The following is a 112,688-nucleotide window of genomic DNA, read 5'->3' as shown; positions in this document are numbered from 1 at the left end:
GCTGAAGGCGGTGCAAGAAGCGTACCGGCAAAATGCCGGCAATTGGTTTCGCAATATTACGGTTCGTTTCGACATGTCAGCTGCTCAAGGCGCCGAACAGGCCCTCACCCCCTCCGGCTATATCGCCGAACACTTGCAGAATTTCAACTCGGTCGGCGGCAAGCAAGCCTCCGTGGTTGACTTCAGCATCATCAACTACGACACCGTGTTCTGGTCGGTACTGTGCGGCGCCATCGCCTGCCTGTTCCTGTACGCCGCAGCGCGCCGCGCCACCGCCGGCGTGCCGGGCCGTTTCCAGGCATTCGTCGAAATGATCGTCGAGATGGTCGACGACCAGGCCAAGGGCATCATCCACGGCGACCGTTCCTTCATCGCTCCGCTGGCGCTGATGGTGTTCTGCTGGATCACCGTGATGAACGCCGTCGACTTGATCCCGGTCGACTGGGTCACCGGCCTGAACGGCCTGCTGGGCATCTTCCACATCCACCTGCCGCACCATCGCGCCGTTGCCACGGCCGACCTGAACGGCACGCTGGGCATGTCATGCGCCGTGCTGGTGCTGATGATTTACTACAGCTTCAAGATCAAGGGCGTGGGCGGTTTCGCACATGAGCTGCTGTCGGCCCCGTTCGGCGCCAAGTGGTACCTGGCCCCGTTCAACCTGGTCCTGAACCTGATCGAATTCCTGGCCAAGGCGGTTTCGCTGGGCATGCGGTTGTTCGGCAACATGTACGCCGGCGAACTGGTGTTCCTGCTGATCGCGCTGCTGGGTTCCATCTGGACGTTCAGCGCAGACCTGTCCGCGCTGGGCTTCGTCGGTCACGTACTGGCCGGTGCTGTCTGGGCGATCTTCCACATTCTGATCGTTTTGCTCCAGGCCTTTATTTTCATGATGCTGACGCTGGTGTACATCGGCCAGGCTCACGATCACCACTGATTTTCAAGTTTTCGGTTTTTCGGTTTTTTGGTTCTAAGTCTCTTCTCAATTAAAGGAGTCGTCATGCAAGCATATCTCGCCAACATCCAGGGTCTGACCGCCATCGGTATCGGCATCATCATCGGTCTGGGCGCAATCGGCGCCTGCCTGGGTATCGCCCTGATGGGCGGCAAGTACATCGAAGCGTGCGCACGTCAGCCCGAGCTGATGAACCCGCTGCAAACCAAGATGTTCCTGCTGGCTGGCCTGATCGACGCGGCATTCCTGATCGGTGTTGGTGTTGCAATGCTGTTCGCATTCGCCAACCCGCTGCTGGCTGTCATCAAGTAATTCTTTTCGGTCTGCATGATGCTGACGGGCGGCGCGGGCCACTTAGCCTGGCCGCCCTTGCGCATTTATCTGTAGTTTGATTACCGAAAGGAACACACCATGAATCTGAACGCAACGTTTCTTGCGCAGATGGTCGTGTTCTTCATCCTGTGGTGGGTAGTTGCCAAATTCATTTGGCCGCCGCTGGTGAAGGCGCTCGACGAACGCGCAAAGAAGATCGCCGATGGCCTCGCCGCCGCCGAAAAAGGCAAGGCTGAGCTCGAACTCGCCAACAAGCGTGTGGACCAGGCCCTGGCCGAAGCCCGCACCGAAGGTGCCCAACGCGTCGCCGACGCCGAGAAGCGCGCCCAGCTGACGGCTGACGAGATCAAGCAGAACGCCCAGGCAGAAGCCGCACGCATCATTGCCCAGGCCAAGGCCGAAGCCGATCAGCAAGTTACCCGCGCGCGCGAGCAATTGCGCGACCAGGTCGCCGTGCTGGCCGTCAAGGGTGCCGAGCAGATCCTCAAGCGCGAAGTGAACGCGCAGGTCCACGCGGATCTGCTCAATCAACTCAAGGCTGAGCTCTAATCATGGCTGAAACCGCAACCATTGCCCGTCCCTACGCAGAGGCGCTGTTCCGCGTCGCGACCGAGTCGAGCGGCAATCTGGATGCATGGTCCGAGCTGGTGTCGGAAATGGGGCAAGTTGCCGCCAATCCCGACTTGAAGGCGGTGGCTGGCGATCCGAACGTGCAAGGCGACAAGCTGACCGCACTGTTCCTGTCGGCCCTGAAGTCTCCGGTCAACGACGAAGCCAGGCGCTTTGTCAGCCTGCTGGTGGCTAACCACCGCCTGTCGGTATTGCCGGAAATCGCCGAGCAGTTCCATGCGCTCAAGAACGACCGTGAAGGGTCGGCAGATGTCGAGATCACGAGTGCCTTCCCTATCGAGGGCGCAACCCTGACCGACCTCGTCGCCTCACTCGAACGCAAGTTCGGCCGCAAGCTGCAGCCTTCGGTTGCGGTGGACCCGTCGCTGATTGGCGGCGTGCGCGTCAAGGTCGGCGACGAAGTGCTCGACACCTCCGTGCGTGCGCGCCTGGCAGCAATGCAAGTGGCGCTGACCGCATGATGCGCGTAAGCGCGCATACCGGCCGACGGATTGAAGAATTAGGAGCATTGTGATGCAACTGAACCCCTCAGAAATCAGCGAGCTGATCAAGTCCCGCATCTCGGGTCTTGGCGCTGACGCTGAAGTGCGCAACACCGGCACGGTGATTTCCGTGACCGATGGTATCTGCCGCGTGCACGGCCTGTCCGGCGTGATGCAGGGCGAGATGCTGGAATTCCCCGGCAACACCTTCGGCCTCGCGCTGAACCTCGAGCGCGACTCTGTCGGCGCCGTGGTGCTGGGCGACTACGAACACATTTCCGAAGGCGACCCGGTCAAGTGCACCGGCCGCATTCTGGAAGTGCCGGTTGGCAAGGAACTGCTGGGCCGCGTGGTCAACACGCTGGGCCAGCCGATCGACGGCAAGGGCCCGATCAACGCCAAGGAATTTGACGTGATCGAGAAGGTTGCCCCTGGCGTGATCGCACGCCAGTCGGTTAGCCAGCCGGTGCAGACCGGCCTGAAGTCGATCGACGCGATGGTGCCGATCGGCCGTGGCCAGCGCGAGCTGATCATTGGCGACCGCCAGACCGGCAAGACCGCCGTCGCTGTCGACGCCATCATCAACCAGAAGGGCAAGGGCGTTTTCTGCGTCTACGTGGCAATCGGTCAGAAGGCTTCGACCGTGAACAACGTGGTGCGCAAGCTCGAAGAGCTCGGCGCGATGGAGTACACCATCGTGATCGCGGCAACGGCTTCGGACTCCGCCGCCATGCAGTACCTGGCTGCCTACGCCGGCTGCACGATGGGTGAGTACTTCCGCGACCGCGGCGAAGACGCGCTGATCGTCTATGACGACCTGACCAAGCAAGCCTGGGCCTACCGCCAGGTGTCGCTGCTGCTGCGCCGCCCGCCGGGCCGCGAAGCCTACCCCGGCGACGTGTTCTACCTGCACTCGCGTCTGCTCGAGCGCGCAGCCCGCGTGAACGCCGACTACGTCGAGAAGTTCACCAAGGGTGCCGTGACCGGCAAGACCGGCTCGCTGACCGCGCTGCCCGTGATCGAAACGCAGGCTGGCGACGTGTCCGCCTTCGTGCCGACCAACGTGATCTCGATCACCGACGGCCAGATCTTCCTGGAAACCGACCTGTTCAACGCAGGTATCCGCCCCGCAATCAACGCCGGTATCTCGGTGTCGCGCGTTGGTGGTGCCGCCCAGACCAAGGTCATCAAGAAGCTGTCCGGCGGTATCCGTACCGACCTGGCCCAGTATCGTGAACTGGCTGCGTTCGCGCAGTTCGCTTCCGACCTGGACGATGCCACCCGCAAGCAGCTCGAGCGCGGCCGCCGCGTGACCGAACTGCTCAAGCAGGCTCAATACCTGCCGCTGCAGGTGTGGCAGCTGGCCGCGTCGCTGTACGCAGCCAACAACGGCTTCCTCGACAACGTGGAAGTGAAGGACATTCTCGCGTTCGAGAAGGGCCTGCACGACCATCTGAAGACCAAGTACGCCGACCTCATCAACCGCATCGAAGATACCAAGGATCTGTCGAAGGAAGATGAAGCCACGCTGCGTGCCGCGATCGAGGATTTCAAGAAGTCCGCCGCGTTCTAACCGCGCAATTCCACGAAACTGCGCCGGCGCCGTTGCCATGACGGTGCCGCCGCAGCACGAATGGAGAGGAAGATATGGCCGGAACGAAAGAAATTCGAACCAAGATCAAGAGCGTGCAAAACACGCGCAAGATCACCAAGGCGATGGAGATGGTCGCCGCGTCCAAGATGCGCAAGGCGCAGGAACGGATGCGTAACGCCCGTCCTTACGCTGAGAAAGTGCGCAATATCGCGGCGCACCTGGCTGAAGCCAACCCCGAGTTCAAGCACCCCTTCATGGTGGCGCGCGACATCAAGCGCGTCGGCATGATCGTGGTGACGACCGACAAGGGGCTGTGCGGCGGCATGAACACGAACGTGCTGCGCGCGGTGACCAATGAGCTGCGTGAGCTGCAAGGCCGCGGCGTGCAGGTGCAAAGCACCGCCATTGGTTCCAAGGGCATGCAGTTCCTGGGCCGCATCGGCGCCAAGGTGGTTTCGCACGTGGTGCAGCTCGGTGACACCCCGCATCTGGAAAAACTGATCGGTGCGATCAAGGTCCAGCTCGACGCCTACACCAATGGTGAGGTGGACGCTGTGTACCTGGCTTACACCAAGTTCATCAATACGATGAAGCAGGAGCCGATGGTGGAGCAGCTGCTGCCGCTCCCCGCCGACAAGTTTGCCCAGACCGAAGATGAAAAGCGCGCCTACTCGTGGGATTACATCTACGAGCCCGACGCCCAGACCGTGGTGGAAGAACTGTTGGTCCGCTACGTCGAAGCGCTGGTGTACCAGGCCGTGGCCGAAAACATGGCGTCCGAGCAGTCGGCGCGCATGGTGGCCATGAAGGCTGCATCCGACAACGCCAAGAACGTGATCGGCGAACTGCAACTGGTCTACAACAAGACCCGTCAGGCAGCGATCACCAAGGAACTGTCGGAAATCGTCAGCGGTGCCGCAGCCGTCTAAGGCGTCAAGTATTCAAGCTATCGGAGATACGAAATGAGTATCGGAAATATTGTGCAGTGTATTGGCGCCGTGGTGGACATCGAGTTCCCCCGCGACGCGCTGCCGAAGGTGTACGACGCGCTCGTGCTGGAAGAGAGCAACGAAGCCTCGTTCGCCGAGAAGGGCCTGACCTTCGAAGTGCAGCAACAGCTGGGTGACGGCGTGGTGCGTACCATTGCCCTGGGTTCGTCGGACGGCCTGCGCCGCGGCATGGCGGTGAAGAGCACCGGCGCCCCGATTTCGGTGCCGGTTGGTCAAGGCACCCTGGGCCGCATCATGGACGTGCTGGGTCGTCCCATCGACGATGCCGGCCCGATCGCATCGGACGAGCGGCGCGGTATCCACCAGAAGGCTCCGAAGTTCGACGAACTGTCGCCTTCGGTTGACCTGCTGGAAACCGGCATCAAGGTGATCGACCTGGTCTGCCCGTTCGCAAAGGGCGGTAAGGTTGGCCTGTTCGGTGGCGCCGGCGTTGGCAAGACCGTGAACATGATGGAGCTCATCAACAATATCGCCAAGCAGCACAGCGGTTTGTCGGTGTTCGCCGGCGTGGGCGAGCGTACCCGTGAAGGGAACGACTTCTACCACGAAATGAAGGACTCGAACGTTCTCGACAAGGTGGCCATGGTGTTCGGCCAGATGAACGAGCCGCCGGGCAACCGTCTGCGCGTGGCACTGTCCGGCCTGACCATGGCCGAGAAGTTCCGCGACGAAGGCCGCGACATCCTGTTCTTCGTCGACAACATCTACCGCTACACGCTGGCCGGTACGGAAGTGTCCGCACTGCTGGGCCGTATGCCTTCCGCAGTGGGTTACCAGCCGACGCTGGCCGAGGAAATGGGCAAGCTGCAAGAGCGCATTACCTCGACCAAGACCGGCTCGATCACGTCGATCCAGGCCGTGTACGTGCCTGCGGATGACTTGACCGACCCGTCGCCTGCTACCACCTTCCTGCATCTGGACTCGACCGTCGTGCTGTCGCGTGACATCGCCGCGCTGGGTATCTACCCCGCCGTCGATCCGCTCGACTCGACCTCGCGTCAGCTCGACCCGCAAGTCGTGGGTCAGGAGCACTACGACGTGGCCCGTCGCGTTCAGCAAACGCTGCAGCGCTACAAGGAACTGCGCGACATTATCGCGATTCTGGGCATGGACGAACTGTCGCCGGAAGACAAGCAGGCTGTGTCGCGTGCTCGTAAGATCCAGCGTTTCCTGTCGCAGCCCTTCCACGTCGCGGAAGTGTTCACGGGTTCGCCGGGCAAGTACGTGCCGCTGAAGGAAACCATCCGTGGCTTCAAGATGCTGGTGGACGGCGAGTGCGATCACCTGCCCGAGCAAGCGTTCTACATGGTCGGTTCGATCGACGAAGCCTTCGAGAAGGCCAAGAAGCTCCAGTAAGCGGCGTCTTTCGCTTTCAGCGCCGTAGTGGCGGTTGCCGCGGACAGCAATGTCGGCGGCGGCCGCGCTCAGCCTGAGCGCGGAATACTTGCTTCCTGGCAACGGGAAGCCGAAGCTTTCAGGGACTAAAGGAATTCACATGGCAACCATTCTTGTAGACGTCGTCAGCGCCGAATCGTCGATCTTCTCCGGTCAGGCGAAGTTCGTGGCGCTGCCGGGCGAGTCGGGCGAGCTGGGTATCCTGCCGGGCCATACGCCGCTGATTACGCGTATTCAGCCGGGCGCGGTGCGCATCGAGAAGGAAGACGGCAGCGAAGAGTTCGTGTTCGTGGCCGGCGGGATTCTCGAAGTCCAGCCCAAGCACGTCACCGTGCTGGCGGACACCGCGATCCGCGGCGGCGACCTCGACGAAGCCAAGGCGCAGGAAGCCAAGCGCGCCGCCGAGGAGCTGATGCAGAATCAGAGCAGCGATCTCGACCTGGCACGTGCGCAAGGCGAGCTGGCTGTTGCTACTGCGCAACTGGCTGCCATCGCGCGCCTGCGTCGGAAACGGTAAGAAGAAGCAGTACCGCCGCAGCTGTTGTTTTTTTGGCAGCGGCAAAAAAAAGGCAGCCTCGCGGCTGCCTTTTTTGAATCCCAACGACTATTCTGTCGGCTCAGGACAAAAAAAAGCGCGCGGGCCGGGGAGGCTCCGCGCGGACGGGAAAATCCCTTCGAGGGGTCAATTCGAAGGAACGGGTAAGGTCCAGGTCAACCAACAGGCGCAAACCACTTTCTTGGTGGTCCAACATCCGGTCGGACAGTATTGATCGCATTCAGACGATCTCACCAACCAGAACCGGCACGCGCCAACATCATCTCAACCTGGTACACCGACCGCAGCATCGTCTGCGATCCGGTCAATCTAGGTGGGAATGCTTCCTTAGGCTTTCTTCAATGCGCCCTCCCTTTCTGTTTGGGGGAGGGAACGCCTTTCACAAAAAACTGATTGTGTTAAAGCATTGTGGGGGAAACTTTTGGGGATGGCAGTAACAAAATGTATCGGTTTGCAAGAAGTTGAAAGCGCGGTAACTAAAAAAGCGTCTAAATAGGCGTTTTAGCGCGCATTGCATCTGCTCCGCCGCCAGGCGGCGGGAACATCACCACGTGGCGCGGGTCCGATAGATTTCGCTGAACTCGCCATCCGCTTTGCGGTCCGGCCATCGATTGCCATGCCGCCTCACTCCGCTTTTTCCCCCGTCGCTCCTGCTTCCGCACATACCACAAGAGGCCTTGTCCAGCTTGGCATTGCGGCGCTGTCAACCGCTTCCCTGTTTGCTGGCGGTCTTGCTTGCGCCGCCGAGTTGCAAGCGCCCAATGGCGTGCTGTGGCAGGGCGAGCTTGACGGCGGCGTGCAGGTAGCGCTGACGATTTTCTCGCGCGCCGGGACCGAGCGGGTCGAAGGAACGGCCCGTTACGATTCAATGCTTGCCGCCGCACCACGTCAACTCGATGGCCAATTGACAGCGCAGGGGCGCCTGAGCGTGCGCGAGCGCGACGACGTCCAGGCGCCGGCTGAGTATCCCGAGCCCCGCGCTGGTGCACGTTTCGAAGGCACCGTCTCCGCCGATGGGCTGAGTGCCACCGGGCAGTGGATGAGTATCGATGGTACCCGCCGGCAGACACTAACGCTGACCCGCAAGGCGATTTACCGTGAGCGCACCGTGAAAGTGGCAGGCGCGCAACTTACCGAACGCTTTCCGGAGACTGGCCGCCCCCGACTCGATGCGCTAATTGCATCGCTGCGTGACAGCGGATGCGGTGAGGGCGAGCAGGAATGCCGCAGCGGGATCGAGCTGATGCGCCTCGACGGCGGCGTTGTCAGCCTGCTGCGTACCACCTGGCGCTATAGCGGCGGTGCCCACGGCAGTCTCGACTTTGTCGGCGGCACCTGGCGGAGCGATACTGCCGAATCCGCATCAGCGGCATCCGCGGCGCCGGCCCGGTCTGTCTATACGCCTGTCCGGCTTGCAGACCTGCTGCAGCCGGGCGAGGCTTGCCTGCAAAAACTCAACGACGAACTGCAGGTCGAGCTGAAGCGGCAGGGCGCGGCCGAGCCCGAACGCGGCGCGCTTGATGTGCAAGCCCTGCGTGATACGCGCACTCCATTTATCCTGTACCGCGGTGGCCTGGTAATGCACTATGCGCCTTACGCGGTAGGGCCGTTTGCACAGGGCGCATACCAGGTGGCGGTGCCTTTCGCGCGGCTGGGCAGTTGTGCCCGCCCGCCTGCCACCGGCCGCGACAAATCCCCGGAACCCAACGAGAAGGAACAGACGTGAGCGAGATGCATCAGGCCATACACAGCATGCTGGCGATGAAGACCGTGGCTGTGGTTGGCCTCTCCGACCACCCCGACCGCGCCAGTCACGAAGTGGCTACCTTCCTGCAGCGCCACGGCTACCGTATCGTGCCGGTCAACCCGCGCCATGCCGGCGAGCGCATCCTGGGGGAAACCTGCCACGCCAGCCTGGCCGATGCCGCCGCGGTGCTGGCTGAGTCGGGGCAGCGTATCGAATGGGTCGATATCTTCCGTCGCGCCGCCGACGTGCCTCCGGTGGTCGAGGACGCCATCGCGATCGGCGCCCGCGGGGTCTGGTTTCAGCTCGGCATCGTCAATGACGTCGCCTTCGGCCGGGCCAGCGCCGCCGGCCTGCTGGCGGTGCAGGACCGCTGCAGCAAGATCGAGCTGATGCGCCTCGCGTCCTGATCCCGCTACACTAGCCGGTCGAGCACAGACCAGACAAATTCCACTCGCAAGCAGCCATGGCCATCGATCCCCAGCTCCTCGACTACTATCGCCGTCTCGCCGAGCGCTACGCCGGCCAACCCACACCGGCCGATGCGGCCGGCCGCCGCGCACGCTTCGCCGAGATCGTAGCCACCTCGATCATGCCGGATCCGGAAGGCGTCGTTGCCGCCGATCTGGAGATCCCGCTGCCGGGCCGCACCCTGGCCGCGCGCCTGTTCCGGCCCGAGGCCGTGGCCGAGCCGCGCCTGATCGTCTACTTCCATGGTGGCGGCTGGGTGGTCGGCTCGCATGACACGCACCACAGCGTGGCAGCGCTGCTGGCTGCCGACACGGGCTGCGCGGTGGCGAGCGTGGATTACCGGCTGGCGCCGGAATTTCCATTTCCGGCGCCTTGCGACGACGCGCTGGAAGCCGTCCTGTGGTTCGCCGAGCAGCGCGTGCGCTTGCGCCTGGACGCGGGCTTCCTGGCCGTGGCCGGCGACAGCGCGGGCGGCCACCTGGCGGCGCAGGCGGCGCGCTGGGCCAATGCGCATGCGCGTCCGGGCCTGGTCAACGCCCAGTTGCTGGTCTACCCCGTGACGGCCCCGGTGCTGGCGACCGAAAGCTATCGCGCCTTCGCGGATGGTCCTGGCCTCACACGCGACGAAATGGCCTGGTTCTGGACCGAATTCATCGGTGCCGGGCGCCTCGCCGAAGGCGCTGCCATCGAAGACACGCGCATCCACCTGATGGGCGCCGCGCCGAAGCACCTGCCGCCGGCCAGCGTAGTGATGGTCGCCGCTCACGATGTGCTGCGTGACGACGGCCTGGCTTATGCCGATTACCTGGTGCGCTACGGCGCACCGGTGATCACGCTGGAAGCGAGCGGCATGACGCACGGCTTTGCCCGCCTGCAGCCCGATGTCCCGCGCGCGCGCGAATGGATGCGCCGCGCCGCGCAGGCCTTCAAGGAACTGGCGGCGGATATCTGAGCGGTCGGCCCCGGCGGATTGGCCGCCGGGGCCGCCGCGCCTCGCCTATCGTCCCGAGCCAGCCACAAGACTGCCGGCAGCGACTGGCCATCCCGTAAAATGGCGGTCTTACGAGGATGACCATGACCGCATTGCAGAACGATACCTTCCTGCGCGCGCTGCGCCGGCAACCCACCGAGTACACCCCGCTGTGGCTGATGCGTCAGGCGGGGCGCTACCTGCCTGAATACAACGCCACGCGCGCTCGCGCCGGCAGCTTCCTCGGCCTGGCCAAGAACCCGGCCTACGCGACCGAAGTCACCCTGCAGCCGCTCGAGCGCTATCCGCTCGATGCGGCCATCCTCTTCTCCGACATCCTTACCGTGCCCGACGCCATGGGCCTGGGCCTGTCGTTCGCGCAAGGCGAAGGACCGCGCTTCGCGCATCCCCTGCGTACCGAGGGCGATGTCAAGAAGCTGGCGGTGCCGGACATGGCCTCGCTCTCCTATGTGTTCGACGCGGTCAGCGAGATCCGCCGCGCCCTGGTGCAGGACGGCCGCCAGCGCGTGCCGCTGATCGGTTTCTCGGGTAGCCCCTGGACACTGGCTTGCTACATGGTGGAAGGCGCCGGCTCCTCGGATTTCCGCACGGTCAAGGCCATGATGTACAGCCGCCCGGACCTGATGCACCGCATCCTGGAGATCAACGCCGCGGCAGTCGCGGCCTACCTGAATGCGCAGATCGAGGCTGGCGCGCAGGCGGTGATGCTGTTCGATACCTGGGGCGGTACGCTGGCCGATGGCATGTACCAGGCCTTCTCGCTGGCCTATATGCGCCAGGTGCTGGCTGGGCTGAAGCGCGAGCACGACGGCCAGCAGGTGCCGGCCATCGTGTTCACCAAGGGCGGCGGCCTGTGGCTGGAAGAACTCACCGGCATCGGCGCCGACGCGCTGGGACTGGACTGGACGGTCAACCTGACCCAGGCGCGCCGCCGGACTGGTGGCAAGGTGGCCCTGCAGGGCAACATCGACCCCAATGTGCTGTTTGCGCCGGAGGCCGCGATTCGCGAGCAGGTGCGCGGCGTGCTCGACAGCTATGCCGCCGGCGGCGGCAGCGACGGTCACGTTTTCAACCTGGGTCACGGGATTTCCCAGTTCACGCCGCCCGAGAATGTGACGGTGCTGGTGGACGAGGTACATCGCTACAGCCGGCAACTGCGCGTCGCCGCGACGTGACAGGGGGTGCACGTCTTACCGCCCGCCCAGGGCTGCCATCTGTGCGGCGCAGCGAGCAGGCCTCGCGCGCCGCGCAGGGATGCCCGCGTGCCGGGTGAGGCTTGCAAGAAGCGCTGTCAAGTAAACTATTTTGCAATATTTCGTCCTTTCGGTGCTGGTTCGCGCTTGTCAAGGCTTGACTTATGCACATCAATGGGTTTTCCGCAGTGCAAGAGCGGGTTAGTCCTTAACTCATCTGAGGGAGGTCTGCAAGTCCTTGATTTACAAGGGATTGCATCCAGGCAAGGTCGGGTTGGAATGCCCATGGGAGCCTTGTTTTACGGGCGTTTGCGGGAACTCCGGGCGAGTTTTCAACAAAGTTATCCACAGGCGGTGCCCGAGGCCGGGAAAACCAGCCATCTATCATCGACTTAGGGGCACATTTGAAGCGTTACTTTAAGTTGATGTTGCGCCGCACACTTAATTTGGCCGAAATGCGGCCTGGCGCCGGTCTGCACACGCTTCGGGCCTCTTTGCCCCATTGTGGAACGTACCTGCTGCTGCGCTCCGTGTCCGGGTCGGGAGGCGCAGTGTGATGTCCCCGGCGATCCCCGGGGAAGCCGGGTCGGCAGCGGCACCGGCAAGCGTTGCGGGCAGGGATGGTGCCCCGCTCGCCGTGGTGCAGGTGGCGCTCGATACACCGGCCGACGACGTTTTCGACTACCTTGCCGGTCCCGAAGTACAGCCAGGCGATCTGGTGGCCGTGCCGTTTGGCCGCCGCATGCTGGTGGGCGTGGCGGTATCGCGTTCGGCGCACTCGGACGTACCTGCCGAGCGCCTGCGTCCCGTCGCCCAGCACCTGGACTGGCTGCCGCCGCTCGGCGCGCACTGGGTCGCCCTGGCGGCGTTTGCCGCCCGCTACTATCACCGCTGCCTGGGCGAAGTCATGTTGCCTGCGCTGCCTCCGGCGCTGCGCGAAGCCGACGGCTGGGCGCGGCTGGCCCTGCGTGCCCGCAGCGAGCATTACCGCGTAGTCCCGGGGCAAGGCGCGGCCCTGCTGGCGGCGGTGCCGGCGCGTGCGCGTACCGTGCTGGCGCTGGCACAGGCGCTGGTAGCCGCCGCGGAGGACGGGCCGGCGGTATCCGCTGCCGAGGCGCGTGCGCTGTGCAGCGCCGCCCCGTCGCGCCTGGCGGAGTGGGCCGGGGCCGGCTGGGTGACCTCCGAGCGTGCCGACCGGCCTTTGCTGGGCACGCCTGCGGCAAGCGAGCCGTCCGCCGCGCCGCCGCTGCACGACGAGCAGCGCGTGGCTGTGGAAGCGATCGTGCAGGCCACGGGATTCTCACCTTTCCTGCTCCACGGCGTGACCGGCAGCGGCAAGACCGAGGTGTACCTGCACGCCATGGCCGAAGTGCTGGCGCGGGATGCGCAGGCGCAGGTACTGATGCTGGTGCCCGAAATCAACCTCACCCCGCAGTTGCAGGGCCGCATTGCCGCGCGTTTCCCGCATCTGCCGCTGGCGGTGCTGCACAGCGGCCTGGCCGACCAGGAGCGCACCCTGCAATGGCTGGCCGCGCACCGCGGCGAGGCCCGCATCGTGCTGGGCACGCGCCTGGCGGTCATGGCTTCGTTGCCGCACCTGGCGCTGATCGTGGTCGACGAGGAGCACGATACCTCCTACAAGCAGCAGGAAGGCCTGCGCTACTCGGCCCGCGACCTCGCGGTATGGCGCGCCAAGCAGCTTGGCGCCGCGGTGGTACTGGGCTCGGCCACACCGTCGATGGAGTCCTGGTGGCGCGCCGAGCAGGGCACCTACCGCAAGCTGGTGCTGCGCGAGCGCGCCCAGACCGACGCCACGCTGCCGACAGTGCGCCTGATCGATATCAACCAGGAGCGCCAGCGCCAGCGCGCGCTCTACGAAGGCCTGTCGGTGCCTTTGCTCAACGCCATCGAGGCTCGCCTGAAGCGTGGCGAGCAGAGCCTGCTTTTTCTCAACCGGCGCGGCTATGCGCCGGTGCTGGCCTGCGACAGCTGTGGCTGGCTTTCCGGCTGCCCGCGCTGCTCGGCCTACCTGGTGCTGCACCGGCCGGAGCGCCGCCTGCGCTGCCATCACTGCGGGCTGGAATCACCGGTGCCGCATCACTGCCCGGACTGCGGCAACGTGGACGTCGCGCCGCTTGGGCGGGGCACCCAGCGCATCGAGGAGGCCCTGGCCGCGCGTTTCCCGCAAGCGCGCATTGCCCGCATCGACGCCGATTCCACGCGCCGCAAGGGCAGCGCCCAGGCCATGTTCGACGAAGTGCACGCGGGCGAGGTCGACATCCTGGTCGGCACCCAGATGGTGGCCAAGGGACACGATTTCCAGCGTGTGACGCTGGTCGGCATCGTCCATCCCGACGCCGCCATGTTCAGCCATGATTTCCGCGCCGCCGAGCACTTGTTCGCCTCGCTGATGCAGGTGGCCGGCCGCGCCGGACGGGCAGGGCTGGCTGGCGAAGTACTGATCCAGACACGCTATCCCGACGCATCGGCATTGCAGGCATTGGTACGCCATGACTATGATGGATTCGCGGCCACGCAGTTGCGCGAGCGCCGGCAGGCCGGGTTGCCCCCGTTTGCTTACCAGGTGCTGGTCACGGCCGAGCATGCCCAGCTGGAACGCGCGCTGGCTTTCCTGCAAAGCGCGCGCAACCGCGCAGATGCATGCCCCATGGCGCCGGAGGTGCAACTCCATGACCCGGTGCCGATGTCGATGGTGCGCGTATTCAACCGGGAGCGTGCGCAGATGCTGGTAGAGAGCACATCACGCCTTGCGCTGCAGCGGTTTATCAGCGAGTGGGTGCAAACTTTTGGTGATGCAATGGCCGATGCCAAGGGCGTGCGCTGGCAACTGGAGATCGATCCGCTGCGAATTTGAATCCGTTCCGGAACGCGCTGAGGCCAGCGCAGCGCCAGGTACGGTGCAACCCACATTTTTGGATTGGCATGGGTGGTTGTACCTAGTTGCACCTTTGGTTTGCCCCAGAGTATGATCGCGCCATCTGCAGGTTTCCTCGCGGTATCGGGAACCAGCGTTCGCGTCTTACGGAGAATCAAGCGCATGGCCACCACCACCCTTGGCGTCAAACTCGACGACGCCTCCCGCGAGCGCCTCAAGCGCGTTGCCCAGTCAATCGACCGCACGCCGCACTGGCTGATCAAGCAGGCAATATTTACGTATCTGGAGCAGGTCGAGCGAGGCAACGTCCCGCATGAGACCAGTGCCGCGGGCATGGGGGGCGAGGGTGCGGCGGATGGCGCCGACGGCTTCGACGCGGGGACCGGCGAAGGCGCGGTGCAACCCTTCCTGGAGTTTGCCCAGAGCGTGCAGCCGCAGTCGGTGCTGCGTGCCGCCATCACCGCTGCTTACCGCCGCCCGGAACCCGAGTGCGTGCCGGTGCTGCTGGAACAGGCCCGCCTGCCGCACCAACAGGCCGAAGCCGCCCTGGCCATGGCCCGGACCCTGGCCACGCGGCTGCGCGAACGCAAGGTCGGCACGGGCCGGGAAGGGCTGGTACAGGGTCTGATCCAGGAGTTCTCGCTGTCTTCCCAGGAAGGCGTGGCGCTGATGTGCCTGGCCGAAGCGCTGCTGCGTATTCCCGACAAGGCCACCCGCGACGCGCTGATCCGCGACAAGATCAGCGGCGCCAACTGGCAGTCGCACCTGGGCCAGAGCCCGTCCGTATTCGTCAACGCCGCGACCTGGGGCCTGCTGTTCACCGGCAAGCTGGTGGCCACCCATACCGAGGCCGGTCTGTCCAAGGCGCTCACCCGCATCATCGGAAAGGGCGGCGAGCCGCTGATCCGCAAGGGCGTGGACATGGCGATGCGCCTGATGGGCGAGCAGTTCGTCACCGGTGAGACCATTTCCGAGGCGCTCGCCAACGCACGCAAGTACGAGGCCGAGGGCTTCCGCTACTCCTACGACATGCTGGGCGAGGCGGCCATGACCGAGGCCGACGCGCAGCGCTACCTGGCCTCCTACGAGCAGGCCATCAACGCCATCGGCCAGGCCTCGCGCGGGCGCGGCATCTATGAAGGCCCCGGCATCTCGATCAAGCTTTCGGCCTTGCATCCACGCTACAGCCGCGCGCAGCACGAGCGCGTGGTCAGCGAACTGTATGGCCGCCTCAAGTCCCTGACCCTGCTGGCCCGGCAGTACGACATCGGCATCAATATCGACGCCGAGGAAGCCGACCGCCTGGAAATCTCGCTCGACCTGCTGGAGCGTCTGTGCTTCGAGCCCGAGCTGGCTGGCTGGAACGGCATCGGCTTCGTGGTGCAGGGCTACCAGAAGCGCTGCCCCTTCGTGATCGACTACCTGATCGACCTGGCACGCCGCAGCCGCCACCGCCTGATGATCCGTCTGGTCAAGGGCGCGTACTGGGACAGCGAGATCAAGCGCGCCCAGGTGGACGGGCTGGAGGGTTATCCGGTCTATACCCGCAAGGTCTATACCGACGTGTCCTACGTGGCCTGCGCGCGCAAGCTGCTGTCGGTGCCGGACGCCATCTACCCGCAGTTCGCCACCCATAACGCCCACACGCTGGCGGCCATCTACCAGATCGCCGGCCACAATTACTATCCCGGCCAGTACGAGTTCCAGTGCCTGCACGGCATGGGCGAGCCGCTGTACGACCAGGTGGTCGGCCCGCTGGCCGACGGCAAGTTCAACCGTCCATGCCGCATCTACGCGCCGGTAGGCACGCACGAGACGCTGCTTGCCTACCTGGTGCGCCGCCTGCTGGAAAACGGCGCCAACACGTCCTTCGTGAACCGCATCGCCGACGACACCATCTCGCTGGACGAACTGGTGGCCGATCCGGTCACCGTGGTCGAGCGCATGCACGCCGACGAAGGCGCGCTTGGTCTGCCGCATCCGCGTATCCCGCAGCCGCGCAGCCTTTATGGCGAATCGCGGCCCAACTCCGCCGGTATCGACCTTTCCAACGAACATCGCCTTGCCTCGCTGTCCTCGGCGCTGCTGGCCGGTACCAGCGAGGCCGTCAGTGCCGTGCCGCTGCTGGGCGTGGAAGCCGCTGCCGGCGCGGACGCCGGCCAGCCCGCTCCTGTGCGCAATCCGTCCGACCTGCGTGACGTGGTCGGCCATGTCACCGAAGCCAGCATGGCCGAGGTGGAAGCCGCGCTGCAGGCCGCCGTCAATGCCGCGCCGATCTGGCAGGCGACCCCGGCGGACGTCCGTGCGGTCGCGCTCGAACGCGCGGCGGAACTGATGGAAGCGCAGATGCAGTCCCTGATGGGCATCATCATGCGCGAGGCCGGCAAGACCTTCTCCAACGCCATCGCCGAAGTGCGCGAGGCCGTGGACTTCCTGCGCTACTACGCCGCGCAGGTACGCGAGACCTTCTCCAGCGATACCCACCGCCCGCTGGGGCCGGTGGTCTGTATCAGCCCGTGGAATTTCCCGCTCGCCATCTTTACCGGCCAGGTCGCTGCCGCGCTGGCCGCCGGCAATACGGTGCTGGCCAAGCCCGCCGAGCAGACCCCGCTGATCGCTGCCCAGGCCGTGCGCCTGCTGCGCGAAGCCGGCGTGCCGGCCGGCGCGGTGCAGTTGCTGCCGGGCCGTGGCGAGACCGTGGGCGCCGCGCTGGTGGGCGACGCCCGCGTCAAGGGCGTGATGTTCACCGGCTCCACCGAAGTGGCGCGCCTGCTGCAACGCAGCGTGGCCGGCCGGCTGGACGCCGCCGGCCGCCCGGTGCCGCTGATCGCCGAGACCGGTGGCCAGAACGCGATGATCGTCGATTCTTCCGCGCTGGCGGAACAGGTGGTGGGCGATGTGGTGAATTCCGCTTTTGACTCCGCCGGCCAGCGCTGCTCCGCGCTGCGCGTGCTGTGCCTGCAGGAAGAAGTGGCCGACCGCGTGCTGGAGATGCTCAAGGGCGCCATGGACGAACTCACCATGGGCAACCCGGACCGGCTGTCGACCGACGTCGGACCGGTCATCGACGAGGAAGCGCGCAACAATATCGTGCGCCATATCGACGCCATGCGCGCCAAGGGCCGCCGCGTCCACCAGGCCGATCCGAACGGCGCGGCCAGCGCCGCCTGCCGCAACGGCACCTTTGTGTCGCCGACGCTGATCGAACTCGACAGCATCGAGGAGTTGCAGCGCGAAGTCTTCGGCCCCGTGCTGCACGTGGTGCGCTATCCGCGCACCGGGCTCGACACCTTGCTTGATCAGATCAACGGCACCGGCTACGGCCTGACCATGGGCATCCATACCCGTATCGACGAGACCATTGAACACATCGTGGAGCGGGCGGAGGTGGGCAATCTCTACGTCAACCGCAATATCGTCGGCGCGGTGGTCGGCGTGCAGCCCTTTGGCGGCGAAGGCCTGTCCGGCACCGGTCCCAAGGCCGGCGGCCCGCTCTACCTGCACCGCCTGCTATCGGTCTGCCCGCAGGACGCCGTGGCCCGCGTGGTGCGCGCCTCCGATACGCTCGGCGGCGCCGATGCAACCAGCCCGGTGCGCCGCGCGCTGGCCGATGCACTGGCTACGCTCAAGGAATGGGCCCAGCACGAGAGCGCGGCACTCCCCGAACTGGCGACGGTGTGCGAACGCTTTGCGGCCGCCTCGGCAGCCGGCCTGTCGGTCACGTTGCCCGGCCCGACCGGCGAACGCAACACCTATACGCTGCTGCCGCGCGCGGCCGTGCTGTGCCTGGCCCAGCAGGAGGCCGACCTGGCCACCCAGCTGGCAGCGGTGCTGGCCGCCGGCAGCCAGGCAGTATGGCCCGAAAGCCCCATGGCGCGGGCGCTGTTTGCACGGCTGCCCAAGGCAGTACAATCGCGCGTCCGCCTGGTGCCCGACTGGGCTGCCGGCGACACGAATTTCGATGCGGTGTTGCACCACGGCGATTCCGACCAGTTGCGCACCGTGTGCGAGAAACTGGCCACGCGTCAGGGTCCGATCATTTCGGTGCAAGGCCTGGCTCACGGTGAACCGAATGTGGCCATCGAGCGTTTGTTGATCGAGCGTTCGCTGTCCGTCAACACGGCGGCGGCGGGCGGCAATGCCAGTTTGATGACGATCGGCTGACCGGCCGGCCGTCGATCGAAGCGACGCGAGGCAGCGGCGATCCCGCAGACCTCGCGTATTTGAAAAATCGGGGAGCGTTTCGCGCCACACCCGGACGCGTCCAAAAGCGCAGCAAGGCTATCCAAAAGCCACCAAGGAGAACTGATGAACTCGACTTTCCACAAGACGGCCCTGACCGTTGCCCTGACCGTTGCAGGCCTGTGCGCCACCTCGGCCGCCTTCGCCCAGGCGCAGGAAATCAAGCTGGGTTTTGCCGCGCCGATGACCGGCGGCCAGGCGCAATACGGCAAGGACATGCAAAACGGCATCGTCCTCGCCATTGAGGAAATGAACGCCACCAAGCCCAAGATCGGCGGCAAGGACGTCAAGTTCGTACTGCTCTCCGAAGACGACGCGGCCGACCCCAAGACCGGCTCGGTCGTGGCGCAAAAGCTGGTGGACAACGGTGTCCAGGGCATGCTGGGCCACTTCAACTCGGGCACCAGCATCCCGGCTTCGATGGTCTACAACCGCGCCGGCATTCCCCAGATCGCCATGGCCACCGCGCCCGAGTACACCCGCCAGGGCTTCAAGACCACCTTCCGCATGATGACCTCCGACACCCAGCAGGGTTCGGTGATCGGTGCTTTCGTGGTGAAGAAGCTGGGCGCCAAGAACATCGCCATCGTCGACGACCGCACCGCCTACGGCCAGGGCCTTGCCGACGAGTTCGAGAAGGCGGCCAAGGCTGCAGGCGGCAAGATCGTGCGCCGCGAGTTCACCAACGACAAGGCGGTGGACTTCAAGGCCGTGCTGACCAATATCAAGCGCAGCAACCCGGACGTGATCTTCTTCGGCGGCGCGGAAACGCAATCCGCGCCGATGGCCAAGCAGGTCAAGGAGCTCGGCATGAAGTCGCCGGTGGTATCGGGCGAAATGTCGAAGACCGACAACTTCCTGAAGCTGGCCGGCCCTGCCGCCGAGGGCACGGTAGTATCGCTGGCCGGCCTGCCGCTGGAGCAGATGCCCGGTGGCGCCACCTACGAGAAGAAGTACGAGAAGCGCTTCGGCGGCAAGGTGCAGACCTACTCGCCGTACGCCTATGACGGCGCCACGGCCATGATGACCGCCATGATCAAGGCCGGTTCGGCCGATCCGGCGCGCTACCTGCCGGTGCTGGCGGCCACCAACATGCAAGGCGTGACCACCAAGACACTGGCCTACGACGCGCGTGGCGACCTGAAGGACGGCGGTATCACCGTCTACAAGGTGGTTGGCGGCAAGTGGACCGTGCTGGAGACGGTTGGCGGCAAGTAAGCCACCCGGCCTGGGCTCGCGCCCAGTGGCGAAACGGCAACGCCACCTTTGGGTGGCGTTGCCGTTTCTGCGTACATCGGGGCGACGCCGCTGACCAGTATCGTGCTTGCGACGGGAATCTCCCCCCTTTTTCTCACGTGCGGGAGGGGGCCGCGATGGCGCATAATCCCGCACTCGCACATCCACCCAGAAGGAGCAGTCCGTGTCCGTGCAGGAAGTCAGCTACGACCACGCCATCGAGTTAGCCAACGCCGAGCGCTACGATGAAGCGCTGGTCATCCTCGACCAGCTCTCGCAGGCGCAGCCGCAAGTGGTGGATTTCGATTGCCTGCGGGCACGCCTGCACTATGACCGCGGCGACGCGCAGCAGGCTTTCGCCGTGCTCGACGCCGCGCTGGCGAAGCTGCCCGGTCTGCCGCTGCATCCGGCGCACCGCTGGTCCTCGCGCGGCGTGATCGCGCATCGCTACGGCATGCTGCTGCTGGGGATGGACCGCCCTCAGGAGGCGCTGCCCTGGCTGGAAGAAGCGGCGCTGCGCAACGGCTTGTCCTCGGGGGAGTGGAGCGCGCGCCTGCATGCGGGCCTGGTGCACTACCGGTTGGGGGATTTCGCCCGGGCTGGCGCTTATTGGTACGACTTGCTGTACCGCGCCCCCGACCTGGGCGCCGCTGACATTCTGGGCCAGGCAGTGGCCCACGTGAACGCCGCCGGCGAGCAGGCCGAGCCGATGCTGCGCCTGTGCCTGGCACGGATCGGCCTGGACAACCCCGAACTGCTCGAACTCGACGAAGCCGCGGGCGACGCCCTGGCCGCCGAACAGGCGGGGATCGTGCTGGCCAGCCAGCCGGACCATCCGCAAGCCCGCCGCATCCGTGCCCCGCTGCGCTACCGGGCCGGCGAGCTGGACGGCGCCTGGGACGACTTCGCCACCTACCAGCGCCAGGCGCCGGACCCGAAGGCGCAGGTGCGCGAACTGGAATGGCGCCACCAGTCCGGTGAAGCCGAGCCGTGGCTGCGCTTCGCTTTCGTGGAGAACGCCACCGACGCGACCGGCTACTACAACGCCGGCGTGGCGCTGGCCGAGTTCATGGATGCCGTGCCGGCCGCCGAGGCCGCGCTGACGCCGCACCTGATCAAGGCGTATCGCCTGGGCGTGGCGCGCTTCGAGTCGTACTTTGCCAGCGGCGAGGGCGGCTACGACGACGCCGACCCGCATATCTATTCGATGCTGTGCCACAACCTGGCCACCCGGCTGGAAGGTGCCGCCAACCTCGCCGAGCGCATCGCCCTGCACGAGAAGGGCATCGCGGTCAGCGAATTCATCGAGCACTGGATCGACCTGCTCGAATGCCTGGAGGCCGCCGGCCAGCACCAGAAAGCCGTGGAAGTGGCGGGCGATGTCCTCAATCGCTACCCGCTGGAGCGCGATCCCGCCAATGTGGGCTGGATCTTCAGCCGGCTGATGAGCACCTGGAAGGCGATCGGCGGTGCGGAAGTGACTTCGGCAGCCCGCGATGCGCTGGCGCATATGGATGCCCGCGCCGATGCCCTGCCAGTGGAAGAGCGCAGCCAGGCCGCGCACGCGCTGGCGCACGCCCGCGCCCACTTCGCCGGGCTGCTGCGCAATGCCACGGGCGGCATGGACCAGCATGACCGTACCGATGCGCTGGCCGAGATCGAGGCTTTGCAACGCCGCGCGCTGCTGATCGAGGACGCGTGGCTGTGCAACGAGTTCGGCATGATCTGGCGTGACCTTGGCGCCCCCGACCGTGCACTGCCGCTGTTCGAGCAAGCCATCGGGCTGACTGCCGACGACCCCCGTGACCAGGCTTTCCCGCGTTTGCAGCGTGCCCTGATCCGCACCGGCGAGAAGCAGTACGCCGAGGCGCTGACGGATTTCCAGGCGGCCTTTGCCGCGCGCGACGGCTGGGAAGGCGATGCTTATCTCGGTGCCGTCGAGGCCGCGCTCGGGCTGGAGCAACGCGAGACCGCGCTGGGCTATTTCGAGAAGGCCCGCGCGGGTGGCGCCGCGCAGGGCAAATCGCGCACACTGTACGCTCGCGTGGAAGCCAGCTTGCGCGCGACCCGGCCGGCATGGAAGTTCTGGGGCGTGTAGCGTCTGTACGGAAGCGCTCCGACCCTGATGCAAAAAAAAACGCCATCCCGGTAAGATGGCGTTTTTTTACGCCTGAACGCATCACGTTGCCTGCAAATTCCATTCTCTGTCGGACAAAATCCGACAGGGATTTTCGTGCGCCTCCGTTACCATGTAGCCCATGAATGGACTAAGCCAATTGTTTCCAAGCCTGCCCCTGGTACCGGGCGGGCTTTTCTGGGTCGGGCTGGCGCTGGTGGGCGCCGGCCTGGCGGGAGAGATATGCCGCACGTACCTGCGGCTGCCCCGGATCGTCGGCTATGCCGCCGCGGGCCTGCTGGCCGGCATGCTTGGCCGCGGCATCGTGGACGAAGACATGATCGCGCAGAGCCGCGTCCTGATCGATATGGCGCTGGCGCTGGCGCTGTTCGAACTGGGGCACCGGCTCTCGCTCACCTGGCTGCGGGCTAACCGCTGGCTGCTCTTCACCAGTGCCTTTGAAAGCCTGCTGACCTGGGGCCTGGTGGCCACCGTGCTGCAATGGATCGGCGTGAGCCCGGCCGTGGCCATCCTGGCCGGCGGTATCGCCGTCAGCACTTCGCCGACCATCGTGCTGCAACTCAAGAATGAACTGCGCGCGGAAGGGCAGGTGACTGAACGGCTGCTCGCCATGGCGGCCCTGAACAGCATCTACGCCGCCACCATCGTCCAGTTGGCCACGGGCTGGCTGCATTCCGAATACGGCAATCTCGGCGCCGCGCTGCTGCATCCGCTCTACCTGCTGGTGGGATCCTGCCTGCTGGCCTGGATCGTCGGCAAGCTCGGGCACGGCATCTACGCACGCATGGCCTCGGACGATCACTACAGCTTCCTGGTGCTGGTGGGACTGGTGCTGCTCACGCTGGCGCTCACGCGCGTACTCAAGCTTTCCATGCCGCTCACGCTGATGCTGGCCGGCGTCGTCTTCAAGCACCAGGACAGCCAGCCGCGCGTGTGGCCGGCGCATTTCGGCAGCGCGGGCAGCCTGTTGATCATCGTGATGGTGGTGTCGCTCGGCCTGCCGCTGACCGCGCACGACTGGGCCATCGGCGGCGGCGCCGCCTGTGTGCTGGTACTGCTGCGCCACTTCGCCAAGCTGGTGGGCGTGGTCTCGCTGGGCTCCTTCTCGGGCCTGAGCCTGAAGCAGTGCGTGGCGCTCGGTCTCGCGCTGGCGCCCATGTCGGGTCTGGCGTACCTGTTGATGAGCGATGTCGCGCTGCTGTATCCGAACACCGGCGAGCCGCTGGCGGCCATTATCCTGTGCACGCTGGCGATCGAACAATTGATGGGGCCCACGATGGCGGCCTGGGCACTTCGCTTTGCGGGCGAGGTCAGAAGCAATGGAGGAGGGCGCTGATGTCACTCGAACCGTTCAAGCACTCCGAAGCGCTGACTTTCGGCGTGGAACTGGAGCTGCAACTCGTCAATCGTCACGACTATGACCTGGCGCCGTTCGCGCCGGACCTGCTGCGTGCGCTGAAAGGCGCGCAGCATGCCGGCGACATCAAGCCTGAGATCAGCCCCTCGATGATCGAGATCAGCACCGGCATCTGCACGAGTTATGCACAGGCGCTGGACGAACTCGGCACCATGCGCGACCTGATGGTGGATGCCTCGCGTTCGCTCAACCTAGGCATCTGCGGCGGCGGCACCCATCCCTTCCAGCAGTGGGCCGACCGCACCATCTCCGATTCGCCGCGCTACCAGTACATCTCCGAACTCTATGGCTACCTGGCCAAGCAGTTCACGGTGTTCGGCCAGCACGTGCATATCGGCTGCCCGAGCGCCGACGACTCGCTGTTCCTGCTCCATGCCATCGGCCGCTACGTGCCGCACTTCATCGCGCTGGCCGCCTCGTCGCCTTATGTGCAGGGCGTGGACACCGGGTTCGCCTCGGCGCGGCTGAACTCGGTCGCGGCCTTCCCCATGAGCGGGCGCGCGCCGCACCTGCTCACCTGGGATGCGTTCACCGCCTACTTCGAGAAGATGCGCAAGACCGGCGTGATCGAGAGCATGAAGGACTTCTACTGGGATATCCGTCCCAAGCCCGAGTTCGGCACCATCGAGGTCCGCGTGATGGACACGCCGCTCACGGTGGGCCGTGCTTGCGATATCGCCGCCTACATCCAGGCGCTTGCGCGCTACCTGCTCCTCTCGCGCCCCTTCATGCCGCAGGAAGACGACTACCTCGTCTACACTTTCAACCGCTTCCAGGCTTGCCGCTTCGGGCTGGAAGGCGAGTATGTGCATCCCAACGAGCTCACGCGCATGCCGATCGCGGATCACATCATCTCGATCTGCGATGCGCTGGTCCCCCATGCCGAAGCGCTGGGATCGCTCGATGCGCTGGCCAATATCCGCGCGCTGGCGCAAAGCCGCAACGGCGATGCCGAGCGCGTGCGCCAGATCGACGCCAGCACGCGGAGTCTGCGCGAAACGGTGCGGCAGACTTGCGATAGCTGGGCGACCTGAGCGCGCTACGGTTACCACGTGCAGGCAACCCGCGCAAACCGGCGGAGCAGGACTAGAATTAACGCATCAGATGCCCGTGACGACAACCTTCGGAGCTACGATGAAAGCGCTTTCCACCAAAGCAGAACGGACGCGCGGACGTCCTTCGGACCGGGCCGTGAACGCTCTCGCTGCGATTGTCGGACTGGTCACGCTAGCCATCGGCATCGGCTGGCTCATCTATGAACATGTCGTGAATTTCGAGGTGCCTTACTTCGCGATTCCGCTGGTCCTTTCCGTGCCGGTGATCGCCGCGGCGGCGGTCCGCTGCATCTGGGACTAGCCCGGTCCGCACCGCGAGGCCGGAAGCCGACGCCGATCCTCAACCGCTGCCACCTGGCGTGGCAGTCGCATCCCATTGCCCCTGTCGCGCGCCGTTCCTGCGCTGGCGCCGCGATATCAGGCCTGCGCGCCCACGTACACCGGCTCGCAGCGCACCTCCGACTTGACCGAGTTCGCAATGAAGCACGCATCGTGCGCCGTGTGATGCAGGTGGGCGATTTCATCGCGGCTCGGTCGCCGCTCCCCGGAGAAGGTGACTTCGGGTCTTAGCGTGACCACCGTGATGGCCATCCTGCCTTCCGCGTTCTTCGCCATGGTCCCGACTGCCGCATCAAAGTAGCGGTCCACGCAGAACTTGTGCTTGGCGGCGATGGACAGGAACCACAGCATGTGGCAACTGGACAGTGCGGAGACGAAGGCCTCTTCAGGATCGATCGCCGCGGCCTCCGACATGGGCAGCGGCACGACATGCGGCGACGACGAACCCGGCACCTCGATGCCGCCATCGAATCGCAGCGTGTGTTTCCGGCTGTAGCGGTTGCCGAGGAAATCCTGTTCTCCACGTAGCCATAGGATTTCTGCGGTGTACTGGGCCATGTCCTGTCTCTCCTGTCTGCATTATCTTGCCGTGGCCAATGCGCTTTCGGCGGCGCCCGCCTATGCCCCGTGCGGGACCTGCTCCCCATCGCGCAAGCCAAGCCGCTGGTTCGCGGGCACGGCCACGTCGATCAGCTTGGGCTTCGGCAGGTTCAGCTGCGCCATCATCTCGATGAACTGGGTACGCGTGCGGCCGGCCACGCGGCTGTTGTGCGCGCGCTCCTGGCCGATGGTGGATTCGGTGCGGCCCTTGTAGTCGTGGGCGGGATAGACCACGGTGTCGTCGGGCAGCGCGAAGAGTTTCTGCGTGAGGCTGTCGTATAGCGTGCCGGCATCGCCGGACTGGAAATCGGTGCGGCCGCAGCCGTCGATCAGCAGCGCGTCGCCGGTGAAGATGCGGCGCACCACGCCGGCGGGGGTGGGCTCTTCCCACAGGTAACTCATGCTGCCGGCGGTGTGCCCGGGCGTGTGGATGGCGCGCAGCGTCTGCGTGCCGAACCGCAGCGTGTCGCCGTCGATCAGCTGCTTCTGCGCGGGCTGGATATCGCAGCCCGAGGGCGCGGCGGTGTGCGCGCCGGTTTGCAGCGCAACATGGCCCGCGGAGGTGATGTGGTCGGCGTGGGCATGGGTCTCGACCACCCACGCCAGCGTGGCGCCGCTGGCCTGCAGCAGCGCCAGGTCGCGGTCTAGCTGGTGATCCACCGGATCGATCAGTAGCGCCTCCCGTGTGGCGGCGTCGATCAGCAGGTAGGTGAAGGTGGAGGAGGTTTCGTCGAACAGCTGATGGAAGGTCTGCATGGCTGCACCGCCTGAGTGGGAACGGACATGATAGCGCTACCGCACGGATTCATGGCTATCCGCGCGTGGCTTCATGGCCTCACAGCAGCCGCTCCCACAGCACGCGGAAGGGCACCGCCGGCACCAGGAAGCAGAACGGCTGCGCGCACTCGCCGGGCGGCACGCCGAGCTCGCGCAGCATCGGCAGATCGCACTCGCCAATGACCGCTTCCAGCGGCTGCACGGCGGCGAGATCGATCGGCAGGTCGATACCGGCGTGGGCGATGCGGCCGGCATCCTCTACGTGCGAGATCGCACTGTCCTGCAGGCACAGGAAGGCGACCACGGATTCCCAGGAGTCGAAGCAGCCAGCGAAGCCGCCAGCAAGCGCGGCGAGGACACCAGCCGGGCCAGCCATCTGCCGGGCAGGCCGGGCCTGGGGTGGACGAAACGGTTGTGGATAAGTTGGGTGGGCTGCTGCGGCTGGGGCGGCAATCGCGTCAAGCGACGGACACCACTTCGCTGATCTGCACCACCGGCACCGCATCGGTGTAGTTGGGGATGTCGAGCTGCAGCTCGGTGCCGGCGGCCTTTGCGGCGGCAACGAAGTCCTGCACCGATTCGAACAGGAAATGGCACATCACCGTGTAGGCCGGATCCGAGCCCGGCGCACCGCCGCCCAGCCCGCGCTCCACCGCCACGCCCCGGTAGCCGGGTTGCGCGCTGAACAGTTCGATGGCGCGCGGCATGTGCCGCTGCAGGTAGTAGTCCATGTCGAACTTGCCGCCCTTGCTGTGCGGGTAGAGAAAACTGATTCTGACCATGCCGGACTCCAAGTGGGTGAAGTGGGTGGATGCCCGGCAAGCGTAGCAGAAAGCGTGGCAGTGGAAGAAGGAACGGGAAGCGGGCTCAGCACTCCACGATATTCACCGCCAGCCCGCCGCGCGCCGTTTCCTTGTACTTGGTCTTCATGTCGGCGCCGGTCTCGCGCATGGTCTTGATGACCGAATCCAGCGACACGTAATGCATGCCGTCGCCGCGCAACGCCATGCGCGCGGCGTTGACGGCTTTCACCGACGCCATGGCATTGCGTTCGATGCAGGGAATCTGCACCAGCCCGCCAACCGGGTCGCAGGTCAGGCCAAGGTTGTGTTCCATGCCGATCTCGGACGGCCGGGATGATGCCGGCCGCGCCGTTGGTTGGCGCGGTGACCACCCGGCCGCCGGCTGCATTTTCCTCATTGACGGCGATCGCGTACAGGTTGACCCAGTCCATGACCGAGAGCGGATCGGCCAGCGCGCGCTCGGCGTGCTCGGTGAGGTTGCGGAACAGTTCGGGGGCGCGGCGCTTGACCTTGAACGGTCCCGGCAGCTCGCCGTCGGTACGGCAGCCGCGTGCCACACAGGCCTGCATCACGGCCCAGATCTGCAGCAGGCCGGCGTTGACCTCGGCCTCGCTGCGCCACACGCACTCGTTCTCCATCATCATCCGCGCGATGCTCTTCTTGCTGGCGGCCGCCATTTCCAGCATGGCGCGCCCGCTGCGGAAGGGGTACGGCAGTTGCTGGTCAGCTTCCAGGATCTGCGTGTTGGCCGCGCCGGCGGTGATGACGAAGCCGCCGCCCACCGACAGGTAGCGCCCCTCGCGGATGGGCTCGCCGCCGGCATTGAAGGCATGGAATTTCATGCCGTTGGGATGCTCGGCCATGGCCTCGCGGCGGTAGAAGACGATGTGTTCCTTCTCGACAAAGGGCACGGGGTGCGTGCCCAGCAGCGATAGCGTGCGGCTGGCGCGCAGCGCGGCCAGGCGCAGCTCGATGGTGTCGGGATCGATGGTGTCCGGCGCCTCGCCCTGCAGGCCGAGGATCACACCCTTGTCGGTGCCGTGGCCGCGCCCGGTAGCGCCGAGCGAGCCGTACAGCTCGATGCGTACGCTGGCCACTTGCGGCAGCAGGCCGTCGCGCGCCAGGCCCTGGGCAAACATCAGGGCCGCGCGCATCGGGCCCACGGTGTGGGAACTGGAGGGGCCGATGCCCACCTTGAACAGGTCGAAAACGCTGACAGCCACGGCAAGGCTCCTGGTTGGCTACGCGCCGGTCTCAGACCGACGAGTTGCCGATGTCGTTATCGGGGGCGCGCCACAGCGAGGTGGCAGCGTCCTGGGGGGTGGGTGGGGCGTCTTTCTTCGCCATCACGCTGATGGTGCCGTCGTTTTCGAGGATGGCGAAATGCACATCGCTCACGCGCTCGCAGCCGGCATGGCGCAGCGCCTTGTGCAGGTCGTCTCGCGTAATGAAGGCGCGTTTCATCACGTCGGGAAACACCTTGCCTTCGTGGATCAGTATCTCGGGGCGCCCTTCGACCACATCCTCGAAGCGCCGGCTGCGCCAGCTTAGCCAGGCCAGCCCGAGATTGGCCGCGATCAGCGTCACGGCCAGGATCAGGCCGGCGGTGACCGAGTTGTCTCCCGCGTTCATGGCGTTCTGCACCGCGTTGGACAGGACCAGCAGCAGCACCAGGTCAAACGGCGTGAGCTGGCCGATCTGGCGCTTGCCGGAAAGCCGCAGCAACACCAGCAGGCTGCCGTAGACGATCAGTCCGCGCAGGACGAATTCCCACCATGGGGCGCTGAGATTCCACATGCGTGCTCCGTTTGCCGGGCACGGCCGGGTGGCCGCGCATCCACACCGAGCATAGCGCGCTGGCGAAGTGCCGGGGTTGCCGCGACGGCCGCAACCCCGGCATCCACCAGCTTACTCCTCAGCGTACTCGCTCATCGGCACACACGCGCAGAACAGGTTGCGGTCGCCGTACACGTTGTCGGCACGGCCGACCGGCGGCCAGTACTTCTGCGTGCGCAGCGCGGCCACCGGGTAGGCGGCTTCCTGGCGCGTGTACTTGTGCTCCCACGCATCGGCGGTGATCACGGCGGCGGTGTGCGGCGCGTTCTTCAGCGGGTTGTCCTCGCGGTCGAAGCTGCCGTCCTCCACACGGCCGATCTCGGCGCGGATGGCGATCATGGCGTCGATAAAGCGGTCCAGCTCGTGCAGGGCTTCGCTTTCGGTCGGCTCGATCATCAGCGTGCCCGGTACGGGGAAGCTCATGGTCGGGGCGTGGAACCCGTAGTCCATCAGGCGCTTGGCCACGTCCTCGTTGGAGATGCCGGTGCTCTTCTGCAGCGGGCGCAGATCCAGGATGCACTCGTGCGCCACCAGGCCGTGCTGGCCGGTATAGAGCACGGGGAAGTGCGGGGACAGGCGGCGGGCCACGTAGTTGGCGGCCAGGATGGCGTTCTCCGTGGCGGCGGTCAGGCCGGCCGAGCCCATCATGGCGATGTACATCCACGAGATTGGCAGGATGCTGGCCGAGCCGAACGGCGCGGCGGAAACACCGCCGATGCCCTGGTCGTCGCGGCGATAGCCCACGCTGTCCTGGTTGGGCAGGAAGTCCGCCAGGTGCGCGCCGACCGCCACCGGGCCAACGCCCGGGCCGCCGCCGCCGTGGGGGATGCAAAAGGTCTTGTGCAGGTTCAGGTGGGACACGTCGCCGCCGAACTGGCCCGGCGCGGCGGTGCCGACCATGGCGTTCATATTGGCGCCGTCCACGTAGACCTGGCCGCCGTGCTTGTGCACGATATCGCAGATCTGCTGCACGCCCTGCTCGAACACGCCATGCGTGGACGGGTAGGTGATCATGATGGCGGCGAGGTTCTTGCTGTGCTGTTCCGCCTTCTTCGCCAGGTCTTCCAGGTCGACGTTGCCGTTCTCGTCACAGGCCACCACCACCACCTTCATGCCGGCCATCTGCGCCGAGGCCGGGTTGGTGCCGTGGGCGGAGGAGGGGATCAGGCAGATGTCGCGATGGCTTTCGCCACGGCTGGCGTGATAGGCGTGAATGATCAGCAGGCCGGCGTATTCCCCTTGCGAGCCGGCGTTGGGCTGCAGGCTCACCGCGGCGTAGCCGGTCGCGGCGCACAGCATGGCTTCGAGCTGGTCGATCATCTCGCGGTAGCCGACCGTCTGGTCCAGCGGCGCGAACGGGTGCACCTTGCTGAACTCGGGCCACGTCACCGGGATCATCTCGCTGGTGGCGTTGAGCTTCATGGTGCACGAGCCCAGCGGGATCATGGTGCGGTCCAGCGCCAGGTCCTTGCCGGCCAGCATGCGCAGGTAGCGCAGCATCTCGTGCTCGGCGTGATGCGTGTTGAACACCGGATGGGTCAGGTAGGCGCTCTGGCGCGCCAGGCCGGCCGGGTAGGCGTCCTGCGCGGCGGCTTCCAGCGCGTCGAAATCGGGCACCGGCTTGCCGTGGGCGAAGATTTCCAGCAGGGTGACGACGTCTTCACGCGAGGTGGTTTCGTCCAGCGAGATACCGATGCGGGTGGCGCCGGCGTGGCGCAGGTTGATGCCGCGGGCGGTTGCCGATGCGTGCAGGGCTTCGGTGTTGAAACCGGTTTCCAGGGTCAGCGTGTCGAAATAGTCGGCGTTGGTGCGCGCATAGCCGAGCTGCTGCAGGCCGCCGGCCAGCGTGGCGGTCAGGCGGTGCACGCGCTGCGCGATGCGCTTGAGGCCTTGCGGGCCGTGGTACACGGCGTACATCGAGGCCATCACGGCCAGCAGGACCTGCGCCGTGCAGATGTTCGAGGTGGCCTTCTCGCGGCGGATATGCTGCTCGCGCGTCTGCAGGGCCAGGCGATAGGCCTTGTTGCCTTGCGCGTCGATGGTCACGCCCACCAGGCGGCCGGGCATGGAGCGCTTGAAGGCATCCTTGACCGCCATGTAGCCGGCGTGCGGGCCGCCGAAACCGAGCGGCACGCCAAAGCGCTGCGAGTTGCCCACCGCCACGTCGGCGCCCCATTCGCCGGGCGCGGCGATCAGGGTCAGCGCCAGCAGGTCGGCGGCAGCCACCACCAGGCCGCCGGCGGCGTGCACGGCATCGGCGATGGCGCGGTAGTCGGCGACATCGCCATTGACGCCGGGGTACTGCAGCAGTACCCCGAAGGCATGGGCGCCGGCGGCTTCCGAAGCGGGGCCGACCTTGACCTCGATGCCCAGCGGCAGGGCGCGGGTACGTACCACTTCCAGCGTTTGCGGCAGCACGTCGTCGGCCACGTAGAAGGTATTGGAAGCGTGCTTGTTGACGCGCTGCAGCAGGGTCATGGCCTCGGCGGCCGCGGTGCCTTCGTCCAGCATGGACGCGTTGGCGATGTCCAGCCCGGTCAGGTCGGTCACCATCTGCTGGAAGTTCAGCATCAGCGCGGCGCGGTTGTCATAGCCGAGCACCTTGAGCATGTGCTGTTGCTCGGCGGCATCGGGGCCGATATGGCGGGAGGCGAAGGCGTCGCGCGCCTCCAGTTCGGCCAGCGTGGGCCGGGCAACTTGGGCGGCAGTCATGGGCAGGGGGGCGTTCATGGCAAGAATCTCGTGGGAGCGGTGCGGCGGGTGGTCGGCCCGGTCCGCGTCGCGGCAGTCTTTGTCCGTCATTCCCGTGGCGCGGGAATGACGATCTGGCATCAGGCGCCGACGTTGGCCTTGTAGGCGTCGGCCGACATCAGGCCGTTCACGTCGTCGCTGTTGGCCGGCTTGAGCTTGAACAGCCAGGCGTCGAAGGCGTCGGCATTGACGCTCTCGGGCGCGGCGGCGGCGGCATCGTTGACGGCGATCACTTCGCCGGCCACCGGGGCGTAGATGTCGGACGCGGCCTTGACCGATTCCACCACGGCCAGCGCGTCGCCGGCACCGACCGACTTGCCCACTTCCGGCAGTTCCAGGAAGACGATGTCGCCCAGCGCGTCCTGCGCGTGGTCGGTGATGCCGATGGTCAGCGTGCCGTCGGCTTCGACGCGCACCCATTCATGGGACTCGGTGTATTTCAGGTCGGCGGGGAAATTCATGGGATTGCTCCAGATTCAATTTGTTATTCAGCGCCAGCCGGGCGGAGGTTCCGATACACGATGATCGATGGGTACCCGCCGGCGGGCGCGCTGTGACCGGGTGCGAGCGTTCAGCTCACGAGTGCCTTGCCATTACGCACAAACGGCAGTTTAACCACAGTCGCGGCGAGTTTGCGGTCGCGGATCTCGACCTGCACCTCGGCGCCGATGGCAACGTCGCGAGGCAGGCGGGCAAAAGCGATGGATTGGGACAGCGAGGGGCTGAAGGTGCCGCTGGTGATCTCGCCGTCGCCGGCGGGGGTGATCACCTTCTGGTGGGCGCGCAGCACGCCGCCTTTTTCGCGCAGGATCAGCCCGACGAACTGCTGGGTCTGGCCACCGGCGACCAGTGCCGCCTTGCCGGTGAAGTCGCGTTCGCTTTGCAGGTCCACGGTCCAGGCCAGGCCCGCATTGAGCGGCGAGGTGTGGATATCCATGTCCTGGCCGTACAGGTTCATGCCGGCTTCCAGGCGCAGCGTGTCGCGCGCGCCCAGGCCGGCCGGGCGCACGCCGGCGGCGATCAGCTTTTCCCACAGGCCGGCCACGTTCTCGGCCGGTACCACCAGTTCGAAACCGTCTTCGCCGGTATAGCCGGTGCGCGCCACCATGACTTCGCCGAGCGCCGGATCCTGCACCACCACGGCGTTGAACGGCTTCAGGGATTCGCTGGGTTGCGTCGAGGGAAAGGCGCTCCACACCTTGGCGCGGGCGTTCGGGCCCTGCACCGCGACGATGGCCAGCGGGTCCACGCCGCCGGGCGCGTTGTCGTGGCGGCGCGGCGTGATGCTCACGCCGCTATTGGTGGCCGCGTTGCGTGCGGCGATCCATTTGATATCTGCGTTGGCGGTGCCGGCGTTCACCACCAGGCGGAAGTGATCCTCGGCGAAGTAGTAGACGATCAGGTCGTCGATGACGCCGCCCTTTTCGTCGAGCATGCAGGAGTACAGCGCCTTGCCCGGCGTTTGCAGCTTGTCCACATTGTTGGCCAGCAGGCCGCGCAGGAAGGCACGCACATGCTCGCCATTGAGATCGACCACGCACATGTGGGAGACGTCGAACATGCCGGCGTCCGTGCGCACGGCGTGGTGTTCCTCGATCTGGGAGCCGTAGTTGACCGGCATGTCCCAGCCGCCGAAGTCGACCATGCGGGCGCCGAGGGCGCGGTGGATAGCGTTGAGGGGCGTGGCCTGGAGCGTCATGGAATCCTCGGGGGAAGGCTAATCTCGGTTCGAAAACGAAAAAAGGGCCATCCGCCGCAGGATTCGGCGCGCAATAGCGCTGCCAAATCCGCTGCGGCGGATGACCCCTCTGTCCTCGATACCTGAGAGATTACAAGGCGGCCCCGGCTAAACCAGGACCCAGGCCTTGCGCGCCCCTTCGGTGGGCACGCTCACCATTGATTCAGCAATGGCGGGTGCCGCGTTAACATCTGCGGCTCCGATGGCTTTTCCTGTGCCGCAGGCTTCACCCGTGGCCGCGCATGTGCTGCCCATGTGCCGCGCGGAGCCTCGCGCCCGCCCTTGCCGGACATCCCGCCACCCAGCCTCACCACCAGCCCTCGCATGACCCACGGACTTAATCCTGCCCAATCCGAAGCCGTTCGCTACCTCGATGGCCCCTGCCTGGTCCTGGCCGGCGCCGGTTCGGGCAAGACCCGGGTGATCACGCAGAAGATCGCCCACCTGATCGAGGACAAGGGCTTCCAGCCCAAGCACATCGCCGCGGTGACCTTTACCAACAAGGCCGCCAAGGAGATGCAGGAGCGTATCGCCAAGCTGATGGAAGGCAAGACCACGCGCGAGGGCAAGCGGATTCCGATCAAGCAGATCACCGTCAGCACCTTCCACTCGCTGGGCGTGCAGATCCTGCGCGCCGAGGCGGAGCACGTAGGCCTGAAGCCGCGGTTCTCCATCATGGATTCGGACGATTGCTTCGGCATGGTGCAGGAGCAGCTTGCCAGCACCGACAAGAAGCTGATCCGCAGCGTGCAGAGCACCATCTCGCTGTGGAAGAACGGCATGGTCGATCCCGAGACGGCCATCGCCCAGGCCGAAAACCCCGACGATCACCAGGCGGCGCTGATCTACCGCAACTATGTGGCCACGCTGCATGCCTACCAGGCAGTGGATTTCGACGACCTGATCCGCCTGCCGGCCGAGCTGTTCGCGCGCAACGAAGAGGTGCGCCTGCGCTGGCAGAACCGGCTGCGCTACTTCCTGGTGGACGAATACCAGGACACCAACGCCTGCCAGTACCAGTTGCTCAAGCAACTCGCCGGCGGCTCGCACCTGCGCGCCCCGGCCTTTACGGCGGTGGGCGACGACGACCAGGCCATCTATGGCTGGCGCGGCGCCACGCTGGACAACCTGAAGTTGCTGCAGACCGATTTTCCCGACCTCAAGGTGGTCAAGCTGGAGCAGAACTACCGCTCCACCGTGCGCATCCTGGAAGCGGCCAACGCGGTCATCTCCAACAATCCCAAGCTGTTCGACAAGAAGTTGTGGAGCGAGCACGGCATGGGCGACCCCATCGCCATCAACCCGATGAACGATGAGGAGCACGAGGCGGAATCCGTGGTGTTCCGCCTGTCGGCGCACAAGTTCGAGCGGCGCGCGCAGTTCCGCGACTACGCCATCCTGTACCGCGGCAACCACCAGGCACGCCTGTTCGAGCAGATCTTGCGCCGCGAGCGCATTCCCTATGTGCTGTCGGGCGGGCAGAGCTTCTTCGACAAGGCCGAGATCAAGGACATTTGCGCCTACCTGCGCCTGATCGCCAACCCGGACGACGATCCCGCCTTCATCCGCGCCATCACCACGCCCAAACGTGGCGTGGGCAACACCACGCTGGAAGTGCTGGGCACCTTCGCCGGGCAGGCCAAGGTCTCGCTGTTCGAGGCGGCCATGATGGGCGGCATCGAGGGCAAGCTGCAGCCGCGCCAGATGGAGCCGCTGCGCGTGTTCTGCGAGGCGATGGTGCGGCTGGCCGGGCGCGCGGCCAGCGACCCCGCCACCGAAGTGCTGGACGACCTGATGGAAGGCATCCACTACGAAGCCTACCTCTACGACATGTTCGACGAACGCCAGGCGCAGTCGCGCTGGACCAACACGCTGGAATTCCTCGACTGGCTCAAGCGCAAGGGCACCAAGCCCGAGGCCACGGGTGAAGGCGAAGCCACTGGCTTCGACACCGCCGACGGCTTTGGCGACGAAGGCAAGAACTTGCTGGAGCTGACGCAGACGGTGGCGCTGATGAGCATGCTTGAAGGCCGCGAGGAAGATCCCGACGCCGTGCGCCTGTCCACGCTGCACGCCTCCAAGGGACTGGAGTATCCGCACGTGTTCCTGGTCGGCGTGGAAGAGGGCATCCTGCCGCACTGCCGCGAAGACGAGGACATGACCGACGAGAAAATCGAGGAAGAGCGCCGCCTGATGTATGTGGGCATCACCCGCGCCCAGCGCAGCCTGCATATCAGCTGGTGCAAGAAGCGCAAGCGCGCGCGCGACACCTACTCATGCCAGCCCTCGCGGTTTATCGGCGAGATGAAGCTAGAGGAAGCGCCGGAGATCAAGGACGAGACCCCGGCCATGAGTCCGAAAGACCGCCTGGCCGGACTCAAGGCCTTGCTGGGCACGCCCGGCAAGACCGCGGCGTAGCCGACGCCGGACGTACAAAGCCCGAACCTACACTGCCGATACATTGCCCTACAAGCGGGACAAGACCCCGGCCTGATGCCTCATTACCATGGATCGTGCCTGGGCTGTCGTTCTGGTCCGGGCGCCGCACTGCTTCGTCCCTTCGGAGCGGGGTGGCCGGGCCGTGATGCCCGACTTCTTCCCTGTTACGCGCCTCCGTACTCTAGTGTCCGGGGGCGTTTTTTTGATGGGCAGGAGCGGGGGCTGCCTCAGGTTCGCGCGATACCGATCGTGAACTCGCCCTCCAGCGTGCCGGCCGCATCCTGCAAGCGGCGCACCCGCACCAGGCCGGGATGCGCGCCGGCAATCGGGTCCTGGCTGTTCCGGTACGGCGAGGCGCCGCGAGCGCGATAAGCGGGGTGGCCGAGAAGCACTTCGCGGTTCAGCGCCTCGTCAAAGAACATCTGGGAGGTCAGCACTTCCTCCTTGCCGACATGAATCTTCAGATGGATATGCACCGCGCGCGACGCGTACCAGCCGGGGTAGATCGTCAGGAACTGCGCGCTGCCATCGGCTCCGGTGGGTTGCACGCCCCGCAGGAAGCGAGCGGCACTGGTGGGCGCGGCGTGCATGCCGGCCTGGTCATAGCCGCTATAGCTGCCGCCGGCATCGCAGTGCCAGATGCTGGCCAGCGCGCCGGCCACCGGCGCGCAGCCGCGGTCGGTATCCACCACGACCAGCCGCAGTCGAAGCAACTGGCCGGGCCGGCCATCGCGGATATCGCTGCGCATCAGCGCCTGGTCAATATAGAAAGGGCCCTCGGTCAGTGTCGGCGTAAGCAGGCAGGCGGCCGGCGCGGACTGCGCGGCGGTATCGCCCGCCAGCCCGATCAGGCCCGCGCCGAGCGAGCCGCCCAGCACACCGCCGAGAAAGCGGCGGCGGCTGCCGGGGGAGTCAAGCTTACTGCGCATCGTGTGCTCCTTGTCGGTGAGGTCCCGCAGCACCGGGTACGTTGCCCGGGCCGTCCGCGCCGAAGGCGCAGGGCATGGGCGCGGGCCCATGCGGGGGCATCGCGCCGCCGGCGAAGAGGCCAGGCATCCCGCCCGGCCCCGGCCAGCGGCCCGCTTCCGGCATGGCGCGCAGGCGTTTGCGCTGGCCGGCATCCAGGCTTTCGTCAAAGGCGATCCAGCGGTCGCGCACGGCGCGGCGGTCCTTGTCGAGCGCGTCGTGCAGGTGGTCTTCGCGCGCCGCCCGGGCGCGCAGCGACGGCTCCGGCGCATTGGCCGTGCCGGTGGCATCGGACTGTCCCTCCTCGCGGATAAAGCGCGCCCGCAGTTCCAGTGCATGCGCATGCGCCTCGCGCGCGGCGGCGCGGGCGGCTTGCCAGAGGGCTGTCTGCGCCGGCGTGAGTGCCAGCGCGTCACGCAGCGAGTCGGCCGGGCCTGGCCGGCCAGGCCCGGCCGTGGCCGGCGCGCCGGTCTGCAGCGCATGGGCAGGCAAGGCCAGCGCGCACGCCGCGCACAGCGCGGCAAGCGATAGCAGGGCACGGATCGAGGGTAACAAGCGGGGTAACGAGGCTTGTGGCTGGGTCATGGGAATCTCCGTGGAAGTCTTGCGGGGAGAGGTCCGGGCTGCCGATACCATGCGGATGGCTCAAGCATAGCGGGGCGCCGGGCCGCCGGTGCGGGTCTGCCGGGTGCAAAGCGGCGGGTTGGCGACATGCCATCTTAAAAAGCCAGGCCCCCGTTTGCTTGAGCGCTTGGTCAGCGCGCCGAAGCAATGCCGTACAAAGCGGGCCGCCGGGCGGCGGGCTTTGTATCGTGCCTGATACAAAGCGGCCACAACGCGCCTATCAGGGCGCAACGCCGGGCTGGTAGAGTGAATCCCTGGCGGCGGCCGCTGCCCGGCCGAGCCCGGTTCCCCCCCGATTCGACGCAAACCTGCCGCGAACTCCGCTGCAAACCGCCGCAATAGCCTCCTGCGAAACCCGATGGATCTTTCCCCCGCTACGCCCTTGCACTTGCTGATCGTCGACGACGATCCGCAGATCCGCTCCATGCTGGCCGAGTACCTGGCCACCTTCGGCATCGAAGCCGATGGCGCGGAGGGTGGTGCCGCCATGCGCGCCGCGCTGGCCGTGCGCGACTACGACCTGGTGGTGCTCGACCTCTCCCTGCCCGGCGAAAACGGCCTGGCGCTTTGCCGCGAAATCCGCGAGCGCGGCGACTTGCCGGTAATCATGCTCACCGCGCGCACCGAACTGGCCGACCGCGTGGTCGGGCTGGAAGTGGGCGCCGACGACTACGTCACCAAGCCCTTCGAGATGCGCGAACTGGTGGCGCGCATCCACACCGTACTGCGCCGCAGCCGTGGCGGCGGCGTGAAACGCCCCCCGGCGGTGGGCGGCCATGAGCTGCGTTTCGGCCACTGGCGCCTCAATACCACGCTGCGGCAACTGGTGGACGGCGAGGACACCGTGGTGCCCTTGTCCAATGCCGAGTTCCGCCTGCTGCTGGCCTTTATCGAACACCCGAACCGCGTGCTCGACCGCGAACTGCTGATCAACCAGGCGCGTGGCCGCGATCTTGATGTCTTCGACCGCAGCATCGACCTGCTGGTCTCGCGCCTGCGCCAGAAGCTGCGCGACGACCCGCGCGACCCGGCGCTGATCCGTACCGTCCGAGGCGAAGGCTATGTCTTTACCGGCACCGCCGAAGGCTGAGCGCCCGGCCTGGGTGGCCCGCCATGACTCCATGTTCATCCGCCTGTTCCTGGTGATGGCGGCGATCATGCTGGCCGTGCACCTGCTCGGCGTCACGGTCATCGAGAGCATCTTTCCTCACCCCGGGCACAGCGGATTCACTTTCGTCCCCGGCGACGAGCCTCCGCCCCCACCGCCGGGCGAACCGGGCCGCGGGGGAGTCCCCCCGTCCGGCGCCGAAGCGGGCACGGGCAGCAGCGAAGGCGGTCCGCCGCCGCCACGCCGGCCGCGCGGCAGCCGTGGCTTTGGCCCGCCCCGGCTGGGGCTGCTGTTCCAGCTTGCGGCCATCGTGGCTGCGTCGTGGGTGGGAGCGCGCCTGCTGGCCAGGCCCGTCCAGCGCCTTGCCAGCAGCGCCGGCCGGCTGGCCCAGGACGTGCACGCGCCGCCGCTGGATGAGGACAGCGGCCCGGCCGAGGCCCGCGACGCCGCCAAGGCCTTCAACCATATGCAGCAGCGCATCCGCACCCAGCTGGCGCAGCAATCGCGTTTCCTGGCCGCGGTGTCCCACGACCTGCGCACGCCGCTGACACGCATGAGCCTGCGTATCGAAGGGGTCGACGACAATCAGGTGCGCTATCGCCTGCGCCAGGACCTCGCCGAGATGAACGGGCTGATCGATGCCACGCTGTATTACCTGCGCGAGCGCGACGGCGCCGCCGCGCCGCGCCAGCGGGTGGATGTGCATGCCCTGTTGCAGGCGGTGGTGGACGACGCCACGGAGATTGGACAGGACGTCAGCCTGTCCGGCGGCGCCGAGCCTTTGCTGGCCTATCCCGCCGAATTGCGCCGGGCCGTGGTCAACCTGGTGGAAAACGCGCACCGCTACGGCGGCAGCGCGCGCATCGCGCTGGCCGACAGCGCCGAGCGCGTGGTCATCGACGTCTGCGACGACGGCCCCGGCATTCCGCCGGAAGAAATGGCGCGCGTGCTGGAGCCGTTCTACCGGCTCGAATCCTCGCGCAACCGCGCCACCGGCGGGGTCGGCATGGGCCTGTCGATCGCCGCGGATATCGTCTCGCGCCACGGTGGCGAACTGAGCCTGGCCAACCGGCCGGAGGGCGGGCTGCGCGTGCGGATCGTGCTGCCGCGAGCCTGAGCGGCAGCTAGTGCGCGGCCGCTACCATTCAGCGGGCCGTTCCGCTGCCCATCGCCGCGAGCTGCACGTATTGAGAGCCGCGCGATCCGTGCGTGAAATCCAGCACGAAATCGCCCACATCGACGCGGGCCTGCAGGGCACGCCGCAGGTCGGCCGGCGTGGCGGCGCGCGGCGCGGACAACGCAGCCCGCACCAGCCAGGCCGCGCCGATGTAGCCAGCCAGCGTGGCGGGTGAAGCGGGCTCGTCCAGGAACTGCTTCATCCGGCCCACGTGCTCCTTGACCACGCGCAGGGTCAGGTCCTGCGGACCCGGCGCAATCTGCGTCAGCACGATGCCGCCGTTATAGCCGGCGCCGAGGATCTCGCGCGCCGCCAGCGGGTTGACCGCGGACAAGCCCACTAGGAAGCCGTACCACCCCCGCGCGGCCAGCGCACGGCCGAGATTGCCGTAGGCCAGCGTGTCGCCGGCCATGATCACCGCCGCCGGGCGCGCCGCGGCGATGCGCGACGCCGCCGCGCCGCTGTCGCTGCCCTTGCCGGCTTCCAGCGTCAGCGCTTGCAGGCCCGGCTCCTGCTCCAGCCGGCGCCGCCACGGCGTGCCTGCGGCCAGGCTTCCTGCAGCGAAATCCGGCGCCACGGCCAACACCAGCTGCTTGAGCCCGTAGCTGCGCAACTGGTGAATCGCCGCATCCAGTTCGGCGCGGTAGTCGGCCCGCGTGTACCAGACATGATCGGCCGCGAGCGACAGCCCCGATAAGGGCGCGACGATCTGCACGCCGCGCCGGGCCAGCTCGGGAGAGGCGGCCAGCACCGGCAACAAGGCGTCGCTGGGACCGAACAGGAGTTCGGCGCGCTCGCCGTCGACCAGCGACAGCGCCTGCGCGGTGGCCGCACGCGGATCGGTTTCGACTTCCCGCACCACGTGCACCACGCGCGGCTCGCGCGCGCCGGCGTTGGCCGCGTCGAACATGACCTTGGCGCCGGCCAGGTAGTCGCGCGCGAGATCGGCCTGCGCGCCGCCGCGATCCACCAGGTGGCCAATCACCAGCGGGCGTCGCGGGGGTGACTGCGCCAGTAACGTGGCGGGCGCCAGCAGAGCGCTGCCGAGGGCGGCCAGCAGGCGGCGGCGCGGCATTTGTGGCGCGCAATGCGCCTGCGCAATCAGGGGAGAAGCGTGCATGGGGGCCGAAGGGACGGATTGAGCTGGTGGATGGAAAGCCGGCAAGCGCGGGGCAGCCTATCCGGTCCAGGTGACGCTAGCATGACGCGGCGCACGCTGGTGACGGCCTGGCCGCTGGTGGCCGGCCAAGGGCCCTGGTGCCATGGGCCACGACTTGACGCCGGTCAACGCGCGCAGGAGCGGCCCCCACTACGATGAGCCATCCAATCCACCACGAAGGCCGCCCCATGGCTGATCTCGCCCGCGCCACCGCATCCGTCCCCGTTTCCATTGCCAGTCCGCCGAACACCTGCTCCGGCAATTGCGGCGCCGCCTGCAAGAGCAAGCAACTGGGCCGGGCCGCCTCGGCCCCGGACCGGCATGCCTTGTCGGACTTCCGCGAGCTGGCCGGCCGCATGGACATCAACGGCCCGCGCTACACCTCCTACCCCACGGCGGACCGCTTCCATGGCGGTTTTGGCGAGCAGGACTACCGGCAAGCACTGGCCGATTGCGCGGCCAGCGCTGGCGTGGATGCCGGCCGGCAGCCGCCCTTGTCGCTCTATGTGCATGTGCCGTTTTGCGAGAACATCTGCTACTACTGCGGCTGCAACAAGATCATTACCAAAGACCATCGCCGCAGCGCCCGCTATGTGGATTACCTGGCGCGCGAGATGGCGCTGGTAGCGCAACAACTCGGCGCGCGGCGCGAGGTGGTGCAATCGCACTGGGGCGGCGGTACGCCGACCTTCCTCGACCCGGCGGAGATGCGCCGCGTGATGGATGCCTTGCACCAGCATTTCAACCTGCTGCCCGAGGGCGAACACTCCATTGAGATCGACCCGCGCCGGATCGGCGACGCGCAGATGGCGCTGCTGGCCGAACTCGGCTTCAACCGCATCAGCCTGGGCGTGCAGGATTTCGACGCCGAGGTGCAGCAAGCGATCCACCGCGTGCAATCGCAGGCCGAAACCCGGGCAGTGGTCGACGCCGCGCGCCGGCTCGGCTTCCGCTCGGTCAGCATGGACCTGATCTACGGCCTGCCGCACCAGACCACGGCGCGCTTCGCCGCCACCGTGGAGCAAGTGCTGGCGATGCGCCCGGACCGGCTCTCCGTGTACAGCTATGCGCACCTGCCGCACGTGTTCAAGCCCCAGCGGCGCATCGACGAGCGCGCGCTGCCGGCGCCCGCTGAAAAACTCGACATCCTGGTCGGCACCATCGAACAGCTCACCGCCGCGGGCTATGTCTATATCGGCATGGATCATTTCGCGCTGCCGGACGACGCGCTGGCCGTGGCCCAGCGCGAGGGCCGGCTGCAGCGCAACTTTCAGGGCTATTCCACCCACGCCGGCCATGACCAGCTTGGATTTGGCGTCTCGTCGATCGGTGCGGTGGCGGGCCGCTATGTACAGAACGCGCGCACGCTGGACGATTATTACCGCGTGCTCGACGGCGGCGTGCTGCCGGTGATGCGCGGCTTCGCCATGCGCGATGAGGATCACTTGCGGCGTGAAGTCATCGGTGCGTTGATGTGCAACGGCGTGCTCGATATTGCAGCGGTGGAAGCCCGGCATCGCATCGACTTTGCCGCGCACTTCGCTGGCGAGATGGCGGACCTGGGGCGGCTCGCCGGGGAAGGCCTTGTGCGATGCGAGCCCGGCCGCATCGAAGTGACCCCGCTGGGCCGCTTGCTGGTGCGCCGGCTGGCGATGGTCTTCGACGGCTTCCTGCGTGAAGACGCGCGGCGGGCTGCGGACGCGGTGCCGGCAGTGGCACCAGCGGGAACCCCGGGCGCCGATGCAGGTACGCCGCTGCCGGCGCCACTGCGCTACTCGCGCGTGGTCTGAGCCACTGACGCCCGGCAGCAGGCAAACAAAAAGCCCGCGGCGAGCCGCGGGCTTTTTGTTCTCCGGGTCCGTTCCACCGCTTGCGCCGTGGTGGCCCCGGGATGATTTCCGGCCGGTTACTTCGACGCGTTGGCCATGTAGTCGACCGCTGCGATCACGTCGGCGTCCGGGCCGGCGTAGCCGCCCTTCGGCGGCATCACGCCCTTGCCCTTCAGGGCGAAGGCGTGAACGGCGTCCATGCCTTCCTTCAGGCGCGGCGCCCAGGCAGCCTTGTCGCCCAGCTTCGGCGCGCCGGCAACACCGGCGGCGTGGCAGGCGGCGCAGACCTGGTCGTAGACCTTCTTGCCCACTTCGGCGGAAGCCGGCGCTGCAGCAGCAGCCGGTGCGGCAGCAGCAGCGGGAGCTGCCGGGGCTGCTGCTGCGGCAGGCGCGGCAGCGGCATCCGAGGCAGCGGCGGTAGCCGGAGCGGCAGCAGCGGGCGCTGCGGGCTCCGGGAACTTGGCACCGCCGGCGTCGGCCATGTAGACCACGGCACGGCCCAGTTCGTAGTCGCTGTAATCGTCGGCGGTGGTGCCGGCGCGGGCTTGCATGGCGCCCTTGCCGTGCAGCACGGAGTTCAGCAGGCCGGTGAAGCCCTGGCCGATACGCGGAGCCCAGTCGCCGGCGGTGCCGTACTTGGGCGCACCGGCAGCACCGGTGGCGTGGCAGGCGGCGCAGACTTCCTTGTAGACCTGTTCGCCCGTCTTATAGACGCGCGCTGCATTCGGATCCTTCAGTTCGAGCGAGGCGACCGGCTTGATGCGGTCATTGACGGCTTCCACGGTAGCGGTGGAGCCCGCGCCTTCCTTGGCGCCGTGTCCGACAAAATTGACCAGCAGGATGATCACGATGATTGGCACCAGGAAGGCGGCAATCACCACAGCGATCAGCTGCTTGGGGGTCTTGATGGGAGACTCGTGTTCGTCGTGTGCGTTGTGGACGTCGCTCATACTCAACTCTCAATTTGCAGGAAACCTGTGGCCGCTCGCGATCGGCTGCTTATGTGGCCGCTTGCTCGGTGGCCAATTCCCCCTGGCCAATTGCGTGCATCGGACTGTTATCCGGCGTCAACTGTCCCCAAAGGGGCCAGCCAGCGGGGTATGCCACCGCCATCCACCGACCTGATGTGGACGTTGCGCAGCCCCGTTTTTACACAAATAACTCGCGATTATAGCCTCAAAGGCCTATGGCATGAGGCAAAAGCGGCTTGGAAGAGACGTCACCACGCCACCCTGATTGAGCCGGACATGGACGTCCGCGGACAAACACGGTATCCTATGCGACTTTCCGGCAGCGGCACTCGCGCGCTGCCTGCGAAGTACCCCGTCATACCCTGTGCGCCCGTAGCTCAATGGATAGAGTACTGCCCTCCGAAGGCAGGGGTTGCTGGTTCGATCCCAGCCGGGCGCACCAAGATTCCACCTTGCAGTTGCTGCCACGGCAGACGATTTTCTCGCTGAGCCTGAGCATGCGATCCGGTACCGGATAGTTGCAAGCCAGGATGCCCTCGCACATTTCATAGAGGAAATCTCCGCCATCCAGCCCAAGCTGGTCGCGCACGAAGGAGATGGCGCCGGTCAGGAACTTGACTCCTGGGGCGTCGCGGTAATAGCGCGCGAAGAGATCGAAGCGCTCCGCAATGCCAGCGCGCCGGGGAAAGCCGCCGACGCCTTCCGCGAGATACGAAAATGACCGTTCCGATTCAATCATGGCAAACAGCCCAAGCTGCCAAAAGCCGTGGCGTGGAACCGTTGCAAGGAAGTTCGGATTGCCACGCCCGGCGTTGAGCATCAGCCGGTTCGAAACGCTGCCCGCCAGCTTGATCAGCTCGTCCTTGAGTTCAAAGGGCGAGAGGTTTGCGAACTTCGACATATCCGGTCGACTCATGGCATATCGCCCAGAATATTGCACCGCGCAACGCAAGAGTTCTGGCATGCGATGGTGTTATCCACCGGCCTGAAGCCGCGTCTGGGGATACGGGCGGGATCCAACGGGGACCACCCACCAGTAATCGGCCGGAGCCTCCGGCCTACTCTATGAGACGGGGCGATACCCGGGCATGCCAAATCAAATACGCTTGCCCGGACATTGCGCTGACAACTAGCATTTGACCTGAGTGGTCTTCTCTTTCGCATGGAGTTCGGGAGGAGTCGCGTTACCACCGTGCGTCTCAAGGTATTGACAGGCTTTGACAATATCGTTTGCCAGCAACATCGCCACCGTCTGATTGATATGTGGCCGGATGACAACCCGAAGACTGGTCACGGTCTCGGCATTCGGTGGCATGGAATACGCGGAGAGAACCCAGCCATGCTCGCGGACCTTGTTTGAGACATCGAATTCGTTGAAATTCTTGATCTTCTTGTTCAGCGTCACTGCGACCACGGGGATACGTTGCGTCTCGTTCATGATGTCGAAGTACCCACTATCGACCAGCACCTTCCGCAGCGCGATCGCATTGTCCAGCGTGTGCGTCATGATTCTCTTGTAGCCGTCGAAGCCAAGATGCAGGAACAGGTAGTACTGCACCGCAACCTGAAAGGCGTTGCGGCTGAAATTGAGCGTGGCTGTTGGCATTTCGCCGCCAAGGTAATTCACGTAGAACACCAGATCCTCGTTGAAAATCTTGCGCTCCCGGAAAATCACCCAACCCAGACCGGGAGGCGTCAGGCCGTATTTATGTCCGGACGCATTGATGGATAACACGCGTGGCAGGCTGAAGTCCCACTTGTAGTCGGGATAAAGGAAGGGGTTCACAAAGCCGCCGGAAGCGCCGTCAATATGCATCGGGACGGAAGTTCCGGTGCGCTTCTCATAGTCATCCAGCCAGTCGTGAATCGCCTGGATGTCGTCATCTTCCCCGGTAAAGGTTTGTCCGGCGATGGCGACGACGGCAATGGTGTTCTCGTCTACATAGCTGTCGAGATCCTCGGCGGTCAGCCGATAGTTTCCCGGCTTGAGCGGCACGATACGCGGTTCCACATCGAAGTAGCGCAGGAATTTCTTCCAGACGATCTGAACGTTGCCACCCGTCACCATATTAGGGCGCGAAACATCTTTGCCCTCCGCCTGACGCCTTTGCCGCCAGTTCCACTTGTGTGCCAGGCCAGCCAGCATGCAGGCTTCCGATGAGCCCACTGTTGCAGTGCCATATGGCTCCACGCCCTTGGGCCCGTTCCAGAGTTGGTGCAGCCAGCGCACCATCCGCTGCTCCATCTCGAAGACCTGCGGATACATATCGTGATCGATATAGTTCTTGAAGATGTTTCGAGCGGCAACCTCCCTGGCTTCTGGCTCGGCCCAGGTCGTCACGAAGGACGACATGTTCAGCATCGGGTTCGCATCGGTCCATTCCTCGCTGACCACGAGCGCCGCAGCGGCGCGTGCGGAAATTCCCAACTTAGGAAAGTGATCCTCCGGGATCTTGATATTGAACTCGTCGTAAGCAGTAACCTTATCCGGATTGGCGGCCATTATTCACCTCTCGCAGTGATTAACCCATCGGCCGATTTGTCCGGTGGGAGATTGTTTTCGCCCGAGAACACGCATGTATGACTGTCTCTCACGCGCACAGGCGACGGATCAACTCCACAATAGATGAGGTCGCGCTCCGCTCCTTGTCATGGATCAATGTTCAAGTGCCGGTATGGGCTAGCTTAACCAAGACGAGCGCGATGCCTGAAAACGCGTGTTTGGCAGCAAACGGGAGCCGTAGCCATGTCCTGGTTCGTGTCAACGCTAAAAGCCTATCCTGAGATCGCCATTTTCCTTGCGTTGGGGGTCGGTTACTGGGTGGGCGGGAAGAGCTTCAGGGGCTTCAGCCTGGGAGCGGTAACCTCAACGTTGCTCGTAGCCATTGTCATCGGGACCCTGGGCGTCAAGATCTCGGTCAATGTGAAAGCTGTGTTCTTCCTGATGTTCCTGTTCGCCGTGGGCTATAGCGTCGGACCGCAGTTCGTGCGAGGCATCGCCAAGGACGGGATACCGCAGGTTATCTTCGCAGTGATCTCTTGCGTGCTGTCACTGACGGCGGTGGTCGGAGCGGCAATCCTGGCGGGATACGACCTGGGTTCGGCGGCGGGGCTTTTCGCCGGGTCGCAAACGATTTCCGCATCGATGGGGCTTGCCACTGACGCGATCAACCGGCTCGGGCTGCCGCCGGATGAGGCCAGGAAACTGCTGGAAGGCATGCCGATTGCCTACGCTGTGACTTACATCTTCGGCACCGTGGGTTCGGCGATCATCCTGGCCCAGATCGGCCCGAAGCTGCTGGGCATTGATCTGGTAGCCGCTTGCAGGGATTACGAGCGACAACTTGGTGCGGGAGAGTCGGGAGAAGTTGGCACGGAATGGCATGAGTTCGAATTGCGTGCCTATTCATTGGCGCCGGACAGTCCTTTTATCGGCAGGGCGGTCGGGGACATCGAGGCCAGCACCCCGGAAGGACATCGCGCCTTTATCGAACGCATTCGCAGGGATGGCAAGATCATCGAGGCGCACCTGAACACGAGCCTCGCGCCCGGCGATATTGTCGCCATCGGCGGTAAGCGCAATCAGTTGATCGAACGCTTGGGTCCTAGCAGCAGGGAAGTCGACGATGCGGAACTGCTCAATGTGCAGACAGAGGGCGTCGACATCTACATCACGAACAAGGAGGTCGATGACCATTCACTGAAGGAGTTGGCAACTTGGCCGTGGGCACGTGGCGTGTTTCTCAAGAATATCAAGCGGGGTCCGACTGAAACCGTGATACCGGTGCTGCCGAAAACGAAACTCTATCGCGGCGACGTGATCACGCTGGTGGGCCGTATCCAGGATATCAACGCCACCGCAACGCATCTGGGCTACGTCGACCGGCCAACCAACGTGACGGATGTGGCTTTGATGTCACTGGCGATCATGGCCGGTGCGCTGATCGGTGCAAGCGTGTTGAAGGTCGGCGGTATTCCGCTAACCATCTCCACCGCAGGCGGTACGCTGATTGCGGGCATCATTTTCGGATGGTTCCGGGCGATACACCCGACGTTCGGCCGCATCCCCGAGCCGACGATCTGGTTCATGAGTTCGGTCGGCCTCAACGTCTTCATCGCTGTGGTGGGCATCTCCGCGGGCCCGGGTTTCATCGCCGGCTTGCAGAAGCTTGGCATCAGCCTTCTCCTGTGGGGCATCCTTGCGACCTCGATCCCGCTGGCCGTTAGCATGCTCCTCGCCAAGTTCGTGTTCCGCTTCCACCCGGCGATCCTGCTCGGCGCCTGCGCAGGCGCGCGTGCCACCACGGCAGCGCTGGGCATGATCTGCGATGGCGCCAAGAGCCAGGTCCCTGGGTTGGGGTACACGGTGCCCTATGCCGTCGGCAATACACTGCTGACGATCTCGGGCATGGTGGTCATCATGATCCTGTCGTGAGGCAGATGGCACTGATGCCGTTGAAAGCTAATCATGCCTCAGTCAAACGGAGTTGCACTGGGATATCCGCCAACAGGCGTCCTTGGTCCTGGAGACGGTTGCCTCGCGCGCCCTTCGTCCGTGGCCGAGGCAATTGAACGAATCGCCAAGGGCCACAATATGCCGAAGGAAGTTATTCAACGGGAATTCCGGGATTGCCTGGGGCGCACTTTTGATCGATGCAAAAGTTCCGAACTATATTCTGCTGCTGGCGGAGAAGAGAGTCACAGAAGCACTTCGACAAAGACGGGGCCATGCGTCACGACCCGTCCATTTCATAGCATCATCGGGCTGTTCCGGGTCCGCACGTCATATTGGCACGGGGGGCGCTGCCCATCGTCTCACGGTCCGTAGTTCTACGTGGTGATGAAGTTGCTGGCAGGGGTCAGATTGCGGTCCGGCAACCGGCGAATATGGACAGCTACGCACCGTTAACCCCGCGCAGCGGGCCTACGTTGTCGGTTCAGCATGCATAGGAATGATTGTGGTAGTCGCACGCTGAACCTCATCGATCATCGTCTCCAGTTCTGTGCTAGCGCGCCAAACGAACCGCCAAGGCCCTGTGCGATCGGCTGTTTCCGCGCGCCTCGCTTGGGCACGAGTGCAATCGATCGATCCGGCCGGGAATCCTGGCCCTCACCGCATTGCTATTCCGTCGGCTCTGGCGCCGCCTTGATGATCTCCTCCAGTTGTTCGCTCATTGGAATGCCCAGCCGCTCACCGGTCGGCAACCGGTTCAGGAACCACTGCTTGTACAGGCGGTCGAGTTCGCCAGACGTGCTCAGCTTGCGCACGGCCTTGTCGACGACGGCGGCGAATTCCGGGTCGCCCTTGCGCAGCATGATGCCGTAGGGGTCGTAGGAGAGAAACTCGCGGGTAACGTCGTACTGGCTGCGCGTGCCGTACTTGGCCAGGAAGCCATACAGCAGAATATCGTCGCCCGCATAGGCGTCGGCGCCGCGATGCCGCAGGACCTCGAAAGCGTCGGCATGGTCGCGAGCGCGGATGATCTTCAGGCCGAGATTGAAGCGCGTGGACAATTGCTCGATGGCGTCCACGTTGGTCGTGCCAGCCGTAGCAACCACCGTCTTGCCCTTCAGGTCGCGGAACGACTTGATCGGCGAACCGTGCGGCACCATCAGTTTGGTCCCCGCCAGGAAGATCACGGGCGAGAACGCGACGCGCTGCTGCCGCTCGGCGTTGCGTGTCGTGGAGCCGCACTCGAGATCGATCTTGCCGGAAACAATCGCATCGAAGCGGCTCTCGGACGTCACCGGCACCCACTTGATCGTCAGGTCGCGGCCGACCTCTTCCCCCGCGGCCTCGACGATCGACGCGCAGATGTCGATTGAATACCCGATCGGCCTGCCGATCTGGTTCAGGTAGGAAAACGGCAATGAGGATTCCCGGTAGCCGATGATGAGAGCACCCGTTTCCCTTGCCTTCTTCAAAGTTCCGGACAGCGCGAAAGGCTCCTGCGCCCCGATGGAGGCGGCGGCTGCCGCCAGGCACATGGCCATCGAGATCCGCAGCACCATATGGACGGGCCGGGCTCGCCGGCGTGCTTGTTGGGAGTGCATGCGTCGGTCCTGGGTGTCGCGCGCCGCGCCGCCTATGCTTGCGCGGCGTCTGGCTTGTGCAAGGGCACCGCCCCGTCGGCGGTATCGCTTTCGCCTCCCTCGTCCAGCGTGGGTCCGCTCGACAACTGACCTTCCCATTTGGCCACCACGGCTGCCGCAATCGAATTTCCCACCGCGTTGGTGGCCGAGCGGCCCATGTCCAGGAATTGGTCCACCCCCATGATCAGCAGCAGGCCGGCCTCTGGCAGACTGAACTGGTTCAGCGTGGCCGCGATGACCACCAGCGATGCGCGCGGCACGCCGGCCATGCCTTTCGAGGTCAGCATCAGCAGCAAAAGCATGGTGATCTGGGTGCCCAAGGGCAGGTGGATGTCATAGGCCTGCGAGATGAACAGTACGGCGAACGTGCAGTACATCATCGAACCGTCCAGGTTGAAGGAGTAGCCCATTGGCAGCACAAAACTCGAGATCTTGCGGTCGACACCGAATTTGTCGAGGGCTTCCAGCAGCTTGGGATAGGCGGCTTCCGAGCTTGCGGTCGAGAATGCCAGCAGGAACGGCTCGCGAATCAGGCGGACCAGCACCAGGGCCCGCTTGCCCAGGAACGCGATCCCCGCCAGGACGAGCAGTGACCACAGCACCAGCAATGACAAGTAGAAGCCGCCCATGAACTTGGCAAACGTCACGAGGATCGCCAGGCCTTGCGTGGTGATCGTCGACGCGATGGCGGCAAACACGGCCGCCGGCGCCAGCCACATCACCGCACTCGTGATCTTCAGCATCACCTGGACCAGATCCTCGATGACGCCGGCCATGCGCTTGCCCTTTTCGCCAAGCGTCGACAGCGCGGTCCCGAAGAAGATCGAGAAGACCAGGATCTGCAGGATTTCGTTGTTTGCCATGGCCTCCGCCGCCGAGCGGGGAACCAGGTGGATGACGAAGTCCTTCAGTGTGAAGGCATTGGTTTTGAGGCTGGTGGCGGTGCCAACCTCGGGCAACGGCAGTCCGAGGTTGTGGCCCGGTTGCAGCATCGTTGCCATGATCAGGCCGAGGGTCAGCGAGACGAGCGATGCGGTGATGAACCAACCCATCGCCTTGACGCCGACGCGCCCCACAGTGCTGGCATCCCCCATATGGGCGATGCCCATCACCAGCGTGGAGAAGACCAGCGGGGCGATGATCATCTTGATTAGTCGCAGGAAGACATCGGTGATGATCGAGAAATAGCCGGCAACGTCCTTCGCGGCCTTGGGATCCGGGAAGGCAATATTGCAGGCGTAGCCGACCACGCCGCCAAGTACCATCGCGATGACGATGTAGGTGGTGATATGGAGATGTTTTCCCATGGCCGGCCCCTGGCGGTTGCAGAGCGATCTTGTGCATGGCAGGCGCTGGCCGCTCGCCCCGCATTTCGACCTGGCTGACTCGGCACTGACCACGTGCTTGATGCAACTCTTCAGCGGCGGGAAATGGTCCGAAATTCGGTTCCAGCTACTCGAAATGCGGTGGTCTGCACGTAAGTAACGATAGGCGCTCGCACCGATGATGTGCAAGCCAGAGATCATGTGCCAGATCACAAAACTGGCGCGGCAGATGTCCTGAGGCGCCTGCATGCCGTCCGGCGGGCGGCCGGCGCTGCCATCCCGTTGACCTGGATCAACCCGCCCCCCCGTCTGTCTCCTAATCTTTCACAGAGATATCGAAATCCGGTGGATTCCCGATCAAGGCAGTCTGAAATGCCTTCGCGGGATTGCGGAGTGCCATTGGCCTTGTCGGCGTACAGCCAGGGCCGCGCGAAGCGATGGCTTGTGCGTGTTTAGCGGGTATTGAATGCCACCACCACGGTACCTTTGATTTGCGGATTCCTGAGGAGAACAGGATGATCATGCATCTGAATTTCCGCACTGTGATGGCAGCGGTGTGCACGACGCTGGTGATCGCATCGGGCCCTGCCCGTGGCGACGAAATCCCGCTGATCACCGGCAAGCATTGGATCGAGTCATCGGAGCAGGCGAAGAAGGCTTACCTCATTGGCATCGCCAATGTCATCCAGGTTGATATCGCGTATCGCGCTCAGGTGGGCAATTCACCACCAGACACGCAAAGCGTCATTCCTCGCCTGGCGAAGGGGCTGCAGGGCCAGACACTCGAAACGGTGCGGGAAGGACTGGATCGGTGGTACGCCACGCATTCCGATCGGCTTCAGCGGCCGGTTATCGAAACGATCTGGTTCGAAATGGTCGTTCCCGGACTTCAGCGCAACAAGTAGGTGAAACGCATGAAATCACTCGGACTGATCGGTGCAACGCTTGCCCTAGTCGGCATTGTCGGGTGCACGAACATGACGCCGCAACAACAAGGGACGATGTCGGGCGCGGGCGTGGGCGCGTTGGCCGGCGCAGGCATCGCCGCCATCGCGGGCGGGAGCGCCTGGACCGGTGCCGCGGTAGGCGCTGTCGCTGGCGGTGTCGCGGGCAACATCAAGGGAGGCAAGCAGCAGTAAGGCGCGTCCGCCGCTTCGCTGCAAGACCGGGCATGGAGACTTGCCTCATCCTCCGGCCCTGGCTTGAGCACGGAGCGGCTGGCGCAAACCTGAAAATGGGGAGTGCCACATGTCCAAGAATAGGAAGGGAAAGAGCGAGAGTGCCGCACCTCAAACCGGGACGCGTTACTTGTCGGCCGATGATCGCGCCACCGAAGGGCGGGCACTGCGCGACACGGTGCCGCGCGCATCGCATGCTGGATGGACGGCGCCCAAGGATCGCCGCGACCCGATTGAACTCCTGATCGAATCCAATGAGGGCCGCATCCTGAGCCTGACCCCGATCCGCTTCGGGCGCATGGCGGCTTCGCCATTCGCGTTCTATCGCGGCGCGGCCGTACTGATGGCAGCCGACCTTGCCAGCACCCCGACGAGCGGGATCCGGGTGCAGGCGTGCGGCGATGCGCACCTGATGAACTTCGGCGGCTTCGCGACGCCCGAGCGCAACGTGATTTTCGACGTCAACGATCTCGACGAGACACTGCCGGCCCCTTTCGAGTGGGACCTGAAGCGGCTTGCAGCCAGCGTGGTCGTGGCGGCGCAACATCTGGAGCTGCCCCGCAGCGACGCGGGACGCGTGGCCACGGATCTCGTGCGCGAATACCGCGAGCGGATGGACAATTTCGCCGGGATGCGGGCGCTCGACGTCTGGTACAACAGGATCGACCTGCAAAAGTATGAAGACCGGACGGGCAATCCGGCTGTCGTGGCGGCGACTCGCAAGCGCTTGGAGGAGCGGCTCGAATCGGAGCGGCGCAAGACGGTGCCTGACCATCTGTATCCGAAGCTCGTCTCGGAGGAAGGGGTCAAGCCCAGGATCAAGGATGAACCCCCCCTGATTTTCCATCCGACGGAAGAACAGGCTCCCGGTCTCGGGGCAGGGTACACGGAAGCCATTGCCTCGTATCGGGAGAGCTTGCCCGAGCATGTCCGGACATTGTTCGACCGCTTCCACTACGTCGACCTGGCCCTCAAGGTCGTCGGCGTGGGAAGCGTTGGCACGATGTGCGCAGTGGGACTGTTCATGGCGGCGGACAATGACCCGCTGTTCCTGCAAGTGAAGGAGGCGAAGGCCTCCGTGCTCGAGCCCTATGCGGGCAAGAGCCTGCACGCCAATCATGGCCAGCGCGTCATCGTGGGACAGCGCCTCATGCAGTCGGCCAGCGATGTGTTCCTTGGATGGACCCGAGGCGTGAACGGCCGCGAATTCTATGTCCGCCAGCTTCGCGACATGAAGTTGTCCGCGGTTATCGAGGACTGGGATACAGGGTTGTTGCGGCAATACGCGCGGATGTGCGCGCATGCCCTGGCTCGCGCGCATGCCCGCTCCGGCGATGCCGCGGTGATCGCCGGATACATGGGTTCCGGGCAATCCTTCGACGACGCTGTGGGCGAATTTGCGACCGAGTATGCCTCCCAGAACCGAAGCGACTATCGGGCGTTCCTCAGTGCAATCAGAGAGGGCCGGATCACGGTGATGGTCGAAGACTAGGCAGGAACGCTGCCGGGGATTTCCGGGGAACTGCTCTCGGCGTGGAGAGGCCAACAATGAACGCTCGCGTCTCGGAGCCCGGCGCCGCCCGGGATTCGCCCCTGACTACGCAAGACTTCTCGCTCGTCCTGGGCGGGCCACTCTTCCAGCTTCTGCGTAAGGCACACCTGGCCGATGACGCGTTGCAGCTGGTGCACCAGCGCATCATCGTCATGTCCTTGTTCGCCTGGCTACCGCTCCTGGTGCTGTCAGCGGCTGAGGGACAGCTGCTGGGCGGCCGAGTGACCTTGCCTTTTCTGCTGGACATCGAAGCGCATGCGCGCTTCCTGCTGGTGATGCCGCTGTTGATCGCTTCAGAGCTGGTGGTGCACCTTCGCATGCGGCCGGTGGCGAGGCTGTTCATAGAGCGCAAGCTGATTCCCGAAAACGCCTCGATGCGATTCGAGGCGGCTATCGCGTCGGCGTTCCGGCTGCGGAATTCCGTGCTCACCGAGTTGCTCCTGATCGGCATCGTGTATGGCGTCGGCATCCTCGTCATCTGGCGGCACTACACGGCGCTCGACGCCGCCACATGGTACGTGACATCGTCCGCCGAAGGCTCGAGACTCTCGCTTGCCGGCATGTGGTATGGCTACGTGAGCCTGCCTGTCTTCCAGTTCCTGTTGTGTCGCTGGTACTTCAGGCTCCTTGTCTGGATCCGTTTTCTCTGGCAGGTGTCACGCATCAAGTTGATCCTGATTCCCATGCATCCGGACCGCGTCGGCGGCCTGGGATTTCTCGCCCAGGCGGTCCATGCCTTCGCGCTGCTTGCCATGGCGCACGGCGTGCTGCTGGCTGGGCAACTCGCCAACCGCATCTTCTATCTCGGGGCCACGCTGCCTGAGTACAAGGTACAGATCGCGGTCATGGTCATTTTCCTGCTGTGCCTTGTACTTGGCCCGTTGCTGGTGTTTTCGCCTCAGCTGGCGGAGGCGAAGCGCACGGGCCTGCGTGAATACGGCACGCTGGCGGAGCGCTACGTACGCGAGTTCGATGCCAAGTGGCTACGCGGAGGAGCCGCTCCCGATGAATCGCTTGTGGGTAGCGGCGATATCCAGTCCCTCGCGGATCTGGGCAACAGCTTCGACGTTGTGCGGACGATGCGCATTGCCCCGATTACGCGAGAATCCGTCATGCAGGTCGCCGTGGCCACCCTTTTGCCGGTCCTGCCGCTGGCGCTGACCATGATGCCGTTGGAAGCGCTGCTCAAGATGATGTTCGGCCTGTTGTTCTAGGCGACCGTTCCCCGTCCGGCATTGCCACCCTCCTGGGAGCGGTAGCGTGCGATGGTCTGTTATTCCCGCTCAACCGCGCCTGGAAAAACCGGCCGGCATCGGCTGCGTGCTCAAGGCGATGACAAGCCTGCTGCTGGTACATCCGGCGAGCCAACGCACGGGGCCGGGTCCTTGATATCATCCGTCGCATGCTGCCCGATATCCTCATCCCCCACACCGAATACGAAATCACCGCGATCCGCGCGCAAGGCGCCGGCGGGCAGAACATCAACAAGGTCTCCAACGCGGTTCACCTGCGTTTCGATGTTCGCGCATCGTCTCTGGAAGAGGGGCACAAGGCGCGGCTGCTGCAGCTTCACGATCACCGCATCACGCGCGACGGCGTGGTGGTGATCAAGGCGCAACAGCACCGCAGCCTGGAGATGAACCGCGAGGAAGCCGTGCAGCGTTTGCACGACCTGGTGCGCAGCGTGGCCACGCCGCCGCGCGCGCGCCGTCCCACGCGGCCAACCTACGGGTCCAAGATGCGGCGCCTGGAAGGCAAGAGCCAGCGCAGCCAGGTCAAGGCACAGCGCGGCAAAGTCGTGGACTGAGCGCCAACGCCACGTCACATCGCGCATTCGCCGCGCGTACCCGTCCCCGCGCCCGCGTATCCCGCCGCCCCCTTATTGGTGGCGCTTCGTGACGCGGTTCGCGAACGCGGCCGCGTCCGCCAGTGCGCGCCGCGCTTCCGGCAGGAAGGGATGGTAGAGCTGCCAGACATGCGGCACGCCGTGCCAGACGTGCAGCTCGGCCGCGCCGCCGGCCGCCCTGGCGCGTTCCACCAGCCGGCGCGAATCGTCGAGCAGCACTTCCTTGTCGCTGGCCTGCACATAGAGCGGCGGCAGCGCCGCCAGCGCGGCCGGGTCGGCGTAGAGGGGCGAGACCAGCGGGTCGGTGGCGGCGGTGTCGCCCAGGTACAGGCGCGCAGCGCGGGCGATCGACTCACCGTGGAACATGACGTCGTGGCGCTCGTTGCTGCGCAAGGTTTCGCCGGTAGCCGCCAGGTCCGTCCACGGCGAGAAGAGCAGCGCCCCCGCGGGCAGCGCCGTGCCGCGCGCCTGTAGCGCGAGCAACGTCGCCAGCGCCAGCCCGCCGCCGGCGGAATCGCCGGCAATCACGATGTTGCGTGGCGCAATACCGAGTGCGAGCAGCGCCGAGTAGGCATCGACGGCATCGTCCAGCGCGGCGGGGAAGGGATGCTCGGGCGCCAGCCGGTAGTCCAGCGAGAACACCGGCATGCCGGTCCCGCGCGCCAGTGCCAGCGTCAGCGGACGGTGCGTCTGCGGCGTGCAGAAGTAGTAGCCGCCGCCGTGCAGGTAGAACAGCGTGGGGACATCGGCGTGCGCGGCGGCGCCATCGCGGCGCGTCCATTCGCCCGGCAACGCGGCCGCCTCGGAGCGTTCGATGCGCCAGCCCGCCGGCACGCGCGCGTTCTGCCCGAACTGCGCCATCGCGCGGCGGGTGCCGGCCACGTCGATCTGCGCCGGCGGCGCGCCGCGCTTCAGGCGCTTTCTCAATCCGTAAGACAGCAACAGGTTCTGCAGGCTCATCGGGCTCCTCGCTCGGTGGTCAGGACTCGGTGTGGAGGCTTGCGGCGTTCAGTGCGGCCGGCGCTCCGGCGGCTTGCGTTTGCGCGCCGGGGCGGGTGCCGGTTGTGCCTGGCTTTGCTCGCGCTCTTGCGCCCGCTGCTGTTCGGCGGCGCCGCGCAGCAGCCAGCCGATCAACTGCCTGGATTGCTGGATGCGCTGGCGCCGGCCCTTGGCGCTGTCTTCGAGATAATCCGTCGACAAGTGGAACAGGTAGGACACCACGTAGCCGCACAGGTCGTCGATGACCGGGCGGGACAGCCCGGGGCACAACGCCAGCCGCTCGATGTCTTCCGCCATTTCGGCGGCGATGTCCGCCAGCAACTGGCGCACCGCGTCGCGCAGCGCGGGTTGGGGGCCGGTGCTGCCGCACACACCGACAAAGAAGGCGTCGGGGTGGGCGTCGGCGTAGGCGAAGAATGCGTCGCAGGCACGCGTGGCGACTTCGCCGGGATTGTCGCGCGCCACGGCCCAGCGCACCGCGCGCAGCATGGGCCGCAACTCGTTGCTGACCTCGGCCACCGCGGTCAGCGCCAGGTCTTCCATATCGCGGAAGTGGCGATAGAACGTGTTGGGGTTGAGCCCCGCCTCGCGCGCCAGTTCGCGCAGGCCCAGGCCGGCGAAGCTGCGCCTGGCCGCGGCCAGGCGCAGCGCCGCGTCGATCAGTTTGCGTTTGCCGCCGGCAACGTCTTCCATGGTCACAGCCAAAAAGTTAATGCCGGGATACCCCGGCGTGGTCATGCTTCGGTTTGGAATTGACACTCGGTCTACATTCGTCTACTTTGCTGCAAAAGTAGACGAATGTCTACGCCGACTTGCGGGGGCAGCGATGCACCCCGCAAGAAAATAACGAACAAGAGACACAAGGCGGCCGCGTGCCCCTTGGCCCAATCCTGGCGATCCGCTCGCCGACTACCACCAGGTGAACCGACCATGCAGCGCGACTCCGCTCCCGCCGTGCCCGCCGCAACCCTGTCCGCCGCGCCGGCCGTGTCCGCCCTCGCGCCGATTCCGTGCGACGCCGGCTGGCCGCTGGTCGGCAACCTGCTGCAAGTCACGCCCGGCAAGGTCGCGCAGCATCTGCTGGCACGCAGCCGCCATTTCGGTGGCATCTTCGAACTTGATTTCGCCGGGCGCCGCGTGGCGTTCGTCAGCGATGCCGCGCTGGCGGGCGAGCTGTCGGACGGGCAGCGCTTTCGCAAGATCGTCGGGCCGCCGCTGTCCTACCTGCGCGACCTGGCAGGCGACGGCCTGTTCACCGCGCACGGGGAGGAAGAGAACTGGGGACGCGCCCACCGCATCCTGATGCCGGCGTTCAGCCAGCGCGCGATGAAAGGCTACTTCGACGTGATGCTGCGCGTGGCCAACCGCCTGGTCGACAAATGGGACCGCCAGGGCGCCGACACCGACATCGCGATCGCCGACGACATGACCCGGCTCACGCTGGACACCATCGCGCTGTCGGGTTTCGGCTATGACTTCGATTCATTCTCGCGCGAGCAGCTCCACCCCTTTATCGATGCGATGGTCGGCGCGCTGGAAGAGGCCATGGGCAAGCTGACCCGCTTCGCGCTGCAGGACAAGTTCATGCACGCGGCGCACCGCAAGTTCGCCGAGGACATCCGCTACATGCGCGAGCTGGTGGACGAGGTGGTGAGGCAACGCCGCGCCGCGGCCGGGAAGGATGCCGGCCAGCCGCCGGCGCACGACCTGCTCAACCTGATGCTGGACGCGCGCGATCCCGACACCGACCAGCGCCTGGACGATGTGAATATCCGCAATCAGGTCATCACCTTCCTGATCGCAGGGCACGAGACCACCAGCGGCTTGCTGACCTTCGCGCTGTACGAACTGCTGCGTAATCCCGGCGTGCTGGCGCAGGCCTATGCCGAAGTGGATGCCGTGCTGCCGGGAGATGCACCGCCGGTCTATGCCGACCTTGCCAGGCTCCAGGTGATCGACCGCGTGCTCAAGGAAACACTGCGCCTGTGGCCCACCGCGCCCGCTTTTGCGGTGGCGCCGTTCGAGGACACCGTGATCGGGGGGCGCTACCTGATCCACAAGAACCGCCGCGTTTCGGTGGTGCTCACCGCGCTGCACCGCGACCCCAAGGTGTGGGCCGATCCCGAACGCTTCGACATCGACCGCTTCCTGCCGGAGCACGAAGCCAGGCTCCATCCGCACGCCTACAAGCCGTTCGGCAATGGCGAGCGCGCCTGCATCGGGCGCCAGTTCGCGCTCACCGAGGCCAAGCTGGCGCTGGCGCTGATGCTGCGCAACTTCCAGTTCAGCGATCCGCACGACTACCAGTTCCGCATCAAGGAAACGCTGACCCTGAAGCCGGATGCGTTCACGTTGAGGGCGCGCAGGCGCCGACCGCATGAGCGCATCGCCGCCGCCGCGGCGGCCGGCGCGGCCAGCGTCCAGTCGCAACGCCCGGCGGTGCGGGGCAATGGCCAGGCCCTTGCCGTACTGTGCGGGTCGAGCCTGGGCACCGCGCGCGAACTGGCCGAGCAGATCCACGCCGGTGCGCTGGCGGCCGGCTTCCATGCCACGCTGCGCGACCTGGATGACGCGATTGGCGCGCTGCCCGCCGAAGGCCTGGCGGTGATCGTGGCGGCCACCTACAATGGCCGCGCGCCCGATTCGGCGCGGCGCTTCGAGGCCATGCTCGACGGCGCGGCTGTGGATAACTATCGCGCCGGAGACCTGCGCTTTGCCGTGCTCGGCTGCGGCAATTCGCAGTGGGCCACCTATCAGGCATTCCCCAAACGCCTGCACGACTTCTTCGGCGCTGCCGGCGCCACGCCATTGCTCGCGCGCGGTGAAGCCGACGGCAACGGCGATTTCGACCAGGCGGCGGAGTCGTGGCTCGCCGGGCTGTGGCAATCGCTGCAGGCGCTGCGTGTGGAGCAGGGCGCGGCGCCCGATGCGGCGGGCGCGAGCCACATCGAAGTGCGCCTGCGCGATATCGCCACGATCCGCGCCGGCACGCTGCCGCCGTCGACGCAGGCCTTCACGGTGCTGGCCAACACCGAACTGGTGAACGATCCTGCCGGCCTGTGGGACTTTGCGCAGGAAGCGCCGCGCACTTCCACGCGCGATATCCGGCTGCGCCTGCCCGAAGGCGCGAGCTATGCCACCGGCGATCATCTCGCGGTCTATCCGCAGAACCATCCGGCCACCGTACGCGACCTGTGCGAGCGGCTCGATCTCGATCCGGAGGCCATGGTGACGCTGTCCGCCGCGCATGCATCCGCCGCGCGCGGCCTGCCGCTGGAGGAGGCGCTGCCCTTGCGCGCGCTGCTGACACATTTCATCGAACTGCAGGACGTGGTGTCGCGCCAGACGCTGCGCACGCTGGTGCAATACACGCGCTGCCCGTTCACGCGCGCGGCGCTGGAACGGCTCGGGTCGGACCATGCGGAAGACGGCTACGCCGCGCGCGTCGCCGCGCAGCGGCTGGGGCTGGTGGACGTGCTGGTGAGCCATCCCGCGATCGCGCTGACGCTGCCGGGCTTGCTGGCCTGCACGGTGCCGATGCGCCCGCGCTTCTACTCTATCGCCTCGTCGCCGGCGGTATCGCCCGACGTGGCGACGATCACCGTCGGCATGGTGTTGTCGGCGGCATTGTCGGGCCGCGGCCTGTTCCGCGGCGTGGCATCCACCTGGCTGCAGGGACTCGCGCCGGGCGCCGTGGTGGCGGCGGCGATCCGTACGCCCAATCCGGCCTTCGCGCCCGATCCCGATCCGGCGCGGCCGATGATCCTGGTCGGGCCAGGCACCGGCATCGCGCCGTTCCGCGGATTCCTGGAAGAGCGCGCGGCGCAAATGGCAGCTGGCCAGGCGGTGGCAGCCAGCCGTCTCTACTACGGCTGCCGCCATCCGGAGCACGACTGGCTCTACCGCGACGATGTGGCGCGCTGGCAGGCCGGGGGCGTGGTGCAGGCGCATGCCGCCTATTCCACCGCCGGCGCGCCGGACCAGCGCTATGTGCAGCATCTGCTATGGCGCGATCGCGAAACCGTGTGGGCGATGCTGCAGGACGGCGCCACGATCTACGTGTGCGGCGATGGCCGGCTGATGGCGCCGGCGGTGCGCCGCACGCTGATCGAGATCGCCGCGCAGCAGGGCGGCATGAGCAAGGCCGCGGCGTCCGACCGGCTTGCGGCGATGGTGGCGCAGGGGCAGTACCGGCAGGACGTGTTCAACTAGCCGGCCAGGTGCCGTCTCGCCTTCGCGCTGGTTGGCAGAAATCTGCGGATCATTGTCAGCCGCCACGGCGCCATATTCCTTACGCTCGGTGTCATCCCCACCGCCCTTACACCGGAGCGCCCGATGGCACGTCCCGCGATGTCCCAGGCCCGGGTCCTGGCAATCTGCCAGGCCCTGTTTACCTCGGCCCTGTCCGTCGATCTGACGCTGACCGGGCTGGTCGGCTACACGCTCGCGCCTGACAAGGCGCTTGCCACGCTGCCGTTTGCGCTGATCACCGTCGCATCGGCCCTCACCGCCATCGCCGCCGCCTTCCTGATCGAGCGGCTGGGCCGCCGCGCGGCATTCAGCCTCGGCGGGCTGGCGTGCTGCGCCGGCGGGCTGGTGTCCGTGTGGGCGATCGCGCACCATGACTTCGCCGCCTTCTGCGTGGGTACCGCGCTGGTCGGCGTGTTCCAGGCCTTCGCGCGCTTCTACCGGCTGGCCGCCGCCGATGCCGCCGCGCCTGCCGACAAGCCGCGCGCGATCTCCACGGTGCTGACCGGCGGCGTGGTGGCGGCCGTGTGCGGCCCCGCCATCGCGGCGTGGAGCAGCAACCTGATGGTGGCGCAGCCCTTCGCGGGCTCCTACGCGGTGGTGTCGGTGTTCGGTCTCGCCACGGTTCTGCTGCTGGTTTTCGGCTACCGGGAGCCGCCCGCCCAAGCCGCCGCCGCGGTAGCCGCCGGGCACGGCGACACGGCACTCCCCGCGCGCCCGCTGGCCGAGATCGCGCGCCAGCCGGTCTTCCTCGCGGCCTTCGCCAACAACGGCATCGGCAATGCGGTGATGATGTTCGTGATGACCGCCACGCCGATCGCCGCGGTGGCGTGCAGCCACACCATCAAGCAGGGCGCGCAGATCATCGAGTGGCACCTCGTCGGGATGTACGCGCCATCCTTCTTCTCCGGCTGGCTGCTGCAGCGCTTTGGCCGCGGGCCGATGCTGATGTGCGGCATCGCGCTCGCTGCGATGGGTTCGCTGGTGGCCCTGGCGTCGACAGCACTGCCGGCCTTCTACGTCGCATTGCTGTGCCTGGGCGTTGGCTGGAATTTCATGTTTGTCGGCGGCACCACCTTGCTGGCGGAGAGCTACCGGCCCGCGGAGCGCGCGCGTACCCAGGCGCTGGCCGAATTCTCGGCCGCCGCGCTGACCGCGCTGGCCACGCTTGCCGCCGGCCAGGTGCTATACCGCCATGGCTGGCAGGCGGTCAACCTGGCGGTGCTGCCCGCGTTGGGGGTGGCGCTGCTGGTCACGCTGGGCTGGCAACGGCAAGCGCCACGCGCGGCGGCGCTGGCGGGGTGACGGCCGGCGCCAGTATGATCGGCGGCTGGCACGCATACACACTCTCGTCGAGACCATCATCCATGCCATCCAGCCCTCCCTTGCCATCCGACCCGCCGCGCATCGTGGTGCTGGTCGCGCCGGACCCCGCGCAGGAGCTTGACGTCACCGGCCCCAGCGCCGTGTTCGGCCATGCCAACCGGCTCGACGGACGGCGCTCGCCCGCCTACGAGATCCGCATCGCCAGCGTGCGCGACGACGGCCTGGTGTGCACCGAGAGCGGCATCCGGCTGCTGGCGGATGCGCCGTATCACCGCATCGGCGAGATGCTGTCAGGCCCGATCGATACCTTGCTGATCGCCGGCGGCTCGGGCCATGCGGCGGCGGCCGAGGACGAGCGGCTGATCGGCTGGATCCGCGAGCAGGCGCCGCGCGTGCGCCGCCTGGGCGCGGTCTGCACCGGCGCTTTCGTGCTGGCGCGCACCGGCCTGCTCGACAGCCATCGCGCCACCACCCACTGGCGCCACGCCGCGCGCCTGGCGCAGCGCCATCCGCTGGTGCAGGTGGACCCGGACCCGATCTGGATTCGCGCCGGCCAGTTGTACACATCGGCCGGCGTCACCGCGGGCATGGACCTGGCGCTGGCGCTGGTGGAGGACGATCTAGGCCACGCCGCATCGCTGGCTGTCGCGCGCGAGCTGGTGCTGTTCCTGCGCCGGCCCGGCAGCCAGGCGCAGTTCTCCACCTTGCTGCAGGCGCAGAGCGCGCAGAGTCCGGAATTACGTGAATTGCAGGGCTGGATGGCGGAGCACCTGGCGCGCGACCTGTCGGTGCCCGTGCTGGCGGAGCGCGTGGCGATGAGCCCGCGCAACTTCGCGCGCGTGTTCGCGCGGCAGGTCGGCGAGACACCGGCGCGCTACGTCGAGCGGCTGCGGGTGGAGGCGGTGCGGCGCATGCTGGAAGAGGACGGGCGGCGGCTGGAAGGCATCGCCCATGCCACCGGCTTTGCCAATGCCGACGTCATGCGGCAGGCGTTCCAGCGGCATGTGCAGACCACGCCGGAGCGGTACCGGGCGGCGTTCAGGACCAGGCCGGCGGAGCGGGGGGAGGTTGCGTAGCGGTGGCTTCCCCCCTCTCCCACCAAGTGGCAGAGGGGGCGGACGAAAGGCGCTTAGCCCTTGGCCTGCAACGCAGCAATCCGCTCCTCGATCGGCGGGTGGCTGGAGAACAGCGACAGCCATGACTTGCCGCCGGCGATCCCCATGGCCTGCATGTTCTGCGGCAGGCCGTCCGGCTCCAGTCCGCCCAGGCGGCGCAGCGCCGCCACCATCGGCGTCGGGCTGCCCATCAGCCTGGCCGCGCCGGCATCGGCACGGTATTCGCGGTGGCGCGAGAAGGTAGCCACGATGATGCTGGCCAGGATGCCGAACACGATCTCGCACACCACCACCGTGATCATGTAGCCGATGCCGGGGCCGCTCGATTCCTCATCGTTCTTGCGCAGCATCGAATCCACGAAGTAGCCCACCACGCGCGCCAGGAAGATCACGAAGGTGTTGACCACGCCCTGGATCAGCGTGAGCGTGACCATGTCGCCGTTGGCGATGTGGGCCACCTCATGCGCCAGCACGGCTTCCACTTCGTCATGCGACATGGTCTGCAGCAGGCCGGTGGAGACCGCCACCAGCGAGTTCTTCTTGGTGGCGCCGGTGGCGAAGGCGTTGGCCTCGCCTTCATAGATGGCGACTTCCGGCATCGGCAGGCCGGCGCGGTCGGCCAGTTTCTGCACGGTCTGCACCAGCCATAGTTCGGTGCTGTTGCCGGGGTGGGTGATGACCTGCGCGCCGGTGGACCACTTGGCGATGGTCTTGGACATCAGCAGCGAAATAAAGGAGCCACCGAAGCCCATCAGCGCGGCAAAGACCAGCAGCATGCCGAGGTTGAGCCCGTTGCTGGTCAGGAAGCGGTTCACGCCCAGCAGGCTGGCGGTGAAGCTGAGGACAAGCATGACGGCGAGGTTGGTCGCCAGGAATAGGAGGACGCGTTTCATGTTTTGATGTGAGGAAGTGATCGATACAGTGGGGAAACCAGGCGCGCGCATTGCGGTCATCGCGGGCACGCCGGGTGCTCACGGCCAACGGAAAAATCGCAAGGGCGAACAACGAGTGCGCGCAAGACCAGCTTGCGCGCGGGGAGAGCATCAGGCGCTGGGTGGGCGCTGCTGGAGAGGAAGGTCGGGGTCGGGCAATGCGCCGGCGCGGTGTGTGGGCGCGCCGCTACCGGCGAGCCCGGCGACAAAGCGCAGGGGCGAGGCCGGCAACAGGGATTCGGCCAGGTCGGCGCCGTTTGGGATCGCTCGATATGGGGATTCGACACGAATCCGTGGCGAGAATTCTACAGGATGCGGCATTGCCACATGTAGTACCGCAAGCATCACATCCGGACACTTAGCCGAGGATTTTTTGCGCGGCGCGGGTTCCCCACCAGGCCGCTTCCTCGAACACTGAAACGCCGGACAGGTCGGCGTGGGCGAACAGGACGCGCCCATCGGCAGCGCGCAGCGCCGCTGCGCCTGCGTTGCCGAGAAAGCCGGTGCGCGGCGAGGCCATGGCATGCCCGCGCACGGTGATCTCCACCGCGTCGGCGTGGCGCCAGAAGGCGCGCCCGTAAGCCGTGCGCAGGTCGGTGGTGGCATAGTCCATCAGTTCGGCGGGGCTGGCCTCCGCCAGCCAGCGGCGGGTGTCGGCGAGCGGGCGCGGTGCCGCGCCCGGGTCGGCGGCAGCGTCGAGCGGGCAGTAGGCGGTGAACACCGTGGCCGCCGGCATCGCTTGCCGGATCAGCTGATGGGTGCTCACCACATAGCCCAGCCCGCGCCCGCCGTGCACCACGTTGTCCCAGGCCAGCGGTACGCCGGCTGCCTCCGGCGGGAAGCCGCGCAGGCGGAAGCTCGACACCATCCACGACGCGCTGGGCGGCAGGTGGCGCGCCGGGTCGAATCCGAATTCACGCAGCGGCGCCACACGGGCGGCCACATGCAGCGGCATGGCGCAGATCACGCGGCGCGCACGGATGCGGTAGAGGCGCGGCGGCCGGGCGCCCACGCCGTCCGGCCACCAGGCGCACAGTACCGAGACCTCCCGGCCTTGCTCCCGTACCTGCAAGGCCATGCCGGGGCGGCGCCAGGGCTGCGCGCTGGCCTGTTGCCCCGCGCCGCGGTGCGCATCGATCCGCGCCGAGAGCCGCGTCACCAGCGCATGCAGCCCGTCGGGCCAGGTCAGCACGGCGCCGTCGGCGGCATCGCTCGCATGGCCCGCGCGGCTGGCGAAGTAATACAGGCCGGCCCAGGCGGAGATCAGTTCGTGGCCCGCGCCGTAGTCGTCGCGGCAGCAGTAGTCCACATACGTATGCAGGGTGGGCGACGTATAGCCTTCGGCCAGCATCCATTGCCGCATGCTTTGCCGGTCCAGCGCGGTCCAGGCCGGATCCTGCGAGGCCAGCGCCAGCGGAATGGCGAAGGCCTTGCGTCCATCGCTGCCGCGCGCGGCCTTGAGCTGCTCGACGCGGGCCAGGAAGCGTGCGTGCTGCGCGGCCTCCTCGTCCGGCACGGCATCGCTGGGCAGCAGGCCGTCGTGCCATTTGCCGTCGAAGAGCAGGCGCTCGTCGGGCGCATGCACCAGCGCGCGCTCGTCGAACTCCGGCCGCGCGGCGAAGGGGTCGCGCCGGATCACGCCGGTATCCGCCAGCATCTCGCGGATATGCGTCGATTCGGGCGAGGGCAGCGGCAGGTAGTGCGCGCCGCGCGGGAAGGCCAGGTCGGCGCCGAAATTGCCGCCCGCCGCATTGCCGCCGAACTCCGGCCCGTCCACCAGCACGAAATCCTTCAGCCCGCCGCGCGCCAGCTGCCACGCCGCGCTGAGCCCGGCCACGCCGCCGCCGAGGATGGCAACGTCGGTCACGATCTCGTCCTGCGCGGGTACGGCCGACGGCCAGCTGGCGGCATCGCGCAGCGCATGGCCTTCGGCCATGCCGGGGCGCAACACGACGGGCGCGGGCTCGCGCAGGCCGACGCCCGCCAGGAAGCGGCTGGCATCGTCGCCCAGCCGGTCGCAGCCGGAGAGCAAGCCCAGGCCGGCCGTGCCGGCGCCGGCGATCAGGAAGCGGCGGCGGTCCATTCGGGCTCCCCGTGCAGGCAACGGCAATCAGCGAATGACATTGCGCCAGTCCTGCTCGAAATCATGCACCAGCGTCTGCTCGTTGAGCCGGTTCGCGCGCGCCTCGCGCGGCGCCATGTCGGCGGGGAAGCGGAACATCAGCGCGGTGCTGTCGGCGTCGAGGAACCTGAGCGGCACGCTGTAGCGCGTCGGCGGCGTGTAGTCGGCGCGCTTGGCCGCCAGGATGAAGCCCCACTCGCCGAAGGACGGCACGTAGGCGTGGTAAGGCCAGGTATGCAGGCCCGCTTCGCGCAGCGTGGCGTCGATATCCCAGAACGAGCGCGGCGCGAAGTAGGGCGACGTGGACTGCACCACCGCATAGCCCTTCTCGGCGAGATGGTGCGACATCAGCTTGTACATCGGCACCGAGTACAGCTTGCCGAGCCCGAAGTTGGACGGGTCGGGCAGGTCGACGATGATGGCGTCGAACATCTCGTTGTGCTGTTCCATCCATTGCGCGGCATCGGCATTGACCACCTGCACGCGCGCATCCTTGAGCGAGCCCTGGTTCAGCGCCACCAGCGGTTCGCTGCGCGAGAACAGCGTGGTCATGGCCGGGTCGAGGTCGACCAGCGTGACGTGCTCGATATTCCTGTGCTTGAGGATCTCGCGTACCGCCAGCCCGTCGCCGCCGCCGATCACCAGCACGCGGCGCGCCCAGGGCAGCGCTTGCAGCACCGGATGCACCAAAGCCTCGTGGTAGCGATGCTCGTCGCGCGAGGAGAATTGCAGGTTGCCGTTGATATAGAGGCGCAGGTCATCCTTCCAGCGCGTGATCACCAGGCGCTGGTACGGCGTGCTTTCGCTGTGGATGATCTCGTCGCCGAACATGCCGCGCTCCGCCCAGTGCGTGAGCCGCCCGGAAGCCAGGAAGCCGCCGGCCAGCAGCACCAGCACCAGCGAGGCACGCAGCATGCGCGACATGACCGGCTTGAGTTCGTCGCGGAAGATGTGGATGGTGGCCAGCGCCACGCCGGCATTGAGCATGCCGAACAGGAAGCCGGTGCGCGACAGGCCCAGGCGCGGCGCCAGCACCAGCGGGAACACCAGCGAGACCGCCAGCGCCCCGAGGTAGTCGAAGGTAAGCACGCGGCTGACCAGTTCGCTGAAAGCGGTGCGGCGTGTGTTGAGCACGCGCATGACCAGCGGGATCTCCATGCCCACCAGCACGCCGAGCACGAACACCATGGCGTAGAGCGCGGTGCGAAAGGGTGCCGACAGCCACGCGAACACCACGAACAGCAGCGCGGCGGAGATGCCGCCGAGCAGTCCGATCAGGATCTCGATATCGATGAAGCGCGCCAGCACGTCTTCGTCCTTCACATAGCGCGACAGCCAGGAGCCTACGCCCATGGCGAACAGGTAGCAGCCGATGATGGAAGAGAACTGGAGGATGGAATCGCCCAGCAGGTAGCTGGACAGGGCGCCGGCGATCAGCTCGTAGCCGAGCCCGCAGGACGCCACGATCAACACCGAAAGAACAAGGGTACGGTCGCGCATCAGGTAATCAGTCGGGTCGGCGGTCGGGATCGGATGGGCAGGGGAGGGAGGGGAGCAGGCGAGCCGCGATACAGGATCGGCCTGGCACGCTGTAAATTGTTGTCATTGCTGGAAATGGACAACGATATACTTGAGCGCCGGCGCGGCAGCGTAGCCGGCAAGATACTGCCAAAAGTTGAACCGGAACACAGTCGTGGAACCCGCCGGAGAATAACAACGATGCAAGCCATCTACGCCTACGTGCTGCACTTGCTGGCTGGCCTTGCCCTGCTGGCAGTGTTCGTCGGAGTCTACACCAGGATCACGCCCTTTCGCGAGTTCGCGCTGATCCGCCAGGGCAACCTCGCGGCGGCGCTGTCGCTGTCGGGAGCGATGATCGGTTTTTGCTTTACGCTGTCGTCCAGCATCCAGCACAACGACACCTTCCTGATGTTCCTGGTGTGGTCGGTGGGCGCGATGCTGGTCCAGGCGCTGGCCTACGCCGGGCTGACGCGCGCGCTGCCCGACATGGACACCGCGATCGAGTCGAACAATATCGGCATGGGCGGGCTGATGGGCGCCATCTCGGTGACGGTCGGGGCGATCAACGCCGCGTGCCTGTCCTGACTGGCCGGATTTGCTGGGAATTTGCTGAGAACTTTGGGGATCGCCATGAGCATCGGATCGTTCATCAAGAAGCAGTTTATCGACATCCTCCAATGGACCGAGGACAGCGACGGCGTACTCGCCTGGCGCTACCCGATGGAGGATATGGAAATCCAGTACGGCGGCAGCCTGACCGTGCGCGAGTCGCAGATGGCGGTGTTCGTCAACGAAGGCAAGATCGCCGACGTGTTCGGGCCCGGCATGCACAAGCTCACCACGCAGACGCTGCCGGTGCTGACCTACCTGAAGAACTGGGACAAGCTGTTCGAGTCGCCCTTCAAGTCGGACGTCTACTTCTTCAGCACCCGCCTGCAGATCGGCCGCAAGTGGGGCACCGCCCAGCCCATCACCATCCGCGACGCCGATTTCGGCATGGTGCGGCTGCGTGCCTTCGGCCTGTACTCGTACAAGATCGCCGATGCTGCCAGGTTCTACACGGAGATCAGCGGCACGCGCGCGGAGTACACCCGCGACGAGGTGGAAGAGCAGCTGCGCAACCTGCTGATCGCCACCATGACGTCCACGCTGGGCGGCGCCTCGGTGCCGTTCCTCGACATGGCCGCCAACCAGGCGCTGATGTCGCAGACCATCCGCGACAAGCTGGCGCCGGAGTTCGAGCGCTATGGCGTGGCGCTGGATAATTTCGCGGTGACCAATGTGTCGCTGCCGGAGGAACTGCAGAAGGCCATCGACACCCGCATCTCGATGGGCATGATGGGCGATATGGCGAAGTACACGCAGTACCAGGTCGCCACCTCGATCCCGCTGGCCGCGCAGAACGAAGGCGGCGTGGCCGGGCTGGGCGCCAGCCTGGCGGCCGGCGCGGTGATGGGCCAGGCAATGGCGGGCGGGCTTGGCGCCGCCGCTGGCGTACAGCCCGCCGCGCCCGCTGCGGCGGCTGCGGTTCCGGCTGCGGCACCCGCGGACGATCCCGCCGCGCGGCTGCAGAAGCTCAAGGACCTGCTCGACAAGAGCCTGATCTCCCAGGCCGACTTCGATACCGCCAAGGCCGAGATCCTGAAGAAGCTGGTCGGCTGAGCGTAGCGGACGCATGCAAGAAATCAATTGCCCAAGTTGCGGCGCGCCGGCGGCCTTTCGCTCGTCGGCCGCCGTGATGGTGGTGTGCGAGTACTGCCACAGCACGCTGCTCAAGGACGCCGACACGGTCAGGGACATCGGCAAGATGTCCGCCGTGCTGGAGGACTACACGCCGCTGCAGCTCCATACCTCGGGCCAGTGGGATGGCCAGGGCTTCACGCTGGTCGGCCGCATCCAGCTGCGCTACGACGCCGGGCTGTGGAACGAGTGGTATGTGCTGTTCGACGACGGCAGCGACGGCTGGCTGGCCGATGCCTCCGGCCAGTACATGCTGACCCGGCGCGTCACGGCCGAGCAATCCGCCGCCCAGCTCAACGGCGTGACGCTGCCGCGCCATGACCAGCTCACGCCGGGCACGCCCCTGTACTTCGACAAGCATCGCTACCTGGCCAGCGATGTGCGCAGCGCGCGCTGCACCGGTGGCCAGGGCGAACTGCCGTTCACGGTCGGCGCGGGCTGGACCGCGCAGGTGGCGGACTTCCGCGACGAGGGCCGTTTCCTGACGCTCGACTACGCCGACGGCGATCCGCCGGCCATCTATACCGGCCAGGCGGTCAAGCTCGACCAGCTCAAGTGCCAGCTGCTGCGCGAGACCGACCAGATCGCCGGCACCGCCGACCGCTATCGGGGCAAGGCCGTGCCGCTGGCCTGCCCGGGCTGTGGCGGCGCCATCGCCTACCGCGCGGGCGTGGCCAGCTTCGTGGTCTGCCCGAGTTGCCACAGCGAGATCGATTGCACCACCTCGACCGCGCTGGTGCTGGAGAAGCAGCGCGAGCTGGATGCGCTGCGGACCAGCCTGGCGCCGGGCGATACCGGCAGCATCGACGGCAAGCCCTACACGGTGCTGGGGCTGATGCAATGCACCGACAACGACGAGGACGAAGCCTCCACCTGGGTCGAGTACCTGCTGTTCAACGAGCAGCGCGGCCTGATGTGGCTGGTCGAACAGGACAGCGGCTGGGACCGGGTCGAGGTGCTCGACACCTGGCCGCGCATGGTGTCCGGTACCGCCGCGAGCTACCAGGGCCAGACCTTCCAGCAGGGCTACGACTACCAGAGCGAGGTGCTGTACGCGGCCGGCACCTTCAACTGGCACGTCAAGGTGGGCGACACTACGCGCCTGACCGAGTTCGGCAAGCCCGCGCGCCGGCTCACGCGCGAGACTTCCGATACAGAGATCGTCTGGACCTTGTCCACCACCGTGCCGCGCTCCCAGGTCGCGCTGTGGTTCAAGTCCAGCCCCGGGCTGGCCGAGGCGGCCCGGGCCTCGCCCGGCACGCGCGCGGGCAGCACCGATGACCTCGCTTTTTGCCGCAAGAGCGCCAAGGTCTACGCCATCCTCCTCGCGATCCTCAACGTGCCGGTGGCCCTTGTCACCGACCGCGGATGGTTCACCATCGTCGTCGGCTTCCTGCTGCTGTGGGCGCCGATCTGGCTGGTCCAGCGCTGGGCCGGAAAGGACTAAGACAGCGTGCGTCTGCTTTACCTCGTCTACGGCATCATCGTGCTGTTCGGCACGACCTTCTTCAACATCGGCGATACCGGCCGCTCGGGCTCTTCCTCGGGCTATAGCAGTGCGCGCGGCTGGAGTGGCGGCTCTTCCGGCTCCAGCGGCTGGTCCTCCGGCGGCGGACACAAGTGAGCGCGCAGGCATGAATGCGCCGGCGTTACCCTGTCCGGCCGTGCTCGGCCACCACCTGCTGGCCGACCTGCAAGGCGTGGCCAGCGAACTGCTGGCCGATGCCGCCCTGGTCGAGCGCGTGCTTTACCAGGCGGCGCAGGCCGCCGGCGCCACCGTGGTCGATGCGCGCTTCCGGCATTTCGGGCCGGGCCTTGGCGTGACCGGGGTGTTGCTGCTCAAAGAATCGCATATCAGCATCCATACCTGGCCGGAATACGGCTTTGCCGCCGTGGATGTCTTCATGTGCGGCGCCGCCCGGCCCGAACTGGCGGTGGAAGTGGTGCGCGCGGCCTTCGCGCCGCGTGCGCTCACCTTGCGCGACCAGGCACGAGGACCGGCCCCGGCCTGAGCCGCTGCGTCCAGCTTCCAGAGAGCTGGCAAGACCCGCCCCCGTGGTCTACACTGCATACGACCCTGTAATTACTACGGGGATTTTGCTTGGGTGCAGGAGTGATCTGGAGTCGGCATGCGTATCGGTGAATTGGCAAAACACAGCAGTTGCGACGTGGAAACCATCCGCTACTACGAGCGCGAAGGGCTGCTTGACGCACCCCAGCGCGAGGACAACGGCTATCGCCGCTATGGCGACAGCCATCTGCTGCAGCTCAATTTCGTGCGCCACTGCCGCTCGCTGGGCATGAGCCTGTCCGACGTCCGGCGCCTGCGCGACTTCGAGCGGGATCCGACACTCGCCTGCGACGACATCAACGCCCTGCTGGATCGCCAGATCGAGCAGATCCATGCGCAGCGCGTTGCGCTCGAGGCCCTGGAGGGCCAATTGCGGGCGCTGCGCCACACCTGCGACCAGCCCCATCCGGCCAGCGAGTGCGGCATCCTGCAGAACCTGCAGCAGGCCGCGGCCGGCGCCGCCTGCGAATGCCATCCGCATGCCGTGGATCAAGGCTAGGGTTGCGCCCCGGTGCTGAACGGTGCCGGCTATGCTACGATTCCTCAACTTGCCGCGCACCAAGCTGGTGAAAAGCGCGGCGGCACGGTCCCGCGACGAGACATTTGAGTGAGCCATTGCTCTCATCGATCCCACCGCGTGGCGCGCTTTCCCGAATTTCCATCCAATAGTTGCCGCACGTAAATGACGCTTAGCTGCCTGTCGCTGACCGCTGTCGAGCTTGCCCGTATCGGGCAGGCCGGCGCGTCCGCGCGCGTAGCGCAGGCGCCGCGCGCGCAAGCCACACAGGCTATTGCCTGCCGCCGGATCAGCGCACCGCTTGATCCTGCCCGGTTCCCAGCCTGACGTTCCCCCCAACGCAGGCAAGCGCCGAACCGGGCCGAGTCACTCCCTGTTCGCGGTTTTCCCGCCGTTCCTGACGGCCCCTTATTCCATGACCTAGCAGTGCCCGGAGCCGATCCATGACGGATCGCTCCAGCCGCCCTGGGTCGCCGCATCGCCACTTAGCGAGGATTCATCATGACGGCTTCGTCCAAGCAACAACCGACCCTTTACCTTACCGAGCTCGACGTAACCCGCCTCGAGCGCATTGCCGGGCGTGCCGGCGCCGCCCCGCTGGCCGAGATGCTCGACAGCATCCTGGAGCGCGCCGCCATCGTGCCGGCCGATGCCATTCCGAAGGATGTCGTCACCATGAACTCCAGCATGCTGTGCGTGCTGGAAGGCGAGGCCACGCCGCGCCGCTGGACCCTGGTGTATCCGGACACCGCGGATTTCGACGAGGGCCGGCTGTCGGTGCTGTCGCCGATCGGCCGCGTCCTGCTGGGGGCGCGCGCCGGCCAGACCGTGAGCTACCGCCTGCCGGACGGACGCGAGCAAAGCGTCACGGTGGTCGAATTGTCGTTCCAGCCCGAGGCCAACGGCCAGTACACCGTTTAAGGCCGCAGCAGGCACATTCAGGGCATCTCACGTGCGCTTTCAGGACGCCGATCGCGGCGTCCTCGCGCGCCGCAGGCAGCGTTGCGCACACCGGTCCCACGAGCGCCCGCGCGCACCGTTGCCCGGCGCTAGACGGCCTCCAGCCTGGGCTGGCAGGCTATCGCACCGCGCGCCAGGCGCTTGCGCCACGCCGTTTCCACGTCCCGGCTGCGCCATCCGGCGGCCAATCCGCGCCGTTCGTCCGCACTTCCAGCGTTTCACGACTCGCAACGCACCATTCGTCGCAGTGGTATTTCTCCTTGCGCGCCCAGCCACTAATCTTCAGTCCGTGCTCGCATAGCAACATAGATTGCCAAAGAGCAGCAAGTAACTGCGGCTTAAAACAAAAGCGACAAAACAATCAGTTGAAGGAGTCCCAAATGAATGCCAAACGCATCCTGGGCAGCGCGTTAGCAGTGCTTTTGGTGGCCGGATCGGCCGCGGCACTGGCGGCCCCCGCCACCAGCAAGGTCGGCAAGTTCGACGTCTATGCCGATGCGTTGCGCACCGGCAAGTTCGATCCGTTCGTTGACGGCGCCAAGCAAGGCAAGTTCGATACGTTCTCCGACGGCGCCCGCGCCGGCAAGTACGACCCGTACACCGACGGCGCCAAGCAAGGCAAGTTCGACACGTTCACCGATGGCGCGCGCGCCTTCAGTGGCGAAATCTCTGCCAGCTCGCTGGATAATTCGCGCTCCGGCGACGGATCGCTGTACGGCTATAAGGTCTGATCCAGACCTCGTGTTACCAGGCGGCCACTTAGGTGGCCGCCTCGGTTATGCACCTGTTTTCCCGCTTTATCTCCCACCTGCCCGGCTGACCTCCTCCTCCTTCTCTCTCCCGCCGGGTGGGTGATTTTTACCCGCCGCTCCCGCTGTACCTCCCGCTGTACATTCAATCCCTCCGGCCGTCCCGCAGTTCATCCCACCTTATTCCATAACGCCTCAAAGGCTGGCGCGCGCCCGTCATTCCCGCTCGCGCCGGGGACGCCGGCGCCCGATCAGGACATAGAGCAAGGGGACCGCCAGCGCGCCGATCACGGTCGCGCCAAGCATGCCGCCCAGCACCCCGGTGCCGACCGCGCCCTGCGCCGCCGCACCCGCTCCCGTGCTGATCGCCAGCGGCACCACGCCCAGGATAAAGGCCAGCGATGTCATCACCACCGGACGCAGCCGCTGCCGGGCGGCCTGGCTGGCAGCTTCGACCAGCCCCATGCCGCCGCGGCGCAACTGCTCGGCGTACTCCACCACCAGGATGGCGTTCTTGGCCGCCAGCCCCATGATCACGATCCCGCCCACCTTGAAGTAGACGTCGTTCGGCATCCCGCGCAGCCAGATCGCCGCCAGCGCGCCAAGCAGGCCGGCGGGCACGATCAACAGCACCGCCAGCGGCAGGGTCCAGTTTTCATAGAGCGCCACCAGGCACAGGAAGATGAACAGCAACGACAAGGCGAACAGCCAGGGCGCCTGCGCGCCGCTTTGCTGCTGCTCGAAGGCGCGCCCGGTCCAGCGCACGTCATAGGTGCCGCCCAGTTCGCGGACCATGGCCGTGAGCCGCTCCATCGCCGTGCCGGTGCTGTGGCCCGGCACCACGTCGGCGTTGATGCGCACCGAGGGGAGTCCGCTGAACCGCTCCAGCGTGGCTTCACCCTTGCCCCACACCAGTTCGGCGAAGGCGCCGAGCGAGACCATGCCGCCGCGCTCGTTGCGTACGTGCACGCGCGACAAGTGGGCGGGGTTCATCCGGTAAGGCGCGTCGGCCTGCAGGATCACCCGGCGGATACGGCCTTCGCGCGCCACTTCGTCGACGTAGCGCGAGCCCAGCGTGGCGGAAAGCGCATGGTGGATGGCCTCGGGCTCCACGCCGAAGCTGCGCGCGCGCTCGTAGTCGATGCGCAGGTCCAGCGCCGGCGCGGGCTGCGCCGTGGTGGCACGGACCTCGCCGAGCGCGGGTTCGTCCCTGGCCGCGGCAAGCAGCTTGTCGCGGGCGGCGAAGAGCGCCTCGCGTCCGGTGCCGGGCTGCGCGACCAGCCGCATGTCGAGGCCGCCGGTGCTGCCCAGTTCGGGCAAGGTAGCGCCGCCATAAGCGTAGAGCTGCGCGCGTCCCCGGCCTGGCCAGTCCTCAAGCGCAGCCGTCATCCTCGCCAGTAGCACGTCAGCGCGCTCCCCGGCACCGCGCCGCTCCCAGTCTTGCAGTGCCAGGTACAGGCTGGCGCGCTGTTCGCCGCTGCCGGAATTGCTCCAGCCCAGCACGGCAAAGGTGGAGCGCACCGGATACTTGCCGTCCTGCAGCCACTTCTCCAGCGCCGCCACGGTTGTGCGCGTCTCCTCCTGGGTGGAGCCTGCCGGCAGTTCCACATCGATCACAATCTCGCCCGTGTCCTCGTCCGGCAGGAAGCCGGCGGGGATCTGCCATATCAGCACGCCGCCAGCGACCGCCAGCGCCAGGTAGATGCCCAGCCAGCGCAGGCGGCGGCGCTGCAGCGCCTGCACCCATCCGGCATAGCGCGCGGTAAATGCCGTGAAACCGCGCTCGAACCACGCCAGCGGCCCGCGCACCGGATGCGGCGCATGGCGCAACAGGCTGGCGCACATGGCTGGCGCCAGCGAGAGCGCGAAGAACAGCGAGAAGGCAATGGAGATCGCCAGCGTGATGGCGAAATGCCGGTAGATCACGCCGACCGCGCTGCCCATGAACGCCATCGGCACGAAGACCGCGCACAGCACCAGCGTGACCGCCAGCAGCGCGCCCGACACCTCGCGCATCGAGCGGGCCGCCGCTTCCATCGCACCCACGCCTTCCTCGCGCATGATCCGCTCGACGTTTTCCACCACCACGATGGCGTCGTCCACCAGGATGCCGATCGCCAGCACCACGCCGAACAGCGTGATCACGTTCAGCGAGAGGCCGAACGCGTACAGGCAGGCGACGGTGCCAAGCAGCGACACCGGCACCACGATCACCGGGATCAGCGTGGCGCGCAGGTTGCCCAGGAACAGGTAGAGGATCAGGAAGACCAGCACCGTAGCTTCGCCCAGCGTGGTCAGCACGCGCCAGATGGAACGCTCGACGAACTGCGCGCTGTCGGACGAGATCTCATAGCGCACGCCCGCCGGAAAACTGCGCGCGGCTTCATCGAGCGCCGCGCGCACGGTGCGCGAAGTGGCCAGCACATTGGCGCCATCGGCCAGCTTGAGGCCGATCGAAGCCGCGACCTGGCCATCGTGGCGCGAGCCGTAGCGGTAGTCGCTGGCGCCCAGTTCCACCCGTGCCACGTCGCGCAGCCGCACCAGCGAGGCGTCGCTGCCGCCGCGCACCACGATGCGCTCGAACGCTTCCGGATCGCTCAGCGGCCGGGGCGGGCGCACCAGCGCCTGGAAGGGCTGGCCCGGCACCGCCGGCGCGCTGCCAAGCTGGCCGGGCGTGACATCGCCGTTGCGCGCCCTGATGCCCTGCTCCACGTCCGCGGCGGTGAGGCCGTAGGCGTTGAGCTTGTCCGGATCGAACCAGATGCGCAAGGCGTACTCGGATCCATAAGGCTCGGCCTTGCCGATGCCGGGCAGGCGGCGCAGCATCGGCAGCAGCGAGCCGGCGGCGAAATCGCCCAGCGCGGTTTCGTCGAGCTGGCCGCCATCGGAGACGAGCGAGACATACATGAAGGGGCTGCTGCTGGCCTGGTCCACAAAGATGCCGCCGCGGCGCACCGCTTCCGGCAACAGCGGTTCGGCCTGCATGACGCGGTTGCGCACATTGACCTGCGCCAGCTGCGCGTCGGTGCCCTGGCGGAAACCCAGCGTGATGGTGGCGGCGCCGCCCTCGCTGCTGGCATCGAGGTAGAGCAGGCCGGGGATGCCATGCATCTGCTGCTCCAGCACGGCGGTCACGGCGTCCTCCACGGTGCGTGCCGAAGCGCCGGCATAGTCGGCATAGACGATCACGGTGGGCGGCGCCACCGCCGGATACTGGGCGATGGGAATGCGCGTGAGGGCAATCAGGCCCGCCACCATGGTGAGGATGGCAATGACCCACGCGAAGGCGGGCCGGCGAAGGAAGAAGGACGCCATGACAGATTCGGTTATCTGGCACCGGCGCGACAGCGGGCCGCGGATCCGGTGCGATGGAACGTGGGACGGCGCGCTAACTGTACGGATAGCGCCGTGAGGCGAAACAGCAGGAGGGGGGAGGGTTGCCGTGGGGTCCGGCGACCCTAATGGGCAGGCAGCGCGAAACCACGCAACAGTGCTGCCAGCAACACCCGCTGGCGATGCGCCAGCGGCCGCCGGTTCTCGCGCGGCAGGTGCTCGAAAGTGATGTCGAGCGCGGCCAGCCCGTGAACGGCGGTCCACAGCGCGTCGGTGACGTCGCCGGCGTCATGCCCGGCATCGATCAGCGCGGCGGCCTGCTGGTCGCGCACGCAAGCCAGCAGCACGGCGGCCACCGGGTCCTCGGGGAAACGCTCGCGCCAGCGCTGGTCGATCGCGCGTTCGGCGTCGGCCGGCAGGCCCATCATCATCATCAGGTGATAGCTGTGGCGATGGGCCAGGGCCCACGCCACGTAAGCGTCCAGCACCGCCGGCAGGACCTCGGCGGCCGTGCGGGCGGCGGCCCGGGCCTCGGCCAGCGCGGCCGCCAGCCGTACCCAGTCCTGCGCGCACACCTCGAACAGGAGTGCGGTCTTGTCTTCGAAATGCCGGTAGATGGCGGCGGCGCTATAACCGCAGCGCTCGCCGATGCGGCGCAGCGTGACCCCGGCGAAGCCAGCCTCCGCGAACAGCGCGCGGGCGGCGTTGAAGAAGGCCTCGCGCACGCTCTCGCGGCGCTGCGCGGCACCAGCCGCACGTGCCGCGGGCGGCCGCACAGGCACGCCGGCGCGCGCGGCAAGCGGCACGGCTGGCGTGCTGCCGGACGGCACGGCGGCGGGCTGGGCTTGCAGGCTGGGTTGCGGCGGGCGGGCGGAGGGCATGGCCGCGATTATAAACAATCAGTCACTTTGTGAACAATGTTTACACAACGGATCAGGCACTTTTCCTTTCCCCGCCCTGGTGGGGGGGCGGGCTTCCGGCCGGTCAATGCGGACGCGCGGGGCTCAGAGTTGCCGGGCCGCGAAGGTATCGCACTTGCGGATGTCGCCGGTAGTCAGTCCCTGGCGCAGCCAGCGCGTGCGCTGCTCGCTGGTGCCGTGGGTGAACGCTTCGGGGACGACATAGCCCTGGGCCTGCTTCTGCAGCCGGTCGTCGCCGATGGCGGCGGCGGCCTTGAGGCCTTCTTCGATATCGCCGGGTTCCAGCAGTTGCTGGTTCATGCGTTCCGCGGTGGCGGCCCACACGCCGGCCAGGCAATCGGCCTGCAACTCCACGCGCACCGACAACTGATTGGCCTGCGCCTCGCCCATGCGGCGGCGCGCGGCGTCGACCTTGCCGGACACGCCGAGCAGGTTCTGCACGTGGTGGCCGATTTCGTGGGCGATCACATACGCCTGGGCAAAGTCGCCGCCGGCGCCGAAGCGGCGGCGCAGTTCATCGTAGAAGGCCAGGTCGATATAGACCTTCTGGTCGCCCGGGCAGTAGAAGGGCCCCATGGCCGACTCGCCGGTGCCGCAGGCGGTGGGCGTGGCGCCGGAGAACAGCACCAGCGTGGGCGGCGCGTAGCGGCGGTTGAGGTCAGTCTCGAAAATATGCGACCAGGTGCGCTCGGTGTTGCCCAGCACCTTGCGCACGAACACCGTCATCTGGTCGTTGGCGGGCGGATGGCTGGGCACATGCTGCTGCTGCGGCGCCTGTTGCTGCGAACCCTGCAGCACCGAGGCGCCCTGCATGATCACGGAAGGATCGATGCCGAAGAAATACGACGCCGCCAGCGCCACCAGGATGGTGCCGATGCCGAGCGTCTTGGGCCCCACGCCGAAGCCGCCGAAACCGCCGGAACCCTCTCCCCGGCGGTCTTCTACATTCTGGCTTTCGGCTTCGTCATCGAGACGCATGGTGGCTCCGCATTGCTGGTTGATCGCTGCGGCCGGACAGTGGCCACAGTGTGTCGATCAGTATAGCAACGGCGTTGGCGCCGGCGCATGCGTGTGGTGTATCAGGCCGTAACCGCCGGCACCGTGCTGCCGGCGCCAAGCGCAAGCGCCTTGCCCGGCTCCGTGCCGCCGATCTCGGCCACCCGCAGCAGGTTCGTGGTGCCGCCCTGGCCGAACGGCATGCCAGCCGCGATGGTGATCTGGTCGCCCGGCGCGGCATAGCCTTCGGCCAGCGCGGCGCGGGTGGCCGCGTTCACCATCTCGTCGACGCTTTGCACATCGGGGCTGACGGTGGAATGCACGCCCCAGGCAAGCGCCAGCCGCCGCGCGATCTCCAGGTTCGGCGTGATGCTGACGATGGGCGCGTGCGGCCGCTCGCGCGCCGCGCGCAGCGCAGTGGAGCCCGACGAGGTGTAGGTCACGGTGGCGGCCGCGCCGATGATCTGCGTGACTTCGCGCAACGCGGCGCAGATCGCGTCCTGCCGGGTGGACAGCGGTGCTTCGTGCTGCGCGTCCAGCAGGTTGCGATAGAGCGGATCGCGCTCCACCTCGGCGATGATGCGGTCCATGATCGCCACCGCCGGTACCGGGTGGCGGCCGTTGGCCGATTCCGCCGACAGCATCACCGCATCGGCGCCGTCATAGATGGCGCTGGCCACATCGGAGGCTTCGGCGCGCGTGGGCACCGGCGAATCGATCATCGATTCCAGCATCTGCGTGGCGATGACGATGGGTTTGCCGTGCTGACGGCAGATGCGCAGGATGCGCTTCTGCACGCCCGGCACGCGCTCCGGCGGCAGCTCCACGCCGAGGTCGCCGCGCGCCACCATCACCGCATCGGAGACGCGCACGATTTCTTCCAGCTGTTGCAGCGCGGCGGGCTTCTCGATCTTGGACAGCACACCGGCGCGGGTGCCGATGATCTCGCGCGCTTCCACGATGTCGGCCGGACGCTGCACGAAGGACAGCGCGATCCAGTCGGCGCCGAGTTCCAGCGCGAAGTCGAGGTCCTTGCGATCCTTCTCGGTCAGCGCGGGGATCGGGATCACCGCGTCGGGCACGTTGACGCCCTTGCGATCGGAAAGCGTCCCGTGGTTCACCACGCGCGTGACGATGCTGCCGCTGGCCACCGACTCGATCTTCAGCTGCACCTTGCCGTCGTCGATCAGCAGCGACTGTCCCGGCGCCGCAACGCGGAACAGCTCGGGATGCGGCAGGTGCACGCGGGTAGCATCGCCCGGGCCGGGATCGCTGTCGAGCACGAACACGTCGCCGGCCTTGACCGCGACCTTGCCCGCGGCAAAGGTGCCGATGCGCAGCTTGGGCCCCTGCAGGTCGGCCAGCACGGCGATGGGGCGGCCGGTCTCGGCTTCGACCTGGCGCACGGCATCGTAGCGGCGCTTGTGGTCGTCGTGGGAGCCGTGGCTGAAGTTGAGGCGGAACACATCGGCCCCTGCCTCGAACAGCTGCCGGATCACCTCGATATCGGTGCTGGCCGGTCCGAGCGTGGCAACGATCTTGGCTTTGCGCTGGCGTCTCATTTTGTCTCCTCTTCCAATCTCGGGTGGCGCGCCCAGGGCGCGCCCTTGTTCAATCACGTGGCTTACACAATCAGGATGGCGCGGAAATCGTTCACGTTGGTACGGGTCGGGCCGGTGACGATGAGGTCGTCCAGGCCGGCGAAGAAACCGTAGCCATCGTTGTTGCCCAGGTGCGCGCGCGCAGACAGTCCGCGTGCCGCGGCACGGTTCAGCGTATCGGGCGCGAGCAACGCACCGGCGTTGTCTTCGGAGCCATCGATGCCGTCGGTGTCGCAGGCAATGGCATGCACACCCGGCAGGCCGTCCAGCGCGACGGCGAGCGCCAGCAGGAATTCGGCATTGCGCCCGCCGCGGCCGCTGCCGCGCACGGTCACCGTGGTTTCGCCGCCGGACAGGATCACGCAGGGCTTCCTGAACGGCTGGCCGTGCTGCGCGACCTGCCGCGCGATGGCGGCATGCACCAGCGCCACGTCGCGCGATTCGCCTTCCATGCTGTCGGACAGGATGTGCGCCTCGAAGCCAAGTTCGCGCGCACGCGCCGCCGCCGCTGCCAGCGATTGCTGCGCGGTGGCAAGCGTGGCGCTGCGATGGCCGTCGAAACGCGCGTCGCCAGGCTTGGGCGTTTCGCCCGCGCCGCTCTCCAGATGCGCGCGCACATTGGCCGGTACCTCGATGCCGTACTTGGCGATCACCGCCAGCGCGTCGGCGCAGGTGGTGGCGTCGGGCAGCGTCGGGCCGCTGGCGATCAGCGTGGGATCGTCACCGGGAATATCGGAAATCAAAAGGGTCTCGACGCGTGCCGGCGCACAGTGCAACGCCAGCCGGCCGCCCTTGAGCGCCGACAGGTGCTTGCGCACGCAATTCATCTCGCCGATGTTGGCGCCGCTCTTGAGCAGCGCGCGGCTTACGGCCTGCTTGTCGGCGAGCGTGATGCCGGGCGCGGGCGCGGCCAGCAGCGCGGAGCCGCCGCCGGAGATCAGGCACAGCACCAGGTCGTCGGCGGTGAGGCCCCTGACCAGTTCCACCATGCGCTGCGCGGCGCGCTGGCCGGCTTCATCGGGCACCGGGTGCGCGGCTTCCACGACCTCGATGCGGCGGCACGCCGCGCCGTGTCCATAGCGCGTCACCACCAGCCCCGACAGTTCACCTTGCCAGTGCGTCTCGACCGCCTGCGCCATCGCGGCGGCCGCCTTGCCCGCACCGATTACGACCGTGCGGCCCTTGGGCGGCGGCGGCAGTTGCGGCGGCAGGCAATGGCTGGCGCTGACGGCGGCGACCGCGGTATCGAACAGGTCACGCAGCAACGCGCGTGGATCGGAAAGACCGGCCGGGCGCTGGGGCACCCGCAGGGCGGAGTGGGAATCGGTGGCTAGCATGACGGAATCCGGAAGTGCTGCTTCCCCGGCCGTGCGTGGCCGGGGAATGATGCTGGCCTGCCAGGGCAGGCCATGATGGTGCTGCTGGCTTACTTGGCGCCGCCCTTGGCGATCTCATGGTTGGACATGATCTCGATGGCGCGGCACAGCGCCGAGTGGTCCTGCTTGGCCCAACCGTTGGCGGCGCAGGTGTTGAACAGCTCTTGCGCGGTGGCGGTGTTCGGCAGCGCCACGCCCAGCGCCTTGGCGCCTTGCAGGGCAAGGTTCAGGTCCTTCTGGTGCAGCTCGATGCGGAAGCCCGGATCGAAGGTACGCTTGACCATGCGCTCGCCGTGCACTTCCAGGATGCGCGAAGCCGCGAAGCCGCCCATCAGCGCCTGGCGCACGCGCGCCGGATCGGCGCCTGCCTTGGAGGCGAACAGCAGCGCTTCGGATACGGCCTGGATGTTCAGCGCCACGATGATCTGGTTGGCCACCTTGGTGGTCTGGCCGTCGCCGTTGCCGCCGACCAGCGTCACGTTCTTGCCCAGCAGGTCGAACAGCGGCTTGACCTCGTCGAACGACTCTTGCGGACCGCCCACCATGATGGTCAGCGATGCCGCCTTGGCGCCCACTTCGCCGCCTGAAACCGGCGCGTCCAGGTAGGCGGCGCCCAGCTTGTTGATGCGCGCGGCGAAGTCCTTGGTGGCGATCGGCGAGATCGAGCTCATGTCGACCACGATCTTCCCGTGCGCAGCTTCCTTGCCGGCAGCCTTGAGCGCGGCGGCCACGCCCTTTTCGGCAAACAGCACGGCTTCCACGTGCGGGGTGTCCGGCACCATGATCACGATGATGTCCGCCCGCTTGGCGACTTCCTCGGCGCTGGTGCAGACGGTGACGCCGGCATCGACCAGTGCCTGCGGCGCCGGGTTGACGTCGTGCACGAACAGCGTGTGCCCGGCAGCGCGCAGGTGGCCCGCCATCGGCGCGCCCATGATGCCCAGGCCGATGAATCCGACGTTGCGTTGGTTTGCCATGTGATGTCTCCTTGATGCGATCGTTGAATGTTTGTGGGTTTACTGGTTCTGCTTACTGCACGCCGTGTTCCGCGCGCCAGCCCAGGCCTTCGGTGGTGGTCGTGCGCGGCTTGTACTCGCAGCCGACCCAGCCGCCATAGCCGATCTCGTCAAGCCACTTGAACAGGAAGTGATAATTCAGCTCGCCGGTGCCCGGCTCGTTGCGGCCCGGGTTGTCGGCCAGCTGCACGTGCTTGATCTTCGGAAGATGCGCTTTCAGCGTGGCGGCGATTTCGCCCTCCATGCGCTGCATGTGATAGATGTCGTACTGCACGTAGAGGTTGGGCGCGTTGACCTGTTCGATCAGGTCCAGCGCCTGCTGCGTGCGCGACAGGAAGAAGCCGGGAATATCGAAGGTGTTGATCGGCTCGACCAGCAGATCGATCTGCTCGGCGGCGAGCGCCTGCGACGCGAAGCGCAGGTTTTCCACCAGCGTTTCCTGCGCCTGCTCGCGCTTGATGTTCTGCGGCTGGATGCCGACCAGGCAGTTCAGCTGGCGCACACCCAGCACCTTGGCGTACTTGATCGCTTCGCCCACGCCGTCCTGGAACTCGCCCACGCGGTCCGGGTGGCAGGCGATGCCGCGTTCGCCCGCTTCCCACTTGCCGGCCGGCAGGTTGTGCAGCACCAGGTCGAGCTGGAAGCGGTTGAGCCGGTCCGCGATCTGGTCAGCGTGGAAGGCGTACGGAAAGAGGAACTCCACGCCGCGGAAGCCCGCGCGCGCGGCGGCTTCGAAGCGGTCGAGGAAGGCCACTTCGTTGAACAGCATGGTCAGGTTGGCGGCAAGTTTTGGCATAGATGTCTCCGGGTGACTTGTCTTGTGGTTCCGCTCGCGCGGATGCGGTGATTGGGGGCGCGCTGATGCAGCGGTACTGATTTGCAGAAAGCGCGCGGGCTCATGGCCCGCGCTTGTCAGCCTGCGATGCTTACGCCGTTTCCACTTCTTCGCGGAGGATGGCTTCCTCGATGTCTTCGATCGGCTCGAACTCGTTGATGTTGTCGATCTCGGTGCCCATCGCGATATTGGTCACGCGTTCCAGGATCACCTCTACCACCACCGGCACCGAGAACTCGGCCATCAGGTCGCGGGCTTCGGCAAAGGCCGGTGCGATGTCCTCCGGCTTGAACACGCGGATCGCCTTGCAACCCAGGCCTTCCACAACCTTCACGTGGTCCACGCCGTAGCCGTTGAGTTCGGGCGAGTTGACGTTGTCGAAGGCGAGCTGCACGCAGTAGTCCATCTCGAAATTGCGCTGCGCCTGGCGGATCAGCCCGAGGTAGGAATTGTTCACCACCAGGTGGATGTACGGCACCTTGAACTGCGCGGCCACAGCCAGCTCTTCGATCATGAACTGGAAGTCGTAGTCGCCCGAGATGGCCACCACATCCGATTGCGGCGAGGCCACCTTCACGCCGATCGCGGCGGGAATGGTCCAGCCCAGCGGGCCGGCCTGGCCGCAGTTGATCCAGTGGCGCGGCTCGTTGACGGAGAGGAACTGCGCGGCGGCGATCTGCGACAGGCCGATGGTGGACACGTAACGCACATCGCGCGGGAAGTACTGGTTCATCTCGCGGTACACGCGCTGCGGCTTGACCGGCACGTTGTCGAAGTCGCTCTTGCGCTGCATGGTGCGGCGGCGCTTCTGCACATCCGCCACCCAGCTCTTGCGGCACGGCAGGCGGCCGGCCATCTTCATTTCACGCGCCACTTCCACGAACTGTTCCAGCGCGGCCTTGGCGTCGGAGACGATGCCCAGGTCCGGGCCGAACACGCGGCCGATCTGGGTGGGCTCGATATCCACGTGCACGAACTTGCGGCCCTTGGTGTAGACCTCGACGCTGCCCGTGTGGCGGTTGGCCCAGCGGTTGCCGATGCCGAGCACGAAGTCCGAGGCCAGCATCGTGGCGTTGCCGTAGCGGTGCGAAGTCTGCAGCCCGACCATGCCGGCTTGCAGCGGGTGGTCGTCGGGCAGCACGCCCCAGCCCATCAGCGTCGGGACCACCGGCACGTTGACCAGCTCGGCGAATTCCACCAGCAGCTCGGCCGCATCGGCGTTGATCACGCCGCCGCCGCACACGATCAGCGGGCGCTCGGCCGCGTTGAGCATGGCGATGGCCTTCTCGATCTGCGGGCGCGAGGCAACCGGCTTGTACGGGGCGAGCGGCTGGTAGGTTTCCGGATCGAACTCGATTTCGGCGACCTGCACGTCGAAGGGCAGGTCGATCAGCACCGGACCCGGACGGCCCGAGCGCATCAGGTGGAAGGCTTGCTGGAACACTTGCGGCACCAGCGCCGGCTCGCGCACGGTCACGGCCCACTTGGTCACCGGCTTGGCGATCGATTCGATATCGACGGCCTGGAAGTCCTCCTTGTACAAGCGGGCGCGCGGCGCCTGGCCGGTGATGCAGAGAATGGGAATGGAGTCAGCCCAGGCCGAGTACAGGCCGGTGATCATGTCGGTGCCGGCGGGACCCGAGGTGCCGATACACACGCCGATATTGCCGGCCTCCGCGCGGGTGTAGCCCTCGGCCATATGCGAGGCGCCTTCCACGTGGCGGGCCAGGAAATGGTCGATGGTGCCGGCACGGCGCATGGCCGAGTAGAACGGGTTGATGGCGGCGCCGGGCACGCCGAACGCGGTGGTGATACCTTCTTTTTCCAGCACGGCAATGGCCGCGTCGACTGCTCTCATCTTCGGCATGTCTGTCTCCAATCGTTGATGCGATGTTTTGTGAAAAGCTGTGAATTGCTGCGAATCACTGTTGGAGCCCATGCTATTCCCGCAAGCGGGTTGGGATAAAGGGAAGGGAGATCAGTTGATTCGATACCTGTGATATCGAATGCGGCCGCGGGGCACTGAAACCACCATTGCCGGACGGTGCCGGGCCCGCGCCATTGCCATACGTTGTGTGACGGCAACGATACGTGGGAATTTGCGGTAAAAGGCCTGCCCACGCCCCCGGCGCCCCCCCGTTTGGCACGCCAAATGGCGACAATGTGCGGGTATCGCGCCAGTGCTCTCGCACCGCGTGGAACCCTCCATTGCCAACCGAATCGCCATGCTGACCAGGCTCCCTCCCACCCGAGAGCTGCTCGACGCGCTCAAGCGGAAGCCGCCCGCCGTATCCGATACCGCCGGTTCGCCCGCGGCCGCCATGAACCTGGAGCGGCTGCAGCGCGGCCTGCTGGGGCTGTTCTGGGCTTGTTCGCTGGCCGCGCTGCTGGCGACCGGCGCGGTGCTGTACACCAGGTATCAGATCAGGCAGACGCCGGCGCCGTGGCAGGCGCGGCTGGTCTATTGCCTGCTGGGGGGCAGCGTGGCGGGACTGGCGGCGCTGCTGCTGACGCACCTGCCCGCGCTCGCGCGCAGGTTGCGCGATCCGCTGGGCCAGCTGGCCGACCAGGTCGACCGGCACGATGAGGCGGAGAGCGCGCTGCTGCGCGCACTGGCGCGGATACCGGCCCAGGGGCTGCGCGCGCGGGCCCGGCGCGTGCATGCGCAATTGCGGATGTGGGAAGGGATAACGAAGACGATCGGGCTGCTGCTGGCGGTGAGCCCGTTCGCGCTGGCGCTGGTCACCGGGCTGGTCGAACTGCCGCACAAGGGCGGCAGCCTGTTGCCGCTGCTGTCGCTGTACGGCATAGCCTTCGTGCCCGGCGCGGCGCTGACGCTTTTCCTGCAACTGCAGGTCAGCCGGCCGCTGCGGCGGCTTGCCTACGTGCTGGCCGAAGCGGCCGAGATCAGTTCGCAGCTGGGGCGGGCGCCCGTGCAGGGCGCCGGTGCGCCGGCGGCTGCCACGGCGGCAACCGTACCCGTTACAGCGCCAGCCCCCGCGGTACCGTCGCCGGCGCCTGTTCCACCGGAGGTCCGCGACGCGTGGACACCAGGGGATCCAGGCTCGGCTTCGTCCGCGGAACAGCGGGAGGCGATCGAGGCGGTGGAGGCGGTGGAGGCGGAGGCGGACAGCGCAGCAGCGGGTCCGCCCACGCTATCTCACGCGGTCAGGTAAGTCTGCGCCAGGCGGACCCAGCAGGCCGCGCCCAGCGGCAGCACCTGGTCGTTGAAGTCGTAGCCGGGGTTATGCACCATGCAACCGCCGAACTCGCCTTCGCCGTTGCCGAGGATCAGGTAGCAGCCCGGCACCTCGTTCAGCATCCACGCGAAGTCCTCGCTGCCATTCAGGCCCTTGGGCGCTTGCGTCACGACCTTGTCGGCGCCGACAAGGTCGCTGCAAACCTGCTGCGCCAGCTTGGTTTCGCTCTCCGTGTTGACCATCGGCGGCGTCAGCTGGCGGTAGTCGATGAGCGCTTCCACGCCATGCGCCTGCGCGGTGAGGCTGACGATCTCGCGGATGCGCTGCTCCACCAGCGCGCGCGTTTCCGGGCGCGCGGCGCGCACGTTCAGGCCCAGCGTGACCGATTCCGGAATCACGTTATGGGTCGCGCCGCCGCGGATAAAGCCCACCGACAGCACCGCGGTATCGTCCGGCGCCACGTTGCGCGCCACCACGGTCTGCAGCGCGGTGACAATGGCCGCCGACGCGGCGATCGGATCCCGCGCGCGGTGGGGCATGGCGCCGTGCCCGCCCACGCCCTTGATGGTCACGTCCGCCACGTCGGACGACAGGCTCACCGGGCCCGGCAGCACCCGGAAGCTGCCGGCCGGCACGCCGGGCATATTGTGCAGGGCGAAGACCGCATCGCACGGGAAGCGCTCGAACAAGCCGTCCTCGATCATGGCGCGCGCGCCGCACAGGTTTTCCTCGTCGGGCTGGAAGATCAGGTTGAGCGTGCCATCGAAGTCGCGGCTGTCGGCCAGCGCCTTGGCGGCGGCCAGCAGGATGGCGGTGTGGCCGTCGTGGCCGCAGGCGTGCATCTTGCCCTGGTTCTTGCTGGCATAAGGCAGGCCCGTGGCCTCGACGATCGGCAGCGCGTCCATGTCGGCGCGGATGCCCAGGCGGCGCTTGCCGTTGCCCACCTTGAGCTGCCCGACAACGCCGCTCTTGCCGATGCCGGTATGCACCTCGTAGCCCCAGCTTTCCAGCAAGGTGGCAACGAGCTTGCTGGTGGCGCCCACCTCGAAGCCGAGTTCGGGCCGGGCGTGGATCTGGCGGCGGATGCCGATAAAGGTGTCGGCGTCGATCTGGATCTGCGGCAGCAGGTGCGGCAGCAACTGGAAGGGAGTCAGGGTGGGTTCGCGGGTCATTCTGTATTCCTTGGCTACGAAGCGGCAGGGGAGGAAAGGCTTTAGTCTTCTCGGGTTTCGCGGATCGTCAGCACCGCGAGGATGGTCACCGCGCCGCAGGCCATCATGTAGAAGGCCGGCGCCATCGGGTTGCCAGTCTTGGCCAGCATCCAGGTGACGATGAACTGGCAGGAGCCGCCAAACACCGTCACGCCCACCGCATAGATCACCGACAGGCCGCTGGCGCGCACCTTGGCCGGCAGGAGTTCCATCATCATCAGCAGCATCGGCGTGGAGCCCAGGTAGACGCTGGCGGTCAGCAGCGCGGACAGCGACAGCACCAGCGGCACGCTCGGGTAATGGGTCATCAGCCAGAACGCCGGATAGAGGCACACCAGCGTAAAGACCATCGAGCCCAGCACCAGCGGCTTGCGGCGCGGCAGGCGGTCGGCCAGGGTGCCGGCCAGCAGCGACATCACCAGGCACACCACACCCGTCACGCAGCCCGAGAGCAGCGACAGCGACGGCGGCAGATGCAGTTCCCGGATCATGTAGGTGGGCATGAAATACACCACCAGATAGGTGGCGACCGTGCCGCCGATGATGGTCAGGATGCCCTTGACCACGGTGCCGCCATGCTCGCGGAACAGCGTGCCGAGCGGGCTTGGGGCGTGCGGCTGGGCCGTGTGCGTCTCGTCCAGGTGCGCACGGATATACAGCCCCACCGGCGCGATCAGCAGGCCCAGCACGAAGGGCACGCGCCAGCCCCAGCTCTCCAGCGACGCCTGCGGCAGCACGCCATAAAGAATGGCGGCCGTGAGCGCGCCCAGCGTCGCCGCGATGCCCTGGCTGCCAAGTTGCCAGCTGACGCGAAAGCCGCGGCCCTTGACGCCGCCGGATTCCATCAGCATGGCGGTGGAAGCGCCGATCTCGCCGCCCAGCGAAAAGCCCTGCAGCAGGCGGCCGGCCACGATCATCAGCGGGCCGAACAGCCCGGCGAAAGCGTAGGTCGGGGCGAAGGCAAGGCACAGCGTGCCGAGTACCATCAGGCCGATGGTCAGCGTCATGGCGGCCTTGCGTCCGTGGCGGTCCGCGTAGTTGCCGATCACGAAGCCGCCCAGCGGCCGCATCACGAAGCCGATGCCGAACGTCGCCACCGCCAGCAGCAGCGAGCCGTAGGCGCTGCCGGACGGAAAGAACAGCTTGCCGATCAGCAGGGCGAAGAAGCTGTAGACGGTGAAGTCGTACATTTCCAGCGCATTGCCGATCGAGCAGGCGGCGATCAGGCGGAACTGGCTCTGGCGGGCCGGGCTGGCGGATATTGCCTGGGCAGGCGCCAGAGAAGGCGCGCCAGGCAGGGTGGCATCGTTCATGTCGGTGTCTCCACGAACTGGGTTGGGGGATCGGGCCGTGGAGGCCGGCGGTTGCCTGCGTCCAGCGTAGGGAATGTGGAATCCCTGGCGATGAAGTATTCAGGCAAACACGGCAAGCCAAAAATCATATATTTTCATCCTGATAACCAAATGGCATCGCCGTCATAACCAGGGTTGCGCCGCTATCGGTAGAAGTACGGAGAAGCCTTGTGCCACGCGGCATCGCGGCGCAGCGCCGGGTACGCGCGCGCGTGCCTGGAGCGCCCCACGCGCACGGCCGCGGGGCGTGGCGCACCGGCGCGGGGCACCGAAAAAAAACAGGAAAACAGGGAAAGGGAAAGATGAAGCTGCAGCAACTGCGCATCCTGCTGGCGGTAGCCCAGCACGGCAGCATCCACGAAGCCTCGCGCAGCCTGCATGTGTCGCAGCCGGCGCTGTCCAAGGCCATCGCCGAACTGGAACGCGAACTCGGCGTCACGCTGATGTCGCGTTCCGTGCGCGGCGTCAGCCTGACCGCCTACGGCGTGGCGCTGGTCAAGCGCGCCAGCCTGGTCGAGCAGGAGCTGCGCCACGCGCTGGAAGACATCGAAGCGATCCGCGGCCACGCCGACGCGCAGCTCAATATCGGCCTGACCGCCGTGGCCTCCAGCGGGCCGCTGCCCGATGCCATGGCCGCCTTCCGCAAACGCTTTCCCAATGTCGCGCTGCGCGGCTTCGAGCTGCGCCCGCAGCAGATCCTCGAAGGCCTGCGCGAAGGCCGGCTCGACCTTGGCCTGATCTCCACCAACAGCGGCCCCGGCACCGGCGCCTTCCAGTGGGAGCCGCTGTTCTCCACCGGCATGTCGCTGGCGGTGCGTGCCGGCCATCCGCTGCGGCGGGTACGCCGGCTGCGGCCGCTGCTCGACGCCGACTGGCTCGTCCTCGACCCGCTCGACGACCCCGGCAGCCCGCTGGCCAGCCTGATGCGCCTGCATCGGCTGGACATGCCCAAGCGCATCGTGCAGAGCGCTTCCAACCTGCTCGGCCTGCAACTCGCCACGCGCACCGACCTGATCAGCATGTGGTCGGACTTCGTGTTCGACGGCACCGGGCCGCTGCGGCTGGATCCCGCGTCGCTGGTGCGCCTGCCGATCAGCGACGAACTGCCGGAGTTCCGGGTGTTCCTGGTGTACCGGTCCGAAGACCTGATGACGCATGCGTGCGCGGAGTTCAGCAAGGAGGTACGGCATCGGGCGCAAGGGATGCCGCGGGGGCGGCCGGCGGTGCGCGGGCGCCCCTGAGCGCGGTTGCCGCAGGTCCCATGCGCCCCGGCGAATTGCGCCCATAGCACCGCGCGCATGCGTGGCGGCCTCCCATGCGCCACAATGACGCTCAGGAGACACACAGCATGGACAAGCTAAAGCAAATCGAAGCCTTTATCGCGGTCGTCGAGCACGGCAGCATGGCCGCCGCCGCCCTGACGCAGGGCGTGACGCCGGTGATGATCGGGCGCCGCATCAATGCGCTGGAGGCGCGCATCGGCGTGAAGCTGCTGCACCGCTCGACGCGGCGCATCGTGGTGACGGAGCAGGGCGCGGCCTTCATGGAGCAGTGCAAAAAGGCGCTGGCCGATCTCGACCGTGCCGAGATGCTGATCGCGGAAGGCAAGCACAAGGCAACCGGGCACCTGATCGTGTCGGCCCCGGCGGCGTTCGGTCGCAAGCACGTGGCGCCGCACGCGCCGGCGTTCCTGGCGGCGAATCCGGAGGTGCAGATCTCCTTCAACCTGACCGATCGCGTGGTGGACCTGGTGCGCGAGGGTTACGACGTGGGCATCCGCATCGGCGGCGCCATCGATCCGAATTTCGTCGCCATCAAGCTGGCCACCAACAAGCGCGTGGTGTGCGGCACGCCCGCCTACTTCGCGCGCTACGGCGTGCCGCAGACGCTGGACGACCTGGCCCAGCACAACTGCCTGGCGTTCAACCTGCAGGGCGGCCAGCAGCGCGGCTGGTATTTCCAGCAGGACGGCAAGACCGTGACGGTGCGCGTGAACGGGAACCTCGATTGCAACGACGGCGAACTGCTGCACCGCTGGACCGGAGAGGGACTGGGACTGGGCTGGCGTTCCACGTGGGAAATCCTCTCGCAACTGGAGAGCGGCGAACTGATCACCGTGTTGGACGAGTACGCGCTGCCCGACTACGACATCCTTGCGGTGTACCCGCAGCAGCGTCCGGTGCCGGCCAAGATCCGTTTCTTTATCGAGCACCTGAAGGCGGCGTTCGCGGTGCCGGGCTACTGGACGGGGCGGCAGGGGCGATGATGGCGGCGTGGCTGGCGGACGCGGTCGTCCTGCTGCACCTTGCCTTTATCGTCTTCGCGATGCTGGGCGGCGTGCTGGTGCTGCGCTGGCCGCGCCTGGCATGGCTGCACTTGCCGGCGGCGGCATGGGGCGTGGTGGTGGAGTGGAGCGGGTGGATCTGCCCGCTCACGCCGCTGGAAAACGCGCTGCGCCAGCGCGCCGGCCTGCAAGCCTACGGGGGCGACTTCATCCAGCACTACGTTCTGCAACTGATCTACCCCGACGGTCTCACGCGCGAAATCCAGATCGTGCTCGGCGCCCTGGTGCTTGCGCTGAACATGGCTGTCTACTTCGCGCTCTACCGCCGCGTGCGGCGCCGGCGCGCCAACGCTCGCGCGTGAGCCCGCGCGGCGACTACGGCGCGGTCTTGAACACCGGCGCCCGCTTCTCCATATTGGCGCTCACCGCCTCCCGCTGGTTGGCGCCGCCGATGAGGCGGTCCTGTTCCACCGATTCGGCCAGCAGGATGGCGGCGCCATCGCCGTCTTCGCTCACCTGCATCAGGCGCTTGGCGGCGCGGATCGCGTCCGGGCTGCGGTTGGCGATGTCGCGCGCCGTGGCCAGCGCCGTCGCGCGCGGATCGTCCACCACGGCCGTGGCAAGGCCCAGCGCGCAGGCTTCTTCTGCGTTGACGATGCGTCCGCTATAGATCAGTTCGCGCAGGCGGTCCGGGCGTACCAGTCCGCGCATCAGCAGCATGCCGGCCATGTCGGGCACCAGGCCCCACTTGATTTCCATCACCGACATGCGCGTGTCCGCGCCGACGTAACGCAAGTCAGCGCCGAGCGCCACCTGCAGGCCGCCGCCGAACGCGACGCCGTGGACCGCGGCAATCACGGGTACCGGCAATTCGCGCCACACCATGCACGCGAACTGCGGCCGGTTGGAGATGCCATGGGTGCGCGCCGCAAGACGGCCGGCGGCGACGGCGTCGCTGCCGCCACCCAGTCCGGCCATGCTTTGCATATCGAGACCCGCGCAAAAGGCACGGCCTTCGCCGGACAGCACCACCGCGCGCAGGCCGGGCTCGCGCGCGAGCCGCTGGCCGGTTTCGATCAGCGCGTCGAACATGGCGGGATCGAGCGCGTTCATCTTGTCGGGGCGGTTGAGCCTGACCTCGGCCACGCCGTCTTCGATGGTCAGGATGATGCGTTCGCTGCTGGTGCTCATGTTGCGTTACTCCTTGCTTGAATGGGTTCCTGCGCCGTGGGCAGGACATAGTCTTTGAATTGCTCCCGCAGCTTCACCTTGAGCAGCTTGCCGGTGGCCGTGTGGGGCAGGGAATCGACAAAGGCGACATCGTCGGGCACCCACCACTTCGCTACCCTGGCGGCGAGGAAATCGAGCAGTTCGGCGGCACTGACTTCGGTGCCGGGGCGGCGCACCACCACCAGCAGCGGCCGCTCCTGCCACTTGGGATGCGGCACGCCAACCACCGCCGCCTCGGCCACGGCGGGATGACCCATGGTGGCGTTCTCCAGATCGATGGAAGAAATCCATTCGCCGCCGGACTTGATCACGTCCTTGGCGCGGTCCACCAGTTGCACATAGCCGTCGGCATCGATATTGGCAACGTCGCCGGTGTCGAACCAGCCATCGGCATCGAGCGCGTCATTTTCGGCCTTGAAGTAGGCCGAGGCGATCCACGGCCCGCGCACCTTCAGCCGGCCGAAAGCGTGGCCGTCGTGCGGCAGTGCGTTGCCCTGGTCGTCCTCGATGCGCAGGTCCACGCCCCACAGCGCGCGGCCCTGCTTGAGCTTGACCTTCAACTGCTCCTGCGCGCCGAGTTCCCGGTGCTTGGGCAGCAGGGTGCTGATCACGCCGATCGGGCTGGTTTCCGTCATGCCCCAGCCCTGGATGAAGCGCGCGCCGAACTGCTGCTCGAAGCGCTCGATCATCGCTGCGGGCGCGGCCGAGCCGCCCACGCCGGCGAGCTTCAGCCCGAGCGAGCGCGGGTCGATCTCCGGGTGCGCGTCGAGATACTGGAACAGCATCAGCCACACGGTGGGCACCGCGGTGGAGAAGGTCACGCGCTCGTCGCGCAGCATGCGGTAGACGCTTTCGCCGTCCAGATGCTGGGCAGGCAGCACCATCTTGGCCCCGGTCATGGCACAGGCGTAGGGCATGCCCCAGGCGTTGGCATGGAACAGCGGCACAACCAGCAGGATGGCGCTGTCCACGCCTACGCCGAAGGTGTCGGAAGCACAGGCCTTGAGGCTGTGCAGCACGGTGGAGCGGTGCGAATACAGCACGCCCTTGGGGTTGCCGGTGGTGCCCGAGGTATAGCAAAGGGACGACGCGGTGCGCTCGTCGAACTGCGGCCATGCGTAATTCTCGTTGCCGGCGTCGATCAGGTCTTCATAGCACAGCAGGCTCGGCAGTCTGCCGGCAAGGCCGAGCGCGTCGGTGCCGGCGCGGTCGGTCATCGCCACGTAGTGCGTGACCGACGTCAGGCGCGGCGCAAGCTGCATCACCAGCGGCGCGAAGCACGGATCGAAGAAGAGCACGCGGTCTTCAGCGTGGTTGATGATGTAGTCGATCTGCTCGGGGAACAGGCGCGGGTTGACGGTATGCAGCACCACGCCCGCGCCGGATACCCCAAAGTACAGCTCCAGGTGACGGTGCGTATTCCACGCCAACGTGCCGACGCGATCGCCCTGTGCGACGCCGAGTCCGGCGAGCGAGCTGGCGATGCGCCTGGCGCGGTTGTGTACCTCGGCATAGTCGGTGCGCACCGTGCCGCCCTCGATCGTGCGCGACACGATCTCCTGCAGCGGGTGGTACAGCGCGGCGTACTCGATCAGGGAAGAAATCAGCAACGGACGGTCTTGCATGAGGCCTAGCATGATGCGCGTCTCCTGGTTTCGGCATTGTGGTGCGATGCGTAGTCAACATAACGGCGGTGGCATCACCGTCCGGCGTGCGAGAGTTTCAGCGCCCCTTGAATGCCGGCTTGCGCTTCTCCAGGAACGCCGCCACGCCCTCCTTGAAGTCCTCGCTCTTCGACGCGCGCGATTGCATCGTGGCTTCGCGTTCGAGCTGCGTGGGCAGGTCGCTCTCCAGGCTGGCGTTAAGTGCTTCCTTGATCAGGCCATAGGCAAAGGTAGGCATCTGCGCGAGGTGGGCCGCCAGCTTCGCGGTCTCGGCGGGCAGGGCTTCGTCTTCATGCACCTTCCACACCAGGCCGATGCGGTGGGCTTCCTCGGCGTCGATCTTCTCGGCCAGGATGGCCAGCGCGCGCGCGCGCATCTCGCCCGCGTAGCGCGGCAGGAAGTAGGTGCTTCCCGCATCGGGCACCAGGCCGATCTTCGAGAACGCCTGCAGGAACGACGCGGAGCGGCCGGCCAGTACCACGTCGCCGGCCAGCGCCAGGCTCATGCCGGCGCCGGCCGCCACGCCGTTGACCGAGGTGATGACAGGCTTGGGCATATTGCGCAGCGCCAGGATGATCGGGTGATAGCGCTCGCGCAGCAGCGTGCCGGAGTCCTTGAGTTCGGCCTGGCGCCCGGCGAGATCCGCGCCTGCGCAAAAGCCACGGCCATTGGCGGTGAGCACGACCGCGCGTACAGCTTCGTCCTGCGCGGCACGCTCGACCGCGGCGCGCAGCTCTGCCATCAGCTCCGCATTGAGCGCGTTGAGCACGTCGGGGCGGTTCAGGGTGATGGTGGCCACGCCTTCGGCGGCGTGATAGAGCACGGGCGATGTCATTGGTTGTCTCCTTGATTGATGTGTCTTGATGCAGGTGTCTTGATGCGCTAATGCGCTAATGCGCCGGTGCCGCTGCGGACCGGCGCGCGGGTTCAGGCAGCCTTGCCGGGCGCCTTGGGCGGTTGCAGCGCATCGGCCGAAGCGTCGCCCAGCTTGCTGCCGCCGTCGCAGTCCACGATGGTGCCCGTGATATAGCGCGCGTTGTCGGTGGACAGGAACAGCGCGGTGTTGGCGATATCGCTCTTGTCGCCGTAGTCGCGCAGCGCCAGGCGCGCCTTGAAGCGCGCCTCCATCTCCGGCGTGGGCGCGAGCCGCGCCATGCCTTCGGTCCCGGCGATGGGGCCGGGCGAGATGCCGTTGACGCGCACGCCCGCCGGGCCCCATTCCATCGCCAGGCATTTCACCAGCATATTGATGCCGGCCTTGGCGGCGCACACATGGGCCTGGAACATCATGGCGTTGACCGCCTGCGGCGCGGTGATGGCGATCAGCGAAGCGCCGGGGGCGTTGAGGAAGGCAAAGCAGGCGCGGAAGACATTGAAGGTGCCGATCAGGTCGATATCCACCACGGTCTTGAAGCCGTTGGCCGACATGCCCAGCGCCGGCGCGACAAAGTTGCCGGCCGCGCCCGAAATCACGATATCGATCGGCCCGAGTTCATCGCGCGCGCGTGCCAGCGCCGCTTCCACCGCGGCGTAGTCGCGCACATCGGCCGCCATGCCGAGCGCGCTGCCGCCGGCATCGTTGATGGTGGCCGCCGCCGCCGCGATGCGCTCGGGGTCGCGGCTGACCAGCGCCAGCCGCGCGCCGGCTTTCGCGAAGTGCTGGGCGATGCCCAGGTTGATGCCGGACGAGGCGCCGGCGATAAACACGACCTTGCCGGCCAGGACGTCGTCTCGGAACGCGTTGGACATGGGTTTCCCTCCCTGGGTTGGGTTGGATGATGAAAGCGGATGGCCCGGCAAGCGAGTCGGGCTGGAAGGTCAGTCGCGGCCGCGCGGGCCGGACGAGGGCGAAGTGCGCCCGGCGGCGTGGAGCGGCCGGGCCGGGACTGCGGAAAGCGGCATGGAACGGGTCATGTCTGTCTCCTGTCTTCCTGTCTTTTAAGCGGCCTCTGACTTGGGCCTCCGACATCCTACTCCGATGCCGCGATTCGATCACGTACGGATGTGGCAATGAAGGCGCGCGTGGCACGCAACAAGGTGGGTGGGAGCAGGGCGGGGGCGGCAGGCGGGCAGGCGCGCGGAAAAGCGCCGCGCAAAAGAAAAAGCCCGCACCCAGGCCGGCGTGCGGGCTGCCGTCGCAAGGGACGGGCCATATGTCATGAAGCGCGCCCCCGCATCTTCATGACGGGGTCCATGATGGTGCAAAGGCGCGGTGCCCGCCTTGACCCAGGTCAAGCGCTTGCCACGGGCGCGGCAAACGATGGCCTCGGGATGGCCTCAGGCCAGCAGCGCCGTCACCAGGTCCTTGCCGTGGGCGGCCGGCACCTGGTCGAAATGCAGTGCTGCCTCGACGTGGCCCAGGTGCTCCACCATCAGCGTCACGGCGCGTTCGGTGTCGCCGGCGCGAGCCGCCTCGATAAACTCGCGATGTTCATCGGAAGAGCAGGCGGCATCGCGGCGGGACTGGTAGAGCATGGTGATCACGGCACTGCGCATCGACGCCACGAATTCACGCGCCAGCGCGGCCTCCAGGATGCGGCGCACCGCGAACACTTCGCGCGCCTCCTCGGCGCTGGGCTTGGCCACGAAGGCGCCTTTGTCCGGCACGATCTGGATGAGCTTGTCCTTGGACAGCATCAGCAGCGCGGCGCGCACCTTGGTGCGGCTGACGCGGTAGACGCTCGCCAGGGCCTCCTCGCGCAGCTTGGTGCCGGGCGGCAGGCGGTGCGAAACGATGGCCGCGACAATGTCTTCGGCGATCGCTTCGGCGGTCATGGCAGGATCGATATGCTCGGGCATGGTTGCGCACTTGCGCTGCGTCTCAGTGAGGAATGCCGAGATTCTAGCGCCCCGCGGCCGCGCCGGGCAGCGGGGATGCCCCGGGGGTGGCCAGGGCGCCTTCGTGCGGCGCCGGCGCAAGGCCCGCGTCGAGGTCGGTGGCGTCGATCTTGCCGTTGAGCACGTCGTGGGCGCGAGCCCGGTCGATGTCCTTCTCCCAGGCGGCTACCACCACGGTCGCCACGCAGTTGCCGATCAGGTTGCCCACGGCGCGGGCGATGCCGATGAACCAGTCCACCGACAACACCAGCACCAGGCCGATGGCGGGAATCGCCGGGTGCGCCGACAGCGTGGCCGCCAGGATCACGATGGCCGAGCCGGGAATGCCGTGCGCGCCCTTGGACGTGACCAGCGCCACCGCCAGAATGCCCAGCAGGTCGCCCAGCGCCAGCGGCGTATTGGTGGCCTGGGCGATGAAGACCGCGGCCAGCGTCAGGTAGATGGAGAAGGCGTCGAGGTTAAAGGAGTATCCGGTGGGGATCACCAGCCCCACCACCGATTTCTTGATGCCCATGAATTCGAGCTTCTTCATGATCTGCGGCAGCACGCTGTCCGACGACGCGGTGCCCAGCACCACCAGCAGTTCGGCGCGCAGGTAGCGGATCAGCTTGATCACCGAGAAGCCGCACAGGCGCATCACCGTGCCCAGCACCACCAGCACGAACAACATCACCGCGCCGTAGAACACCACTACCAGGTAGCCGAGTTGCTTGAGCGAGCCGATGCCATACTTGCCCACGGTAAAGGCCACCGCGCCCAGCACGCCCAGCGGCGCCAGCTTGATGATGAAGCCCATCATCTTGAACAAGGTGTGCGAGAAGGTGTCGATCATCGACACCAGCGGCCGGCCGCGCTCGCCCACCAGCGACAGCGCGCAGCCGAACAGGATCGACACCAGCAGCACCTGCAGCACGTCGCCGCTGGCGAACGCGCCCATCACCGTGCTCGGAATCAGCTTGAGCAGGAAGTCCACCATGCCGGCGCTCTTGACCTTTTCGGCGGAGTCCACGTAGGCCGACATCGCCGATGCGTCGAGCGAGGCCGGGTTCACGTTCATACCGGTGCCGGGATGGAAGATATAAGCCAGCGCGATGCCCAGCGCCAGCGCGATGGTGGTGACCACCTCGAAATACAGCACCGCCTTGATGCCGACCCGGCCCACCTTCTTCAGTTCGCCGGCGCCGCAGATGCCGGCCACCACCACGCAGAAGACGATTGGCCCGATCAGCATCTTGATCAGCTTGATAAAGGCGTCGCCAAGCGGCTTGAGCTTGGCGGCGAACTCGGGGAAGAACAGGCCGAGTGCAGTGCCCAGCACCAGGGCGATCAGCACCTGGCCAAACAGGGAGCGGGTGAAACGGGTAATAGCGGACTGCGGGCGGGCGGAAGCGGACCGCGGCTGGACTGCTGGGTGCATCGTTGTCTCCATGCGGACGCGTCCTAGACTTTGGCTGGCGCGTCCTGTCATTGCTGCAGGAATTGCCGGTTGCCCGCGTGGCGGGACGGCCGGTCTGACGTGCCGGGCGCGTGGCCGGGTGAGGGCTGCGGCGCTTCGTGGATTGGCCCTCCTGTTGGAGCGGAATCCACGCAACTCGCTGTCCGGATCGGATTGTCCGCAGCGAATTGTCGGAACGTGGAAGCCAATATAGTGCATATCATTTTTGTATGCAATTTTTGAATTCACTGTGCTACCATGAATCGCACAGAATAGAGCTCTCGGACGAGAGTCAAGGCGCACCGGGACGGTCCGGCGACGCCGGCCCGGCAACCAAGGCACCGCTGGCGCGGCGCTTGCATGATCCGGCGCCATCGCATTCGCGCACTTCCAGCAGGAGACACGCATGGCAGCAACCCTCACGCCCGCTACCGAAACCGCGGCGCGCATCATGGCCTGGGCAGATACCCTGGCCGTCCATACCGAGCAGCCCGGCATGCTCACCCGCACTTATCTCACCGAGGCCCACCACGGCGCCGCCGCGCAGCTGGCCGAGTGGATGCGCGAAGCCGGCATGACGGTGCGCCGCGATGCCGCCGGCAACGTGATCGGCCGCTATGAAGGCACGGCGCCCGGCGCACCGGCGCTGCTTACCGGTTCGCACTTCGACACCGTGCGCGACGGCGGCCGCTACGACGGCAACCTCGGCGTGATCCTGCCGGTCGCCTGCGTGGCCGAGTGGAACCGCCAGGGCAAGCGTTTTCCGTTCGCCATCGAAGTGGTTGGCTTTGCCGAGGAGGAGGGCGTGCGCTTCAAGGCCACGCTGCTGGGCAGCCGCGCCATCGCCGGCACCTTCGACACCAACGTGCTCGACAATGTGGACGACTCCGGCAAGACCATGCGCGAAGTGATGCGCGCGGCCGGTTTCGACCCTGCCGGCCTGCCTGCCGCCGCGCATCGGCGCGAGCAGGTGCTGGCCTTCGTGGAAGTCCATATCGAGCAAGGCCCGGTACTGCTTAATGAAGGGTTGCCGCTGGGCGTGGTGACCGCGATCTCCGGCGCCACCCGTTTCATCGTCGAATTCGAAGGGCTGGCCGGCCACGCCGGCACCGTGCCGATGGACATGCGCCGCGATGCGGCCATGGCCGGCGCGGAGATCGGCCTGTATATCGAGCGCCGCTGCGGTGGCCTGCCGGGCCTGGTGGGCACCATCGGCCAGTTCAACGTGCCCAACGGCGCCGCCAATGTGGTGCCAGGCCGCGCGGTGATCTCCATCGACATCCGCGCCGGCGAAGACGCCGTGCGCCAGGCTGCCGTCAACGACGTGCTGGCGGAGATCGAACGCGTGTGCGCCCGCCGCAATGTGCGTGTGACGGTCCGCAAGACCCATGAAGCCGTGAGCGTGCCGTGCGCGCCCTGGCTGCAGACGCAATGGGCGGATGCCATTGCCCGCCAGGGACTGCCGGTGCGGCACCTGCCCTCGGGCGCCGGGCATGACGCCATGGCCATCGCCGCCATCGCCGACGTGGCGATGCTGTTTGTGCGCTGCGGCAACGGCGGCATCAGCCACCACCCCACCGAGATCATGACTGCTGAAGACGCCGCCAGTGCTGCCGCCGTGTTCAGCGATTTTGTCGAGCATTTCGACAAGTCTTCCGCACGGCAGCAATAAGCGGCGCGGCCAGGCGCCAGCGTCCCCGATCCTGAGAAACCTTCAGATTTTGATTCAGAGATAAAACATGACCGCACGAGACAACGTGAACCCGCTGCAGACCACGCTCACCAACTTCATCGACGCCCAGCGCCCCGCGCAGGAAGCCTTCCTGGCCGAACTGGTCAAGGTGCCGTCCGACAACCCGCCGGGCGACTGCGATGCGCACGGCAAGCGCGCCAAGGTGCTGCTCGAAGGCCTGGGCTTCAAGGTGGAAGCGCACAAGGTGCCTGACGAACTGGTCAAGGCCGCCGGCATGATCAGCGCCACCAACCTGCTGGTGCGCAAGACCTTCGGCAAGGGCGGTCCCACCATCGCCATGAACGCGCACGGCGACGTGGTGCCCCCCGGCCTGGGCTGGACCAAAGACCCGTACGGCGGCGAGATCGCCGACAGCGAGCACGGCCCGGTCATGTACGGCCGTGGCGTGGCCGTGTCCAAGTCGGACTTCGCCACTTACACCTACGCCGTGCTGGCGCTGATGGAAGCCGAGAAGCAAGGCGCCAAGCTCAACGGCACGCTGGAACTGCAGTTCACCTACGACGAGGAAACCGGCGGCGACATCGGTCCCAAGTTCCTGCTCGACCAGGGCCTGAGCAAGCCCGACTACGCCATCTCGGCGGGCTTCTCCTACGGCATCACCTCGGCCCACAACGGCTGCCTGCACGTGGAAGTCACGGTGAAGGGCAAGCAGGGCCACGCTGCAATGCCGCACACCGGCGTGGACGCCATCGAGGCTGCCACCCACATCCTGCAAGCCATCTATGGCCTGCGCGCCGAACTCGCCACGCGCAAGTCGAAGACGCTGGGTATCGACACCGCCACGCTGAACGTCGGCCTGATCAAGGGCGGCATCAACACCAACGTGGTGCCCGACCTGGTGACCTTCCGCGTCGACCGCCGCATGATCCCCGAGGAAATCGGCTTTGACGCCGAAGGCGAACTCCGCGCCGTGGTCGAGAAGGCCGCCAGGGACCGTCCGGGCATCGAGGTCAAGGTCGAGCGCATCATCCTGGCCGAGCCGCTGTCGGAACTGCCGGGCGTGGAGAAACTGATCGGCGCCCTCAAGGGCCGTGCCGAGGAAGTGTTCGGCGTGGAGATCCCGGTGCAGGGCGTGCCGCTTTACACCGATGCGCGCCACTACACCAAGTACGGTATCCCCACCGTGCTGTACGGCGCCGGCCCGCGCACGCTGATGGAAGCGCGCGGCCACAACTCGGATGAGAACCTGCGGCTGAACGACCTGAACCGTGCCACCAAGGTGGTGGCGCTGGCGCTGTCGGACCTGATTGGCTGATGGCTGGCTTCCCCTCCCGCCCGCGGGAGGGGTCGGGGATGCGGGCAGGCGCTTGCCATGCCGCATCCCCGCAACCCTTTGCAGGCAAATTATTCTCAAGAAGAATAACTTTGCCCTGTACAATCAATTTTAAATTCATTAGCGGCATTGCTAATTCAGAAGATCGGCCGCGACTTTCTTCTCCCTCCGCTCCTGCCATCCGCTTGAGCCGGTAACGCCTCCGCATTCCCCAGCAAAACCTCCGCATCACCCGCCGTGCCGACCACTTGCGCTTGATATCAGTGCTCTTATATTATGTTCGTGCTCTGATATACATTGAATCCTCGCAACGTCCCAAGGAGAGATGCGCATGCCGACCCACGCCCGCATGGAGTACACCGATTTCACCAACACCGCCCCTGCCGTAGCCGCCGCCCTGCGCGCCTTGTCCAAGGCCGTGGACGACGCCGGCCTGGACAAGTCCCTGACCGAACTCATCAAGCTGCGCGCCTCGCAGATCAACGGCTGTGCGTTCTGCGTGCAATTCCACCTCAATGCGGCGCGGGGGCTGGGCGCTGACCAGCGCAAGCTGGACCTGGTGGCGGCATGGCGCGATGCCGGGATCTTCAGCGCCCGCGAGCAGGCCGCGCTGGCCTGGACGGAAGCGTTGACGAAGCTGAGCGCGGAAAGTGCTTCCGACGCTGTCTACGTCCAGGTGGCCGGGCAATTCCCCGCGGGCGAACTCGCTCACCTGAGCGCGGCCATCGCCAACATCAACGCCTGGAACCGGATCGCGGTGGGCTTGCGCTTCTCGCCGCCGGCACCGGCGCAGCCCCGGAGCGCCGCATGAACGCCCCCGCGCAAGACGCCACGCAGGCTGGCGATCGCGAGCCGATCCGCTACGTGGACAATGAAGCCGGGGTGCTGGCGTGTTTCCCGCTGATGCATCAACTCCGCCCGCACCTTGCGTCGCCCGAAGAATTTGTGGCACGCTGGCGCCGCCAGGTGGCGGCAGGCTATCGCCTGCTAGCGCTGTGGCAGGGCGGGCGGCCGGTGGCCTTGGCCGGCTTCCGCTTGCAGGACAACCTCGTGCACGGCGTGCATTTCTACGTGGACGACCTCGTCACCGACGAGTCCGCGCGCAGCGGCGGGTACGGCCACCTGCTGATGAACCGGCTCAAGGACGAGGCGCGCGCGCTGGGCTGCGCCAAGCTGGTGCTGGATACGCCGCTGACCAATGTGCTCGGTCACCGCTTCTATTACCGCAACGGCCTGCTGGCCTCCGCGTTGCGCTTCAATATCGCGCTTGCCTGACACGGCCAATCCCGGTGACCGGAGAACCATGACCAAGCTCCTGCATATCAGCGCCAGCGCACGCGGCGAGTCCTCGCTGAGCCGGCAGGCCGCCTCGCGGGTGCTGGCGCAAATCAGGCAGTGCCATCCCGCGCTGACGGTAAGCGAGCGCGACCTTGGCAGCGAACCGCCGCCGCATCCGCCGGCGGCGCTCGTCGAGGCCAGCCTGATGCCGGCGGAGGACCGCGGCGCCGCCGAGCTTGCGGCGCTCGCGCACTCGGAGACGCTGATCGCGGAACTGGAGGCCGCCGAGTTCGTGTTGATCTCCACGCCGATGCACAACTTCACCGTGCCATCCGCGCTCAAGGCGTGGATCGATCATGTGGTGCGGATCAACCGCACGTTTCGTAGCACGCCGGCTGGCAAGGCCGGGCTGCTCGCCGACCGGCCGGTATGGCTGCTCATTACCTGTGGCGGGCCGCTCGATGAAGGCCCCGCGGCCCAGCGCGATTTCCTCACGCCTTACCTGCAGTACGTGCTGGCCTGCATCGGCCTGACCCGTTTCGAAGCGCTGCGGCTGGACCAGATGCGACGCGGCGGCGAACACGTCGCACGCGGCATGGCGCGCGTCGATGCGTGGGCCGGACACCTCGCGCAGCAGCTGAATGGCGCCGGTGGCGGAGCGGCCCGTCCGGACGGCAGCGATCGGCGAGCGCCCCGAACCGGCTGAGCCGCGTCTGCGGCCCGAGTATCCTCCGGCGCATAGCCGGTGCCGTGCCTACCGTCTGGCCGCGCGCTCCACCGGCAGCGTCTCATCGCCATCGCCCAGCGAGCGCTGCATCAGCACCGTATCGATCCACTGGCCATGCTTGAAGCCAACCGACTGCAGCCGGCCGATGGTGCGGAAACCCACCCGCTCGTGCAATGCCAGCGAGCCCGCGCCCTCGCCGCTGGCGGTGCAGGCCACCACTGCCACCATCTGCCGCCACGGGCCGCTTTCGCAGCGCGATACCAGCGCGGCAAGCAACGCCAGCCCCAGGCCCTGGCCACGGAAGCGCTCGTCGATGTAGACCGAATCCTCGATGGCGAAACGGTAGGCGCTGCGTGTCCGGTAGGCGGAAGCATAGGCATAGCCCAGCACTTCGCCGCCGCGCTCGGCCACCAGGTAGGGCAGCCCCTGGCGTTTCACCTCCGCGTGGCGCAGCCGCATATCGTCCACGCCCGGCTCGACTTCCTCGAACGAAGCGCGTCCGTGGCGCACATGGTGGGCATAGATCGCCTGGATGGCGGGGATGTCCGCGGCGGTGGCGTCGCGGATCGAAGGGCTGGCGCAGGCCTGGACGGCAGCGGTGGCGTTGGCCACGGCCAACGGCGTGGCGGAAGCAGCGCTGAGTGTGGCGAGAGGGGCTTTCATGGTGCTGGCGCGGCGCGCGGTCTGGGCAGGTGAGCCGGAAGGCAGATCGGATCCGGGTTGATGGCCGAACGTGGAGGGAAGCCGCGTTATCGGTGTTTATCGGAGCCAACCAGAGCGGCCCGACGCCGCTACCTTACCGTGCGCCGATGCTATAAAGGAAGCTTCGCTGACTTATGCGGCGCATAAGAATTTCTTTGCCATGCGGCATCTCAATCCAGACTTTCTGCAGGCCTTTGCCCTGGTTTGCGAACTGGGCAGCTTTTCGGCAGCCGCCGAGCGCCTGGGCCTGAGCCAGCCGGCGGTCAGCCTGCAGGTCCGCCAGCTCGAACAGCGTTACGGCCTGCGCCTGCTGGAAAGGGTGGGACGCCATGTGCTGCCCACCGCCGCCGGCGAGGACCTGCTGGCGCACGCGCGCGGCGTGGCGGGCGCGCTGGCCGCCGCCGACGACAGCATGGCGCGCCATGCCGGCGGAGCGGTAGGGCGGGTGCGGCTGGGCACTGGCGCCACCGCCTGCATCTACCTGCTGCCGGCAGTCTTGCGCGACCTGCGCCGCGCCATGCCGGCGCTGGAGATCGTGGTCAGCACGGAAAACACCGGCGAGGCGCTCAAGGCGGTGGAAGACAACGCGCTTGACCTGGCCTTCGTTACGCTGCCGGCCTCGGGCCGGATGTTCGACATCACGCCCGTGCTGGAAGACCCGTTCGTTGCCATCGGGCCGGCCGACGGCGATCCGTTGCCCGCCACCGTGGCGCCCGCCGATCTTGCCGGCCGGCCGCTGGTGCTGTTCTCGCCGGGTGGCAATACGCGCCGGCTGGTGGATGAGTGGTTCCTGCGCGCCGGCATCAGCGCGCGCCCTGTCATGGAGCTGGACAGCGTCGAAGCGATCAAGGAACTGGTCGGCGCCGGGCTGGGTTACTCGGTGCTGCCCGGCATGGCCTTGCCGCCCGGCCAGCCGCGCGCCCGCATCGCCGTGCGCCCGCTTGCGCCGCCGCTGGCGCGCACGCTGGCGCTGGTGCTGCGCCACGACAAGCCGCTGCGTGCCGGACTGCGCGCCACGGTGGCGGCCTTGCTGCGGCTGGCGCCGGAAAAGCACGGCGCGGACTGAACGGACATGCCCCGCCGCAGCGGGGCATGCGGGCGCGCGGCGCCGCTTGTATAGTGCGGGTTTCAGCCCCAGGCGCGCGGGCTCGCTCGGCCGGCCATCGCAATGCCAGCGCGCGCCGGGCCGCCCCGACACCGAACCAGGAGTACCGTCATGATCACCATCTATCACAACCCCCGTTGCTCGAAATCGCGCGAAACCCTGGCGCTGGTCGAGGCCGCCGCAACCCGGCTGGGCGAGCCCGTGGAGATCGTGGAGTACCTGAAGACGCCACCCACGCTGTCCACCCTCAAGCAGCTTCACACCATGCTGGGCGTGCCGGTGAGGGAGATGGTGCGCGACAACGAGGCGCCCTACAAAGAGCTGGGGCTGGCCGATCCGGGCCTGACCGATGCCGAGGTGCTGGGCGCGGTGGCCGACCATCCCATCCTGCTGCAGCGCCCGGTGGTGGTGCGCAACCGCCGCGCCGCGATTGGCCGTCCGCCCGAGAATGTGGCGCCCTTGCTGGCCTGAGCCAGGCTTGTCCCGGCCGCGGGCCCGGCAAACCGCGGCCCCTGAATAAAACCGGCCCCCACGCAAGGTGGGGGCCGGCCCGGTCAGGGAGGCTGTACTGCTTCAGGCGGGTCGTCTAAGGAACACCCAGCCAGTGCATGGCCTCCTGACCGAAAGCGATTGCCGCGAGGACCACCAGCAGGATCACCAGGGTCAGCGCGCTGACGTAAACAATGGCCTTGGCGACTTCGGCGTCGTCTTCGAGGGAGTGCGGGCGCGTGGATTCGCGCGTCGAGGGCGTCCCGTGCGGCCAGTGCAACCGGCCGGCCAACTGCCTGAGGTGCAGGTCGGGGTGGAAACGCATGGGCGACACCTCCTGGGCGTGGCACGCGAGGCCGTATATGGCTTGGCGACGCGGCCGCCCTGAGATCGGGTGGGTTCGAATGCCAGTTCGGATGCCATATACGTCTTAACTATAGCTGGCGCGCCACAGGATGCGAGGCCGGCGCATGCCGGCGCCGGGAATCCGCGCGTGAGCCGGTTCAGGCCGCGGGGGGAGCGGGCGGGCCGTCGCTTGCGGGCACGGCCTGTGCAGCGGCGAGCCTGGCCTCCCGGGCCTTCAATTCGGTAAGCATGTTGCAAAACAGCGCACCCTGCTCCAGCGCATCGTCCAGCGCCACATGGGTGTGCGGCAGCGGATCTTTCCATTCGGCCGGCAGCGCCGGCTTGACGGTCTTGCGGTAGGGCAGCCCGGTCATGGCGAATGCCATCGTCTTGATGTCAAGCGCCGCCCAGCCAAACGGCGAGCGGCCGGCGAAACGCATCATGTACCAGAACATCCAGGTGAAATCGAAGCCGGCCGGGAAGGCCACGAAGACTGGCTTGCCGGGCAGGCTCTCCACCCATTCCACGTAGCGCACCATGGCCCGCTCGGGCGGCTCCGGGTTCTGCCGGCAGGCTGCCCAGGCTTCCGGCTGGGTTTGCCACCACTGCATCTGCGCCGGATGCCCGGCGGCGCCCGGCAGCGTCTCCAGGTTGGCCGAGAAGGTGCTCACCACGGTCTTGTCCGCCAGCATCGCGGCGGAGGCGAAGGACAACATGGAGTGCGGGCCGGGGATCGGGCCGTCGGCTTCCACGTCGGTGCTCACATAGATTTCGGGGCGGGTGTCGGGTGCCTGTCGCTTGGCCATGGCATGCCTTGGAATAGGGATTCGGAAAGCGCGGCGTGCGGGGGCTCAGCCGACGTCGATCAGGTGGTCCGCCACATAGGGATTGTTCTTGCGCTCCTCGGCAAACGTGGAGACAGGCCCGTGGCCGGGCACGAAGGTTACGTCGCCGCCCAGCGGCCACAAATGGGTGCGGATCGAGCGGATCAGGTCGGCGTGGTTGCCGCGCGGGAAGTCGGTACGGCCGATCGAGCCCGCGAACAGTACGTCGCCCACGATGGCGAGCCGGTGCGCGCGCGAGAAAAACACCACGTGGCCGGGCGTGTGGCCGGGGCAATGGTAGACCTCCAGCGTCTCGCTGCCGAACTGCACGGTGTCGCCCGTGTCCAGCCAGCGCTGCGGCTCGAAGATCTCGGCGTGGCTAAAGCCAAAACGGCGCGTCTGCTCCGGCAATTGCTCGATCCAGAAGCGCTCGTCCTCGTGCGGCCCTTCGATCGGGATCCCAAGCTCGCGCGCCAGCGATGCCGCCCCGGCGCAGTGGTCCACGTGCCCGTGCGTGAGGAAGATCTTCTCCAGCGTCACGCCGTGTTCCTTGACCGCGGCATGGATGCGGTCAAGGTCGCCGCCGGGATCGGTCACCGCGGCGCGGCCAGTGGTCTCGTCGATCAGCAGCGTGCAGTTCTGCTGGAAGGGCGTCACGGGAATCAGTAGGACTTGCATGGAGCGAAAGTTGGAGGGGAGACAGGGAGCCAGGGCCGGATACGAGCGCCGCATGCACCACAAAAATCGAGGGCGAAGGATGGCTCGCGATCGGAACAGTGGTCGCATTGTAGCGTCGGGCCTGTAAAAAGGTGCCGCGCCCGACAGCGTCGGAAGGGCATGAAGCAATGCGCGAAGCACACCGCGAAAGCCTTGTCAGGACTGGCCTGGCGCCTGGCAAGCGCCGAATCGGGTACGGTTTGTGCCGCGCGTTACAGACAATTCGTAACAAAATCAAGGCCATAGGTGTAACTGCGTGATGCTAGACTCCCGCGATGCGTTGGTTACAACTCCCCCTTTCCCGCCCCGCGCGGATCGTCCGCCTGTGCGTGCATGCCACGTGCGCGCTGGCGCTTGCCGCTTGTGCGATCCCACCGGGCGATCAAACGCAGGAGGGCGTGCCCACCGCCGCCACGCCGGGGACTGCCAAGCCGGCCAAGCCTGCCAAAGTTGCCAAGGGCGAGAAAAACGGCGCCTCGGACAAAGCCCCGAAGGACAGCAGCAATGGCTGGGGCCTGTATCGCTGGGGCGGCGACGCGCAGGGGGATGGCGTGGGATCGTTCGAGGGCCTGCGGCCCGACCTGGGCTCCTATGAGCAGCGCGGCATGGCGTCCTGGTATGGCAAGGGTTTCCATGGCCGCAAGACGGCCAATGGCGAGCGCTTCGATATGCGGGCGATGACTGCCGCGCATCCCTCGCTGCCGCTCGATAGCTGGGTGCTGGTGCGCAACCTGCGCAATGGCAAGGTGGCGGTGGTCCGCATCAACGATCGCGGGCCGTATCACAGCAACCGCGTGCTCGACGTCTCTTTTGGCGCGGCCAAGCGCCTCGGTTTTACCGATCACGGCTCCACCCAGGTGGAGATCCGGCGCCTGTCGCGCTCCGAGGTAGCGGCGCTGGGGCCGCAGATCGCGCCGAGCGGCGACGATGCGGGCGATAGTGGCGACGATGCCACGACCGACTCCGAACTGGCCGACAACCCGGCCAGTCCCGTGCGCGCGGCCCGCAAGACGCGCAAGCCGGCGGCCCGGCGCAAGAGCCGCTGAGCCGGGATGCGGACCATGCAGGCATGCCAGGTCCGCGACGCCGTCGGCTTATGCGCCGATGCGGTCATCAGGCACCCGGACGATTCACTCGGTAGCCGCCTCGCCATCCCCGTCGCCCTCGCCGTGCCCCGCCCGCCGGGCCAGCGCCAGCCGGTACAGCGCATCGGTGGAAGCGCCGGTAATGGCGGCGGCGAGCTTGGCGGCCCGCTTGGCCGGCAACTCGGCCAGCAGCAGCTCCAGCACCTGCTGTGCGCGGGCGTCAGGCTGGCCGGCATCCGCTGCCTTAGCCGACGCGCCTTCCACCACCAGCACGAACTCGCCCTTGGCGCGCGATGCATCCGCGGCCAGCCAGGCTGGCGCCTCGCTCACCGGCAGCACCTTGATTTCCTCGAACAGCTTGGTCAGTTCGCGGCCAATCAGCAGCCGCCTGTCCGGCGGCAGCGCGGCGGCCAGCGCCGCCAGCGTGTCGGCAATGCGGTGCGGCGCCTCATAGACCACCCAGGCGTGATCGAGCGCGGCCAGTCCGGCGATGGCCTCGCTGCGCGCGCGCGCCTTGGACGGCAGGAAGCCGGCAAAGGTGAAACGTCCGTCGCCGCTGTCGAGCATCTCGCCCGCTACCGACAAGGCCGCCACGGCCGCGCTCGGGCCGGGCAGCGGCACCACCGCGTGGCCGGCCGCGCGCGCCGCTTCCACCAGCCGCGCGCCCGGATCGGAGATACCGGGCGTGCCGGCGTCGGACACGTAGGCAATGCGCTCGCCAGCGGCCAGCCGCGCGTTGATGCGCTCCGCCGCTTCGCGTTCGTTGTGCTCGTGCACCGCCAGCAGCGGGCGGTGCAGGCCAACGCGCGTGAGCAGCTGGCCGGTATTGCGGGTGTCCTCGCAGGCGATGGCGTCGGCCAGGCCGAGCACGTGCAGTGCCCGCAGGGAGAGATCGGCCAGGTTGCCGATCGGGGTAGCCACCACGTACAGGGTGCCGGACGGGTAGGACTGGCCGGCCGCCAGGGAGATCCAGTCAGTCATGCTTGAGAACTTCCGTTGAATCCATCATTCAAATCCACGATGTCCCCGGCACAGGCGCGGGGCGCTCGCGCCGAGGGACGCGCGCTGGCTTACCTGGAAAGGCAGGGCCTGGCGCTCGTGGTTCGCAATTATCGCTGCAAAGGCGGCGAGATCGACCTGATCATGCGCGAGGCCGACGGTACGCTGGTTTTTGTGGAAGTGCGCCAGCGCGCCAGCCGCGCCTTCGGCGGCGCGGCTGCCAGTGTCACACCGGCCAAGCAGCGGCGCATCCTGCTGGCCGCGGAGCATTACCTCGCCGCGCAGGCGGAACCAGGCGCCGCGCCGCGCTGCCGGCTCGATGTGGTGGCGCTGGAGCCGGGGCGGCTCGAATGGATTCGCGACGCCTTCGATGCCGGCGCGGCGCCATGAAGCGCGGGGGAGCCCGGGCGCCTGCGTCATAATGCGCAATATCTTGCGGCGCGTGCCGCATTTGAAAAGCGTTTGAAAACAAGAAGGCCGATCGAGCCATGCATATCGATAGCATCCAGCAGCATTTCTTCGACAGCGCAGAGACCAAGCGCCAGGCCGCGCCGCTGATGGCGCCCCACATCGCCGCGGCGATCGAGCGGCTGGTGGGCGCGCTCACCAGCGGCAACAAGATCCTGGTCTGCGGCAACGGCGGCTCGGCCTCCGACGCCCAGCATTTCGCCGCCGACCTGATCGGCCGCTTCGAGCGCGAGCGCCCCGGCCTGGCCGCGATCGCCCTGACGACCGACAGTTCGATCCTTACCGCCATCGGCAACGACTACGATTTCAGCCTGGTGTTCTCCAAGCAGGTGGAAGCCCTCGGCCAGCCCGGCGACGTGCTGCTCGCGATTTCCACCTCCGGCAACGCCGCCAACGTGCTCGCCGCGGTGCAGGCTGCCAAGCAGCGCGACATGAGCGTGGTGGCCCTGACCGGCATGGGCGGCGGCGAGCTCGCCGGCCTGCTGGACGAATTCGACGTCAACTTGTGCGTGCCCAGCGAGCGCGCCCCGCGTATCCAGGAAGTGCACCTGCTGACCCTGCATTGCCTGTGCGACGGCATCGACGAGGCGCTGCTGGGCGAGGGCTGAGCCCGCCGCCGATAGCGCCTCGCTTTCTCGCCCCTGAATTTCGCTCCCGAAGCAACCACAGCCCATTTTTGCCTCACCGCTACAAGCAAGGACCGCATGACGACTCTGCCCAACTCGCGTGAATCCCGCACCTCCCGGCCGGCCGGGACCCTGCCACGCCTGGCCCGCACCGCGACGATGGTGGCGGCACTGACCGTTGCGGCCACGCAGCTCACCGGTTGCTTCCCGGTCATCGCCGCCGGCGTGGCCAGTGGCGTGACCGTGGCCACCGACCGCCGGCCAACCACCACCCAGACCATCGACCGCGGCCTGCAGCTGGAGGCCGATAGCACGCTGAGTTCGCGCTACAACGGCCAGGCGCGCGTGAGCGTGTCGGTCTTTAACCGCAAGGTGCTGCTGACCGGCGAGGCCAAGGACGCCGCTGTCAAGCAGCAGATCGACAAATATGTGCGAGGCCTGCCCAACGCGCGCGAGGTGATCGACGAGCTCGAAATCGTGCCGTCGCCCTCGTTCGCCACGCAGAGCGAGGACACCTACATCACCAGCAAGGTCAAGACCATGCTGATCACCGCCGAAGGCGTGCCCTCGAACTCGATCAAGATCGTCACGGAGAAGGGTGTGGTCTACATGCTTGGCATCGTCACGCCGCCCGAAGGCGAACGCGCCACCGATGTGGCCCGCAATGCCAGCGGCGTCACCAAGGTGGTAAAGGCCTTCGACTATGTGACCGAAGCCGAGAGCGGCAGGCTCGACGCTGCCGCCACCGGGCGGACCACGCCGCCGGATACCACTTCCGGCACGCCCGCACCGGTGCAATCCGCGCCGCCCGCGCCAGAGGCGGCCCCTGGCGCCACGACCACCCCGGTCGCGTCGCCGGTAGCCTCGCCGGTGGCATTGCCGCCCGGCCGCAACCTGCCCTGAACGGCCGGCGCGTCGGGCCAGCCCTGGCTCCCGCGCCAGCCTGGCCGTGCGCCGCGTGCATTGCCGCGCGGCGTACCCATTACAGCGCCTCGCGCTGCGGCCGCAGTTTCAGGCGGCCGGTTCACGCGCCACTTCCCCGCCGCTCGCCGCCTTCTCCGGGCATCACCGGGCGCACTTCGATCTGAGGTTTTCGCATCACATGCGCGCGCCCGGTGTGTTAGGGTAGGCACGCCCTCGCGGCGCGATCCCGGAGCGAACACGATGATCCAGCCCCCCCTACTTGCCGCCTTGGCGGCGCTGGTGTTACTGGCCTTGCCCGGCGGCGCGCAAGCACAGGCGCCCGACGCCGCCGCGC

The 112,688-nt window shown here is 66.7% G+C and carries 96 protein-coding genes, 1 tRNA gene and 2 pseudogenes; 56 read left to right on the top strand and 43 right to left on the bottom strand.

What is annotated here, in order from left to right:
* Window positions 1-73: 73 nt before the first annotated feature.
* The 19 genes from atpB (at window position 74) to AC1DKD_RS13980 (ending at window position 24,638) form a co-directional block, all read left to right on the top strand.
* A complete protein-coding gene (gene atpB / locus AC1DKD_RS14070; RefSeq protein ID WP_441632227.1) occupies window positions 74-937 on the top strand; it encodes a F0F1 ATP synthase subunit A in 864 nt (287 codons plus the stop codon).
* A 63-nt stretch (window positions 938-1,000) separates the two neighbouring features.
* Window positions 1,001-1,267 (top strand): F0F1 ATP synthase subunit C, encoded by a 267-nt coding sequence (gene atpE, locus AC1DKD_RS14065; RefSeq protein WP_006157246.1) that lies wholly within the window; start codon window positions 1,001-1,003, stop codon window positions 1,265-1,267.
* Between the two features lie 99 nt (window positions 1,268-1,366).
* Window positions 1,367-1,837 carry a F0F1 ATP synthase subunit B gene (locus AC1DKD_RS14060; protein ID WP_441632228.1) on the top strand — a complete coding sequence of 157 codons (471 nt, stop codon included), beginning with the start codon at window positions 1,367-1,369 and terminating at the stop codon, window positions 1,835-1,837.
* Between the two features lie 2 nt (window positions 1,838-1,839).
* Window positions 1,840-2,379, top strand: coding sequence for a F0F1 ATP synthase subunit delta (locus AC1DKD_RS14055; protein WP_441632230.1), 540 nt, complete (start codon window positions 1,840-1,842; stop codon window positions 2,377-2,379).
* Window positions 2,380-2,431: 52 nt separating this feature from the next.
* Complete coding sequence (gene atpA / locus AC1DKD_RS14050) at window positions 2,432-3,973, top strand: F0F1 ATP synthase subunit alpha (protein ID WP_276287619.1); 1,542 nt, start codon at window positions 2,432-2,434, stop codon at window positions 3,971-3,973.
* A gap of 74 nt (window positions 3,974-4,047) precedes the next feature.
* A complete protein-coding gene (atpG, locus tag AC1DKD_RS14045; protein ID WP_441632232.1) occupies window positions 4,048-4,923 on the top strand; it encodes a F0F1 ATP synthase subunit gamma in 876 nt (291 codons plus the stop codon).
* A 33-nt stretch (window positions 4,924-4,956) separates the two neighbouring features.
* A complete protein-coding gene (atpD, locus tag AC1DKD_RS14040; protein WP_441632234.1) occupies window positions 4,957-6,360 on the top strand; it encodes a F0F1 ATP synthase subunit beta in 1,404 nt (467 codons plus the stop codon).
* A gap of 139 nt (window positions 6,361-6,499) precedes the next feature.
* Window positions 6,500-6,916 (top strand): F0F1 ATP synthase subunit epsilon, encoded by a 417-nt coding sequence (locus AC1DKD_RS14035; protein ID WP_035873030.1) that lies wholly within the window; start codon window positions 6,500-6,502, stop codon window positions 6,914-6,916.
* Window positions 6,917-7,703: 787 nt separating this feature from the next.
* Window positions 7,704-8,681, top strand: coding sequence for an RsiV family protein (locus AC1DKD_RS14030; protein WP_441632237.1), 978 nt, complete (start codon window positions 7,704-7,706; stop codon window positions 8,679-8,681).
* 5 nt (window positions 8,682-8,686) lie between these two features.
* Window positions 8,687-9,109, top strand: coding sequence for a CoA-binding protein (locus tag AC1DKD_RS14025; protein WP_035873322.1), 423 nt, complete (start codon window positions 8,687-8,689; stop codon window positions 9,107-9,109).
* Between the two features lie 56 nt (window positions 9,110-9,165).
* The gene (locus AC1DKD_RS14020) at window positions 9,166-10,122 is read left to right on the top strand and encodes an alpha/beta hydrolase (RefSeq protein WP_477143374.1); all 957 of its coding nucleotides are present in this window, start codon (window positions 9,166-9,168) and stop codon (window positions 10,120-10,122) included.
* Between the two features lie 116 nt (window positions 10,123-10,238).
* Complete coding sequence (gene hemE / locus AC1DKD_RS14015; protein ID WP_477102462.1) at window positions 10,239-11,336, top strand: uroporphyrinogen decarboxylase; 1,098 nt, start codon at window positions 10,239-10,241, stop codon at window positions 11,334-11,336.
* A 574-nt stretch (window positions 11,337-11,910) separates the two neighbouring features.
* Entirely contained in the window at window positions 11,911-14,229 is a 2,319-nt protein-coding gene (locus AC1DKD_RS14010; RefSeq protein WP_441632243.1) for a primosomal protein N', read from the top strand.
* 183 nt (window positions 14,230-14,412) lie between these two features.
* On the top strand, window positions 14,413-18,414 hold the full coding sequence (putA, locus tag AC1DKD_RS14005; RefSeq protein ID WP_441632244.1) for a trifunctional transcriptional regulator/proline dehydrogenase/L-glutamate gamma-semialdehyde dehydrogenase: 4,002 nt from the start codon (window positions 14,413-14,415) through the stop codon (window positions 18,412-18,414).
* 144 nt (window positions 18,415-18,558) lie between these two features.
* Window positions 18,559-19,710, top strand: coding sequence for a branched-chain amino acid ABC transporter substrate-binding protein (locus AC1DKD_RS14000; RefSeq protein ID WP_045242258.1), 1,152 nt, complete (start codon window positions 18,559-18,561; stop codon window positions 19,708-19,710).
* 202 nt (window positions 19,711-19,912) lie between these two features.
* Complete coding sequence (locus AC1DKD_RS13995) at window positions 19,913-21,826, top strand: tetratricopeptide repeat protein (RefSeq protein WP_441632248.1); 1,914 nt, start codon at window positions 19,913-19,915, stop codon at window positions 21,824-21,826.
* Window positions 21,827-21,986: 160 nt separating this feature from the next.
* Window positions 21,987-23,201: a cation:proton antiporter gene (locus tag AC1DKD_RS13990; protein WP_441632249.1), complete on the top strand. Its 1,215-nt coding sequence runs from the start codon at window positions 21,987-21,989 to the stop codon at window positions 23,199-23,201.
* Window positions 23,201-24,316 carry a YbdK family carboxylate-amine ligase gene (locus tag AC1DKD_RS13985; RefSeq protein WP_441632251.1) on the top strand — a complete coding sequence of 372 codons (1,116 nt, stop codon included), beginning with the start codon at window positions 23,201-23,203 and terminating at the stop codon, window positions 24,314-24,316. Before AC1DKD_RS13990 ends, AC1DKD_RS13985 begins: the two co-directional genes overlap by 1 nt.
* A gap of 100 nt (window positions 24,317-24,416) precedes the next feature.
* Window positions 24,417-24,638: a hypothetical protein gene (locus AC1DKD_RS13980; RefSeq protein WP_441632252.1), complete on the top strand. Its 222-nt coding sequence runs from the start codon at window positions 24,417-24,419 to the stop codon at window positions 24,636-24,638.
* Between the two features lie 116 nt (window positions 24,639-24,754).
* Here AC1DKD_RS13980 and AC1DKD_RS13975 read toward each other — a convergent pair whose 3' ends face one another.
* The 9 genes and pseudogenes from AC1DKD_RS13975 to gcvT all read right to left on the bottom strand — a co-directional run bounded on the left by AC1DKD_RS13975 (window position 24,755) and on the right by gcvT (window position 33,142).
* On the bottom strand, window positions 24,755-25,234 hold the full coding sequence (locus AC1DKD_RS13975; RefSeq protein WP_441632254.1) for an OsmC family protein: 480 nt from the start codon (window positions 25,232-25,234) through the stop codon (window positions 24,755-24,757).
* 60 nt (window positions 25,235-25,294) lie between these two features.
* Window positions 25,295-26,032 (bottom strand): MBL fold metallo-hydrolase, encoded by a 738-nt coding sequence (locus AC1DKD_RS13970; RefSeq protein ID WP_441632256.1) that lies wholly within the window; start codon window positions 26,030-26,032, stop codon window positions 25,295-25,297.
* Between the two features lie 79 nt (window positions 26,033-26,111).
* Window positions 26,112-26,429, bottom strand: a complete 318-nt coding sequence (locus AC1DKD_RS13965) for a hypothetical protein (RefSeq protein WP_441632258.1) — start codon at window positions 26,427-26,429, stop codon at window positions 26,112-26,114.
* Window positions 26,430-26,511: 82 nt separating this feature from the next.
* Window positions 26,512-26,835: an EthD family reductase gene (locus AC1DKD_RS13960; protein WP_441632260.1), complete on the bottom strand. Its 324-nt coding sequence runs from the start codon at window positions 26,833-26,835 to the stop codon at window positions 26,512-26,514.
* Between the two features lie 85 nt (window positions 26,836-26,920).
* Window positions 26,921-28,079, bottom strand: a pseudogene (locus AC1DKD_RS13955) (L-serine ammonia-lyase).
* A gap of 31 nt (window positions 28,080-28,110) precedes the next feature.
* Window positions 28,111-28,653 carry a DUF421 domain-containing protein gene (locus AC1DKD_RS13950; protein WP_441632263.1) on the bottom strand — a complete coding sequence of 181 codons (543 nt, stop codon included), beginning with the start codon at window positions 28,651-28,653 and terminating at the stop codon, window positions 28,111-28,113.
* Window positions 28,654-28,764: 111 nt separating this feature from the next.
* Entirely contained in the window at window positions 28,765-31,422 is a 2,658-nt protein-coding gene (gene gcvP / locus AC1DKD_RS13945; protein WP_477143373.1) for an aminomethyl-transferring glycine dehydrogenase, read from the bottom strand.
* A 101-nt stretch (window positions 31,423-31,523) separates the two neighbouring features.
* Entirely contained in the window at window positions 31,524-31,904 is a 381-nt protein-coding gene (gene gcvH, locus AC1DKD_RS13940) for a glycine cleavage system protein GcvH (protein ID WP_035873078.1), read from the bottom strand.
* A 110-nt stretch (window positions 31,905-32,014) separates the two neighbouring features.
* A complete protein-coding gene (gcvT, locus tag AC1DKD_RS13935) occupies window positions 32,015-33,142 on the bottom strand; it encodes a glycine cleavage system aminomethyltransferase GcvT (RefSeq protein WP_441632267.1) in 1,128 nt (375 codons plus the stop codon).
* 363 nt (window positions 33,143-33,505) lie between these two features.
* On the opposite strand from gcvT, the gene AC1DKD_RS13930 reads away from it, so the two are divergent.
* Window positions 33,506-35,599 carry a UvrD-helicase domain-containing protein gene (locus AC1DKD_RS13930; RefSeq protein WP_441632269.1) on the top strand — a complete coding sequence of 698 codons (2,094 nt, stop codon included), beginning with the start codon at window positions 33,506-33,508 and terminating at the stop codon, window positions 35,597-35,599.
* 248 nt (window positions 35,600-35,847) lie between these two features.
* Here AC1DKD_RS13930 and AC1DKD_RS13925 read toward each other — a convergent pair whose 3' ends face one another.
* Entirely contained in the window at window positions 35,848-36,549 is a 702-nt protein-coding gene (locus AC1DKD_RS13925) for an intradiol ring-cleavage dioxygenase (RefSeq protein WP_441632271.1), read from the bottom strand.
* Complete coding sequence (locus tag AC1DKD_RS13920) at window positions 36,539-37,171, bottom strand: hypothetical protein (protein WP_477102463.1); 633 nt, start codon at window positions 37,169-37,171, stop codon at window positions 36,539-36,541. Before AC1DKD_RS13920 ends, AC1DKD_RS13925 begins: the two co-directional genes overlap by 11 nt.
* 397 nt (window positions 37,172-37,568) lie before the next feature.
* On the opposite strand from AC1DKD_RS13920, the gene AC1DKD_RS13915 reads away from it, so the two are divergent.
* A complete protein-coding gene (locus tag AC1DKD_RS13915) occupies window positions 37,569-38,300 on the top strand; it encodes a response regulator (protein WP_441634524.1) in 732 nt (243 codons plus the stop codon).
* Entirely contained in the window at window positions 38,272-39,435 is a 1,164-nt protein-coding gene (locus tag AC1DKD_RS13910) for an ATP-binding protein (RefSeq protein WP_477102464.1), read from the top strand. Before AC1DKD_RS13915 ends, AC1DKD_RS13910 begins: the two co-directional genes overlap by 29 nt.
* Before the next feature lie 28 nt (window positions 39,436-39,463).
* Here the strand turns inward: AC1DKD_RS13910 and AC1DKD_RS13905 are convergent, their stop codons facing one another.
* The gene (locus AC1DKD_RS13905) at window positions 39,464-40,615 is read right to left on the bottom strand and encodes an ABC transporter substrate-binding protein (protein ID WP_441634520.1); all 1,152 of its coding nucleotides are present in this window, start codon (window positions 40,613-40,615) and stop codon (window positions 39,464-39,466) included.
* A gap of 395 nt (window positions 40,616-41,010) precedes the next feature.
* Here AC1DKD_RS13905 and hemN point away from each other — a divergent pair, with 395 nt between their 5' ends.
* On the top strand, window positions 41,011-42,444 hold the full coding sequence (gene hemN, locus AC1DKD_RS13900) for an oxygen-independent coproporphyrinogen III oxidase (RefSeq protein ID WP_441634528.1): 1,434 nt from the start codon (window positions 41,011-41,013) through the stop codon (window positions 42,442-42,444).
* Between the two features lie 116 nt (window positions 42,445-42,560).
* Here the strand turns inward: hemN and AC1DKD_RS13895 are convergent, their stop codons facing one another.
* The gene (locus AC1DKD_RS13895; protein ID WP_441634518.1) at window positions 42,561-43,433 is read right to left on the bottom strand and encodes a c-type cytochrome; all 873 of its coding nucleotides are present in this window, start codon (window positions 43,431-43,433) and stop codon (window positions 42,561-42,563) included.
* A gap of 387 nt (window positions 43,434-43,820) precedes the next feature.
* Here AC1DKD_RS13895 and AC1DKD_RS13890 point away from each other — a divergent pair.
* A tRNA-Arg gene (locus AC1DKD_RS13890) sits at window positions 43,821-43,896 on the top strand.
* Between the two features lie 30 nt (window positions 43,897-43,926).
* Here the strand turns inward: AC1DKD_RS13890 and AC1DKD_RS13885 are convergent.
* Window positions 43,927-44,370: pseudogene (locus AC1DKD_RS13885) on the bottom strand (bifunctional aspartate transaminase/aspartate 4-decarboxylase); the annotation flags it as partial.
* 213 nt (window positions 44,371-44,583) lie between these two features.
* Window positions 44,584-45,957, bottom strand: a complete 1,374-nt coding sequence (gene gad, locus AC1DKD_RS13880; protein WP_441634516.1) for a glutamate decarboxylase — start codon at window positions 45,955-45,957, stop codon at window positions 44,584-44,586.
* 243 nt (window positions 45,958-46,200) lie between these two features.
* Between gad and aspT the strand changes: the two genes are divergently transcribed.
* Window positions 46,201-47,889, top strand: coding sequence for an aspartate-alanine antiporter (gene aspT / locus AC1DKD_RS13875; RefSeq protein ID WP_441634514.1), 1,689 nt, complete (start codon window positions 46,201-46,203; stop codon window positions 47,887-47,889).
* A 686-nt stretch (window positions 47,890-48,575) separates the two neighbouring features.
* Here aspT and AC1DKD_RS13870 read toward each other — a convergent pair.
* Complete coding sequence (locus AC1DKD_RS13870; protein WP_441634526.1) at window positions 48,576-49,448, bottom strand: amino acid ABC transporter substrate-binding protein; 873 nt, start codon at window positions 49,446-49,448, stop codon at window positions 48,576-48,578.
* A 92-nt stretch (window positions 49,449-49,540) separates the two neighbouring features.
* Window positions 49,541-50,854 (bottom strand): dicarboxylate/amino acid:cation symporter, encoded by a 1,314-nt coding sequence (locus tag AC1DKD_RS13865; protein ID WP_441634512.1) that lies wholly within the window; start codon window positions 50,852-50,854, stop codon window positions 49,541-49,543.
* 533 nt (window positions 50,855-51,387) lie between these two features.
* On the opposite strand from AC1DKD_RS13865, the gene AC1DKD_RS13860 reads away from it, so the two are divergent.
* The 5 genes from AC1DKD_RS13860 (at window position 51,388) to arfB (ending at window position 55,409) form a co-directional block, all read left to right on the top strand.
* The gene (locus tag AC1DKD_RS13860) at window positions 51,388-51,777 is read left to right on the top strand and encodes a hypothetical protein (RefSeq protein ID WP_441634510.1); all 390 of its coding nucleotides are present in this window, start codon (window positions 51,388-51,390) and stop codon (window positions 51,775-51,777) included.
* 9 nt (window positions 51,778-51,786) lie between these two features.
* On the top strand, window positions 51,787-52,011 hold the full coding sequence (locus AC1DKD_RS13855; RefSeq protein WP_045242279.1) for a hypothetical protein: 225 nt from the start codon (window positions 51,787-51,789) through the stop codon (window positions 52,009-52,011).
* Between the two features lie 109 nt (window positions 52,012-52,120).
* On the top strand, window positions 52,121-53,542 hold the full coding sequence (locus tag AC1DKD_RS13850) for a DUF2252 domain-containing protein (RefSeq protein ID WP_441634508.1): 1,422 nt from the start codon (window positions 52,121-52,123) through the stop codon (window positions 53,540-53,542).
* A 56-nt stretch (window positions 53,543-53,598) separates the two neighbouring features.
* Window positions 53,599-54,816 carry a hypothetical protein gene (locus AC1DKD_RS13845; protein WP_441634506.1) on the top strand — a complete coding sequence of 406 codons (1,218 nt, stop codon included), beginning with the start codon at window positions 53,599-53,601 and terminating at the stop codon, window positions 54,814-54,816.
* 188 nt (window positions 54,817-55,004) lie between these two features.
* Window positions 55,005-55,409, top strand: a complete 405-nt coding sequence (gene arfB / locus AC1DKD_RS13840) for an alternative ribosome rescue aminoacyl-tRNA hydrolase ArfB (RefSeq protein ID WP_441634504.1) — start codon at window positions 55,005-55,007, stop codon at window positions 55,407-55,409.
* Window positions 55,410-55,481: 72 nt separating this feature from the next.
* On the opposite strand, the gene AC1DKD_RS13835 is transcribed toward arfB, so the two are convergent.
* Window positions 55,482-56,408: an alpha/beta hydrolase fold domain-containing protein gene (locus tag AC1DKD_RS13835; protein WP_441634502.1), complete on the bottom strand. Its 927-nt coding sequence runs from the start codon at window positions 56,406-56,408 to the stop codon at window positions 55,482-55,484.
* A 48-nt stretch (window positions 56,409-56,456) separates the two neighbouring features.
* On the bottom strand, window positions 56,457-57,140 hold the full coding sequence (locus tag AC1DKD_RS13830; protein WP_441634500.1) for a TetR family transcriptional regulator: 684 nt from the start codon (window positions 57,138-57,140) through the stop codon (window positions 56,457-56,459).
* 237 nt (window positions 57,141-57,377) lie between these two features.
* Between AC1DKD_RS13830 and AC1DKD_RS13825 the strand changes: the two genes are divergently transcribed.
* From AC1DKD_RS13825 to AC1DKD_RS13815, 3 genes are all read left to right on the top strand, one after another.
* The gene (locus AC1DKD_RS13825; RefSeq protein WP_477102465.1) at window positions 57,378-60,659 is read left to right on the top strand and encodes a bifunctional cytochrome P450/NADPH--P450 reductase; all 3,282 of its coding nucleotides are present in this window, start codon (window positions 57,378-57,380) and stop codon (window positions 60,657-60,659) included.
* A 123-nt stretch (window positions 60,660-60,782) separates the two neighbouring features.
* Window positions 60,783-62,000, top strand: coding sequence for an MFS transporter (locus AC1DKD_RS13820; protein ID WP_441634496.1), 1,218 nt, complete (start codon window positions 60,783-60,785; stop codon window positions 61,998-62,000).
* Between the two features lie 62 nt (window positions 62,001-62,062).
* On the top strand, window positions 62,063-63,097 hold the full coding sequence (locus AC1DKD_RS13815; RefSeq protein ID WP_441634494.1) for a GlxA family transcriptional regulator: 1,035 nt from the start codon (window positions 62,063-62,065) through the stop codon (window positions 63,095-63,097).
* 53 nt (window positions 63,098-63,150) lie between these two features.
* On the opposite strand, the gene htpX is transcribed toward AC1DKD_RS13815, so the two are convergent.
* The 3 genes from htpX to AC1DKD_RS13800 form a co-directional block, all read right to left on the bottom strand.
* Window positions 63,151-64,029, bottom strand: a complete 879-nt coding sequence (htpX, locus tag AC1DKD_RS13810; RefSeq protein WP_045242287.1) for a protease HtpX — start codon at window positions 64,027-64,029, stop codon at window positions 63,151-63,153.
* Window positions 64,030-64,426: 397 nt separating this feature from the next.
* Window positions 64,427-66,151: an NAD(P)-binding protein gene (locus AC1DKD_RS13805; RefSeq protein WP_441634489.1), complete on the bottom strand. Its 1,725-nt coding sequence runs from the start codon at window positions 66,149-66,151 to the stop codon at window positions 64,427-64,429.
* Window positions 66,152-66,178: 27 nt separating this feature from the next.
* A complete protein-coding gene (locus AC1DKD_RS13800) occupies window positions 66,179-67,690 on the bottom strand; it encodes a polyamine aminopropyltransferase (RefSeq protein ID WP_441634487.1) in 1,512 nt (503 codons plus the stop codon).
* Between the two features lie 219 nt (window positions 67,691-67,909).
* Between AC1DKD_RS13800 and AC1DKD_RS13795 the strand changes: the two genes are divergently transcribed.
* The 8 genes from AC1DKD_RS13795 to AC1DKD_RS13760 all read left to right on the top strand — a co-directional run bounded on the left by AC1DKD_RS13795 (window position 67,910) and on the right by AC1DKD_RS13760 (window position 73,730).
* A complete protein-coding gene (locus AC1DKD_RS13795; RefSeq protein WP_441634485.1) occupies window positions 67,910-68,296 on the top strand; it encodes a DUF350 domain-containing protein in 387 nt (128 codons plus the stop codon).
* A gap of 45 nt (window positions 68,297-68,341) precedes the next feature.
* Window positions 68,342-69,373, top strand: coding sequence for an SPFH domain-containing protein (locus AC1DKD_RS13790; protein WP_276290777.1), 1,032 nt, complete (start codon window positions 68,342-68,344; stop codon window positions 69,371-69,373).
* 13 nt (window positions 69,374-69,386) lie between these two features.
* A complete protein-coding gene (locus AC1DKD_RS13785) occupies window positions 69,387-70,898 on the top strand; it encodes a DUF4178 domain-containing protein (RefSeq protein ID WP_477102467.1) in 1,512 nt (503 codons plus the stop codon).
* A 6-nt stretch (window positions 70,899-70,904) separates the two neighbouring features.
* On the top strand, window positions 70,905-71,075 hold the full coding sequence (locus tag AC1DKD_RS13780) for a hypothetical protein (protein ID WP_441637182.1): 171 nt from the start codon (window positions 70,905-70,907) through the stop codon (window positions 71,073-71,075).
* Between the two features lie 10 nt (window positions 71,076-71,085).
* On the top strand, window positions 71,086-71,463 hold the full coding sequence (gene speD, locus AC1DKD_RS13775) for an adenosylmethionine decarboxylase (RefSeq protein WP_441637180.1): 378 nt from the start codon (window positions 71,086-71,088) through the stop codon (window positions 71,461-71,463).
* A gap of 117 nt (window positions 71,464-71,580) precedes the next feature.
* The gene (locus AC1DKD_RS13770) at window positions 71,581-72,021 is read left to right on the top strand and encodes a Cd(II)/Pb(II)-responsive transcriptional regulator (RefSeq protein WP_045242294.1); all 441 of its coding nucleotides are present in this window, start codon (window positions 71,581-71,583) and stop codon (window positions 72,019-72,021) included.
* Between the two features lie 519 nt (window positions 72,022-72,540).
* Window positions 72,541-72,960 (top strand): nucleoside diphosphate kinase regulator, encoded by a 420-nt coding sequence (rnk, locus tag AC1DKD_RS13765; protein WP_441637178.1) that lies wholly within the window; start codon window positions 72,541-72,543, stop codon window positions 72,958-72,960.
* A gap of 419 nt (window positions 72,961-73,379) precedes the next feature.
* Window positions 73,380-73,730 carry a hypothetical protein gene (locus AC1DKD_RS13760; protein ID WP_441637176.1) on the top strand — a complete coding sequence of 117 codons (351 nt, stop codon included), beginning with the start codon at window positions 73,380-73,382 and terminating at the stop codon, window positions 73,728-73,730.
* Window positions 73,731-73,964: 234 nt separating this feature from the next.
* On the opposite strand, the gene AC1DKD_RS13755 is transcribed toward AC1DKD_RS13760, so the two are convergent.
* The 8 genes from AC1DKD_RS13755 to gcl all read right to left on the bottom strand — a co-directional run bounded on the left by AC1DKD_RS13755 (window position 73,965) and on the right by gcl (window position 85,692).
* The gene (locus AC1DKD_RS13755) at window positions 73,965-77,063 is read right to left on the bottom strand and encodes an efflux RND transporter permease subunit (protein WP_441637174.1); all 3,099 of its coding nucleotides are present in this window, start codon (window positions 77,061-77,063) and stop codon (window positions 73,965-73,967) included.
* Between the two features lie 143 nt (window positions 77,064-77,206).
* A complete protein-coding gene (locus tag AC1DKD_RS13750) occupies window positions 77,207-77,962 on the bottom strand; it encodes a TetR/AcrR family transcriptional regulator (RefSeq protein ID WP_477102468.1) in 756 nt (251 codons plus the stop codon).
* 123 nt (window positions 77,963-78,085) lie between these two features.
* Window positions 78,086-78,979, bottom strand: coding sequence for a KPN_02809 family neutral zinc metallopeptidase (gene ypfJ / locus AC1DKD_RS13745; RefSeq protein WP_441636852.1), 894 nt, complete (start codon window positions 78,977-78,979; stop codon window positions 78,086-78,088).
* A gap of 101 nt (window positions 78,980-79,080) precedes the next feature.
* Window positions 79,081-80,559 (bottom strand): pyruvate kinase, encoded by a 1,479-nt coding sequence (pyk, locus tag AC1DKD_RS13740; protein WP_035873150.1) that lies wholly within the window; start codon window positions 80,557-80,559, stop codon window positions 79,081-79,083.
* Window positions 80,560-80,621: 62 nt separating this feature from the next.
* Window positions 80,622-81,935 carry a glycerate kinase type-2 family protein gene (locus AC1DKD_RS13735; protein WP_441636850.1) on the bottom strand — a complete coding sequence of 438 codons (1,314 nt, stop codon included), beginning with the start codon at window positions 81,933-81,935 and terminating at the stop codon, window positions 80,622-80,624.
* Window positions 81,936-82,024: 89 nt separating this feature from the next.
* Window positions 82,025-82,951, bottom strand: a complete 927-nt coding sequence (gene glxR, locus AC1DKD_RS13730; protein ID WP_441636848.1) for a 2-hydroxy-3-oxopropionate reductase — start codon at window positions 82,949-82,951, stop codon at window positions 82,025-82,027.
* Window positions 82,952-83,003: 52 nt separating this feature from the next.
* Complete coding sequence (hyi, locus tag AC1DKD_RS13725) at window positions 83,004-83,786, bottom strand: hydroxypyruvate isomerase (RefSeq protein WP_441636846.1); 783 nt, start codon at window positions 83,784-83,786, stop codon at window positions 83,004-83,006.
* A gap of 130 nt (window positions 83,787-83,916) precedes the next feature.
* Window positions 83,917-85,692, bottom strand: a complete 1,776-nt coding sequence (gene gcl, locus AC1DKD_RS13720; RefSeq protein ID WP_477111206.1) for a glyoxylate carboligase — start codon at window positions 85,690-85,692, stop codon at window positions 83,917-83,919.
* A gap of 358 nt (window positions 85,693-86,050) precedes the next feature.
* Between gcl and AC1DKD_RS13715 the strand changes: the two genes are divergently transcribed.
* Window positions 86,051-87,001 carry a hypothetical protein gene (locus tag AC1DKD_RS13715; protein WP_441636842.1) on the top strand — a complete coding sequence of 317 codons (951 nt, stop codon included), beginning with the start codon at window positions 86,051-86,053 and terminating at the stop codon, window positions 86,999-87,001.
* Here the strand turns inward: AC1DKD_RS13715 and AC1DKD_RS13710 are convergent.
* Together AC1DKD_RS13710 and AC1DKD_RS13705 are read right to left on the bottom strand one after the other, a co-directional pair.
* Window positions 86,986-88,197, bottom strand: coding sequence for a M20 aminoacylase family protein (locus AC1DKD_RS13710; RefSeq protein WP_441636840.1), 1,212 nt, complete (start codon window positions 88,195-88,197; stop codon window positions 86,986-86,988). The genes AC1DKD_RS13715 and AC1DKD_RS13710 overlap by 16 nt on opposite strands.
* Before the next feature lie 41 nt (window positions 88,198-88,238).
* Window positions 88,239-89,549: an MFS transporter gene (locus AC1DKD_RS13705; RefSeq protein ID WP_441636838.1), complete on the bottom strand. Its 1,311-nt coding sequence runs from the start codon at window positions 89,547-89,549 to the stop codon at window positions 88,239-88,241.
* Between the two features lie 341 nt (window positions 89,550-89,890).
* Here AC1DKD_RS13705 and AC1DKD_RS13700 point away from each other — a divergent pair, with 341 nt between their 5' ends.
* The 3 genes from AC1DKD_RS13700 (at window position 89,891) to AC1DKD_RS13690 (ending at window position 92,234) form a co-directional block, all read left to right on the top strand.
* The gene (locus tag AC1DKD_RS13700; protein WP_441637276.1) at window positions 89,891-90,829 is read left to right on the top strand and encodes a LysR family transcriptional regulator; all 939 of its coding nucleotides are present in this window, start codon (window positions 89,891-89,893) and stop codon (window positions 90,827-90,829) included.
* Between the two features lie 107 nt (window positions 90,830-90,936).
* A complete protein-coding gene (locus AC1DKD_RS13695; protein ID WP_035873173.1) occupies window positions 90,937-91,854 on the top strand; it encodes a LysR family transcriptional regulator in 918 nt (305 codons plus the stop codon).
* Complete coding sequence (locus AC1DKD_RS13690) at window positions 91,851-92,234, top strand: DUF2784 domain-containing protein (protein ID WP_441637278.1); 384 nt, start codon at window positions 91,851-91,853, stop codon at window positions 92,232-92,234. The genes AC1DKD_RS13695 and AC1DKD_RS13690 overlap by 4 nt, the downstream gene beginning before the upstream one ends.
* Before the next feature lie 13 nt (window positions 92,235-92,247).
* Here the strand turns inward: AC1DKD_RS13690 and AC1DKD_RS13685 are convergent, their stop codons facing one another.
* The 6 genes from AC1DKD_RS13685 to AC1DKD_RS13660 all read right to left on the bottom strand — a co-directional run bounded on the left by AC1DKD_RS13685 (window position 92,248) and on the right by AC1DKD_RS13660 (window position 98,970).
* On the bottom strand, window positions 92,248-93,063 hold the full coding sequence (locus tag AC1DKD_RS13685) for a crotonase/enoyl-CoA hydratase family protein (protein WP_441637280.1): 816 nt from the start codon (window positions 93,061-93,063) through the stop codon (window positions 92,248-92,250).
* Window positions 93,060-94,739 (bottom strand): long-chain-fatty-acid--CoA ligase, encoded by a 1,680-nt coding sequence (locus tag AC1DKD_RS13680; protein WP_441637282.1) that lies wholly within the window; start codon window positions 94,737-94,739, stop codon window positions 93,060-93,062. The genes AC1DKD_RS13685 and AC1DKD_RS13680 overlap by 4 nt, the downstream gene beginning before the upstream one ends.
* Before the next feature lie 85 nt (window positions 94,740-94,824).
* The gene (locus AC1DKD_RS13675; protein WP_045239312.1) at window positions 94,825-95,601 is read right to left on the bottom strand and encodes an enoyl-CoA hydratase-related protein; all 777 of its coding nucleotides are present in this window, start codon (window positions 95,599-95,601) and stop codon (window positions 94,825-94,827) included.
* Between the two features lie 92 nt (window positions 95,602-95,693).
* On the bottom strand, window positions 95,694-96,515 hold the full coding sequence (locus AC1DKD_RS13670) for an SDR family oxidoreductase (RefSeq protein ID WP_441637284.1): 822 nt from the start codon (window positions 96,513-96,515) through the stop codon (window positions 95,694-95,696).
* Between the two features lie 528 nt (window positions 96,516-97,043).
* Window positions 97,044-97,565 carry a GntR family transcriptional regulator gene (locus tag AC1DKD_RS13665; protein WP_477143372.1) on the bottom strand — a complete coding sequence of 174 codons (522 nt, stop codon included), beginning with the start codon at window positions 97,563-97,565 and terminating at the stop codon, window positions 97,044-97,046.
* 43 nt (window positions 97,566-97,608) lie between these two features.
* On the bottom strand, window positions 97,609-98,970 hold the full coding sequence (locus tag AC1DKD_RS13660; protein WP_441637264.1) for a C4-dicarboxylate transporter DctA: 1,362 nt from the start codon (window positions 98,968-98,970) through the stop codon (window positions 97,609-97,611).
* Window positions 98,971-99,445: 475 nt separating this feature from the next.
* On the opposite strand from AC1DKD_RS13660, the gene AC1DKD_RS13655 reads away from it, so the two are divergent.
* From AC1DKD_RS13655 to AC1DKD_RS13635, 5 genes are all read left to right on the top strand, one after another.
* On the top strand, window positions 99,446-100,711 hold the full coding sequence (locus AC1DKD_RS13655; RefSeq protein WP_441637260.1) for an allantoate amidohydrolase: 1,266 nt from the start codon (window positions 99,446-99,448) through the stop codon (window positions 100,709-100,711).
* 67 nt (window positions 100,712-100,778) lie between these two features.
* Window positions 100,779-102,047 carry a M20/M25/M40 family metallo-hydrolase gene (locus AC1DKD_RS13650; RefSeq protein WP_441637258.1) on the top strand — a complete coding sequence of 423 codons (1,269 nt, stop codon included), beginning with the start codon at window positions 100,779-100,781 and terminating at the stop codon, window positions 102,045-102,047.
* Between the two features lie 349 nt (window positions 102,048-102,396).
* Window positions 102,397-102,876 (top strand): carboxymuconolactone decarboxylase family protein, encoded by a 480-nt coding sequence (locus AC1DKD_RS13645; protein WP_441637256.1) that lies wholly within the window; start codon window positions 102,397-102,399, stop codon window positions 102,874-102,876.
* Entirely contained in the window at window positions 102,873-103,340 is a 468-nt protein-coding gene (locus AC1DKD_RS13640) for a GNAT family N-acetyltransferase (protein ID WP_441637254.1), read from the top strand. The genes AC1DKD_RS13645 and AC1DKD_RS13640 overlap by 4 nt, the downstream gene beginning before the upstream one ends.
* 28 nt (window positions 103,341-103,368) lie before the next feature.
* Complete coding sequence (locus tag AC1DKD_RS13635) at window positions 103,369-104,049, top strand: FMN-dependent NADH-azoreductase (RefSeq protein WP_441637252.1); 681 nt, start codon at window positions 103,369-103,371, stop codon at window positions 104,047-104,049.
* Between the two features lie 48 nt (window positions 104,050-104,097).
* Here AC1DKD_RS13635 and AC1DKD_RS13630 read toward each other — a convergent pair whose 3' ends face one another.
* Complete coding sequence (locus tag AC1DKD_RS13630) at window positions 104,098-104,733, bottom strand: GNAT family N-acetyltransferase (protein ID WP_441637250.1); 636 nt, start codon at window positions 104,731-104,733, stop codon at window positions 104,098-104,100.
* 199 nt (window positions 104,734-104,932) lie between these two features.
* Between AC1DKD_RS13630 and AC1DKD_RS13625 the strand changes: the two genes are divergently transcribed.
* Window positions 104,933-105,838 (top strand): LysR family transcriptional regulator, encoded by a 906-nt coding sequence (locus AC1DKD_RS13625; RefSeq protein ID WP_477102470.1) that lies wholly within the window; start codon window positions 104,933-104,935, stop codon window positions 105,836-105,838.
* A 150-nt stretch (window positions 105,839-105,988) separates the two neighbouring features.
* The gene (gene arsC, locus AC1DKD_RS13620) at window positions 105,989-106,348 is read left to right on the top strand and encodes an arsenate reductase (glutaredoxin) (protein WP_035873204.1); all 360 of its coding nucleotides are present in this window, start codon (window positions 105,989-105,991) and stop codon (window positions 106,346-106,348) included.
* A gap of 115 nt (window positions 106,349-106,463) precedes the next feature.
* Here arsC and AC1DKD_RS13615 read toward each other — a convergent pair whose 3' ends face one another.
* From AC1DKD_RS13615 to AC1DKD_RS13605, 3 genes are all read right to left on the bottom strand, one after another.
* A complete protein-coding gene (locus AC1DKD_RS13615; RefSeq protein ID WP_035873207.1) occupies window positions 106,464-106,691 on the bottom strand; it encodes a hypothetical protein in 228 nt (75 codons plus the stop codon).
* A 178-nt stretch (window positions 106,692-106,869) separates the two neighbouring features.
* Window positions 106,870-107,517 carry a 3'-5' exonuclease family protein gene (locus AC1DKD_RS13610; RefSeq protein ID WP_441637333.1) on the bottom strand — a complete coding sequence of 216 codons (648 nt, stop codon included), beginning with the start codon at window positions 107,515-107,517 and terminating at the stop codon, window positions 106,870-106,872.
* Window positions 107,518-107,562: 45 nt separating this feature from the next.
* Window positions 107,563-108,213, bottom strand: a complete 651-nt coding sequence (locus AC1DKD_RS13605) for an MBL fold metallo-hydrolase (RefSeq protein ID WP_441637335.1) — start codon at window positions 108,211-108,213, stop codon at window positions 107,563-107,565.
* A gap of 314 nt (window positions 108,214-108,527) precedes the next feature.
* Between AC1DKD_RS13605 and AC1DKD_RS13600 the strand changes: the two genes are divergently transcribed.
* Window positions 108,528-109,298, top strand: coding sequence for a septal ring lytic transglycosylase RlpA family protein (locus AC1DKD_RS13600; RefSeq protein WP_441637337.1), 771 nt, complete (start codon window positions 108,528-108,530; stop codon window positions 109,296-109,298).
* Window positions 109,299-109,382: 84 nt separating this feature from the next.
* Here AC1DKD_RS13600 and rsmI read toward each other — a convergent pair whose 3' ends face one another.
* Window positions 109,383-110,318, bottom strand: a complete 936-nt coding sequence (rsmI, locus tag AC1DKD_RS13595) for a 16S rRNA (cytidine(1402)-2'-O)-methyltransferase (RefSeq protein WP_441637339.1) — start codon at window positions 110,316-110,318, stop codon at window positions 109,383-109,385.
* A 39-nt stretch (window positions 110,319-110,357) separates the two neighbouring features.
* Here rsmI and AC1DKD_RS13590 point away from each other — a divergent pair, with 39 nt between their 5' ends.
* The 3 genes from AC1DKD_RS13590 to AC1DKD_RS13580 all read left to right on the top strand — a co-directional run bounded on the left by AC1DKD_RS13590 (window position 110,358) and on the right by AC1DKD_RS13580 (window position 112,333).
* On the top strand, window positions 110,358-110,726 hold the full coding sequence (locus tag AC1DKD_RS13590) for a YraN family protein (RefSeq protein ID WP_441637341.1): 369 nt from the start codon (window positions 110,358-110,360) through the stop codon (window positions 110,724-110,726).
* A 98-nt stretch (window positions 110,727-110,824) separates the two neighbouring features.
* A complete protein-coding gene (locus AC1DKD_RS13585) occupies window positions 110,825-111,412 on the top strand; it encodes a phosphoheptose isomerase (RefSeq protein ID WP_035873219.1) in 588 nt (195 codons plus the stop codon).
* Between the two features lie 96 nt (window positions 111,413-111,508).
* The gene (locus AC1DKD_RS13580; RefSeq protein WP_441637343.1) at window positions 111,509-112,333 is read left to right on the top strand and encodes a BON domain-containing protein; all 825 of its coding nucleotides are present in this window, start codon (window positions 111,509-111,511) and stop codon (window positions 112,331-112,333) included.
* Window positions 112,334-112,688 lie beyond the last annotated feature (355 nt).

The organism is Cupriavidus sp. 05T313 (genome assembly GCF_056396665.1).
This window is presented reverse-complemented; position numbering and strand designations above follow the sequence as displayed.

Bases quoted from the DNA above. Each gene is read 5' to 3' on its own strand.
- atpB (WP_441632227.1), top strand. From the start codon at position 74: ATGTCAGCTGCTCAAGGCGCCGAACAGGCCCTCACCCCCTCCGGCTAT.
- atpE (WP_006157246.1), top strand. From the start codon at position 1,001: ATGCAAGCATATCTCGCCAACATCCAGGGTCTGACCGCCATCGGTATC.
- AC1DKD_RS14060 (WP_441632228.1), top strand. From the start codon at position 1,367: ATGAATCTGAACGCAACGTTTCTTGCGCAGATGGTCGTGTTCTTCATC.
- AC1DKD_RS14055 (WP_441632230.1), top strand. From the start codon at position 1,840: ATGGCTGAAACCGCAACCATTGCCCGTCCCTACGCAGAGGCGCTGTTC.
- atpA (WP_276287619.1), top strand. From the start codon at position 2,432: ATGCAACTGAACCCCTCAGAAATCAGCGAGCTGATCAAGTCCCGCATC.
- atpG (WP_441632232.1), top strand. From the start codon at position 4,048: ATGGCCGGAACGAAAGAAATTCGAACCAAGATCAAGAGCGTGCAAAAC.
- atpD (WP_441632234.1), top strand. From the start codon at position 4,957: ATGAGTATCGGAAATATTGTGCAGTGTATTGGCGCCGTGGTGGACATC.
- AC1DKD_RS14035 (WP_035873030.1), top strand. From the start codon at position 6,500: ATGGCAACCATTCTTGTAGACGTCGTCAGCGCCGAATCGTCGATCTTC.
- AC1DKD_RS14025 (WP_035873322.1), top strand. From the start codon at position 8,687: ATGCATCAGGCCATACACAGCATGCTGGCGATGAAGACCGTGGCTGTG.
- AC1DKD_RS14020 (WP_477143374.1), top strand. From the start codon at position 9,166: ATGGCCATCGATCCCCAGCTCCTCGACTACTATCGCCGTCTCGCCGAG.
- hemE (WP_477102462.1), top strand. From the start codon at position 10,239: ATGACCATGACCGCATTGCAGAACGATACCTTCCTGCGCGCGCTGCGC.
- AC1DKD_RS14010 (WP_441632243.1), top strand. From the start codon at position 11,911: ATGTCCCCGGCGATCCCCGGGGAAGCCGGGTCGGCAGCGGCACCGGCA.
- putA (WP_441632244.1), top strand. From the start codon at position 14,413: ATGGCCACCACCACCCTTGGCGTCAAACTCGACGACGCCTCCCGCGAG.
- AC1DKD_RS14000 (WP_045242258.1), top strand. From the start codon at position 18,559: ATGAACTCGACTTTCCACAAGACGGCCCTGACCGTTGCCCTGACCGTT.
- AC1DKD_RS13990 (WP_441632249.1), top strand. From the start codon at position 21,987: ATGAATGGACTAAGCCAATTGTTTCCAAGCCTGCCCCTGGTACCGGGC.
- AC1DKD_RS13985 (WP_441632251.1), top strand. From the start codon at position 23,201: ATGTCACTCGAACCGTTCAAGCACTCCGAAGCGCTGACTTTCGGCGTG.
- AC1DKD_RS13980 (WP_441632252.1), top strand. From the start codon at position 24,417: ATGAAAGCGCTTTCCACCAAAGCAGAACGGACGCGCGGACGTCCTTCG.
- AC1DKD_RS13975 (WP_441632254.1), bottom strand. From the start codon at position 25,234: ATGGCCCAGTACACCGCAGAAATCCTATGGCTACGTGGAGAACAGGAT.
- AC1DKD_RS13970 (WP_441632256.1), bottom strand. From the start codon at position 26,032: ATGCAGACCTTCCATCAGCTGTTCGACGAAACCTCCTCCACCTTCACC.
- AC1DKD_RS13965 (WP_441632258.1), bottom strand. From the start codon at position 26,429: ATGGCTGGCCCGGCTGGTGTCCTCGCCGCGCTTGCTGGCGGCTTCGCT.
- AC1DKD_RS13960 (WP_441632260.1), bottom strand. From the start codon at position 26,835: ATGGTCAGAATCAGTTTTCTCTACCCGCACAGCAAGGGCGGCAAGTTC.
- AC1DKD_RS13950 (WP_441632263.1), bottom strand. From the start codon at position 28,653: ATGTGGAATCTCAGCGCCCCATGGTGGGAATTCGTCCTGCGCGGACTG.
- gcvP (WP_477143373.1), bottom strand. From the start codon at position 31,422: ATGAACGCCCCCCTGCCCATGACTGCCGCCCAAGTTGCCCGGCCCACG.
- gcvH (WP_035873078.1), bottom strand. From the start codon at position 31,904: ATGAATTTCCCCGCCGACCTGAAATACACCGAGTCCCATGAATGGGTG.
- gcvT (WP_441632267.1), bottom strand. From the start codon at position 33,142: ATGACGCTCCAGGCCACGCCCCTCAACGCTATCCACCGCGCCCTCGGC.
- AC1DKD_RS13930 (WP_441632269.1), top strand. From the start codon at position 33,506: ATGACCCACGGACTTAATCCTGCCCAATCCGAAGCCGTTCGCTACCTC.
- AC1DKD_RS13925 (WP_441632271.1), bottom strand. From the start codon at position 36,549: ATGCGCAGTAAGCTTGACTCCCCCGGCAGCCGCCGCCGCTTTCTCGGC.
- AC1DKD_RS13920 (WP_477102463.1), bottom strand. From the start codon at position 37,171: ATGACCCAGCCACAAGCCTCGTTACCCCGCTTGTTACCCTCGATCCGT.
- AC1DKD_RS13915 (WP_441634524.1), top strand. From the start codon at position 37,569: ATGGATCTTTCCCCCGCTACGCCCTTGCACTTGCTGATCGTCGACGAC.
- AC1DKD_RS13910 (WP_477102464.1), top strand. From the start codon at position 38,272: ATGTCTTTACCGGCACCGCCGAAGGCTGAGCGCCCGGCCTGGGTGGCC.
- AC1DKD_RS13905 (WP_441634520.1), bottom strand. From the start codon at position 40,615: ATGCACGCTTCTCCCCTGATTGCGCAGGCGCATTGCGCGCCACAAATG.
- hemN (WP_441634528.1), top strand. From the start codon at position 41,011: ATGGACATCAACGGCCCGCGCTACACCTCCTACCCCACGGCGGACCGC.
- AC1DKD_RS13895 (WP_441634518.1), bottom strand. From the start codon at position 43,433: ATGAGCGACGTCCACAACGCACACGACGAACACGAGTCTCCCATCAAG.
- gad (WP_441634516.1), bottom strand. From the start codon at position 45,957: ATGGCCGCCAATCCGGATAAGGTTACTGCTTACGACGAGTTCAATATC.
- aspT (WP_441634514.1), top strand. From the start codon at position 46,201: ATGTCCTGGTTCGTGTCAACGCTAAAAGCCTATCCTGAGATCGCCATT.
- AC1DKD_RS13870 (WP_441634526.1), bottom strand. From the start codon at position 49,448: ATGGCCATGTGCCTGGCGGCAGCCGCCGCCTCCATCGGGGCGCAGGAG.
- AC1DKD_RS13865 (WP_441634512.1), bottom strand. From the start codon at position 50,854: ATGGGAAAACATCTCCATATCACCACCTACATCGTCATCGCGATGGTA.
- AC1DKD_RS13860 (WP_441634510.1), top strand. From the start codon at position 51,388: ATGATCATGCATCTGAATTTCCGCACTGTGATGGCAGCGGTGTGCACG.
- AC1DKD_RS13855 (WP_045242279.1), top strand. From the start codon at position 51,787: ATGAAATCACTCGGACTGATCGGTGCAACGCTTGCCCTAGTCGGCATT.
- AC1DKD_RS13850 (WP_441634508.1), top strand. From the start codon at position 52,121: ATGTCCAAGAATAGGAAGGGAAAGAGCGAGAGTGCCGCACCTCAAACC.
- AC1DKD_RS13845 (WP_441634506.1), top strand. From the start codon at position 53,599: ATGAACGCTCGCGTCTCGGAGCCCGGCGCCGCCCGGGATTCGCCCCTG.
- arfB (WP_441634504.1), top strand. From the start codon at position 55,005: ATGCTGCCCGATATCCTCATCCCCCACACCGAATACGAAATCACCGCG.
- AC1DKD_RS13835 (WP_441634502.1), bottom strand. From the start codon at position 56,408: ATGAGCCTGCAGAACCTGTTGCTGTCTTACGGATTGAGAAAGCGCCTG.
- AC1DKD_RS13830 (WP_441634500.1), bottom strand. From the start codon at position 57,140: ATGGAAGACGTTGCCGGCGGCAAACGCAAACTGATCGACGCGGCGCTG.
- AC1DKD_RS13825 (WP_477102465.1), top strand. From the start codon at position 57,378: ATGCAGCGCGACTCCGCTCCCGCCGTGCCCGCCGCAACCCTGTCCGCC.
- AC1DKD_RS13820 (WP_441634496.1), top strand. From the start codon at position 60,783: ATGGCACGTCCCGCGATGTCCCAGGCCCGGGTCCTGGCAATCTGCCAG.
- AC1DKD_RS13815 (WP_441634494.1), top strand. From the start codon at position 62,063: ATGCCATCCAGCCCTCCCTTGCCATCCGACCCGCCGCGCATCGTGGTG.
- htpX (WP_045242287.1), bottom strand. From the start codon at position 64,029: ATGAAACGCGTCCTCCTATTCCTGGCGACCAACCTCGCCGTCATGCTT.
- AC1DKD_RS13805 (WP_441634489.1), bottom strand. From the start codon at position 66,151: ATGGACCGCCGCCGCTTCCTGATCGCCGGCGCCGGCACGGCCGGCCTG.
- AC1DKD_RS13800 (WP_441634487.1), bottom strand. From the start codon at position 67,690: ATGCGCGACCGTACCCTTGTTCTTTCGGTGTTGATCGTGGCGTCCTGC.
- AC1DKD_RS13795 (WP_441634485.1), top strand. From the start codon at position 67,910: ATGCAAGCCATCTACGCCTACGTGCTGCACTTGCTGGCTGGCCTTGCC.
- AC1DKD_RS13790 (WP_276290777.1), top strand. From the start codon at position 68,342: ATGAGCATCGGATCGTTCATCAAGAAGCAGTTTATCGACATCCTCCAA.
- AC1DKD_RS13785 (WP_477102467.1), top strand. From the start codon at position 69,387: ATGCAAGAAATCAATTGCCCAAGTTGCGGCGCGCCGGCGGCCTTTCGC.
- speD (WP_441637180.1), top strand. From the start codon at position 71,086: ATGAATGCGCCGGCGTTACCCTGTCCGGCCGTGCTCGGCCACCACCTG.
- AC1DKD_RS13770 (WP_045242294.1), top strand. From the start codon at position 71,581: ATGCGTATCGGTGAATTGGCAAAACACAGCAGTTGCGACGTGGAAACC.
- rnk (WP_441637178.1), top strand. From the start codon at position 72,541: ATGACGGCTTCGTCCAAGCAACAACCGACCCTTTACCTTACCGAGCTC.
- AC1DKD_RS13760 (WP_441637176.1), top strand. From the start codon at position 73,380: ATGAATGCCAAACGCATCCTGGGCAGCGCGTTAGCAGTGCTTTTGGTG.
- AC1DKD_RS13755 (WP_441637174.1), bottom strand. From the start codon at position 77,063: ATGGCGTCCTTCTTCCTTCGCCGGCCCGCCTTCGCGTGGGTCATTGCC.
- AC1DKD_RS13750 (WP_477102468.1), bottom strand. From the start codon at position 77,962: ATGCCCTCCGCCCGCCCGCCGCAACCCAGCCTGCAAGCCCAGCCCGCC.
- ypfJ (WP_441636852.1), bottom strand. From the start codon at position 78,979: ATGCGTCTCGATGACGAAGCCGAAAGCCAGAATGTAGAAGACCGCCGG.
- pyk (WP_035873150.1), bottom strand. From the start codon at position 80,559: ATGAGACGCCAGCGCAAAGCCAAGATCGTTGCCACGCTCGGACCGGCC.
- AC1DKD_RS13735 (WP_441636850.1), bottom strand. From the start codon at position 81,935: ATGCTAGCCACCGATTCCCACTCCGCCCTGCGGGTGCCCCAGCGCCCG.
- glxR (WP_441636848.1), bottom strand. From the start codon at position 82,951: ATGGCAAACCAACGCAACGTCGGATTCATCGGCCTGGGCATCATGGGC.
- hyi (WP_441636846.1), bottom strand. From the start codon at position 83,786: ATGCCAAAACTTGCCGCCAACCTGACCATGCTGTTCAACGAAGTGGCC.
- gcl (WP_477111206.1), bottom strand. From the start codon at position 85,692: ATGCCGAAGATGAGAGCAGTCGACGCGGCCATTGCCGTGCTGGAAAAA.
- AC1DKD_RS13715 (WP_441636842.1), top strand. From the start codon at position 86,051: ATGCTGACCAGGCTCCCTCCCACCCGAGAGCTGCTCGACGCGCTCAAG.
- AC1DKD_RS13710 (WP_441636840.1), bottom strand. From the start codon at position 88,197: ATGACCCGCGAACCCACCCTGACTCCCTTCCAGTTGCTGCCGCACCTG.
- AC1DKD_RS13705 (WP_441636838.1), bottom strand. From the start codon at position 89,549: ATGAACGATGCCACCCTGCCTGGCGCGCCTTCTCTGGCGCCTGCCCAG.
- AC1DKD_RS13700 (WP_441637276.1), top strand. From the start codon at position 89,891: ATGAAGCTGCAGCAACTGCGCATCCTGCTGGCGGTAGCCCAGCACGGC.
- AC1DKD_RS13695 (WP_035873173.1), top strand. From the start codon at position 90,937: ATGGACAAGCTAAAGCAAATCGAAGCCTTTATCGCGGTCGTCGAGCAC.
- AC1DKD_RS13690 (WP_441637278.1), top strand. From the start codon at position 91,851: ATGATGGCGGCGTGGCTGGCGGACGCGGTCGTCCTGCTGCACCTTGCC.
- AC1DKD_RS13685 (WP_441637280.1), bottom strand. From the start codon at position 93,063: ATGAGCACCAGCAGCGAACGCATCATCCTGACCATCGAAGACGGCGTG.
- AC1DKD_RS13680 (WP_441637282.1), bottom strand. From the start codon at position 94,739: ATGCTAGGCCTCATGCAAGACCGTCCGTTGCTGATTTCTTCCCTGATC.
- AC1DKD_RS13675 (WP_045239312.1), bottom strand. From the start codon at position 95,601: ATGACATCGCCCGTGCTCTATCACGCCGCCGAAGGCGTGGCCACCATC.
- AC1DKD_RS13670 (WP_441637284.1), bottom strand. From the start codon at position 96,515: ATGTCCAACGCGTTCCGAGACGACGTCCTGGCCGGCAAGGTCGTGTTT.
- AC1DKD_RS13665 (WP_477143372.1), bottom strand. From the start codon at position 97,565: ATGCCCGAGCATATCGATCCTGCCATGACCGCCGAAGCGATCGCCGAA.
- AC1DKD_RS13655 (WP_441637260.1), top strand. From the start codon at position 99,446: ATGGCAGCAACCCTCACGCCCGCTACCGAAACCGCGGCGCGCATCATG.
- AC1DKD_RS13650 (WP_441637258.1), top strand. From the start codon at position 100,779: ATGACCGCACGAGACAACGTGAACCCGCTGCAGACCACGCTCACCAAC.
- AC1DKD_RS13645 (WP_441637256.1), top strand. From the start codon at position 102,397: ATGCCGACCCACGCCCGCATGGAGTACACCGATTTCACCAACACCGCC.
- AC1DKD_RS13640 (WP_441637254.1), top strand. From the start codon at position 102,873: ATGAACGCCCCCGCGCAAGACGCCACGCAGGCTGGCGATCGCGAGCCG.
- AC1DKD_RS13635 (WP_441637252.1), top strand. From the start codon at position 103,369: ATGACCAAGCTCCTGCATATCAGCGCCAGCGCACGCGGCGAGTCCTCG.
- AC1DKD_RS13630 (WP_441637250.1), bottom strand. From the start codon at position 104,733: ATGAAAGCCCCTCTCGCCACACTCAGCGCTGCTTCCGCCACGCCGTTG.
- AC1DKD_RS13625 (WP_477102470.1), top strand. From the start codon at position 104,933: ATGCGGCATCTCAATCCAGACTTTCTGCAGGCCTTTGCCCTGGTTTGC.
- arsC (WP_035873204.1), top strand. From the start codon at position 105,989: ATGATCACCATCTATCACAACCCCCGTTGCTCGAAATCGCGCGAAACC.
- AC1DKD_RS13615 (WP_035873207.1), bottom strand. From the start codon at position 106,691: ATGCGTTTCCACCCCGACCTGCACCTCAGGCAGTTGGCCGGCCGGTTG.
- AC1DKD_RS13610 (WP_441637333.1), bottom strand. From the start codon at position 107,517: ATGGCCAAGCGACAGGCACCCGACACCCGCCCCGAAATCTATGTGAGC.
- AC1DKD_RS13605 (WP_441637335.1), bottom strand. From the start codon at position 108,213: ATGCAAGTCCTACTGATTCCCGTGACGCCCTTCCAGCAGAACTGCACG.
- AC1DKD_RS13600 (WP_441637337.1), top strand. From the start codon at position 108,528: ATGCGTTGGTTACAACTCCCCCTTTCCCGCCCCGCGCGGATCGTCCGC.
- rsmI (WP_441637339.1), bottom strand. From the start codon at position 110,318: ATGACTGACTGGATCTCCCTGGCGGCCGGCCAGTCCTACCCGTCCGGC.
- AC1DKD_RS13590 (WP_441637341.1), top strand. From the start codon at position 110,358: ATGTCCCCGGCACAGGCGCGGGGCGCTCGCGCCGAGGGACGCGCGCTG.
- AC1DKD_RS13585 (WP_035873219.1), top strand. From the start codon at position 110,825: ATGCATATCGATAGCATCCAGCAGCATTTCTTCGACAGCGCAGAGACC.
- AC1DKD_RS13580 (WP_441637343.1), top strand. From the start codon at position 111,509: ATGACGACTCTGCCCAACTCGCGTGAATCCCGCACCTCCCGGCCGGCC.